Here is a 115343-nt window from a genome sequence, read left to right as displayed (position 1 = left end):
CGAGGCCGTACGGCACGTGCTCACCATGCTCGCGCTGTCCGCGCCCGGGGCGTTCTACCCGGGCCTCGACCAGGTGGTCTGGCTGTGCGAGCCGCGGTCGTTGGCGGAATTCTGCTGGGCGGTGTTCGAGCAGTGGCGGCTGGCCGGCATGCCCGCCCAGGACAGCTGGGCGCTTCACGTACTCGGCCGGTTCGGTGACGACGATACGGTCCGCCGGCTGACGCCGGTGCTCCGCGCCTGGCCGGGCGAGGGGGCCCACCACCGTGCGGTGGACGGCCTGGAGGTGCTGGCCGCCATCGGCACCGACGTGGCCCTGCTGCACCTGCACGGCATCGCACAGCGGGTGAAGTTCAAGGCGCTCAAGACCCGGGCCCAGGAGAAGATCGCCGAGGTGGCGGCCGGGCTCGGCCTGTCCGGGGAGCAGCTGTCCGACCGTCTGGTGCCGGACTTCGGGCTGGACGCCGACGGGACCACCGTCATCGACTACGGCACCCGGACGTTCACGGTCGGCTTCGACGAGCAGCTCAAGCCGTACGTGCTGGACGCGGCCGGCGCCCGCCGCAAGGACCTGCCCGCTCCGGGGGCGGGGGACGACGCCGAGCTGGCGCCCGCCGAGCGCAAGCGCTTCGCCGCGCTGAAGAAGGACGTCCGCACGATGGCGGCGGACCAGATCCGCCGCCTGGAAGAGGCGATGGTCACCCAGCGCTCATGGACGGCGCAGGAGTTCGACCAGCTCTTCGTCGGGCATCCGCTGCTGTGGCACCTGGTGCGCCGCCTGGTGTGGCTGTCCGATACGGACGGCACGGTGACGGCGTTCCGCGTCGCCGAGGACCGCACCCTGGCGGACGTCCGGGACGAGGCGTTCGCGCTGCCGGTCACGGCCTCCGTCCGGCTGGCGCATCCGCTCTTGCTCGGCGACGGCCTCGCCGACTGGTCGGAGCTGTTCGCTGACCACGAGATCCTGCAGCCGTTTTGTCAGCTCGACCGCCCGGTGTACGCGCTGACCGAGGAGGAACGGGCCGGCCACCGCCTCACCCGCTTCGAGAACGGTCCGGTGCTGCCCACCACCCGGCTGGTCGGAATGGAACGGCGCGGCTGGCGGCGCGGCGAACCCCAGGACAACGGCGTCGAGCAGTGGCTGTCCCGCTGGGTCGGGTCCGACCTCTACGTGGTGATCGCTCCGGAGGAGGGCATCGCCGTCGGCATGTTCGACTCGTACCCCGAGCAGCGGGTGGAAACGGTTTGGCTCGACAGGCGCCCGGGCGACTACTGGACCCACAACCGCACCTTCCCGACCTTTGCCGAGCTCGACCCGGTGATCGCCTCCGAGGTGATCGCCGACCTCACCGAGCTGACCACGCCGTGACACTCCGCCACCTAACCGACGACCACCCGGGAAAGGCCGCCGTGACCATGACCACCACCGAGGAGGAGCTCCAGCGCCCGCCTGCCGAGGTCCGGTACGCCGAGGAGCTGGCCGCGCTGCACGCCGAGGACCGCGACCACCGCCCGCCGGGCTGGGAGCTGAGCCTGCGCGCGGCCCGCCGGTTCATCGTCGGCGACGAGACGGCCGGCATCGCCCGCAAGTTCGTCGGCGACCCGGCCCTGGTCGAGCGCGCGCTGGTGACCCTGGCCACCAACCGCGGCCTGCTGCTGGTCGGTGAGCCGGGCACCGCGAAGTCCCTGCTGTCGGAGCCGATCGCGGCAGCCGTCAGCGGCACGTCCCGGCTGACCGTGCAGGGCGGCGCGGCGACCACCGAGGACCAGATCAAGTACTCGTGGAACTACGCCCTGCTCGTCTCGGAGGGCCCCTCCACCCGTTCGCTGGTGCCCGCGCCGATGCTGCGCGGCATGGCCGAGGCCCGCCGGTCAGGTTCGAGGAGATCACCCGCTGCCCGCTGGACGTGCAGGACTCGCTGCTATCCCTGCTCTCCGAGCGGGTGGACGACCGGGCCACGGCGGCCGAGATCCTGTCCGGGGTCGACCTGACCTGCAAGCGCATGATCGTGACTGGCGGGGGCCTCGGGGATCGGGACCGAGACCGTACGCGCCCTTGCAGGGGCCGGCGCCCAGGTCGTCGTCGCAATCAGGAACCCGGCCGCCCCCGAGCCCATCCTCGGGACTGTCCGGTCGATCACGTGCGAAGCCAGATGACGAGGGCGGCTGCGGTTACCGTGCCGAGGTAGACGTAGCCGCGTTTGTCGTAGCGTGTGGCCACCGCTCTGGCGTGTTTGAGCTTGTTGATGGCCCGTTCGACGGTGTTGCGTTTCCTCTACCGCTCCTCGTCGAAGCCCGGTGGCCGTCCGCCGCGTGAGCCCTTGCGCAGGCGGGCGGCCCGGCTGTCGGTCTTCTCCGGGATCGTGTGCGGGATGCCGCGCCTGCGCAGGTAGGTGCGGCACGGGCCGTTGCTGTAGGCCTTGTCGGCGGCCAGGCTGTCTGGGGTCTTGCGGGGCCTGCCCGGGCCGGTCCGTGGGACGCGGATCTTCTCCAGGACGGGCTCGAACTGCGTGCAGTCCGCCCGCTGCCCCGGCGTGACGATCAGGGACAGCGGGCGGCAGCGGCCGTCCGCGCTCAGGTGGACCTTGCTGGTGAACCCGCCCCGCGAGCGGCCCAGGCCCTCGCCTCCAGCACCACCTCCACCAGGCGGGCGACGAGGCTCTGCCACGGCGTCTCGTCCTGGTGTTCCCCTGGCCCAGCCCCCTTTGAGGCCAGGGCCGGCGGCGGATCCGTGCGGGCACCGGCCGCGTGCTGGTGGGCCCGCACGATCGTGGAGTCGACGGAGACGTCCCAGTCGATGTCGCCGGCCGCGTCGGCTTCGGCCTGGACCTGCTGGAGCAGCCGTTCCCAGGTCCCGTCGGCCGACCACAGCCGGTGCCGCTCGTAGACGGTCTTCCAGGGCCCGAACCGCTCGGGCAGATCGCGCCAGTGCACACCGGTCCGCACCCGGTGCAGAATCCCGTCGATCACCTGCCGATGGTCACGCCACCGGCCACAACGCCTGTTGCTGACCGGCAGGAACGGCCGCAGCCGTTCCCACTCGGCATCTGTCAGATCTCCCCGCCCCATGCCCGGACCAACGAGCAAGTCAGGCGATAGTCATATGATCGGGCGGACAAGTCCCTCAGGGAGTTCCCCACCGCCGAGGCCGCCGCGCTTGACCTCGCCGACCTGCGATCCGTCCGGGCCTTCTGCGACTACTGGAGCGGCCCCGTCGCCGCAGTCGTCGCCAACGCGGGCGTGATGGCGCTACCGGAGCGGCAGGTCAGCGCGCAGGGTTGGGAGGTGCAGCTGGCGATCAACTACCTCGGCCACTTCGCGCTGGTCCACGGACTTCACGACACCCTCCGGGCCGCCGAGGAGCCGCGCGTCGTAGTCGTCAGTTCCGGGGCGCAGCGCCTGTACGGCTTCGACTTCGACGACCCGCAGTTCGAGCGCCGCCCGTACGACCCCATGGCCGCCTACGCGCAGTCGAAAACGGCCGACGTCCTGCTCGCCGTCGGGATCAGCCGCCGCTGGACGGGGGACGGCATCGTCGCCAACTCCTGTGAGCGCGGCTGGATCCACACCAACCTAACGCGCCACCTCAGCCGGGCCACCATGCAGGCGGTCGGCGCCATGGACGAGGAGGGAAACCTGCTGACTCCCGACTACTACAAGACTCCCGCACAGGGGGCGGCCACCAGCGTCCTGCTGGCCACCTCACCGCTCGTGGCCGGTGTCACGGGCCGCCACTTCGAGGACAACCACGAGGCCGAAGTCATGGACGGAGGACCCGAGTTCATCATGTCGGACATCGAGCGGTAGTCGATCGACCCGGTCGCTGCGGACAGGCTGTGGGACTACGCGCACGGCCAGTTCGCATAGTACTCCGCTCCCCCGACGCGCAGAACGCCGCTGGTCACCGGTCGTCCCGGCCAGCGGCGTTTCGTGCGTCGTCGGGCTCGTCCTTGCTCAGCCACCGGGGGTGGTTGCGATCGGCCCACTCGCGGCCCACGCACCTGGTCCGCATGCCGCGGCGCGCCTCGGGATCCCGGTACGCCTTGCGGATGTGCCCCGCCAGCACCGCGGCGACGGCCGGCCTCGTGCGCCCCCAGGAGTTCTGCGGAGCCGCGCAGGAACAGGACCGGGTTGCGCAGAGACCGTCACCGCGATCGTCGGCGGCAGCACCTTCGACGCCTACTCAGGCTCGGCTGCCCCGCGCCAACCGATCGGCGGTGTACTCCTCCCCGCGCGCCGCACGGCTGGCGCGACCGACCTGGAGTTCGCCGCCGCTTCCTCACACCGGTGCGAGCAGGCCACTGTCGTTCACGTGGAAAGGTGGACCATGTGACTCAAGTCTTCCTATAAATAGTTGAATTGACCGCGTGAAGGCAGTGGATCTAGCCTGGGCCTGTACGAGCCCTCCACGACCTAGTGACCGGCATTCGGCAGACGGCCGAACGCTACCCGGAAACTCTGACTGGCGGACCTCACAGACTCGTTGAGTCTCAGCAGGCCGTCGAGACAGGGCCCGGGAAGCCTGGTGGTGGGGAGACGCAGCACGTATCGCCCGAATCCGTGTCTCCGACCGTGTCTCAGCCCGGTTGGTCGATCAGTTCGAAGCGGTGCAGCCGCAGATCGTCCTGATCATGGCCGGATTCGAGCGAAAGGCCAGGAACCACCATCAACGCCCATCAGTCGGTCGACCGTTTGTGGTACGTCGACGATTCCGGGATCCCCAAGACTGGCCTCGCGCTCTACACCGCGATCGGGTCTTCCCCCGTACTGGCCCCTGAAGTCTTAGCCAACTGGCAGAACATGCGCCACCGGTGGATCCACGAGCACAGCGTGCCAGTCGGTTTCGAGCTGCACGCGACCGACTTCCTCGGAGGGCGTGGCCGTCCGGGCGGGTTGAATCCCCGCAAGATCGAGCGGTACCGCATGGCCCAGGAGGCCCTCTCCGTGATCGGCTCCTGGCCCTCACTCGACATCGTGACGGTCTACGCCGAAGAGCCCTCGCACTGGGGGACGGCGAAGCGGCGGGCTTACGAGGGGCTGCTCCGTCGCCTGGACCGGCGGCTGGCCGAGATCGGTGAACCTGCTGGGCTGATCGTCGACGGGGACGGGACCGAGGGGCTCTACGAAGAGGTCCACCGGCTGGTGAACCCCCGATGGATCCCACTGCCGGCCGCGCAGGCTCCGGCCGACACCTCGGAGTGGCTCCAGATGGCGGACCTGGTGGCACACGCCGCGTGCCAGTCGATCGCCAGGCAGGAGGCGAAGCGGATGATGTGGGGCTGGTTCGGCCGGTACCTGCCGAAGGCCCCGGCTCCGGAACGGAGTTGACCGAGGGATCGGACAGGGCGGCGGTATGACGAGACCCCGGCCGTCGGCCGGGGTCCGTGAAAGCAGACCTGGCACGCGCACGGGGCGCGAGCCCTGACTGCGTTCCCCAGTCTAACTGCCGAGGCAGTGGCCAGCCAGTGGAGCAATCGAGGGAAATCAACCAACTTTGACAGTCTCCTGAAAGGAAGAACATGTCTGACGCCAGCGAATCACAGGTCATCGACGAGGAAGATGGCGACCACGGATCCAGTGTCGTGACACCGGCGAGCGACCCCGAGAGCATCTCGTTCCGCTTCGCGGGGGAGGAGTTCACGGTCTCAGGATTCGAGCGGACCCTGCCGACTCCCACCACCGCGGGTGATCGTTCCGCACTGGTTCGAGCGGGTCTGGCAGCCGAGGGCGCTTCACTGGACGAGGACGGGTGGCACGTCGTGGCTCGTGCCGTCGTCTCCCCCGACGCGGCGGCAGCCCAACTGCGCTCCTCCAAGGGGCAGGCGCCCGCATTGATCGAAGAACACGTGGAGGGGGCAACGCTCCGCTCGCTCCACACCAGGGTATGGCTGACCGAACTGTTCCCGGGGCACCAGCCGCGGACCAGCCAGGGAGCACTGCCCGTGAACGATCCGGAGGTCCACGGCGATGTGGACGAGGGCGGACGTCCGTACGCCCGTGTCGTCTACCGCTACCGCGACCGCGATCATCTGCGGGACCACCTGACGCAGACCATCGAGCAGACTCGACACGCCAATCCGAATCCCTATGACCGGTCGATCCTGGCCCGGCGGATCACCCGTGCCGTCATCGCGCACCCGTGCCGGCTCGAGTTCGCCGACGGCAGCGAACACATCGACGTCCTCGCCGTGCGCGACGGCATCACGCGTCTGACCAGTGCCTGGGCACTGCTCACCGAAGGGGAAGCACCGTACGCCGACGACATCGCCGCGACGGCTCTCAAGGTGCTGACCGCCGAGAAGCCCCAGCGGCGCGGTGCCAGCGAGAAGGCGCTCAGCCAGCGCATGGCGCTCGGCCGGCAGGAGGCACTCGTCGGCTTCCTCGCCGAATTCCAGCGCGGAGTGAACGAGGCGCAGCCGACGGACCGCGCGGTGCGCCTTGGCCAGACCCTTGTCCTGCCGGCCCAGGTCACGGTCGGCGTCCACCGGCACAGCTCGGCCGGGCTCTCCGCGGAGGAGGTCCTCGACGACGCGATCCGCTCCATCCTCGCCTCGATCCACGTCGAGTTCCGGCATTGGGACGCGGCAGCGCAGAACGTCGAGGTCGGTACCCGGGCGATCAGCCGCATCCGCCTTCCCGGGCTGCCGCAGCACAATCTCCTGGAGGAGATCACCGGGCTCGCGATCGGTCGCCGGAAGCCGGCGGAACTACCCGCCGTGTTCCAGAACAACCGCATTCCGGGCACAGCACTCTGGCGGGCCGTCTACCTGGTGAACTTCCTCACCCGGCCCGAGATCTTCGAGCAGGTCAAGCGGTTCGCCAAGGACATCAAGGGCACCAGCAAGATGAGGACGGCCGGGTACGCGGAACTCCTCGGGCCGGTCATCGACCTGCCCTGGCGCGGGTACAAGGCGGGATCGCTCCAACAAGCGCGGAACGCCTGGGCGAACGGCGGCGTGCTCACCAAGGGCGTCATGGGGAACTGGCAGCCGGTTCCCACGGCGGACTTCGCCGAACTCGTCCAACCCGCGTTGAACGGCAACGAGAGTGCGCGGCAGACCCTCGCGGTGGCCGGAGGGGTCGCGCTCATCACGGACAAGCTCATCACGCGCAACGTCGGGTCGGCGGTGGGTCGGACGGTCCCGTTCCGCGCCAACGCGGACCAGATCATCGCCGGGCTCACGGAGTCCGAGGAGGGGTTGTGGACCCTGGCCTTCGCCGCCAAGGCCTTCGACCCGGAGCGGGAGTGCCTCAACGCCTTCACCGACACGCAGCTCCTCGGACGCAACACGGCCACGATGTACTCCGTCCCGGCGGTCGACCTCACGGCTGAGGACAAGATCCGCAAGGACGCGGGGGGTGTGGCCCCCGAAGCACTCAGCCAGTGGAGCATCGTGGTGCTCTCCGACCCGGGGAAGGCTCGCGAGGTCGAGGACGAGCAGAACTCGGAGAAGGAGAAGGCCAGCGCCGATAAGTCCATCCACGCCCAGTTGGCGGCCGAGCGGCGAGCCCTGCGCCGTGCCGTGAACGACGCGCGGCAGGCCGTGAAGCGGCTGATGGCCCTCGCGGAAGCTCCTGAGGCACGGGCCACCACCTCGCACCCGTTCGGATCGGCCGAGGAGCAGAACCGCATCATCGACGAGGTGCGCAAGTTGGGTGGCGACATCCTCGTGAACTCCCCGGCCGTGGATCGTCGAGATGACGAGGAGCACGAGGACGACGACGAGGAGTACGAGGACGTCGAGTAGCCGGGCCCCGTCGGGACGGGTGGGGTGGGGGTGAAATTGACGGGGTGGAGTGAGGGGTAGGCCGATAGGTGGGGCGGACGGAAATTCGTGTTGCTTCTGATGAGGACTGGCCGGGCATCTATTCGTTCCACTCCGTGATCACGGCCGAGGGGCGGACGTACGCGTTTCCCGAGGGGCAGGGGTTAGAGGAGGCGCGGCCGTCGTGGACGGGAGGATCGTGGGCTCGGCGAGTATGGAGCTGAACAAGCCGGGGCACTGGGTCGCCGCGATCCGTCGAGTCGCGGATCATCTTGTCCGCCTGGCGACCGACCGGACCGGCATGGGCCGTGGGAAAGCGATCCATCTCGTTACCGCTGCGGCCATGCAGTCGGACCTGGGTCGGACGTGGGCCTTGCAAAGCGCCTGGTAGCTATGACGAGAGAAGGGTTGAGCGTTGGGGTCTTCCGGCAAGGCAAGGGTGTCGGGCAAGGGTGCGGGGCAGGCGAAGCGCAAACAGCCGAAGCCACTCGCCACCGATCTTGACGAGCTGTTCGCTCAACTGCGTTCGGGGGCGGCGAACGTGGCTGGTGTCACCTACCAGGTAGCCTCGTCGGCCATGCTGCTGGTGGCCGGCCGGACGGGTACGGTTCCCGGGCTGCCGGTGACGGCGGTGATCCCGGAGAGCCTGGAGGACATCGACTGTCAACTTGTCGATGGTTCGAGGCTGCTGGTGCAGAGCAAGGAATGGGGGCCGGGTGCCGCGAAGATCGCGGCGGCAGAGCTCGCGGGGATCCTGGCCCACGCTGCGTTGGGCGTCGAACTCAGCGATGAGGCGGCGAAGGCCGGTCCCGGCGCGACGGGGCCGAGCACTCGTCTGGCAGTGGTCACGAACGGCTCCTTCGGCAGTTCCCTTCCGCTCACCGGGTGGACGCAGACCCTGGATGCCGCCCTTTCTGCGCTGCCGACCGGTGCCGCGGTCCGACAGACGTTGCTGACGGCCTTGAAGGCTCAGTTGAAGGGAGCTGGCCTGGACGAGGGGCTCGCGCCGATGGTGGTGGCGCGCACGCACCTTGTCCATCAGGATGCTCCGGGGCAGGCCGCCGTCACACATCTGCTGGCCGGCCTCGGCTTGCATCCGACATTGGCCGTGAGGCTACGGCGGGAATTGCAGGACGACCTGGAGCAGGTCGCGGCCCTGCAGCGCCAGGCTAGCCGGGCCACCGTCGGCGTCCGCACGATCGCCGACCTCGATGCCATGGCCGCCCGGCTGGCCCGAGAGGTGAGCGTCGACGCCCTCGAGGAGGCCGTCAAGGCCGGGGTCTGCGAACCCGTGGACTTCCTGGCCCCATCGCCGCAGGACGCCCGCGGGTTCTACGAGGGTGTCAGCGTGCTCCCCAGCCACATCGCAGCAGGGCTGGACGTTGTGCGGCCCGAGGAGTCTCAAGCGGTCCTGGACGCTCTGGGAAGCCGCGGGCAGGTGGTCATCGCCGGTCCCAGCGGCAGTGGAAAGTCGGCCCTGCTGTGGCGATGTGCACGCCTGATCGAGGCCGGACCGCAGTTGCTGCGTGTCTTGCGGGTGGAGACATCGTCGGACGCGGAGTTGTTGTTCCGGCATGTCCAGCGTGCCCAACCCACAGAGCAGAACCGAGTAGTGGTCTGCATCGACGACCTGGGCCGTGCCAGGACCGGTGCGTGGGCCGAGGCCCGCGACAGATTGCTGGGGCTTCCGGGGGTGCAGATCATGGCGGCGGCCCGGCAGGAGGACCTCACAGCTTCACTGTCGCGCGGGGCCGTGATCGTGGACGCACGGTTGACACCGAGTGCGGCCGCGGAGGTGCATCAAGCGGTGTGCGCCTCCGGGGTAACGGTGGAGATGGAACGGGAGGAGGCCGTCGCACGGGCGGGTGGACTCTTGATGGAGTTCCTGGCATTGGTGACCACTGGGCGTCGGCTGCGGGAGGTTCTGGCCGAGCAGGTGGACCGGTTGAACGAGGAGCAGCGCCAGGTCGACCGGGAATTGCTGCGCCTGGTCTGCGCCACACATGCCCTGGGTTTCGAGACGATCTCCGACACCGTGCCGACCGCCTTGGGACGGTCTGCCGGTGAAGTAGAGAATGCCCTGCGACGCCTGCTGGGCGAACACATGATCACCCACGTCGGAGTCGGTGGTCTGCGAGGGCTGCATGATTTGCGGACTGAGGTGCTGCTGGAGTTGCTGCACGAGCAGGGACATCCCGCGCTCGGAGCGACGCTCGCTGCGGCCGTGATGGCGCTCGGACCGGCAGCCCGTCCACTGGCACTTCGGCGTGCGGCGATGCGCATTGCGAAGTCGTGTGGCCCGGTCGTAAACCCGTTGAGCGCGGACGAGCGGCTGACGCAGCTCCATTACGCGCTGCGACCGCTGACGGAATACATCGGCGAGCAATTGCGAGGTCTCTCCGGGCAGGCACCGGTCGACGGAGCAGCGGCACGGGCGGCCGCGCTGTTGGAGGTCGCCGACGGGATCGACACCCTCGCGCACGTGTACGCGTGCTTGCCCGTCGCCGACGCAGTCCGTCCCGCGCAGGTCGACAGGGTGGAACTGTTGCGGTTGGCCTGGCTTGCCACCGACGGGATGGACATCAGCGACCTGCCGGGACCGAACATCCTGGATGTGCTCGTGCCGCTGCTACCCGCACGCAAGCCTCAGGCCGAGCCGGCCGCGGGGCGGGCCCTCGGGGCGGACGGGCTGATGAGGCTGCTGTGTGGTGCCCCGATCAAGGCCGCGGTCCGGCTGGCAGAGGCAGCCGAGACACTGATCTGCCTCAGCGGCGACCAGGCCAGCGCGGCGTATCGGGATCGGATTCCCGCCCTCCCCAGTCCACCTGGGAGTGATCCCGGCGTCGCGGCGGACCTACGCGCGCAGTTCACCGCCTCGCTGGCCGTACTGGCCGACCTACGGGGGCCCGCGGTCGCGGAGATCTTCGGTGACGTGGAGGCTCGGGCGGCCGACGCCGTTGCGAGCAACCTCCTGGGTCACAGCGTCGAGGTCTCCTTCACTTCGGTACGGCAGTTGCGTGCCAGGGGTGGGAGCAGCCTGGCACGAGACTGGACGTACTCCCCTGACCAGGCCTGCACGGCACGGGTGATCTCCTACTCCCTCATGGGCGACGAACCCTCACCGAAGTCGGCGTACATGCCCGAACCAGGGGCTGATCCACGGTCGGAGAACTCCCAGATCGTGCTCCTGATGCGGCGAGTATTCGATGCCTGCCCTGAGATCGACGTCATCCACGCGGAACTCTGGCACGCCAACGGACGGCCCATGATGATCGAGCAGATGACCGATGGGGTCAAGAACATCCTTGCTGGCGTGCTGCGGCGCGGACCCCAAGTTGCCTCGCACGTCGCCCTGCACGCCATGGCGGTGGAAGCCGAAGGCACCGGGAGCTGGACCCGGCGCTGCCGGGCCCAGGCCGAGTTGAGCCGGGACCTACTGAAACTGCTCGACAAACTCCCTTCCCGACTGCGGCCACGCGACACCGTGCCGGCCCGGCAGATGTGGATGGCCCAGGTACAGCGCGCACACGAGGCCGCTACCGCCCTGCCCCCGCAGCCCAGCGACCTGGCCACGCCGCTCTCCCCTGCCGAGGCCGAGTCCCTCACCTACACCGCCGCGGGCGAGGACCACGCGGTGCTCGACACGGCACGTCAGGACTTGGCCAAGAAAGGTTTGGAGAGACTGGCGTCCTGCCTCAACCAGGTCGCACACTCGCCCGGCAACCCCCATGGGCTGCGCGGCGCCGGCGCCAGGCTGTCCGACACGGTCGCGGACCTGGAGGGCGCGATCACGCAGGGTGCACCGGTGTACGCCGGTATCGGGGACACGCTGCCCGCGGAACTGGTCACCGCAGTCAGGCGTGCTGCGCGACTGCTGTCCGCCGTCGACGAACCACCAGTGTCCGCTGCGCTGGGCCGGGGCTCGTCCGATCACGCGAGGCTCGACGCCGCAGTCGACGCAGCCCTCCGGAACGTGTTGGACCGCGCGCTGCAGGCCGCGACCCAGGTGCTGGGCGATGCCGGTGTGGCCCCGGCAGCTACCGGCTTCGCCGACGACTCTGCGCCGCTCGCCGCGTGGCTGGACCGTCAGGTCGCGATCACGGTCCCGTTCGAGCAGTGGATGGTCGCCTGCGAGGCGCTTCGCGGGTGGACGGACGAGCAGCGCCGGGAGGCCGACCTACGCTGCCGGGTCGCCCTCGTCCCCGTCGAGGACGGCGAAGCCCTTCCGGTCGGCATCCACGCCTCCCCGTTCGGGCGGGCACTGCCCCTGCTCCCCGATAGTCTTCCCCGACTGCTCGACGCTCTGGGCCTGCCGTTGCGTGGCCGGGCGACCCAAGCAGCGCTGGAGGAACCCGCGAAGGCACTGCACGCATATTCCTACGATCTGGTACGCCGGGCCCACCGCCCGCCAGACTGGGCCCAGAACCCAGACCGACCCCAAGCCCCGGACCACGTCGCCAAGGCAGTGGCCCATGGCCAAGTAGCCGTCCTCGCCCACCAGGACCATCCCGAACAGCTAACCCCCAACGAGCAGGCCCACCTCATCGCAGTCCAGACCCTGCTCGAGGTGTGCACCCTGGTCGCCGACGAAGACGGACAAGGCTCGGGCCTGGCCGTCGGCTTCGCCGACCTCGACACCGCCAAACTCCAGATCCCTCCGGAGTGTCACGCCGCCGCAAAACTCAACTTCGCCATCACTGCAGCCATCGAAGCCGATAAAGCCCAGCCGCTGGCCCCACTAGCGACCAACCCATGAGCATGGCTGTGGGGCTTCCAGGCGCGATCACCTTTCGAAGGCGGCCACCGCCTAGAGTGGTCCCTCACCGTGGCGTGACGGCGGAGTGAGGGGTGGGCGAGCAGGTGGAACGGCAGCATGTGCTCGGAGTACACGGGATCTGGCAGGGCAGGACATCGCGGCGTGAGCTGACGAAGGATTGGACGGAGGCCCTCGAGCGAGGCGTCGGCGGCCTGCTGCGGGGCACGGCTGACGCCCCGGGCGGGTCGCCGGCCGTGCCCGCGGTGGAAGTCCCCCACTGGACAGCCCTGCTGGCTCAGAAATCCGACAGCTTGAGCGGCGCCGACCTGGTGCCTACAGACCTCACCCCGTTCACCACGGAGGAGGAGGCGTTCGTAAGCCAGGCCCTCGACGACCTGTTGACGAGCGAGGAGCGCGCCTACGCGGCCCAGACGGACCCGACGACGCTGGGCTTGCCCAAGCTGTGGCCGGCGAGCGTCACCCGCCTTGCGATGGCCTACGACCGCCGCAAGCCCTGCGGGGCGGTCGCAAAGCTCATCGGCGCGCTACGCGAGGTCCACCTGTACCTGACCCAGTCCGACCTCGCTGCCCGGGTGCGCGCCCACGTGAGCGAGGCCGCGAGCGAGCGCACCAGCGTCCTCATCGGCCATTCCCTGGGCAGCGTGATCGCCTACGACCTGATCCGGCGAGCGGAGATCGCCGCACCGGGCGCGACGGGGACTGCCTTGCACACCTTCGTGACCTGCGGCTCGCCACTGGCGATCCCCACCGTGCGGCGCGGCCTCGCGGTCCCCGACGGGGAGGCGATGGCGCTGCCGCCGCACATCCGGTGGGTGAACGTCTTCGACCCCGGGGACGTCATCACCGGCGGCGCTGGCCTGACCGCAGCGGCGCCCACCGTCATCGACGTCCAGGTCGACAACGGCCGCATCGATCCGCACGCCGCGACCCGGTACCTGCGCACCGTTCCTGTGGCCCAGGCCGTCACCGGCACGTGGACGTGACGGACAACCAGGTCCCTGCCACCTTCAGGCGCCGCCTCGTCCTGATCGCTGTCAGCGAGTACGACGAGGGCACGCAGGCGGATCGGACGAAGTTCCAGGCCGGGATCAGCGCACAGGTCGCGGTTGTAGAGGACTGGTGGGGCGGCGCCGGCCTGGATGACGGACGTCGTTTCACGCCCTCACATCCGCCCAAGCCCTTGCACAGCGTCCACGACCTGCGGGCGTTCCTCATCGACGAGGACCTCGTCGGCGCCCACGAGGACGAGGCCCTCATCATCTACATCACCGGCCACGGCCTGGCCCCTCAGGGGTCGCAGCACTTTCTGCGCCTGACAGACACGCGACTGGAACGGCCGCTCTCCACGGCCTTTCCGACCGCCGAACTCGTCACAGCCGCGCTCGACTCCCGGGCCGAGCACGTGCTGGTCATGGTCGACTCCTGCTTCTCCGGCCGCCTCAGGGCGGAACTGGACTGCTGCCTCAAGGCACTCCACCCGGACCGGAAGGCCCTGCACACTCTGGTCGTCCTGGCAGCGGGGAATGAGGACAGCACACCGCGTCTGCGAGCCTTCACCTCCGCCCTGGCCGCCGTCCATGCCCACTGCGCAGACGAGACCAGCGGCTACGCCCGCTCACACCTCAGCTGGGAGGAGTTCCACACCGTCCTGGGCACGGTCTGGAACCCCACGGAGATGGCCGACATCGAGGTCCTCTGGCCACCGTCCAGCGTGGGCCGTCGCCTCGCCGCCAGCGAACCGAGCCCCTGCCTGCCCAATCCCGGACACGCCGACACCACCCTGGTGGAGGACGCCCGCAGCCAGGTCGGGTGGAGCAGAGCCGAGCTGGACGACTACTGGATCACCCGAGCCACCGGCCAGATGTCCGGCGACGTGGGCTGGTACTTCACCGGCCGCGCCTCCCTCATCAGCCAGATGAACGACTTCCTCGCCGGCGACGACGGCGCACTCGTCGTCACCGGCCAGGCCGGCTCCGGCAAAAGCGCTCTCCTCGCCCGGCTGGTGACCCTCAGCGACCCCCGGTTCCGTGCGGACCCGGCCTACCAGCCGTACCTGGACACGATCCCCGAGCACCTCCAAGTGGCCCAGAACGCCGTCGACGCCGCAGTCCTGGCCCGGAACACCGACCCGCAGGAACTGTCCGCCGCCATCTACAAGGCCCTCACCGGACAACCCGCTCCCTCCGACCGCGACACCACCGAACACCTGCGTGCGTACGTCCGCACGGCGTCATCGGCGAGAGGTCGGCCGTTCACCGTCGTCGTCGACGGCATCGACGAGGCGCGCAGCCCCCGCCGCATCATCACCGACGTCCTGCGGTCACTGGCCGCCCCGCACTCCGACGGCTCGCGCGCTGTACGGCTCATCCTCGGCATCCGCAGCTCACCGAGCACCCACCGCCCACAGGGGATGCCCACAGGAGAGAGCGGACGCGGCCTGCTCGAACTCCTGCAACAGGCCACCAGCGCCCGAACCCCCCTGCGCACCGACGACGACACCGCCAGGAACGACATCGCCGACTACACTGCCGCCCTGCTGCGCGCCACTCCAGCGACGGGGACCCGGCTGCTATCCAGAGGCGACCACGACGTCGCCCGAACAGCCGCCGCAGTCGCACTCGAGGTCGCCCCATCCTTCCTGGACGCCCGCCTGGCGGCACAGCAGTTGCACGGCGCCGACTTCCTACCTTCGGCAGACGACTGGGTATGGCGCAGCCGGCTGAGGGCAGGGACGGAGGAACTGCTGAGGCAGGACCTCGCAGATGTCGCCGAACACAGCCGCATCCGGCCCGAGGACCTGCTGGCGGTCCTGCGTGCAACGGCGTTCGCACTCGGAGCCGGTCTCCCCTGGGCAAGGGTGTGGCCAGCTGCCGTCCGCGGTCTTGAACCGCGCTGCGAGTCGCCCGAGGCCTGCATCCGCGTGGTTCGCGACAGCCGCCTCACGGGCTACCTGACTACCGCCGTCGAGGACGGCCGAACCGTCTACCGGCCCATCCACGAACGCGTCGCAGAGGTGCTGCGCACTGATCCGGACACCTTGCTGCTGCCACAGACCCCTGTCGTGCAAGCCCTGCCCGGCCTCGAACACCTCACTGACGACCCCGCCCCCGACGGCGCCCCGGCCCACCGGCGGCTCACTGAGGCGTTCATCAGTCTGCTGACTGACCTGCCGGAGCAGCCGCCCCACCCATACCTGCGCCGTCACCTGATCGGCCACGCGGCCGCAGGAAACGTCCTCGACGACGAGCACGTCCCCGCGTCGTTTCTGCCATTCGAGTCACAGGGCCGGGTCCGAGGCGCCCTCGGGCTGCCCGTCACCGCCGATGCCACCGCCCTGCGCCTCGCGGCCTGGTCCCGCATCGAGCCGTTTCTGGGCAACGCCCCGCCCGCCGCCCGGGCTGACAGCCTTGCGCTGGCTGAACAAGCCGGTGACGCGGAGCTTCCAGCCTGCCAGGGGGCACCACCACGGCTGCCCATGCTGGCGCCGCGGTGGAACCGCCTCCAGCTGCCCACCAACGTCCTCGCGGGCACGACCGTCGGAATCTGGAAGCTGGTCGCCTTCCACACCGCCGACGGGTCAGCCGTCATCGCGGCCGCCCACGTGGACGGAACTATCACCATGTGGGATGCCCACACCGGCGTGCCCTTCGGCGCCCCTCTGACCGGACTCGGCCGCCAAGTGCGCGCCGCGGTCGTGCTTCCAGCGAGAGCAGAACGCGCAGACCCGCTACTCGTGGTTGGCAGCGACACCGGACTGTGGCAGTGTGACCCGGAAACCGGCCGAACCCGGCGGCTCGTGAGCGGTCGTATTCGAGCACTCGCCCTGACCACCACCCGCTATGGCGCCCCCCGACTCGCCGTCGCCACACCGCGCGTTGTATTCAACATCGACCCATACACCGGGGACGGCCTCACCCGACAGCCCTACGAGGTCGAAGAACGTCCCCACGACCGCCGAGTGCTGGCGGTGCACGCGCTGGAGGCGATCCCCGTCTCTCCAGAGCAGACGCTACTAGCGATCGGACAGGACGGGAATCGCGTGCCGGTCCTGGACGCGGAGACCCTCGAACCTGTCCGCCATCTGACAGCCCAAGGCCTGGGCACTGCCGCCCTCCAGGCCTTCACCACCCGGAAGGGCAAGCCCCGCCTGGCGACCGCCTCCCGCTCGGGCAAGGGCGTGCGGCTCTTCGACCCCCTCAGTGGTCAGGTGCAGCAGCACGCTCCCATCCGCCAGTCGGTCGCCTCCATGACCATCTACGACGACCACTACCACGAGCCGCTCCTGGCTCTTGGCAGCGGGGTCGACGGAAGCATCAATCTCTTCGACACGCTGACTGGGCACCGGGCCTTCTCCTTGCCGACCGAACACACCAGAGCGGTGCGCGGACTTGCCGTTTTCGGCACGCAGTGGAATCCGCTACTCGTCTCAGGTTCGCTCGACAGTGTCATTCGTCTCTGGAACCCTCGCCATGACGACACCACGCACGCGCCGATCACTGACCCGTCCGCCGAGCACATCGCCCTCGTCCCTCAGCGGGTCGGCCCGGCGCGCCTCATCAGCTCCGATCAGCGCGGCGGAATTCGAGTGCATGCGGCGGGGACGGGCCTGCCCGCACAACTGCTGCATGACCACGTCGGCGAGCCACTCGGCGGGGTTGTCGCCTTGGCGGCTGCCGTCGAAACCCCAGATTTCGCGGTCGCCTACGCAAACGGGGCCCTGCACGCGTTGACCGGAGTTGAGCGGCGGGTCCTGCACGAGCCAGTCAGGTCCACGCGCCGAAACCGGCCGGCCATCCACCGCTTGGCCTTCCTGCCCCAGACGCCGGGCCAAGGCCCGGCTGTGGTCGCCGGGTTCATCGATTCGAGCTGGGTCACCATTTTCTCCCTAGACGGCGACAAGCCCGAACGCGAGACGTTCTACGCCGACGGACCCGTGCGGGCCTTGGCTGCAACGCGGGTCCGCACCGAGGCGCCGCTTATCGCCGCGGCTGGCAAGACGGTCCGACTGATCCGCCCGGACGCCTCGTCGGTCGGATCCCTGCCTGCACACATCGGTTCCGTGCGCAGCCTGGCCTTCCTCACCCCCGCCACCGCGCCCGATCTCCTTCTTGCCACCGGCGGCGCCGATGGCGCGATCAGACTGTGGGATCCGCTCGTCCCTCGCCACGAGGCCCTGCCGACCCTCTTCGGACACCGAGGCAAGGTGGGCGCGCTGGCAGTTCTGCACCATCGGAACCGCTCCCAACCCCTCCTGGTCAGCGCTGGCACAGACGACACCACAATCCGGGTGTGGGACTGCCACGCTGGCGAGGAAATCCTGCGGTTGGTCACAGGAGCTCCGGTCACCACGCTCGCCGTACAGCCGCCCGACATCACCAGACCGGTCGACAACCAGCCAACCATCATTTTCGGCAGCCCGAAAGGCATCGCCGCAGCCGCTGTCCACCTGTAGCTGGCGGTGACCTGTCGAGGGCGAACGAATGGCGATTGTCCTCAACGGACCCCGGAAAGGTGTCCACATCCGCCCCTCTGGCTCGGGGCGGCTGGAACCCGGTCACCAGTGATGTCACACAATTCGGCATTGCCCGGGATCAGGACAGGCATAGTCACAGCTCGTCTTCCCGCCGTCAAGGGTGGTCCGTCGCCGACGATACCTGCTGGATGCCGAGGTCAGAGTGCCCCCTTCATGCACTCGTCCACCGAGGGTGCTATGACCGGCAGTCTCTCCGTGAGTTCGCTGGGCAGGTACCAGCCTTCGATGGTGGGTGTCATGTAGAGGCGGGCCTTGAGACCGAGGAGGAGTTGGCGACGGTGTTCCTGGTCAGCGCGGGTCCAGGCGTCGGCGAAGGTCTGGCCGGTCTCCACCTCGACCCAGGCCGAGGGGCGCTGTGGGAGGGCCGCGAGGCGGCGGCGTTCGTCGACCAGGACTTCTAGGGCTTCAGAGTACTCGTCGTCACCACCGGGGTAGTCGAACAGGTTGCGGCGCTTCTCCTCGCGAAGATCCTTCATGGCCTGCGTGACGTGGCTGAGCTGCTCGGTGTGGTCCTCGCCGGGGATGAACCTGCGCACCGTCATCGCCAGCCCGGCCAGGCGCTCCACCAGGCCGGCGATCGCGGCCGTGACGCGCTCGCCCTTGACTGACTGGCCCTTGCACGCGGGCTTGCCGGCCGTCTTCGCGCACCGGTAGTACTCGTAGGTCCTTCTATTCTTGGCAATGTTCACCTGCCGGTAGAACCGGTCACCGCACCGGTCGCAGTGCGCAACGCCGAGCCAGGGCGAGGCACCGTTGGAACGTTCCTTGGTGACCGACCGCTCGTCCATCGCAGCCTGGATCGCGGCCCACTCCTCGTCCGTGAACAGGGGCTTGGCCATCCGAATCGGCAGGCCCTTCGCATCGCGGGCAATCTTTCGCGTCTTCACGGAGCGGCCGGTCAGCTTCAGGCCCATGGTTGCCGGCGAGCGCAGGATCTTGCCGACGCTGGTGGGGTTCCAGTGGTTCGACGGTGGCGTCTTGCGCTTGCTCGTGTAGGTGTCGCCCTGGTTCTTGTACGCGTGGGTGGCTGGTGTATCGAATTCGGCTGCTTCGAGGGCCGTGGCGATCATCCACTGGCTCTGCCCCTCAAGGAGGAGCTTTCCCATGTAGCGGACGGCCTCGGAGGTCACCGGGTCCGGTTCAAGGGTGCGTCCTCCGCCAGGCCGGTCGACGATCCGGTACCCGTACGGCGGCTGCCCGCCGGCCCAGCGGTCCGTCTTCCGCAGATGCTTGTGGGCGGCAGTGACGCGGGCCTTGATCCGCTTGAGCTCCATCTCGGCGAAGATCGAGGCCAGCATTTAGGAAGACCTTGGCCAGCTCGTTCCCGAACGACGACCCGCGGCCCTCCCGGTAGTCGAGGGTGATGCCGTCGTCGGTGAAGACCAGGACCTTGTGGTTCTCCTCCGCCCAGTGGGCGACGTCCGCGCAGTCCTTGGCCGAGCGGAACGCCCGGTCAACTTTGGCCCAGACCATCGCGTCCCACTCGCTCTGGCGATCGGTGAGCCACGGCCCGAGGTCCGGCCGCTTCCAGGGCGTGATCTCCGCCGAGACGTCCAGGTCCTCGAACGACCCGACGATCTCCCACTCCTTCGCCAGCGCGTGCCGCGTCGCAGACTCCGCCTGCACCAGGTGCGACACCTTGCCCTCATCCCCGTGCGTGTCCGACACACGCGAACCAACCACCGCCCGAACCGGCACCGAAGCCGTCATGATGCTCACAGGAGATCCCCTACCGCCCAGGCCAGCGAGCACCCTCGAACAGGCTGCGCTCGAACGGGTGGACCTTTTTCGAAAAGGCGTCGTTCCGCTGGCGGATCGACCTCCAGGTCACCACCCCCACCCTCGCCGCCAAGGCGGTCGAGGCCTACGTCGAACGCGCCGCCACCCATGCCGAGCGGTGGAGCGACCACGCCCCGGTCACTGTGGTCTACGACCTGGAAAGCTGACCGAGACCGGTGGGCCGGGCTGCTGCCCTTGTAGACCGGCAGTCCGGCCACCGGCACGCTCGACAGCAACCTGCGACAGCCCTTCCCGGAGCCATACCGAGCTCGCAGTCATAAGGGCGCCGAAGGTCACCTCCGGCACACTCATTGCGCGCACCGCCCCTCACGCTCTGCCGCCACGCCCGGCACGGCGGCGAACCTTGGTCCCGGAACCACCCGGCCCGAGAGAAGGGGAAGCTCATGGGACAGCGTGCGCAGTCGGATCGGTCCTATCCGATCGGCAGTTGGTTTTCGGAGTCCTGCGGGCAGACGGACTGGCCGGCCTGATCGGGTGGCAGGTACACCGTCTTCTCTTCGGGGGCAAGGTCGCGGGCGACAGCCTCGCAGATGGCTCTGATCGCCGCAGCTGGCGGGACCCGGGTCCACAGCCGCGCGGTATGGTCCCGGCTTGCGGTGGCGAGGGTGCGGCCGTCAGGGCTGAACACCACCGCGGTCACCACGTCATTGTGACCGGTGAGGGTGTCGGTGGTCTTGCCGGTGGCCACGTCCCACAACCGCGCAGTGCCGTCACTGCCGGCGGTGGCGAGGGTGCGGCCGTCGGGACTGAACGCCACCGCGGTCACGAGGCCGTTGTGGCCGGTGAGGGTGGTGGTGGTCCGGCCGGTGGCCACGTCCCACAACCGCGCAGCGCCGATGTTGCCGGGGGTGGCGAGGGTGCGGCCGTCGGGACTGAACGCCAACGAGCCCACAAGGCCGGTGTGGCCGGTGAGGGTGGTGGTGGTCCGGCCGGTGGCCACGTCCCACAACCGCATGGTGCCGTCCCAGCTGCTGGTAGCGAGGGTGCGGCCGTCGGGACTGAACGCCACCGCGGTCACCCTCTTGGTGTGGCCGGTGAGGGTGATGGTGGTCCGGCCGGTGGCCACGTCCCACAACCCCGCAGTGCCGTCCAAGCTTGCGGTGGCGAGGGTGCGGCCGTCGGGACTGAACGCCACCGCGGTCACGATGTCGGTGTGGCCGGTGAGGGTGGTGATGGCCTTGCCGGTGGCCACGTCCCACAACCGCGCAGTGCCGTCACTGCCGGCGGTGGCGAGGGTGCGGCCGTCGGGACTGAACGCCACCGAGTTCACGGCACCGGTGAGGGTGGTGGTGGTCCGGCCGGTGGCCACGTCCCACAACCGCGCGGTCCCGTCCCGGCTGGCGGTGGCGAGGGTGCGGCCGTCGGGACTGAACACCACCGCGTTCACCACGTCATTGTGGCCGGTGAAGGTGGCGAGGGTCCTGCCGGTAGCCATGTCCCACAACCGCGCAGTGCCGTCACTGCCGGCGGTGGCGAGGGTGCGGCCGTCGGGGCTGAACACCACCGCGTTCACCGCGTCATTGTGACCGGTGAGGCGGCGGCGCAGGGGAAGGGCGGCGGCGGCGCGGAGGGCGGTGGCTGCCTCTGCAGTCGGGTCGGTGTGGTAGGCGGCGACGGCGAGCAGGGAGGCGAGGTCCGAGTCTGTGTCGAGGAGTGCGGTGGACTGGGCTGCGAGCTGTCGGGACTGGGCAGTGTGCTGGGCGGCGGTGGCTTTCTGCCGCTGCCAGAACGCCACCGCCGAGGTGAGCATGGCCAGGACGAGGAAGATCGCCAGAACGGCGTTGAGGCGCCTGCTGTTCCGTACGGCGGCTTCCTGGCGGCGTCGGCCCGCGTCCAGGAATGCCGCGAGGTCGGCGGGCAGACGGCGGTGGCGTGCCAGGTCCGTGCCCTCGGCGACGAGCGTTCCTGCGAGCAGGTCCCGGGGGTCGTGCTGTTCCTGCCAGCGGGTGTACTGGGTGCGGGCACGGTGGAGCCAGTCGTGGAACCGGGCGTCCTGCTCCATCCAGCGGCGCAGGGTGGGCCAGTCGCGGATGAGGGCGTCGTGGATCAGTTCGGCTATCGGTGTTCCGACCGCTGGGTCGGTCGGCCCCGGCTCCTGTACCCGGTCGGTCGTGATGACGCGGTGCCGGGATAGGACGGTCAGGACTTCGTCGACGGCCTCCAGTGCCTGGGGTGTGTCGTCGTCGGCGGCGAGTTCGCGCAGTTCGCCGAGTGGGAGCTGCTGGCGTGCTGCTGGGATGTTCAGGGCCTCGTCGGCGGGGTGAACCAGGGCGGTGAGGGCCCGTTGGGCGATGCGCTGCTGGTGTTCGTCGAGTTCGCCCAGGGCGCTGTCGCACCAGTCGGTCAGGGCTCCGGTCACGGCGCCGATGCGGCGGTAGGCGTCGTGGGTGAGGCGGCCGTCATGGTCGAGGCGGCTCTCCCAGAGCTGGCTGAGCGCGACTCCCAGAAGTGGCAGCACGGTGATCGGGGCCTCAAGGCCGGCTGCAGTGCTGGGGTTGAGCGCCAGGACGTCGGAGACGATCCGCTGTGCCAGCCCCGCTTCGAAGTCGACCTTCAGGTCGCCGGCGGGCCCAGTGACGATCGCGGTCAGTTCCGTACTCGTCAGGATGGCGGGCACATTGAGCACGCCGCGCCCGTCCAACGCGGCCTGCAGCAGTTCGGGGGCCAGGGCGGACAGCCGGGGGTAGAAGTCGTCGCGCATGACGAGGACGAGGACCACGTCGGGTGCGGGGATGGTGGACAGGATCGCCCCAGCGAGGGAGGTGAGTGCTGCGAGGGCCTTCGTCCGGGGACCGTTCGTGGATGCGAGGAGTTCCTCAAACTGGTCCACGACGAGCACCACGCGCTCATGGGCCGGGCCGGCCTCCAGTCGGCCGGCCGGAGTCGCCCCGTCGCCTGCGTCGGCGTCCACGGGCAGTCCGGCCTGTTCAAGGGCAGCCTGCAAGTCGGGGCCGGGCCGTACGACCGTCCGGCGCCAACGCTTGCTGCCCGGAACCGCCCCGCCAGCCAGCTCGGGAAGCACCCCTGCCTGGACCAGGGAGGACTTGCCCGCTCCCGAAGGCCCGAGGAGCAGCACCACCCGCGGCCCGCCCCCCAGCATCGCCACGGCCTGGCGCACCGCCTCCTCACGGCCTCGGAACCAGCGGGCATGCTCGGCGGCGAACGCCTCCAGCCCTCGGTACGGCGATACGGCGCCCACCTTGAGCGAGGGCCGAGCCCCCCGCAGCACTTCGGTTGGTGTGGCGTAGGCGATTCCCTGACCCCGGCCGCGGCCGTCAGGCGCTGTTATCGCGGTGACCATGCCGACCACCAGGCCGGTCGCCTCGTCGAGGACGGGCCCGCCGCTGAACCCGGTGGTCAGGTCGTTGGCACCGGTCAGCTGCAGCAGATCACCGGTCCGGTCGGCTGCCGGCAGGAGCCCGACGACTTCGGCCGAGCCGAAGTGCCCGCCTGGCGGGGCCTGGATGGGGAAGCCGAGCGAGCGGACCCGGTGCCCACGGCAGCCCACCGCAGATCCCAGCACGAGCGGGGCCGTGCCCACCGGCACGTCGTCCAGCAGGACCAGGGCAATGTCCTCCTCCCGTCGGTCGCGCCACCCCTCCTCCAGGACCCGGCCCGTCGGCGCCGGAGTACCAGGCAGGCGTGGGAAGACCAGCTGCACCACGTCCCCGGGACCGTAACCACCGTCGTCCAGGACGTGTGCGCAGCTGATCAGCAGGTTCTCGGCGATCAGGAAGCCCGTTCCCAGCACCGTCCCGTCCCCGTCGCGGATCTGGGCGACCGCGGCGGTCAGCACATCGGGAGTGCGGGGGCCACGCCGGGCATCCACGGGATCAGTCCGCCGCCGCGGCGCCCGGTGCGCGGATAGGACCGGTGTCGGCGTCGACGTCTTCCCTGCGCCATGTCAGCTTCACGGTCAGATGGCAGTTCGCGGCCGTCTTGGTGATCACGACCCCTGCCTCCGTGGCGAGATCGACCCCGAACTCGACCTCCAACTCCGCCGGCCCCGCATCGCGCAACCGCGCCAGCACAGTGCGGGCCAGATCGCTGACCGGCTCCAGGGCGGCGCTCAACCCTGTCGGCAGCTCACGGATCGCATCGCCGACCCGGCCCGCCTTCACCGGCCCGATCGCGCCGTCTGCGGCCTCGACCAGGACCGAGCCCCCGCCGTCAAGCGGCACTCGCGCCAACTGCTGCCCCATCAGTTCCCTCCCTTGCCGCTTTCCCGTGGCGGCCACACCGACAAGCTACTCGCGGCAAGGTGGCGGCACCGAGAGAACGGATGAACCAAAGAAAGGGCATCCGTCCGGATCGAGGTGGGACAGGTCCGCCAACGAAGGGCAGGAGGACGTGGTGGACGCCCGCATCAAGGTTCGCCGCCCCGGGGAGGGCGTCGCCGCACTCATCGGGTACGGACTCCGGGACGCGGTGGTCGGCGTAGCCGAGCATCGTCGGCCGGCCCGCGCCCAGGATCTCCAGGGAGTCGGCGAGTTCGGCGGCGCGTTGGGTGTCCGGGGCCCAGGTGGCGGTGACCACCGCCGTCCGTGCGCCGCGCGCGGTGTGCCGGGCGAGGACCCCGCCGGCGAGGAGCGCCTCGTCGTCCGGATGGGCGACGACGGCGAGCAGGGCGGATGGCTGTAGCACGGAGGTCCTCTTCGTCGTGGTGTGGCCGAGGAGATGGTGGAGGCGGGTGGGTTCCCACCCGGCGGGGTCAGGAAGGTTCCGGGGCGGGGGCCGGCGTGTCCTGTGCCGGGTCGGTGTCGCGCTGGTGGGGGATGTCGGTGTCGTATTGGCGGGCCTGCAGCAGATACGCCGCCCGGTACCGGGTTGCGGGCCGGCGGGCCATGAGGTCGGCGTGGCTGCCCTCCTCCAAGAGCCGGCCGTGGTCGAGGACGAAGATCTGGTCGGCCTTCGCCGTCGCGCCGAGGCGGTGGGTGATCAGAATGACGGTGATACCCAGGTCGGTGAGCTGGCGGATCTGCTCGAACGCTTCGACCTCTGCCTGCGGGTCGAGGGCGGAGGTGGGTTCGTCGACGACGACCAGCGCAGGCAGGCGGTTGGCGGTGTCGGGTGTGGTCAGGCGCAGGCGGGTGCGGGCCAGGGCTACCTTCTGCCACTGCCCGCCGGAGAGTTGGACACCGCCCTCGAAGCCCTTGGCGAGGAGAGTGTTCCATCCGCGGGGCAGTTCTTCGATCACCGGCTGGAGGTCGGCGTAGTCGGCGGCAGTGTCCAGGTGCTTCTGTTCGAGGGGGACTTCGGGCCGCCCCAGCAGCAGATTGGCCCGCAGGGTGAAGATCCACCGCTGGAAGTTCTGTGCGAGCAGGGCCACGGAGCGGAACTGCTCGTGGCGGTCGGCGGTCGCGGTGTCGATGCCGTCCCACAGCACCCGCCCCTGGTGGGGCTGGTAGACGCCGCACAGGATGTTGGCCAACGTCGACTTGCCCGATCCGTTCGCCCCGACGAGAGCCACCACCTTCCCGCGCGGGATGGTGAGGCTGACGTTGTCCAGTGCCGGGGTGTCGCGGCCGGGGTAGCTGAAGGTGACGTTCTCGACGGTGATCGTCTCCGGGCGCTCGGGCAACGGTGTTCCCCCAGTGGGGATCGCCCGGCGGTGGCCCTCGCGCCGCAGCTGGTCGAGATCGCGGACGAACAGCGACTCCTCGTAGAGGCGGTTGACCTGGGAGACGAGGCCGCCGATGCTCGCCGATCCGGTCCGGATGGCCACCACGGCCGTGCCGGCGGCGGCGAGCGGGATCGAACCGTTCAGCACGAGCCAGCCGAGCAGGGCGAACGCGCCGGTCGTCGCGATACCGGCCAGCGTGGCGGTGAGCAGGTCGGTGCGGGCACGGGCGCCGGCGAGGCGGGCCTGCTCCTGTTCGGCGGACTCGGCCATCCGACCGTAGTGGTGGAGCAGAAACGGGCCGCTCGCGTGAACGCGCTGCTCGGCCGCGGAGTAGGGGCGGATCATCATGTCGGCCAACGCGTTGCTGGCCCGGGAGTGCTGGAGCCATGCCCGGGTGGAGGCGTACTGGCGCCGCGCGGTGAGCACCGCGCCCCAGCCGCGCGGCGCGGTGATCAGCACCAGCATCGGCAGCATCGCGGGGTGGAGCAGGGACAGGACACCGGCTGCGGAGATCAGGGACAGGCCCGCGGTCAGGACGGAGGTTGCCTGGCCGATGATGTTCTGCAGGGACATCGCGCCCCAGCGGGCGCTGTCGACCTCTGCGAGGAACTCCGGGTCCTCAATGGCCTCCAGCTCGGACCGGCTGACGATCCCCAGGAACTCCACCGTCGCGCGGCGGAACACGGCGGGCTCCAACGTCCCGCCCGCCCAGCCGGATACCACCGACAGGACCGAGGAGAGCGCGGCCAAGAGCCCCACGGCGGCGACCGCCGGAACTGCGGCACGCAGGACGTGCCCGACCTCACCGGGCGCGAGGAGCGCGGTCAGGGCGCGGTTGGTCGCGATCAGCGCGGCAGCCGCCGCGAGGCCGCGCAGCACCTCCGCGCCGACGAGGGCGACCAGGGCTCGCGGGTCGGCCTGCCACGCCATCCGGCCGGCCAGCCGCAGGAACCGCGGCATCTGCCGGGCCACCGACCAGAACGTCACCTCCCCGCTGGCCATCTCGTGCTTGGCCCAGCCGTAGTCGTACTTCATCGGCCCCCCGAACAGCAGTTGCTCGCTGTCGGAGACCTCCTCGGCGCTGTTCGGCCTACTGCTCATCCGGGTCCTTCCGTCAGCGGGTGGGCGCGGCGTGGAGCCCGGGAACGGGGGCGGACTCCCGTCCCCGGGCTGCGGCTTGGGTGCTCAGGCCGGTGCGCTGCCGCTCGTATCGCGGGCGGCGACCTGGCGCAGGTGTTCGTCGAAGAACCGGCGGGGGGTCGCCGCCCATCCGGGCGAGCATCACGAGGGCGGACAGCGCCACGTCGCAAGTCTCCTTGCGCACGTCGTCCCAGTCGTGGGAGAAGCCCTTGCGGGGGTTGGCGCCGAGTGCCCCGATGACGGCTTCCGCGACTTCCCCGGCCTCTTCCTGGAGCTTGAGGGCCTGGACGGTCCAGCGCAGCTCGTCACTGCGGTCGAAGTGCTTGTCGAGCGCGGTTGCAAGGGAGTTGACGATTTTCCAGGTCTCTTCCATGGGCAAGAATCCTGTCGCTGTTCGAATGGGGCAATCAAGCCGATTTGGAATCTGGCGGTTCCCGGCGAGCCCGGCTCTTTTCGATCCCCGGCCGTTCCGGCGCGGCTCGACGGCAGGGCCGCTGACCTGGGGGTTGCCGTCGCCAGCCGCCGGCCAGGTCGTCGATGATCTTTTCGGTGGTGTCGAGCGCGGTCTCCAGTTCTTCGCGCGGCGGGTCGGGGAGGGTGCCTTCGCCGAGCCCGCACGCGGTGATCTGCCGGGTCAGCCGGTCGTGCTGGTGGCTGCTGAGGAGGCTGGTGCAGTCGGGGTGGGCGAGCAGGTCGCGGGCGGTGCAGCCGTCGGGTCGGGCGAGGGTGCGGTCGATCAGTTCGACGGCGACGGGGTAGACCTGCAGTGTGTCGATCCCGACGGCCGCGTCAATGGCGGACAGCGCGAGGCGGGTGGTGAAGACGTCGAGGCCTGGGTGGGCGAGGTCCAGGTTGCGGTAGTGGGCCAGGAGCCGGGCCCGGTCGCGGTCGTGGTCGGTGCACAGCAGGGCCAGGCAGGTGGTGACGGGTGGGTGGGAGCGCAGGTGCGCGTTCGCCTGGCGGTGGCACCAGGTGCGCGCCAGGCCGGGCAGACCCGCGTCGGAGGCCAGCAGTGCCGCCCGGTTGTGTACGAGCGCGGCCTCGGCGAGGTCGCGCTCGTGCCCGGCCTTGCGGGCCCGGACGGCAGGGTCCGCGACGCGCCGCGACAGCGGGGTGCAGACGGGGCGGGTCCGGGCGACGAGGGGGAAGCGGCGGGCGAGGGGTCCGACGGGGTCCACGGCTGCTACTCCCAGGTGACGGTCATCGGGGTGGACGGGCGCTCGAGGACGAAGCGCCCCCGGGCGGGGGCGGCGTCCGGCACGGCGGCCGGGATGGCGAAGTGCACGGTGCGCTCGCGGAAGCCGGCGTCCCACGCGGTGATCTCGGCCGCGACGCCAGGGCGCCGATCAGGGCTGCGTTGTAGCCGGTTCCCGCCCCCAGTTCCAGGACCCTGTCGCCGGGCTGGATCCCCAGCTGATCCAGCATCATCGCGAGGATCGTCGGCCGGGAGGCGGCGCTGACCGAGGCGCCGGTGGCGTCGGTCTTCGTGTACACCGCGTCGTCGGCGTACGCCTGCGCGAGGGGGACGCCGGGGACGAACAGGTGGCGCGGAACGGTGCGGATCGCGGCCAAGACCGCGGGTGTGCGGATGGTGTTCTTGGCGGTGAGGCTGTCGGCGAGCTTGTTGCGCAGCTCGTCGGCGGAGGGGGCGTCGCTGGTGGTGGTCGTCATGTCGCGGACCTTACGCCGGACGCTCGTGCCCCTGTGATTCCGCGAGATTGACGACGCCGCGACTGGAGAGAACTCTCCTGAAGGTGTACGGGGTGCAACGACCACGCTGGGGACGACATCTCATGGGCACAGCAGGGCACCTCCACGAACGAGGAGACTCCGCCATCGCCACCGCTCTGTACGGACCGGACCTCTTCCGGCCCGACGGGCTGACCGCGAGCCGCCTCGCCGCCGACATGCGACGCATTCCCGATCTCAGGAAGAGCTGGAACCCAACTGTGGGAACCCGGCTGTTCGACAGCCGCAATCCGGTCGGCACCTACGACTCCCACATGAAAGGCATCCCCCTCGAAGAGAACCTGGCCAAGACCCGGGCCCTGAAGGACTTCCCCGACCTTCCCCTCGCCCTGGACGCCCCACGCCGCCGCGGCTTCGCCGCCCGTGGCACGGCGCTGCTGCGGGCCATGACCGAAACGATCCCGGCACCCGACACCCCTTTCTGGCACGCAGTGGCCGAACAGACCTACGGGTACGCCTGGTGCCTCGTCGACAACAACCGGCTGTGTCGGGAGTGCGTGCACGGATCCTGCTCCGTCAGCCTGTTCGACTCCTTCGCCGACTACTACCACTTCGCCGAACAGATGCCCGAGACCCTCGACATCTGCGCTCAACGCGTCGTGGAGTACATCAACCACGTCCACCACGACCACGCAGCCGACGGCGAGGAACGCAAGATCATGGACGCCTGGCTGGCGTCAACCCAAGCCATCTACGCCGATGTCCTCCACCCCAAGGCCGAACGGCTTCGTCTCCCCGACGACGAGCTCCGCACCGTCCGATACCGCGTGATCAACGCCGCGATCCGAGCGTTGACCCTCCAAGCCCGCCACGAGCAGGGCCCACTCACCGGAGACGACAACACCATCGACGCGGTCGCGCTGGCCGCCGTGGTGACGCACGATGCCTGTGACCGCCGCCACGACAACATCGCCAACGAGTACTACAACGCCCTCACCTTCACCGCCGCCCACACCGGCGTGGAAAGTGTCGACATGGTCCGCCGGTTCTGCACCGATGTCTGGGCCTGGGCCATCGACCGAGGTGCCGACTGGGCCCTGCACATCGCAGGCCGACTGCTGGTCTGGCAGGTCTACATGGCGCGCTACCAAGCCGACGTCCTCCTCGACCACCTGACCACCCCCGCCCGCCGAAAGCGAGCCGAGGTCGACCCCTACGGCGACCCCGTACTCAACACCCTCAACCCTCTGCCGCCCAGCCCCACCCCCGACGACTACGACCTGCGCTCGCGCTGCCAGGACAGAGCCCGCTACGACCACCTGCTCCACACCTGCCTGGTCCACTTCCGGAACTGCCCCGGATGCCGCGGCTACGACACCGCCACCTGGCAGCAGCGAGTCCCCCTCATCGAGGCGGCCTACCGCACCAAGTACACCGACTGCCGCTGCCTGAACACCCTCGGCACCTACTCGATCCTCGCCTCGCTCGATCGCCTCTGGTGGGCGGCGGACCCCTCGTCCCGCTACACCGGACCGACCGGCGAATGGTCCCCCTTGCTCTGCTGATCCCCTCTTGCGCTCGCCTGCCACGGCCACACCGCCTCCCGCTGGCCCCAACCGCCGTGTCATCCCGTTCAACCGGCTTCAACCGGCGCACGCCCCGGTGGCGGGCACCCGCACCGCCGGTGTCCGGTGCCTTTGAGCGCCGGTTCCCGGCGTGCCTGAACCGCGCCTGCCGGGGGTGTGCAGCGGGCCGGAGATCACGTCGTCCGACACTTCTGGAGTTCGAATGATGGATCGATCGAGGGTGCTCGATGCCCCCGGTGCCCTTCCGCTGTTGGGGCACGCGTGGGAACTGTGGCGCCGGCCGCTGGCGTTCCTGTCCTCCCTGGCGGGAACGTGTGACGTGGCCGTGCTGCGGCTGGGACCCCAGCGGGCGCATCTCCTGGTCAGTCCCGAGGCGGTGTGGGAAGTCCTGGTGACCCGCAATCACGACTTCAACAAGGGCGCCCTGTTCGAACGGGGAAGGGCGGTCACCGGGAACAGCATCGTCGCCTCGGAAGGGGACTTCCACAAACGTCAACGGAGGCTGCTGCGGCCGGCGTTCTCGGTTTCGCGGTTCGGCGCCTACACCGAACTCGTCCGCGACGTCGCGCAGGACATGTCGGCGCGGTGGCACGCCGGCCGCACCATCGCGGTCGACCAGGAGATGTTCAGGATCAGCGCCGCAGCGGTGACGGTGTGTCTGTTCTCGGCGCCGGGAGTGGCGGAGGAGGCCGCCGCGGTGGCGATGCGGTCGATGCCGACGGTGGCCACCGGTGTCGCCATGCGGGCCCTGTTCCCCTCGCAGCTGCCGTTCCGGCTCCCGCTGCCCACCAACCGGCGCTACGAGCGGTCGCTGCGCGATATGCACGCGGTGATCGACCGGATCATCGCCGACTACCGTGCCACCGGGGTTCGGCACGGCGACCTGTTGTCCATGCTGCTGGACGCACGGGACGAGGAGAGCGGAGAGCGGATGACGGACGCCCAGATCCACGACGAGTGCGCCGGGCTGCTCGCGGTCGGGTCCGAGACCACCGCCCGCACGCTGGCCTGGCTGTTCCACGTCCTGGGATCCCTTCCGCAGGTCGCGGGGAAGGTACAGGCCGAACTCGACGACGTCCTCGGCGACGGCCCGGTGACGTACGAGGCCATCACCCGCCTCGACTACCTGCCCCGCCTGGTCCACGAGGTGCTGCGGTTCCACTCGCCGGCGTTCCTGTTCACCCGCTCCCCGCACGCCGACCTCGACCTGGGCGGGCACCGTGTCCCGGCGGGGACGCTGATGCTGTGGAGCCCCTACGTCCTGCACCACAACCCGGCGTTCTTCCCCGCGCCCGAACGGTTCGACCCGGACCGGTGGATCGAGCCCACCGTCGAAGCGCGGCGCGCCTTCCTGCCCTTCGGCGCCGGCCCGCACCGCTGCATCGGCTCCGCGTTCGCCGTCAACGAGATCATCACGATCCTCGCCACCGTGACCCGCCACTGGCACCTGACCCCGGCCGGCACCGGGCCGGTGCGCTCCACCGCACTGGCCATCCACTTCCCCACCCGCCTGCCCATGCTCCCCGTCCCTGTCACCGCCGCGCGCTAGCCACGCCTCCGCCGCCGACCGGGCCTGCCGCACCCGGGCCTGCCGGGCCGAGGAGCTGCGGCTGCGGCTCACCTGCGGACGAGCACGCCCTCCTCGACGGCGGCCAGCGCGTCCCGCAGCATGCGGTTCAGCAGTTCCGCCTCCGCCTCGGGGATCCGGGCGACGATCCGAGCGTGCGCCGCGGTCACCGCGCGCACGGAGTCCTCGGCGACCTCGACCCCCCGGGGCGTGAGGCGCACCCAGGAGCTGCGGCCGTCCCCGTCGTCGGCCTCGCGGGTGACCAGTCCGGCCCCGGCCAGGCGCTTGAGTACGTTGCTCGTGCCGCCGGAGGACAGCAGCAGCGCGTTGGTCAGTTCGGTGGGCTTGAGCCGGTACGGCTCACCCACCCGCCGCAGCACCGCGAGCACTCCGTACTCGGCCTGGGTCATCCCGAGGCGGTCCAGCTCGCGCGCCGCGACCTCGTCGAAGGCAGCGGTCAGCAGCGCGCTGCGCTTGGCCAGCTCCAGCGGAAGGCCTGCGATCTCGGGCAGTTGGACGTGCCAGGCCGAGATGATGTCGTCGACGTGGTCCGGTTCGGACACGGCCGTCCTCCTTGCTCTCTCTCGCCCTCGCCCTCGGTGCCTCGACCGGGCGGGGCTCTCCAGGGTAGCTCGGCGCAAAGCTATCTCAAGAGGCACGGACCTCTTCTCCATCGCTCCCACCACCCCTGTTGCCCACCACGGCGGAGGGCGCTATGTTCAATCCCAGGCGAAAGCTTTTCACATAGCTTTCTTGTGAAGTATTGGTGCAATCGGGGAGTGATCATGCAGGCTCGAATCGCCGTCGCCTACCACAGCGGGTACGGCCACACCGCCAAGCAGGCCGAAGCGGTCGCCGCCGGCGCCGGCAAGGTCGAAGACACCACGGTGCAGCTGGTCTCGCTCGCCGAGCTGACCGACGAGCTGTGGCAGACCCTGGCCGAAGCCGACGCGATCATCTTCGGCTCGCCCACCTACATGGGCGGCTCCAGCGCGGTCTTCCGCACCTTCGTCGAGGCGACGTCCCAGGTCTGGGGCGACAACATGCAATGGAAGAACAAGATCGCCGCGGGCTTCACCAACAGCGGCAACATGGCGGGCGACAAGCTGCACACCCTGATCAACATCGCGCTGTTCGCGGCGCAGCACGGCATGATCTGGGTCGGCCTGGCCGAGTACGGCGGCTGGAACACCTCCACCGGCAGCACCGAGGACATCAACCGCCTCGGCAGCTGGCTCGGCGCCATGTCGCAGTCCAACAACGACGAGAGCCCCGAGGTCACCCCGTCCGCCAGCGACCTGCGCACCGCCGAGGCGCTGGGCCGCCGGGTCGCCGAGGTCATCCACGTCCAGCTGCGCGGCCGCGCCGCCACCGAGCTCGAAGCGGCCGCGGTCTGACATGGCCGAGGCCGGGACGGCTCGCGCACGCGCGGTCTGGGCTGCGCGACGGCCCACCCCGACACCACCGGCACCGCACGAACGACCGCCCCACTGGGCGGAGGAGGGCCCCGCGACCGCGTGGCTCCCTCCGCCCAGGTGGCCCACGTCCGCACAGTCCTTGGCCGAGCGGAACGCCCGGTCCACCTTCGCCCACACAGACGCAAACACGCCCCGGTGACCGTGGTGTTCGACCACCAGTTCTGGCAGCTCTCCACGGCAGGGCTCCTCAGGAAGCCGGGCCCAGGGACCGCCCCGTCCATCGCGTGACCGGCCCCGGTCACCCGGACCACTCGGGGAAGAGCAGGAGCCGGTCGAGCCCGTCCAGGCGAACCGACTCCCCCATCCCGATCATCCGCATGATCTCCCCCGGAAGCCGTTCCTGGTCGAGGCCGAGCAAGGCCGTGGGCAGGGGGGCCGGTTCACCACCACCGGCGTCGCTACTCCCGGCATCACCGGCGCGGAGCAACACGCTGGGCAGGAGGGCGCCCTGGGCCTGCGCGGCGGCTTCCGCGGTCAGCAGGGGGAAGATCCTGGCCGGAGCGCCGAGCCGGTCCCAGCCGAGGCGGTCGAACAGGCCCGGATCCAGTTTCAGGGAGAGGTCGCCGGTCAAGCGGCGCACGCGTGCGGCGAAGAGCGGCCACCGGGTTCCCGGCACCGAGACGAGCATCACGGTGTCCTGACAGACGGCTCGTAGCGCTGCCCAGGCTTGCGGGGTGCGGTCGCGCACGTCCTTCCGGGCGTGGGCGAGGTCCGGGCTGCCGCCAGTGCCCACCAGCTTTGCCATCAGGACCGGTTCCAGGAGCGTCCAGGCGATCCGGTCGGGAAGCAGGACCGCGTCCAGGTCCCCGGTCGCCTCCGCGACCACCGTGGTCCGGGCACTGAAGTCCGCCGGACGGTCGAAGAAGCGGTCCCGCAGGCCTCCGTGACGGCCGGGGAGGATCGTGGTCAGGTCCGCGAGCGTCGCCCCGCCGCCCCCGTTCTCGCCCCCGTTCCCGCCCTCATTCCCGCCCGGGCCGAGCAGGGCGTCGATGGCCTCCTGGAGCCGGACGCGCTCCTGGCCGATCACGTGGGCCGACGCTTCGAGCGCCATCAGGCGCCGCAGCCGGGAGGCGCGGAAGACGACCTGCCGGTACAGGTCGTTGAGGGTACTGCCCAGCAATCGCCCCTCGTGGACGATCACCGGGCGCAGGTCGGCGGGCAGCACCGGGAGCCGGCGCAGCAGTGCACCCCGAGGAGGTTCCTGCCCCCGCCGGGCGAACATCAGCCGCAACGCCTCGGCCCCCGTGCACAACGAGCCGTCGTCGGACCGGGGCCTCTCCCCCGCGGGCGGGCTGACGAGCCCTGCGCGGTCGCCCGCCCTGACGACGTGGCACCGCTCGTGGACGATGTCCGCCAGTGTCCCGCGGTCGAGATCGAGCGCCTCGCACAGCCGCTCCCGGTACCAGGGGTGGACCATCGGCGCAGCCAGTTCGATGTGGCCCGCCCGTCGACGCCGGACCTCGCTGCCTGTCACCTCCACCCCACACCTCGGGCAGACCTCGCCTACGTGGTGTCGGCCCCGGAGCCTCCCGCAGCCGCACCGGTGGTCGCGGACCGGTCCGAAGACGCTCTGGCAGGCCAGGCCGCCCGGCTCCGGCAGCCGGGTCCGCAGGTTCCAGGTGTCAGCGTTGCGCACCTCGCCGGAGGACACGGCGAGGACCTGCTCGTCGTCGACGGCCTGGAAGGACAGCCGGTTCCCGTCCCACACCGGCTCGACGCAAGCGGCGCGCAGTAGTCGGCCCCAGTTGCGGACCGCCTCCAGCGGTGCGGAATCCCATGTGGGTGCCTGCCCGGACGGTGGCAGCGGGATCTCCCGCAACGACGTCCTGCCCATGAGCAGGAGTTCGTGGAAACCGAGGCGCCCGTCGACGGCGTCGCTCCGGAGTGCGTGGATCTCGAAGGCGGTTCGGCTCGCGCCGTGTCGCAGCAGCCAGGCCAGGTCGGCGAGTCGGACGGGTTGCCCCGGGTCGCTTTCCTCGGTCCGTATCGGGAGCTGCTGAACCAAGGAGTACCGGCCGGTCGCCCGGGCGCGGACGACGGATCGGGAGCGCTCGTCAGGACGGAGGCGGACGCCGACGATCCCGGGTTCCCCGCCGGCCGCCCAGGGGTGGTCGGGGCCGACGAGCACGTCCGCCCCGCGGCCGTCGTGGGTGCCGCACACCACCGCCCTGGAGCCGTCCGGGCCGTACAGGACGTCGCCGGTCTCCAGGGGCTCCGTCGTCGCCAGGCTGATGCTGATCCTGACGCGCTCGTCGGGGCGCAGCACCCCGTCCTGAATCACCCGGGCCGGCTGCCAGTCGGCCTCGAAGCGTTCGGCCGTCGTCGTGGTGATGTGCACGCTCAGCACCCGCGCGGGGTGGCGGCCGGCCCATCGGAAGGACGCATCGCGGTGTTCGTGGGCCTTCTCGCCGAAGATCGCGCGCAGCAGCCGCTGCTCGTCGGTCAGGCTCTCCTCGGTGCGGGGTGTGCTGATGCCGACGAGGAGGTCACCCGGTTCGACCGTCGCGCCGGGCAGCACGATGCCGTCCGGGGCGAGCACCCGGCAGAGGTCGGGCTTCACCTCCGGCGGCTCGGCGGTGAGTTCGTCGGGTCCGAGCGGGGTCGTGCGCAGGGACACGCCGACGTGCTCCAGGCCCGAGCCGGAGAGGCTCCCGGGCGCGGACAGGCCGGGTGAGACCAGGGCCGCGTCGCCCCGCAGGTCCGGGGAGACGGCCACCTTACAGGGCCGGTAGAGATCGACGCCGCGTGCCAGGGCGCCGTCAGCGGGCTGTTCGGCGGCGAGGGCGTAGCCGACCCTGCGGGCGAACCTGGCGGTGAGCCCGTCGGAGGGTCGGCGGCGCGCGGGGCGGCGGGTTCCGGCCTGGGTGGCGATGACGGCCCGCAGTTCGGACCCGGCGGGGAGGTTGCGGCCGGTGACGGCGCGCCGGAAGGCGGCCTCCAGGATCCGTTCGACGTCGGTCTGGCGGTCGTACCGGGGCTGGTCCGCGATGGTGACGAACTGTCCGGTCGGCCGGTCCTGTCCGCGCCGGTCCCGGACGTCGCCGACCCAGAGCAGGTCCGGCAGGTCGAAGACCAGGTCGTCGTCCCGTTCGGTCAGTCCGAGCAGCAGGGGCAGCTGCATCAGTTCCAGACTCCGGTGGTACCCCGGCTGCCCCGGTCGGCGGATCCTCAGGTCGAGGGTGAGCGGGATCCGGCAGTCGGAGGGGTGCACGCCGCCGTTGCGGATCCGCCGCCAAAGGCTCAGCGTCACCCGGGTTCCGCACCGGTCGCAGGTGACGTACCCCGCCGTGGTTGCGCACCTGGGGCACCGGGGGCGCTGCGCGGGCAGCCGGCCGTTGCCGGAGACCGCTCGGCAGCGGCACGCGTGGTCGTAGCGGGCGGCGTGCCCCGTCCGGTGTCCGCAGGAGCAGGCCCAGGTGCCCAGGTGGTAGCCGGTGAGGTCCACCTCGACCGGCGGCTCCCGGCCGTCGTCGTCCTCCGTCAGCCGCATCGGGAACAACCGGTTCAGGGCCCGGTGCAGGCCGGTCTGCCGCCGGTCGGCTGCGGGCACGTCGAGCTGGAGGAAGTCGGCGAAGCCCTGGCAGTGCCGTCGGTGCAGGAGCGCGTAGTCGTCGTCGCGCTCGATCGAACGCCGGCCGAAGAGCAGCCGCGCGTAGCGCAGGGGGTCGGGCCGGACCCCGGTGAAGTACGCCAGGCCGAGGTCGAGGTCCTCGCGCAGGGCGAGTTCGCCGAACCGGCCGAGGCGCAGCTCGCGGAACTCCTCGTCGGTGAGGAGGTCGTGCACCTCGTCGGGGAGGTCGTCCTCGACGGCGTAGCGCACGACGGTGGAGAGCGCGTAGTCGCTGCGGTGCGTGCGCCACTGCCGGGCGTCCAGGGCCAGTTGCTCGCGGTAGGTGCCCTGCGCGATGCCTGCGGCGACACGGTCGCGGAAGGACGGCATCTAATGCTTCTCCAGGAAGTATTCCCTGAACCGGTTGTGACAGAAGGTGTAGGACTGCCGGTGCTCGCCGGTGCGCAGCAGGAACCGCTGCAGGTCGCGCAGCACCCGTTCGAGCGTCCCGCCGGTCAGGCCGGGGATGCGGAGCAGGTCGTCGCGGTGCAGGGGGGCGTATGCCGCCAGGATCCGGCCGAGCACCTGGTCGTGCAGGTCGGTGTCGACGGACCGGTGGAGCTGGTCGAACTGCTCGTCGAGGTAGGGGTACAGGCCGTTGGGGGTCCGTCGGACGGTCTCCGGGGTGAGCCTGCCGTGTTCGACGTCCTCGACCAGGAAACGCAGGTAGAAGGGGTCTCCCTCGGACACCTCGTGCAGGGCGTCGACGAAGCCGGCCCGGTGGCCGAGGGCGGCGCCGGCCGGGCCGGCGTGGTTCAGCAGCAGCTCCCGGACGGCTTGGGTGGCCAGGCCGCCGAGCGTGACCCGCAGACCGATGTCGTCCGGTGTCAGTCCCACTTCGGAGAGGTAGGAGCGCTCGCCCTGGGAACGGGCCGACAGCAGGACGAAGAGGTTCTTCGGCAGGCGTCGCGGGAGGAGGCCGTACAGGAAGCTGGGGTGGCGGTCCACCTCGTCGATGGCATCCAGCACCAGCACGGTGGGGTCGTTGCGGTCGGTTCCGACCACTTCGAGGAACCGGGCCGCCAGCGCGCGCCCGCCGACGGGGGCGGCCCGGTGCGGGTCGAGCTGCTCGCAGAGGTTGGCGAGCAGGTCGTCGAGCCGGGTCGGGTCGAAGGCACCGCCGGCCGTCTTGTAGCGCTGACTGATGAAGTGGTAGAGGTAGCCGGGCTGTTGTCGGACCAGCACGGCCAGCAGCGAGGTCTTGCCGTACCCGGAGAGCCCGTCGACGAAGACGTATCCGCGGTCGTGCCCGGCGATGTGCTCGCGGATGGCGCCGACCTCGCGGTCGCGGCCCGCGAACTTCTCGGTGTGGTGGTCCAGCAGGTGCTGGAAGAACCGCCGTGATCCGCCGGTCGACGGCCCTTGCCCGGCGCACGGGAGCGGGGTCGCGGCTGGTCCCGTCTCCTGGGTGAGGGCGCGCGCCCACAGCTCCCCGACCTGTTCGGCTACCGCTGCTTCTTCACGCCCGGCCAGACGCGCCAGGACGGTGGCCACGGCCACGGCGGCTTCGACCTGGCGCGGGAGGGTGGACTCCGACAGGATCCGGCGGACGGTGTCTCCGCTCGGCGCGTCCGGGAGGTCGTCGTCCTGTGCGATCAGATACGCGATGTCGTCCGTGGCCGGAGCGCCGGCGCGTGCGTAGAGCTCGTACAGGAGGGCCTTGAGTTCGCCCAGCGGACCGGGTTCGACGACCGGCGGCCGGACGGGCCGTGGCCGTGGCCGTGATGTACGGCGCCCTGCGCGCGGCTGTTCGTCCCTCATGCGCCAAGCATCGCGCAGCGCTTGCCCCGTCCGCGCGAGTTCGGCGCGACTGGGCTCGACCCGGCGCAACCGGGCGCGGCCCGGATTGAGGGTCCTGACGGGCCGCAGGCTGGTGGAGAGGTCGGCCGACCGCAACGTCCTTGCCCCGAAGCCCCTTGGAGCCGCGCCGTGTCACCGTCTCCGCAGGAGAACCCGTCCGTCCCGGACCCGACCCACCGACCGGCCGATGCCGCGTCCCGCCCCGTCCCGCTCTCCGAGCACCCCGAGGACCCTGCCGACGTGGCACCGCTGCGCCGCGCCTTCCTGCGCGGGGTGTGCGTCGAAGCCGGCAAGACCTTGTTCCGGGAGGCGTGGAGGATGATCACCGACGAGTGACGTCCGCCGTCCAGGTCGCGACCGCACCTGACGGCCGCGCACCGAGCCCGGCGGCCACCGCCGGGCTCGGTGCGGTTACGGGCGCGGTGCCGGCGGCCCGGACCAGCCGGCGCCGGAAGTCGGGCGAACCTGCGGAGCCAGACACAGCCATGTCCGGCAGCAGTCACCCGATCACCGGGTCACCCCCACGGCACCTCCACCGATCGGTGGTAGTGCCACCCGAGCCCGGACCACCGCGGCGCGTGCGTGGCAAGCCGTACCCGGTATTCCTCCCATTCCCGCCCGTCGACCGGCGACCACCCGATCTCCGCGACGCCGGGGAGCCGCGGCAGCGTCATGTACTGCACCTCCTCGAACGTCGCCACCCGCTCCGTCCACAGCGCGGCCTCGGCGCCGTGCACCTGGCTCTCGGTGACGCCGGGGATGTAGGTGACCGGGTCCCAGGTGTAGCCGTCCTGGACGTCGGTGTAGCCGGCCCAGTCGTGCCCGATCGGCGTGTTGGCGTCGTACTTCATGTCGAAGTACGCCTTCTTGCTGGGCGAGAGGACGAGCGTGGCGCCCTGGGCCAGCGCGCCCCGGGCCTTCGCGGCGTTGGCCCAGAACTGGACGACGGTGCTGGGGGCGATGTCGGCGAGGCCGACCTCCTCCCAGCCGACCATCCGCTTGCCGAGGCCGTGCACGGTCTGCTGGACGCGGCTGATGAACAGGCGGTAGTCCTCGGGTGCGGTCGCCAGCGCCTCGTCGCCGCCGATGTGCAGGTAGGGACCGGGGGTGAGGTCCGCGAGTTCGCCGAGGACGTCATCAACGAACCGGTAGGTGACGTCCTTGTCGATGCACAGCGAGTTGGGAATGCCTTTCTCGCCCGTGTAGAGCGGCGGTGCCACACCGTCGCAGGTGAGTTCGGCGTAACTGGCCTGGGCCGCGTTGACATGGGCGGGCATGTCGATCTCGGGGATCACCATGATGTGGCGTTCCGCGGCGTGGCGGACGATGTCCGCGTACTCGCGCTGGGTGAAGTAGCCGCCGGGGCCGCCTCCGACCTCGGTGGAGCCGCCGTAGGTGGCCAGGCGGGGCCAGCTCTTGATCTCCAGGCGCCAGCCCTGGCTGTCGCTGAGGTGCAGGTGGAGGCGGTTGATCTTGTACAGGGCGAGGATGTCGATGTAGCTCTTCACCTCGTCGGCGGTGAAGAAGTGCCGGGCCACGTCGAGCATGGACCCGCGCCAGGGGAACCGCGGCGCGTCCTCGATGTGCAGGGGGGAGATGGTCCACGGTCCGGCGTGCGGGGTGCCGGACTCCGCCGCGGCGGGAAGCAGCTGGCGCAGCGTCTGCGTCGCGTGGAAGAGACCGGCCGGCTCGGCGGCGCGCAGGTGGACGCCCCCGTGGGTCACGTCGAGGCGGTAGCCCTCGGCGGAAGGGGTCTCGTCGTCGACGGCCAGGGTGATGGCCTGCGGGGTGCCGCCGGAGGTGACCACCGGGACGGCATGGCCCGTGGCCCGGCGCAGCCAGGTGGCGAGGTACTCGGCCGTGCGGCGGGCCTCGGGGGCCGGGTGGCGCACCACGACGGCGGTGTCGGCGGTGATCTCGAACGGACGGCCGCCGGTCATCCTCAGCGAGCGGGGCTTGGGGATGAGCGCGGGCGTGGGCGGCGTGACGGGCGCGGTGCGACCGGGAGCCGCGACGGCGGGGGAGGTGAGGTGGACGGCACCGGCGAGACCGACGGCGCCGGCGATGAGGACACTGCGGCGGCGGGGGCTGTGCTGCATCGTTCGTACTCCGCTCAGGCCAGGGTGAGGTGGGGTTCGAGCGTCACCTCGAAAAGGCGGTCCCAAGGCAGTTCGATGTGGATGTCACCGACGGCGGCGAGCTTGGCGGTGCGGGTGGTCGCACCGCGGTAGCCGAGGACGAGGTGGTGGCCGGCGAAGTGGTCGGTGAAGTACTGGCGGGTCACCGGGGCGAGACGGTCCTGGACCCAGCCGTCGAAGACAGCCTTCTGCTCGGCCGTCAGGTTCAACGGGTTCCACCCCTTGGACCTGGCCTCCGCGTAGGCGGCCTTCTGGAGGACGTTCTTCCAGTGGTCGTCCTTGACGAACCGGTAGAGCAGGTACTCCGCGTGCGCCCGGCCCGGGTCGGTCAGCGCCGGTACCCCCATTCCGCTGGTCGAGCGCTTCAGGAAGGCCCAGCGAGCGGTGCCGTGGGCCAGGGCCAGACCGAGGGCGTTGCCACCGGTGTTCCAGCCGGAGTACGACAGCAGCGCGGCCAGGTCGACGCGCTGTTCCAGCTCGGCCACCAGGTCGTGGTCGGCACGGTTGACGAAGATCGGGTCCACCACGACGACCGGCTCCCCGGCCGCCGTCAGCCCGGCGACCCGACGGGCGAACGCGGCGAGGTCGGCCGGCCGCTGGTCCTTGTTCGCCGAAGGGGTGTTGACCATGAGCACCAGGTCGGCGCGGCCGGCGACGACGGTGCCGCCGACGGACTTCACGTGCCGGCGGATGTTCTCCGCGAACGGGATGCCTTCGAGTTCCGCCGTCCACTGCTCGCCGGAGATCCCGGCGTACTCCACCCGGTAGGTGGGCGAGGTGCCCGCGGCGATCAGCCGGGCGACCAGCAGCGCGTCGACCTCGTCCGCGCCGGGGAAGACCTCGACCCGCCGGCCGACCCCCAACTGCTCGACCAGCTTTTCGAGCTCGACGCGTTCGGCCCGGGCCAGGCCCACCGGGGCGGTGTCGTCCTCGGAGAGCACCAGATGGCTGATGGTGCCGTCGGCGACCCACTCGACCATCTGCCGGTTGACCTCGTGGTTGCGGGCCCGCGCCCTCAGGTAGTCGTCGACCACCGCGTCCGGGATGGTGGCCCGCACTGCCGTGAGCCGGGGCCGCAGCTCTTCCCGGCCGAGGTTCTCCACCTGGTCGTACAGCTTGGCCCACTCGACCAGCGCGGCCACGTACTGTTCGAGGTCGGGGTTGCCTGGGGTCAACGCGAGGCGCTGGATGGTGTCGTGGACCACGATCTGCGCGCTCGGCCGGGCCGCCCGCAGTGCCCGGATCGCCGCGATGTTGGCCCGCGCCGACTCAAGAGTGGGCGTGCCCGTGCGGGAGGCGATCAGGCCGCCGTAGGCGAGCATGCTCACCGAGATCACGTACTCGTCGGCGCCGGCCGAGCCCAGCCAGCGGGCGACGGCCGCGCCGTCCCCGGGCTGGAAGAAGCGGCCGAGGGTCTTGCGCGGCGGCAGAACGAGGTCGACGCCGGCGACGGCGGCGGTCATGGTCGGGCAGTAGACGTTGACGGGCCGGTCGTCGAGAGGGACGAGGGCGATCCGGCGGCTCGGACGTGAGGCCGCGGCGGCTGCCTGCGGGGTGAGGCCCAGCAGCGGGGCGGCCAGGACGGCGGCTCCAGCAGTAAGGACTGTACGTCTTCTCATCAGGGGTGCACTCCGTTCGCGTCGGCGTGAGCGGGAACTGACCGGGCCAGTTCCCTGGTCAGGTACAGGGGTGAGGTGATGGCGTTGCCCACCACCACGGCGTGTGCCCCAGCGGCGTAGGCGCGTCGCAGGTCTTCCGCTGTGCGGTAGCGGCCTTCGGCGATGACCGGAACGGACAGCCGCGCGACCAGGCGTTCCAGCAGGCCGAGGTCAGGCCCCGGGGTCTTCGGGGTGTGTGAGGTGTAGCCGGAGAGCGTGGTGGCGACGGCGTCGGCGCCCGCGTCGGCCGCGGCCTGTCCCTCCGCCTCGGTGGACACGTCCGCCAGGACGAGGGCGCCGGCGGCGTGCGCGGCGGCGACGACGGCCGCGAACGGTTCGGGCCGCGAACGGTCGGTGGCGTCGATGGCGACCAGGTGCGCCCCGGCCTGCGCGACGGCTCGGGCGTGCCTGCTGGTCGGCGTGATCACGACCGGCCCGGGGCCGTCCTTCCACAGGCCGATGACCGGCACGTCCACCGCCGCCCGCACGGCGGCGATGTCCTCGGGGGCGTTGGCGCGGATGCCCGCCGCGCCGCCGAGGACCGCCGCGGCGGCGACCCTCGCCTGCACGGCTGCGTCGCGCATCGGGTCGGCGGGTTCGTCCGGCAGCGGCTGGCAGGAGACCACCAGGCCACCGCGGAGGGTGTCGAGAACGTTCACTGGGGCTCCGTTTCGGTGGTGTGCGGGAAGGTGACCGACCGCGGCCGGCTGCCGGGTTCGGCAGGACCGGGACCAGCAGACCCGGGATCGACCCGCCCAGGACCGGCAGACCTCGGATCGGACGACCTCGGATCGGACGGCCTCGGACCGGACGACCTCGGACCGGACGACCTCGGACCGGACGGCAGGCACGTGGCCCGCCGGGTCATCGCCGCCCGGGCCGCGCCGACGGCGACCGCCGCGTCACCGAGCGCGGCCGGGACCAGCGTCACGTCGGCGTGGACCGGCAGCCGCTCGGCGGCATACGCGCTTCGGGCGTACGGCAGCAGCGCTCGGCCGGCGCCTCCGGCCACCACCACCGTCTGCGGATCGAGCAGCGCCACCAGTCCCGCGAGGGCCCGGCCGAGCGCGTGGCCGGCGGTGGCGAGGACCTCCACGGCGGCCGGGTCGCCGGCGGCGCAGCGGGCGGCGACCTCGCGGCCGCTCACGTCCGCCCCGGTGCGCAGCCGATAGGCGCGGGCGAGACCGGTGCCGGAGGCCACGCCCTCCAGGTGTCCGGTGCGCCCGCAGCCGCAGGTCAGCCCGTCGGCGTCCGGAGCCGGAAGATGAGCCGTCTCTCCGGCGCCGCCGCGCGCCCCGTGGTCGACCGCGCCGCCGCGGACCAGGCCGCCGCCGAGGCCGGTGCCGACCGCGACCAGCAGCACATGTGCGTGACCGCGGGCGGCCCCGGCCCAGCTCTCGCCGAGGGCGGCGGCGTTGACGTCGTTGTCCACCACGACGGGCCGGCCGATGCGCCGGGCCAGCGCATCGGCCACCGGTGTCCCGGCCCAGCCGGGCAGCGAGTCGGTGGCGTACCGGACGACACCGGTGGCCGGGTCGATGAGACCCGCCGCGCCGACGCCGACCGGACCGGCGCCGCCGAGCCGCCGGGCCAGGTCGGCGGCGGTCTCCAGCACCGCGTCCGGGCCCTGCGCGGCCGGGGTGTCGGCTCGTGCCTGGTCGAGCACGGCGCCGTCGGGTCCGACGAGGGCCGCCAGCGTCTTGGTGCCGCCGATGTCGATGCCGAGTGTGGCGTTCACTTCAGCCCCGTATGGGCGAGGCCCTCGATGAACTGCTTCTGGGCGATGACGAACACGATCAGCACCGGGATCGCGGTCAGCGACGCCGCGGCGAGCTGGACGTTCCACATGGCTCCGCCGTAGGAGTCCACGTACTGGGTGAGCGCCTGCGGCAGGGTGAACTTCTCCGGCGAGGAGAGGTACACCACCGGTTCCAGGTAGAGGTTCCAGCTCTGCAGGAAGGTGAAGATCGCGACGGCGCCGAGCGCCGGCCTGGCCAGCGGCAGGGCGATCCGCCAGAACGTGCCGAAGTAGCCGATGCCGTCGATCCGGGCGGCCTCCTCCAGTTCGTTGGGCAGGCTGATGAAGAACTGCCGCATGATGAAAGTGGCCAGGACACTCGGCGCGCCGAGGACCGGCACCAGGATCAGCGGCCAGTGGGTGTTGATCAGGCCGAGGTCGTTGAACATCTGGAAGAGCGGGACGATGGTGACCTCGCTCGGGATGAGCAGGCCCACCAGCACCACCAGGAACAGCGCGTTCTGGCCACGGAACTTGATGCGGGCGAAGGCGTACCCGGCGAGCGAGGACACGATCATCGTCCCCGCCGTCACCAACGCGGCGATGTAGAGGCTGTTGACGTACTGCTGGACGAACGGGCGCCCGTCGAAGACCTCCCGGTAGGCCGAGAGCGTCGGGTTGCTCGGGAAGAGCTGCGGCGGGTAGGAGAAGATGTCGCCGATGGGCTTGAACGACGACGTCACCATCCACCAGGTCGGGAAGACGAAGGGGATCGCGAGCACACAGAGCAGGCCGTACAGGGCGACTCGGGCGCGCAGCGGGATTTTACGATTCATAGAAGACCCACCTCTTGCGCATCTGCCACTGCAACACGGTGAGCGCCAGCACGACCAGCAGCAGCAGGATGGACAGGGTCGCGCCGTAGCCGAAGTGATGGAACTGGAAAGCCTGCTGGTAGAGGTAGTAGACGAGCACGGTGGTGGACAGCTTCGGGCCACCCTGGGTGAGCACCGCGATCTGCGCGAACACCTGGAGCGAACCCACAATGGTGATCACCGACGTCAGCAGGATCGTCGGGCTGATCAGCGGCAGGGTGATGGACCGGAACCGGATCCACGCGCCGGCCCCGTCGACCCGGGCCGCCTCGTACAGCTCCTTGGGCACGCCCTGGAGCGCGGCCAGGAACAGCACCATGTTCAGACCGACGTTCTTGAACACCTGCACGACGATGACCGAGAACATGGCGGTGCCCTCGCCGCGCAGCCAGTTGGGTCCGTCGATGCCGACGGTGTGCAGCAGGCCGTTGATGCCGCCGTTGTTCTGGAGCAGGAAGCCCCACACGATGGTCCAGGCGACCAGCGACACCACGACGGGAGAGAAGAACAGCGTGCGGAACACCGTCATTCCGCGCAGCTTCTGGTTGAGCAGGACGGCGAGCAGGAGGGCCAGGCCGAGGTTGAGCACCACCAGGCCGACCGAGAACAGGGCCGTGGACTTCAGTACCTGGGGCAGGTTGGCGTCGTCCAGCAGCTGGGTGTAGTTGTCGCCGCCCGTGTAGTGGAAGTCGCCGGCCAGCACGTTCCACTCATGCAGGCTGTACCGGAAGACGAGGGCGATGGGCAGCAGCACGAAGACGGCGCTGCCGAGGAGTTGGGGCGCGATGAACGCGAGACCGGCGAGCTGGTCACGTCGGCGCCGGGTCCAGAACGGACGTCGCGGCGGCTGCCCCGCGGTGGCGGACCCGCTCTTGGACGGGTCCGCCACCGCTGTTCGCGGGGAGACGGACATGGTCACTTCTCCAGCAGCGGGGAGATGTTCTTGCACAGGTCGCCGAGAACGCCCTTGACGTCGGCGTTCGGCTGCCACAGCGGGTCCAGTCCGGCGCGGACGCGCTGGGCGAGTTCGGCCTGGCCGGCGTGGCCCGGCTTGACCACACCCTTCTTGACGCCGCTGACGACCACGCTTTCGAGCTGGTCGTTCTTCAGCAGCGGGTTGGTCTTGGCCAGGTTCTCCGCGGTGAGCTGGGATTCCCGGGGCGGCGGGAAGTAGGCGGCGAGCTTGGCGGAGTTCTGCGGGTTGGTGAAGTAGGCGAGGAAGTCCTTGGCCTGCTTGGTGTGGCCACCCCGCTTGACCACGCCGATGCCGGCCTGGCCGATCACCGAGTAGTCGCCGCTCGGTCCGGCCGGCAGCGGCACCAGGTCCCAGTCGAACTTGGCGCTCTCCAGCAGTGACGCCCGGCTGATCTGGGTGATGGTCATCGCCGCGTCGCCGGTGAAGAAATCGGCGGACTCGCCGGGGCCCGGCATCGCCTTGTCCTCGAAGATCCCCTTGTGCAGGGCGGTCATCGCGTCGACCATCGGCTGGCTGTCGAAGGTGCAGGTCTTGCCGTCGGCACTCCAGGGCTCGGCCTTCCAGCCGCCCCAGAAGGTGGCCGCGTTGCCCCAGTCCTTGTACTCGAAGTCACGGATCACGATGCCGGCCTTGCCGGTGGAGCGGTGCACCTCGGCGCCCTCGGCGAGTGCGGTCGTCCAGTCCCACTTGCCCGCCTTGATGAGCTGGTCCGGGGTCTCCTGGCCGGCCGCCTTCAGCAGGTCGCGGTTGACGAAGACACCGAACGGCGAGGTGGAGAACGGGTACGCGTACAGCTTGCCGTCGCTCTTCCAGAGCTTGGTGGTGCTCGGGATCAGGTCGTCGTACTGGTAGCCGTCGGTCTGCTTCAGGGTGTCGTCGAGCGGCACCAGGGCCCCGGAGCTGACGAAGTCGGCCGCGTCCTTCTCGAAGACCCACGCGAGGTCGGGGGCGTTGCCGCCGGTCATCTGGGTGGTGAGCGCCGTGCTGTAGGTCTCGGACGGCAGCGGGTCGAACTTGATGTCCTTGACCTCGGGGTGGGACTTCATGTACTCGGCGGCGATCTCGTTGAAGAGCTGCAGGTGCGGCTTGTTGGACGTCCAGACCGTCATCCGCAGGGTCACCGGACCCTTGTCGTCCCCCGAGCCCTCTCCACCGCACGCGGCCAGGACCAGCGTTGCGGACATCGCGGCGGCGACCGTGGCCAGCCCTCTTCGTATCATCATGGTGTTCTCCCTCGGTGGTGCGTGGAGGCCTAGTAGCCCGTGATGTCGGGCCAGCGCAGTTCGACGCCGGCCGCGGTGAGCTGGTCCTGGAAGGCCGAGAGCAGTTCGGGGTTCTCCCGGACCGAGCGGGGGCGGGTGCCGTGATCGAGGCAGAAGGCGGCGAGCGCGCCGGCGGCCTCCCCGATGTTCCACTCGACCGGGTGGACCCGGTAGGCGCCGTTGGTGATGTGGGTGGTGCCGATGTTCTTGCCGGCGGGCAGGAGGTTCTCGACCCTCTGCGGAAGAAGCGCGCCCAGCGGGATCTCGAACGGGCTGCAGCCGACGTCGATGTAGGTGTCGCCGCCCGTCGAGGGGTGCAGGTCGATCCGGTACATGCCCAGGCCGACGGAGTCCGGGTACCGCACGGCGCCCCGCTCCCCGCGGACGGCGAGCGAGAGGTCCTGCTCGACGACGGTGTAGTCGGCCTTGATCCGGCGCGCCTCGCGGATGTACGGGGCCTGGGCCAGGCCGTCCGTGCCGCCGGTGATGTCGCCGCGCAGCCGCAGCCCCGGGAATCCGGTGCCGCCGTCCGGGCGGGGCGCCTCGGTCTGCATCCAGTACAGGAAGGCGAAGCTCAGCTCCCTGGCCCGGCGCAGGTGGTCGGCGGCGTCGGGGACGTCGAGGACGGGGCCTTCGAGGTAGTCGATCATCGGCCAGTTGACCAGGGTGATGTCGCTGGGGTACGCGCCGTCGGTGAAGGTGCCTCGGGCGGCGATCCGGCGGAACGTCCACAGGTTGGCGTTGCCGGGATTGACGCGCTGGTCGGCGTTGACCGCCAGCGGGTCGTCACTGGGGTTGGGGCTGAAGTCGTGCCCGACGCGCTCCAGCGTCCTGGGGTGCGGGTACTGCCAGGACAACAGCGGTCCGCCCCACACCTCGGGCTGGTAGGACCGCCAGAAGTCGTAGTCCGCGGGCTTGTCGATGGTGTGGTCGCCGTCGACGTGATCCATGGCGAAACACACCGATACGGCCTGCATGTTGAGCGGCTGGGCGACCTGCGGGGCGCTCGGCTCGCCGGTGTCGGCGGCGGACTCGAAGCCGGTGACGTACTCGGTGCCGGTGAGCGGCAGCAGGTCGCCGGTCTCGGTGGCGTCCAGCACGTAGGAGGCGGTGGCATGGACCTTCCCACCGGTGTCGCGGTGAGTCAGGGTCACCGCGGTCACCCGGTCGCCGTCGGTGTCGGCGGCGGTCGGCCGGTACGGCTGGAGGACGGTGAGCCGCCCGCTGGCGCGGTAGGGCGCGAGCATCGCCTCGATGACCGCCACCGCGACCCGCGGTTCGTGGCAGAGCTTGCTCACCCAGCCCCCGCCGGGGTTCAGTTCGAGGCGGGCCCTGGCCCGTTCGGTGAGCGGGTAGTGCCGGCGGTAGTAGTCGCGAATGCCGTCGCGCAGGGCCCGGTAGCCGGCCGTGACGCCGAACTGCTCCACCCAGGAATGCTCGTCCGGCGGCACTGCCTGGCTGGTGAGCTGCCCGCCGATCCAGTCGAACTCCTCGGTCAGCACCACGGTCCGGCCGGCGCGGGCGGCGGCGAGCGCCGCGGCGACGCCGCCCAGCCCTCCGCCGACCACCAGCACGTCGCTGCGTATCTCGGTCAAGAACGGTCCTTTCTCGGTTCGCCGAGGGTCTGCCCCTCGACGAAGTGGCACGGCAGAAGCCGCTGGAGCGTGGTGGTCGACCGGTCCTCCAGTAAGGCGGCGAGGAGTTCCACCGACTGCCAGCCCATCTCCCGGCGCGGAATGCGAAAGCCGGTGCTCGCGATGTCGGCGTCCGCCGACTCGGCCGGTACGCCGGTCACCACGACCGACAGGTCACCGGGCACGTCGACGCCTCGTTCCCGGGCCGCCCGGATCAGCGCGACCCCGTCCGCGTAGCCCTCGACCACGGCGGTGGTCACCCCGGCGGCGAGCAGCGCGTCCAGGGTCTCCCCCGCGGACCGGCCGGCCGTCCGCTCGTGCCGGCCACTCCCTCGGGTACCGGCGCGGAACCCGTTCATCCGGTCGTCGGCGGACTCCGCTCCCTCCCCCGCCCCGACGTAGGCGAACTCCCGGTGCCCGAGCTCCCGGGCCCGCTCGACCAGCTGCTGGGTGGCGGCGGCGTAGTCCGCCCCCACGCAGGGCACCGGGCCACCCGCGTCGTCGCGTCGGCCGACTGCCACGAACGGGTAGTTCTCGCGGTTCAGCCGGGCCAGCTCGTCGTGCGGTATGTCCCGGCCGAGCAGGATGCAGCCGTCGGCGATCCGCAGCCGGTTGTTCTCGTGGAACACCTTGCGCCGCCCGTCGGTGACCGGAGCGCTGGTGAACAGCAGCAGGTCGCACCTGAGCTGCTCGGCACACTCCTCGATGCCACGCAGGAACGGGTAGTAGAAGTCGGCGCTGGTGCTCGGGAACACCGATTCGTAGGTGAACACGCCGACGATCTGGTTGAGCTGACGCACCATGCGGCGGGCCACGGGGTCGGCCGCGTACCCGGTCTCCCGGATCACGTCGAGGACGCGCTGCCTGGTCTCGGGGGCGATGCGGGTCGTCGCGTCGGTCCTGTTGTTCAGCACGAGCGAGACCACCGCCTGGCTGACGCCGGCGAGGCGAGCGATGTCACGCTGCGTGATCCTTGGCACGGGGAACTCCTCCGGAGGCTACTGAAGCCCTCGCTGATAATACGTATTATCAACTCGGTGATCAGTGACGCTACTCGGGCCGTTACGCGGTGTCAACGATCCTGGTGGACTTTGTCAGGGATCTTGAAGAATCCAGGCGGGTGGTTGACATTTCGCAACATCGACTGATTTGCACCACCTCTGTGTTCCCGGTGTGGCAAGCGTCCGTTCACCCGTTGTCCGGTGGGGCGACGCACCAGCCCCGGCAATCCCCTCCCGGACCCCTGCACCGACTACCGCCCGTGAGCAGCCGAGGCCGCCGGTTCACCGGCCCTCATCGACCCGGCGCCGAGCGGCTCCGGGATCGAGGCGGGTCGGCCGTCCTGAGCACACGGATGACGGTCGACCTCCAGGTCGCCACCCCCACCCTCGCCGCCCGCGCCACCGGCGCCCGTGCCGAGCGCGCCGACACCCGCCGAGCGCTGGAGCGACCACGCCCCGGCGACCGCGGCGTACGACCTGAAATCCTGACTGGCCATCAGAAAGCCGGGCTGCCAAGCTCATCCGTCGGCAGACCGGCCGTCAGCGTGCTCCGCACGAGCTCCCCGCAGGGGACCTGAGGGATCCGGTCGACGGCGCCAGTGGGCCGGGGCGGGCGCCGGGTGCCGACCCTTGCCCCCGCCCCGGCGCACCGAGCCGCTACGCGTCGCCCAGCGGACGGCTGGGCAGTTCGCGACGGAGCACCGGGGCGATCTCGGTGAAGAACAGTTCCAGCGTGGCGAGGTAGTCCGCGCGGTCCAGGACCTCGCCGTCCACGTGCAGGTGGAGCAGCTCGTGGCCGAAGTGCCCGTGCTGGCCCAGCACCTTCTCGATGATCTGCTGCGGGCTGCCGACCAGCACCGATCCGTGCTCGATCCAGTCCTCGACGGTGTCGAAGCGGATCGAGCCGCCGTCGAGGGCTCGGTTGACCTTCAGCCGGGCCTCGAACACCGGGCGGTAGCGCGCCACCGCCTCCTGCGAAGTGCGGGCGCCGAAGTAGCCCGCCGTGCCCGCGCCGACCAGGGCGCGGGCCGGGTCGTGGCCGTACGCCGCCCAGCGTTCCCGGTAGTGGCGGACGATCGCGGCGTACGGGCCGATGGCGCCGGCGCCGTTGGGGGTGAACAGCGGGTCGCCGTGGCGGGCGGCGAAGTCGGCGGAGTCCGGGTTGCTTCCGGCGCCGTGCCAGATCCGGATCTCGGGCCGGAAGGGGCGCGGCAGTGGTTCGGCGTCCTCCAGCGAGCGGCCGAGCCGGCCCTGCCAGGTGACCCGCTCCTGCCGCCACAGCCGGCGGAACAGCAGGTAGTTCTCCTGGAGCAGCTCCCACTGGTTCTCCCGGGTGACGCCGAACAGGCGGGAGGAGCGCGGGTAGGCGCCCTTGGCGACGATCAGGTCCAGCCGGCCGCCGGCGAGGTGGTCCAGGGTGGCGTAGTCCTCGTAGGCGCGCAGCGGGTCGAGCATGCCGAGGGTGGTGACGGCGGTGAAGAGCCGTATCCGCGAGGTGACGGCGGCGATGTGGGCGAGCAGGACGGGCGGGGAGCTGGAGACGGCGGGGCGGTCGTGCCGCTCGCCGATGCCGTAGGCGTCGAAGCCCAGCTCCTCGGCGAACACGGCGTAGTCGACGAGTTCGCGGAGCTGATCGTGGTCCGGCTTGGCCCGGTCGGGCAGGTGGGGCAGGAGCAGGAAGCGCATGGCGGTCCCCCCGGTACGGCATCGAGTTGATGTGTCAACCCCAGCATGGGCGTGCCAGGTTGACACGTCAACCAGCTTCGGCGGTCTTCAGGGGGCGGGCCGGTCGTCCTTCAGCCGTTCCGTCAGGGCGGCGGAAATGCCGACGAGGGCCAGTCGCTGATCCTCCGTCAGGGGATCGGTGAGCCAGTGGCGGATGTGCGCCGCGCGCCGGGGCAGCGCGGCGGCGACGGCGGCCCGGCCCTCCTCCGTGAGGGCCACCACGGCGCCTCGCTCGGCGCCCGGGCAGGGCTCGCGGGTGACCAGGCCGCGCCCGGCCATCCGGGTCAGGTGGTGGTGCAGCCGGCTCTTCTCGAACTGGGTGACGCCGCTCAGCCGGTAGGGTCGCAGCTTCCCGCCGGGGGCGGCCAGCAGGGCCTGGAGGATGGCGAGGTCCGGCTCGGACAGGCCGGTCTCCTGCTGCAACTGCTGGGCCAGGCGGCGCCAGAACAGCACCTGGGTCTCGAAGAAGCCGCTCCAGACCTCGTCCTCGTGCTCGTCGAGCCACCCCGCCCGGTCTGCCCGCCCCGCCTGCTCCGCCCGCTCAGCCATGCGGCCGATGCTATCGATCGCACGGCGTTGCCTGCAGGTTGTCGGCGCCGCCCTTCCGGGCAGCGCCCCGTCGCCTCGCCTTCCTCGGCCTGGACGTCGGCAAAGGTGAGCACCACGGAACCTCGGCGCCCCGGGCGGGCGAGCGAGTCTTCGCGTGCCTGACCGAGGCCATCCTCCTCGCCTCCCGCATCGCCGGCCGGCCCGGGGCGCGGTACCGACGTCGTCACTACCGCGCCCCGGGCGGTGCGGCGTCAGGCGCCGCCCACGGCGCCGCGCTCACGCGCCCGGCGCGGCGGCGAGCTGCGCCAAGATCGGGTTCTTCACCACGTACTTGCGGTCCACGATGATTCTCTGGACCGGACCTGGGGATTGGTCACGCTGACCTTGCCACCGTCGCGGGCCCCGGAGACCCCGTCCCTGGAACTGCGCGGCACCCGGGAGTTGGATCTGATCGACGCCTGCTGGAAGCACTTCGACCGGACCTGGGCCATCGTTGAGGAGCGCGACGAAGTGAAGACGATAAGGGCTTCCACGACTGATCCACGACTTCGACTTCGACTTCGACAAGGTTCCTGAATGCGGCCAGGCGTCAAGGCTTTCCTCGCATGCGCCATAGCCGCATCTGTGGCTGACCCTGGCGTCATGCAGAAGTGAAGCCGGCCCGTCCGGCACTGCTGCCCGCGACGTGTCATTGCCATCAGATTCGGGCACCGGGTCCACGATCATGGGAATTCCCAGCCCAGGGCTGCAATAGCGATTTGGCGTGCCTGTTCCTCCCGGTGCGATCGACGCTTCCTACGGGCGTCGCCGCGAGGGTGGCGGCGAAGAGCTCCGGGTGAAGTTCGGGATCCGAAAGGAAGATCTCAGCGATCTTCCTTCCAGCATGGGCACCGGTGAGGAGCAGCTGAATTCCGGCGTGATCGAGTTCGCTACCCGCGACCTCGCCCCGTCCAGGGTGCCGCGGATCCACCGCGTGCGGGTGGGCGAGCTTGCGAGCTTCGCCGGTGCCACCGTGGCCGCGCCCGTCACGGCCGGAGGTCGTCCGGGTGTCGCCGCCCGCACGGGCGGGACGGCCGCGCCGGCCGGCGGATGCCGGAGGCGTTGCGGCGCGGGCGCTCGACAGCGGGTTCGGCGATGACGACGGGCACGCCGGTGGGTACGCGGGCACCGGTGATGCGGGCGAGTTCCTCGCCGCCTGCGAGGACCTTGGTGGTGACGGGGACGATGCCGGCCGAGGTCATCAGGCGGGCCGCCGCGCGGCGCTGGCTGGGCAGCACCAGCGTGACCACGGTGCCGGACGCGCCGGCGCGGGCGGTGCGTCCGCCGCGGTGCAGGTAGTCCTTGTGGTCGGTCGGCGGATCGAGGTTGACGACCAGGTCGAGGCCGTCGACGTGGATGCCGCGGGCGGCGACGTTGGTGGCGATCAGCGCGGTCACCCCGCCGGTGCGGAACTGCTCCAGGGTGTGGGTGCGCTCCGGTTGGGACTTGCCCCCGTGCAGGGCCGCGGCCTTGACCCCCTGCGCGAGAAGATCGTCGACCAGGCGGTCCGCTCCGTTCTTGGTGTCGATGAACATGATCACCCGGCCGTCGCGGGCGGCGATGTGGGCGATCGTGGCGTTCTTGTCGGCGTTGTGCACCTGCAGCACGTGGTGCTCCATGGTGCTGACCGCCGCCGCGGACGGGTCCACCGAGTGCGTGACCGGGTCCTCCAGGAAGCGCCGCACCAGGCGGTCGACGTTGCGGTCCAGGGTGGCGGAGAACAGCATCGTCTGTCCGCCGTCGGCGACCTGATCGAGGATCTCGGTCACCTGCGGCAGGAAACCCATGTCGGCCATCTGGTCGGCCTCGTCCAGGACGGTGATGCCGACCCGGTCCAGCCGGCAGTCACCGCGCTGGACCAGATCCTTCAGCCGGCCCGGGGTGGCCACCACGACCTCGGCCCCGCGGTTCAGCATCCACGCCTGGCGGCCGATCGACGTCCCGCCCACCACGGTGGCCGTCCGCAGCCGCAGCGCGTGGGCGTAGGGGGTGAGGGCTTCGGTGACCTGCTGGGCGAGCTCGCGGGTGGGAACCAGCACCAGGGCCAGCGGGCGCCCCGGCTCGGCACGCCGGCCGGCGGTGCGGGCCAGCACGGCGAGGCCGAACGCGAGGGTCTTGCCGGAGCCGGTCCGGCCCCGGCCCAGCACGTCGCGGCCGGCCAGCGAGTTGGGCAGCGTCGCGGCCTGGATCGGAAACGGAGCGGTGACGCCCTTGCGGGCCAGCAGCGACAACAGCGCCTTCGGCAGGTCCAGTTCGTCGAAGGACTCGACGGCCGGCAGCACCGGGGTCGTGCTCACCGGCATCGCGAACTCGTCCCGGGAGGAGGAGCCCCGCGAAAGACCTCGGCCATGGCCCCGGCCGCTGGACCTCCGGCCATCGGCCGGGCCCGACGCGCGCGAGGAGGAACCGTCCCCGGAGCGGGGTTCGGTTCTCCGGTACGAGGAGCCACTGGAGCGGTTCATGCGGGAAGACCTTCCTTCGGGCGGCGCGTCACGAGGAAGGCTCTGCGGCGCTGGGCCGGAGGAGACCGCAAGGGAACGGGCCGGAGACGCGGCGGGCGGAACGTGGACGGCGGACCCGTGGGACACCTCACCCGTGGGCGGCGCCTGCCGGGGAGGGGCGGGCGTGGCGGGCCTTGGACGGCGAACCCTCGCCGCGAACGGCCGGACGTCGACCCGACCGGAAAGCGCTTCGACGGCGCCCGAAAACGCCGGGGCCCGCACCGGGCAACATGTCTCGGTGCGGGCCCCTCGCTGCCGGGCGGGTGCCGGAGCAGAAGAACTACAGCGGGCGGATGTTCTCGGCCTGCGGGCCCTTCTGGCCCTGCGTGACGTCGAACTCGACCTTCTGGCCCTCGAGCAGCTCACGGAAGCCGTTGGCGTTGATGTTCGAGTAGTGGGCGAAGACGTCCGGGCCGCCACCCTCCTGCTCGATGAAGCCGAAGCCCTTCTCCGAGTTGAACCACTTCACGGTGCCGTTAGCCATCAAAATCTCCTTCATGGGCTGTCCGAAACCCGCACGGCGCGGACTTCGCGTCGCCGCGATGAGCACCCACCCGGGGAATGAGCCGGGAAAACAAAAATGCGCCTGCGAAACATCAGCAGGCGCACACAAAGTTCATGGGAACCACTACTGCAACTGATAACGACTGTAGCAGGCCCGGGTCCGCAACGGGTGAACATTTCTCCCCGGGTTTCGGAGGCACCGACTCCGAGGCCGCCACACCCCGCCGCCGATCACGCCAACCCTTCATCATCCCAGCCCACTTGAGGTGCCGATCGCGCCCCCGTCCGCCACTGGACCCTCCCGGCGGGGCGGGACAGCCTGCCGAAAGTCTCCCCCGGCGGGCCCGACCACGAGCGACGCCGCACCCCCACGGGGTGCACGAAACGTGCCGTAGGCCACACGGATTTCGACGTCAACGACTTCCGGCGCTCCACATGGTTCCGCTGCCGCGTCCTCCGGCGACCGGCCGGAAATGGCGACATGTGCAGTAGCCCGCCGGACCCGCGGACGGCCGTCACCGTCGCCCCGGAGCACCAGGCTCCGGCCGGCCCTCACGCCCCCGGTCACACCCGGGCGGGACCCGGGTACGGCAACGGTGTCGTGCCTGCCTCCCCGTCCTCGCGGGCTCGGCCAGGGGCGGCCGTCGAGCGTACCGGGCACTGGGCGCCCCAGACCCGGGTACTGGCCAGGGTCCGACACCGGCTCGACGGGCCCGCGGTCCCGGGATCGTCATCGTGATCGGTGGACGGACGCCGACCACCGGCTGCCGTTGCGACGAAGGAGCTGACGAGGGTGGAGCCTGACCGCAAGGGCGTGCCGGAGGGGACGGGGAATCCGCTGTCGCCGCCGCTGAGCGGACGCGCCCGGGAACAGGAGGCGCTGGATCGGCTGTTGCTCGACGTGCGCCGCGGGCACAGCCGCGCGCTGGTCCTGCGCGGGGAGTGGCGTGCTGCGACATGGCACCTCCGGCACGAGTTCCTCCCGGAGGAGCTGCCCCCATCCTACGAACGGGAGAACCGGCCGAGCCGCGCGCTTTCGACGGGTGGGGGGTGCGGCCCGCGCCGGCCGGGCGGGCCGTGAGCCCGGCACGGCCGACGGCGCCGCCTCACCAGGCCCGGCGGTGCAGGGCCATGTGGACGGTGTCCATGGCCTGGAGCAGCGCGGCCCGGCTGGTCCCGGTGGGGTGGAGCGCGCCGACCAGCAGGAAACCGTGCATCACCCCCTGGTAGCGGGTCGATACCACCGGGACGCCGGCCGCGCGGAGCCTGGCGGCGTAGGCCTCGCCCTCGTCCCGCAGCACGTCGGCCTCCGCGGTGACCACGAGGGCCGGAGGAAGCCCCGCGAGCTGCTCCAAGGTGGCCCGCAGGGGCGCCGCGGTGGCCTCGGACCGGCGGGACGCGTCGGGCAGGTAGTCGTCCCAGAACCGGCGCATGTGCTCGCGGTGCAGGAAGTAGCCCGTCGCGAACCGGTGGTAGGAGGCGGTGTCGAAGTCCGCGTCGGTCACCGGGCAGAGCAGCACCTGGTGCAGCAGCCGCACGTCACCGCGGCGGCGCGCGAGCAGTGTCACGGCCGCCACCAGATTGGCGCCCGCGGAGTCGCCGACGGCGACGATCCGGTCCCCCGCCAGTCCGATCGCGCGGCCGTGCTCGTGGATCCAGCGGGCCGCCGCGTAGCACTGCTCGACGGCCACCGGATAGCGCGCCGCGGGCGCCCGGTCGTAGTCCACGTACACGACGGCGGCGTCCGCCCCGAGGGCGAAGTCCCGCACCATCCGGGCGTAGCAGGCGGCGTCGCCGAGCGACCAGCCCAGGCCCGGCAGGAAGAGCACCACCGGGGCCGGCTCGGAGGTGCCGGTGGGCCTGGTCACCTGAACGCGTACCCGGCCGGTCGGTCCGCAGGGCAGGACGAGCCACTCCGTCTCGGTGCCGTACGGATCGTCCGGCTCCTGGTCGGCGTCCGGCTTGACGCTCGAAAGGCTGTCGAGGGCGAGGAAGGAGAGGTCCGGCAGTTCCGTCGCCGCCGCGCCGGCGCGGGCGTCCAGAAACTCCTGGAGCTCCCGGTCGAGCACCAGTCTTCGGGCCCGGTCGGGCGTGGGGTCGGCCAACTCTGCTCTCCTGGCGTGATCGGAAAGGCGCTGCGCGCGGCACGTGCCCCGGGTGTCCACCCGGTCCACACCGAACGGAAGGTCACCCTCGGACGCCACGAGCACACGGCCCGACGCTACTGCCGGGAGTCGGCCCCAGTGGTCTGATCGTGCACGGATTCTATGCCGGGGCGAGCGCCTCGTCATCCGGCGGCGGTCCGCAGCTCACCCCGGGTCCGGGTTTCCTCCTGCTCGGCGGACCGGGCCGCCCGCCCCGTGTCGCGATCGTGCACGATGGGGCAAGCCCCGGTGCACGGGGAGAACAGCGCGCGGGGGGTCACATGCGCGGGGTCAGGAGGACCGACGGCCGTCGGCCTGTGCGGCGTAGGCCTGCCACTCCCGGGGCGAGATCCCGTAGGCGTCGCGGAAGGCGCGGCTGAAGTGGGAGTGGCTGACGAACCCCCACCGGTGCGCGACGGCGGCCACACTGGTCGACCGGCGGGACGGCCGCTCCAGTTCCCGGCGGCAGGCGTCCAGCCGGCGCTGCCGCACCCACTGACCCACGGTCGTGCCGTCCTGCTGGAACAGCTTGTGCAGGTAGCGCACCGAGATGTGCTGCGACCGGGCGATCGACTCCGGCGCCAGGCCGGGATCGGCGAGGTTCTCCTCGATGTGGGCGCGGATCCGCGCCAGCAGGTGCGCCGAGCCGCTCGGGTCCTCCGGGGCTTCGCGCTCCAGCAGTTCGGTGACCAGGACCGCGAGGATGTCGGAGGTGCTGCGCGCGAGGTAGTCGCCCGGCCGGGCCCGGTGCGCCCGCGCCCGGGTGGCGAGGGTCCGCAGGAGCTGCGAGGCGAGCGACCCGACCCCGTCGCTCCCCCGCGCCACCAGCCCGCCCGTCCGTCGGACGTCGTCGCGGCACACGCCCAGGTAGAAGCACGGCACGCGGTACCGGACCATCCGGCAGCCGGCGTCCCACAGCAGGCCCGCCGGGTGCGGGGAGGTGCCGATCAGCAGGTCCCCGGGAGCCAGCACGGTGCTGCTGCCGTGGCGCCGGACGAGGGCCGGACCGTCGACGTGCAGGACGACGTAGAGGCAGTCCTCGGGGTCGACGCCGGGAGGCGCGGAGAGGATGTCGATGCAGCCTTCGGTGTCCCGAGCGAGCCGGGGGTGCTCGTGCTCGGGGAGGGGAGCGGGTCCCGACGGGATCACAGGGGGCTCCGATCGGTTCGTGGGGTGCTGGGTCGGGGGACGGCCGCTCACTCACCGCACACCGTGATCAAGGTCGTCCCGGCGCCATTCATACAAGGACCGCAACAGGTAGACAAAAGTTCAACAATCGCGGCTTCCGCGGCGCGAACCGGTCCGGACGAGCCGCCGCCACGGTCGGCGCCCGCCCGCCGGACACGTTCGGGAAGGCGTCAGAACGCCTGCGGCGCAAGGGTCTTCGGCCCGGAGCGGCACGGCGACGGCAGCCGGCGCGGCCCGCCGGACCGGCCAGGCACGCCGGCCGGGCGCCCCCGTTCCGTCCCCTTCCGCCACCGATCGGTGCGCAGACCGGCGCGTCGTGGTGCACCGCCGGAACATCGACCGCCGACGCGCTTCCCGCGGCACCCCGCGAGGCCCCGCCCCACCCGGCACCCACGGACGGCGTACCCTCGGGTAGCCGCGAACGGCGGCCGGACAGGATCGTCCGCGAACATCGTCCGCGAACACGGGCGGAACCGGGCTCGGACAGGGCGAGTGCAAACGGGAAGGCGTCAATGGCAGGGTCGGGCGGTCCGCTGTCCCGCAGTGGCCTCCGCGGGCGGGAAGCCGAGCTCGAAGAGCTCCGGGCGCTGATCGCCTCGGTGGCCCGCACCGGAAGCGGCGGGCTGGCCCTGATCCAGGGGGAACCGGGCATCGGGAAGACCACCCTGCTTGCCGAGGCCGTCTCCCGGGCGAGGGCGGCGGGCTTCTCGGTCGGCCTCGGCCGGGCCGACGAACTGCACCACATCGTGCCGCTCTCCTCGCTGGCCGCCAGCCTCCTCCAGGGCGACCCGCCGCTGCTGCCCGGCGACGCCTTCGGCGACCTCGCCCGCCATCACGACCAGCGGATCTGGCTGGTGGAGCGCCTGGCGGAGGCGATCGAGGCCAGGGCCTGCAGCGCGCCGGTGCTGATCGGCCTGGACGACGTGCAGTGGGCCGACGCGCTCAGCCGGTTCGCCCTGCAACAGCTCCCGACCCGCCTGCGGACCTCGCCGGTCCTCTGGATCCTGACCGGGCGACGGGAGCCCGCCGGACCGGCGGAGGAGGTCCTCGCGGCCGTGACCGGCAGCCTGCCGACGGTGACGGTGTCCCTGGGCCCGCTGTCCGGCGCGGCCATCGGTCAGCTGGCCGACGACACCCTCGACACGGCGGTCGACCCCTGGGTGCGCGACCTGCTCGACGGCGCCGGCGGGAACCCGTTCCTGGCCGTCGAGATGCTGGCCGGGCTGCGGACCGTCGACACCTCGGCGGAGGTCGTGCCCTCCCGGCTCGTGGTGGGCGTGCGCGCCCGCCTCAAGTCCCTGCGGCCGGAAACGCTGCGCTTCCTCCAGATGGGAGCGGTGCTCGGACGCCGGTTCGGCTTCCCCGAGGCCGCCGCGCTCTGCGACCGGCCCGCCGCCGCGCTGATCCCGGCCCTCGAAGAGGCCGTGCGGGCCGAACTCCTGGACGACGACGGCGAGCAGCTGGTCTTCCGGCACGACCTGCTGCGCCAGGCGGTCTACGCCGACATCCCGCCATCAGCCCGGAAGGCCCTGCACCGTGAGGCGGCGCACCGCCTGGTCGCCGCGGGCCGGCCGCCGGCCGACGCGGTGCCGCACCTCCTCCGGGGCTCGCTGCCCGGGGACGAGGAGGCGGTGGCGCTGCTGCGGCGGGCGGCCGACGACGTGCTGCCGGTCACCCCGGGCCTGGCCGCCGACCTCATCACGCGCGCCCTCGACCTGGTGCCCGCGCCGGGGCCGCTGAGGTTCTCCGTGGGCGAGCAGGCGATCCTCACCCTGACCCGGGCCGGCCGGAACCGGGAGGCGCTGTCGGCGGGCGACCGGCTGCTGGCCGAGCGTCCGCCGCTGGAGGTGTTCGGCCGACTCCAGGCCGCCCTCGGCGGGACGCTGTGGACCATGGACCTCACCGAGGAACTGCGCCGCCGCACCGAAGCCTCCCTCGCCGTGGGCGGCGCCGCCCCGGAGGTCTGCGCGCGGCTGGCCGCCCTGCGCGCCCTGGCGCTGTCCCGGGGCCGCGATCTCGCCGCGGCGCGCGAGGCCGGCGAGGGCGCGCTGCGCGACGCCACCGCGGCCGGGGACCGCGAGGCCCATGTGCTGGCCCTCTCCGGACTCGGCGAGATCGCGCTGAACGCGGGTGAGAACGCGCTCGCGTTGGCGCGCTTCGCGGCGCTGAGCGCCATCGATTCCATGTTCCTCCCCGAGGAGATCGTCGCGCACCTGCACCTGGACGACTTCGGGTCCGCCGAACGCCTGCTCCTGCGGGCGGCCGACGAGGCCGGGACGATGCGTCAGGCCATGCTGCTCTGGGCGCAGGGCCAGCACGATCTGGGCCTCGGCCTGCTCGACGACGCCGATGCCGGCCTCGCGACCATGGAGCGCCTGGAGAACGAGGTGCGGATCCCCGTCCAGCAGGTGAACGGCCGCGTGATCCGCTCCCGGACCGCCCTGCTGCGCGGCGACCGGGAGGCGGCGCGGGAGCACCTGGCCGCGGCGCGGGAAGGACTCGCGGTCAAGCCGAACCCCGGCAACACGGCCGCGGTCCGCTTCCTGGAGGCCGTCCACGCCGAGGCCGAGGGGGACACCGGGCTCGCCGTCGACCGGATCCACCAGGTCCAGCGGGAAGGCTCCTTCATGCGCTGGCGACTGCTGCGGGACTGGGTCGACTCCGCGGTCCGGATGTCCCTGCGCGACGGGAACCACGAGCTCGCCGAGGACCTCGCCGCGCAGGCCGAGGCCCACGCGGAGCGCAACCCGTCCGTGCCGACCGCCACCGGCATCGCCGCGCAGGCCCGCGGACTCGTGGAGAACGACCCCGCCCTGCTCGAACACTCCGTGGAACTGCTCGCCGCGAGCCCTCGTCCGCTGGCCCGGGCCGCCGCGTACGCCGACCTCGGGCGGGCGTTCCTGGCGGCGGGGCGCAAGGACCGGGCGGTGGCCGCACTGGCGAACGCGCGCGGCACGTTCGCCGAGGCGGGCGCGCACGCCGCGGCGGCACGCCTGCAGCGCGCGCTCGACGGTGCCGGAGCCGGCGGCCGGCGGGCGGCCGGCGCGCCGCGTCCCGTCCAGGGCTGGGCGTCGCTCACGGCCTCCGAGGAGAAGGTCGCACGCCTCATCGCCCAGGGCCACACCAACCGGTCGGCCGCCGACACGCTGGTGGTGTCCCCGCACACGGTCAACACCCATCTGACGTCCGTCTTCCGCAAGCTGTCGATCAGCTCCCGGGTCCAGCTCGCCAACATGGTCACGTCCCTGCCCGACCACTGACCGGAACCACTGACCGGGACCACTGACCGGGACCGGACCGGGAGCGACGGGAACGGGTTGGTACGTTCACGCGATGCCCGGACGCGCCCGGGCTCGGTTGACTGGGGCGTCCACTCCCCCGCCCGGCGGAAGGCCACCGGCATGTACCGCGCCACCCCCGTCCGGCCGACCGTCGTCCTGGTGCACGGAGCGTTCAGCGACGCCTCGTGCTGGGCGGGGGTCGCCGAGCGGCTCCACGCCGCCGGACTGGCCGTGCGCGCCCCCGAGAACCCGCTGCGCGGTCTGGAGCAGGACGCGGAGCGCCTCAAGAACGTGCTCCGGGACGTCGACGGCCCCGTCGTACTGGTCGGCCACGGCTACGGCGGCGCGGTCGTCACCCACGCGGCGACCGATGCCGAGAACGTCGTGGCCCTCTGCTACGCCGCCGCGTTCGGCCTCGACACCGGCGAGTGCGTCCGGGACATCTCGAACCGCTTCGCCCCCCGGCCAGTGTCCGACGCGACCGTCGCCGCGCTCCTTCCCGGCGGCCCCGGCGGCGGACTGCACCTCCGTGAGGATCGCTTCCCCCGCCTGTACGCCGCCGACCTGCCGCCCGCGACCGCGCGGACCCGGGCCGCGGCGCAGCGCCCGATCGCCCCCGGCGCGCTGACCACCGGATCGGGCCCGCCGGCCTGGTCCTCCCGACCGTGCTGGTACGCCATCGCGACCGCCGACCGCATGCTCGATCCCGCCGCCCAACGCTTCATGGCCCAGCGCATGGCGGCCACCGAGTACCTGCTGGACGCCTCGCACGCCGTGGTGCTGTCCCAGCCCGACGCCGTGGCGGCGATGATCCGGGAGGCCGTCGAGCACACCGGCGACGACGGTGCGCGGCAGGGCTTCCGGACACCGGGAGCAGACGGAACCCCGGGGGGTGTTTAAATGGCGTTCAAACGGAAGAGCCCGGCTGGGCCGTCTGTGACGGCACTCACTCTTCCCTCCCCACGCACGACCGACCCCGGTCACCCCGCCACCCCGTGAAGGCACCAGCATGATGTCACCGGCCAGCTCGTCGGTGCGGCGGATCGCCGCCCTCCTGACCGGAACCGCCGTCCTGGCGCCGGCCCTCGCCGGGTGCGGTGCCGGCACCGGCTCCCGGTCCGCCGAGGGCGAGGTCACCTCGATCACCGCGCTCGACTACTACACCGACGAGCCCGAGCACGCCCAGTGGGGCGAACTGCTCGACGCGTGCGGCCGGAGCGCCGGTGTGAAGGTCGAGCAGACCAGCGTCCCGGGGGCGTCCCTCATCCCCAAGGTCCTCCAGCAGGCCTCGTCGCGGACCCTGCCCGATCTGCTGATGCTCGACAACCCCGACCTCCAGCAGATCGCCCGGACCGGCGCGCTGGCCCCGCTGGACGAGTTCGGCATCGACGCCGACGGGTTCGCCGAGGGCATCCGGTCGGCGGGCACCTACCAGGGAAAGGTGTACGGACTGGCCCCCAACGTCAGCACCGTCGCCCTCGTCTACAACAAGGACATGCTCGCCGAGGCCGGCGTCGCCGTGCCGAGGACCTGGGACGAGCTGAAGACGGCAGCCGCCGCGCTGACCCGCCCCGGGCGCTACGGCATGGCGGTCGACGCGAACGCGACCTTCGAGGGCACCTGGCAGTTCCTGCCCTTCCTCTGGTCCAACGGCGGCGACGAGCGGCAGCTGGACACGCCCCAGGCCGCCCAGGCGCTCCGGCTCTGGGTCGACCTGGTGAACGGCGGGTCGATGTCGAAGTCCGTGCTGAACTGGACGCAGGCCGACGTCCACGACCAGTTCGTCGCCGGGAAGACCGCCATGATGATCAACGGCCCGTGGCGGATCCCGGCCCTGAACCAGCAGGCGGGCCTGCACTGGGACGTGGCGCCCGTGCCCGTCCCGCAGTTGGGCCGAACCGCGGTCACGCCGCTCGGCGGCGAGGTGTGGACGGTCCCCAAGGGCCCGTCCAAGGCCCGGCAGGAGAAGGCCGCCCAGGTCCTCGCCTGCCTGAACACCTCCTCGAACATGCTCACCCTGGCCAAGGACCACTTCACCGTTCCCTCCCGCACCGCGGCGGCCGCCGAGTACGCCGCGCAGACCCCGTCGATGGCCGCCTTCGTCCGGAGCGTGGAAGCGGCACGCGCCCGGACCACCGAGCTCGGCGTCGACTGGCCCGCCGCCGCCACGGCGATCTACACCGCGGTCCAGTCCGCGCTGACGGGTGAGCGGACCCCGGAGGAAGCCCTCAGGCATGCGCAGCGGCTCGCGACCGGCAACTGACCGGCTCCCGACGCGGTTCACGGCGCGGTTCGCGGAGCGGGCGGCGCAGTGGATGTTCATCGCGCCGGCCGCGGCCTACCTGGTGCTGTTCTTCGGCGTTCCGCTCGTCCGGAACATCGTGATGAGCTTCCAGCAGTACACGGTCACGAGCTTCCACACGGGTGACGCGCCGTTCGTCGGACTGCGGAACTACGCGGGGGTCCTCTCCTCGCAGCTGTTCCCCGGGACCGTGCTGACCACGGTCCTGTTCACCGTCGGCTCGGTCCTGGGGCAGTTCGCGCTCGGTCTGGCCTTCGCCCTGTTCTTCCGGCGCCGCTTCCCGCTCAACAACGTCCTGCGCTCACTCCTCCTGCTGCCCTGGCTGCTGCCGCTGGTCGCCTCCGGAACCGCCTGGCGGTGGATGCTCGACACCGACACGGGAGCCGTCAACGCGGTGCTGCGCGGCCTGCACCTCTCGTCCTCCGGCGTCCCCTGGCTCACCGGCACCTCGCAGGCGCTGGTCTCGGTGATCCTCGTCAACATCTGGGTCGGCGTCCCCTTCAACACCGCGCTCCTGTACGGCGGTCTGCAGGAGATCCCCACCCAGCTGTACGAGGCGGCGCAGCTGGACGGCGCCGGGCGGCTCGCCTCGTTCCGCCACATCACCTGGCCGCTGCTGCGGCCCGTGGTGGGCGTCGTGCTGGTGCTGGGCGTGGTCTACACGCTCAAGGTGCTGGACATCATCCTGGTGGTGACGGGCGGCGGACCCGCCAACGCCACGGAGACCCTCGCCACCCAGTCATACGAGCTGTCCTTCCGACAGTTCGACTTCGGACGCGGTGCCGCGATGAGCAACCTGCTCGTGATCCTGTCCTTCGTGTTCGCCCTCGTCCACCTGCGCACCGGCAAGCGCGCCCGGACCGCCGGGGAGGGGACCTCGTGAAGCGCGCGCCCGGCCGCCGCGGACGGCTGTCCACCCTCGTCGGAACCGCCCTGCTCGCGCTGATGCTCTTCCCCGTCTACTGGATGGTGAACGCCTCCCTCCAGCCGGCCGGCGGCACCGCGCGGGGAGCGTGGTTCCCGCTCGACCCCGACTTCGGCGGATACACCACCGCGCTGCGCGACCAGGGGCCCAACCTCGTCACCAGCCTCGTCGTGTCCCTCGGCAGTGTCGTGCTCAGCCTCGCGCTCTCCGCACCGGCGGCCTACGCCCTGGCCCGGTTCCGGCTGCGCGGGACGAGACTCGTGCTCCTCTGTGTCCTGGTCACCCAGATGGTGCCGGGCATCGTCGTGGCCAACGCGCTCTACGGCGCCTACAACGACCTGGGACTCCTGAACTCCCGCCTCGGACTGGTCCTCGCCGACTCCACCATGGGGATCCCCTTCACGATCCTCGTCCTGCACGCGTTCATGCGGAGCATTCCCGGGGAGATCATCGAGGCCGCGCGCGTGGACGGCGCCGGCCCGCTGCGGGTCTTCCGCTCCGTGGTGCTGCCCCTGAGCAGGAACGCCCTGATCACCTCCGCCGTCTTCACCTTCCTCTTCGCCTGGGGCGACCTCCTCTTCGCCCTCACCCTGACCACCACCGACCCGGTCCGGCCGATCACCCTGGGCGTCTACCAGTACCTCGGTGCCCACACGAACCAGTGGAACGCCGTCATGGCCACCACGGTCCTGGCCTCCGTTCCCGCCGCCGTGCTGCTCGTCCTCGCCCAACGCCACCTCACCGCCGCCGCCACCGACGGCGCCCTCAAGTGAGGGGCGGCTCGGACCGGCCCGGTCCGAGCCCACACCTAGTAGGTTCACGCGATGTGCCGCCGGCGGCCGGCTGGCAGGGTGGTGTGCCGGAAGGCACACCAGCGGAAGGACCGGAGTCCATGGCACCCGGCGTTCAGGACGTCAAGGAGGGGAGCGCGTTCCTCTCCACCGCGCGCCTGTCCGCCTCCGACCGGGCTGAGGTCTGGCACGAGACGGTGGCCCGCACCTTCATGCCGATGACGGTGCGCTTCCTCGAAGAGGTGCCGTCCCCCGGAACGATCGTCAGCCATCAGCTGGGCCCGGTGCGGATATCGCGGATCGAGGCGGGACCGCAGATGGTCACCCGCGGCACGCGCATGATCGCCGCAGGCGGGCCTCCGTCGCTCATCCTGAGCTTCCAGGAGCGCGGCACCGCGCTCAAGGAACAGGACGGGCGGAAGTCGCTCATCCGGCCGGGCGAGTTCTCCCTCACCGATTCGTCCCGCGTCTTCCGCAAGCAGATCGACGAGGACTTCGCCTTCACCTCCTTCCACTTCCCCCGCGCGGAGCTGGACGTCCCGGAGAAGGCTCTGCGGGGCCTGACCGCGACGGCGTTCAACCGCTCCGACGGCAGCGCCGCGCTCCTGGCGACCTATCTGACGCAGATGGCGCGCGAGGCGGAGCGGCTGGACGAGGGCGTCGGACGCCGGGCCGCGGCGACGGCGCTCGACCTGCTGGCGATGCTCGTCGACGAGCGCAGCGGGAGCGCCCGGCCGCAGGAGTCACAGAGCGCGGCCTCGTTGGAACGGGTCAAGGACCACATCCTGCGCAACCTCCGCGATCCCGACCTCTCACCGTCCAGGATCGCCGAGGCGAACTACATGTCGCTCCGCTTCCTCCACAAGCTGTTCCAGCAGGAGGGCGTCACCCTCGGCACCTGGATCCGCACCCAGCGGCTGGAGCGCTGCAGCCGGGACCTCCTGCGACCGATGGCCGAGGATCTCGGGGTGGCGGGGATCGCCCGGCGCTGGGGCTTCACCAACTCCAGCCACTTCAGCCGCACCTTCCGCGAGGCGTACGGCGTGTCCCCGCGGGACTGGCAGACCGGCGTCAGGCCGACGGACTGACGCGCCCGCCGCCGCCCCGCCTCCGTCAGCGGTCAGCCGGACCGACTCCTGCTCGCTGCCGAAGTCGCGCCGCGTCGACCCCGGCCAACCACTGGCGATGGCTCCCGCGGCTCTGCTTCGATGGCGCCCATGAGTGACGAAGGACTCCGCCGGATCGCGATCCTGCTCTTCCCCGACGTCGAGGAACTGGACGCCGTCGGCCCGTGGGAGGTGCTCTCCTACTGGACGCGCAAGTTCCCCGAGGACGGCTGGCGCGTCGACTGCGTCTCACGGGACGGGGCTCCGGCGCACTGCGCCAAGGGCCTCACGATCCTGCCGCACTTCTCCCGCGACGAGATGCCGCCCGCCGACGTCGTCCTGCACCCCGGCGGGCAGGGCACCCGGCCGCTGATGGAGGACGAGGACCACCTCGCGTGGGTGCGCAAGCTCTCCGAGGAGGCCTCGCTGACCACCAGCGTGTGCACCGGCGCGCTGGTGCTGGCCAAGGCCGGTCTGCTGCGCGGCCGCGCGGTCACCACCCACCGGACGTCGCTCGACCTGCTCGCCGAACTGGAGCCCACGGCCGAGGTCCGCCGGGACTCCCGCTTCGTCGACGACGGCGACCTCATCACCTCCGCGGGCATCTCCGCCGGGATCGACATGGCGCTGCACCTGGTGGCGCGGCTGCACTCGGTCGAGCGGGCGCGCCAGGTCCGCCACGGCATCCAGTACGACCCCGAGCCGCCGGTCTAGCCGGCGGCGGGGGCCGCGGGCGCCGGTGCTTCGCCACCGGGTCCTCGGGCCCTGCCCCGTCCTCCGGGCGGGCGAGCCGGTCCATGGTCCCGTCCGGTGCGACCAGAGCGATGCCGGACCTGGGCGGCGGTGGTGTCGGAGCAGGGCATGCGGTCGCCTCATGGCTGATTCAGCACGGATTACCCGAGGGTCGGGCTGCCCCGTGGTCGGGCGCTCCCATGGTCGGGCTATCTCAGGGTCGTGCCGGCGGGGCGGTCGAGCAGTGCGAGGTCGGCGCGCGAGGGCAGGCCCTCCCAGTCGCCGCGTGAGGCGACGGCGAACGCCCCGGTGCTGGTCGCCCGGTCGAGGCGGGCCTCGGCGTCGAGGCCGTCGAGCCGGCCGGAGAGGTAACCGGCGACAAACGCGTCACCCGCTCCGACGACGTCCACCACGGGCACCCGGCGGGCCGGCACACTGACCCGGCCGGCCGCCGTGGTGACGGTCGCGCCGTCGCCGCCCCTGGTGATCACCACGTCGCGGCGGCCCTGGGCGAGCAGCGCGGCAACGGCTTCCTCCTCGGGGAGCGAGGGGTCCTCGCAGACCAGGTGCAGTTCGTCGGCCGAGGCGACGAGGACGTCGGCGGACCGGGCGAGCGGCAGGAGGACCGAGCGCGCCCGGGCGGGACTCCACAGCCGGGAGCGGTAGTTGACGTCGAGGCAGACGGTCGCGCCGAGTGCGCGGGCGTGGTGGGCGGCGGCAACGACGGCGTCGGCGGCCGTGGTGCTCAGCGCCGGGGTGATGCCGGTGAGGTGCAGCAGTCGCAGGCCGGGGGCGAGCGCGGGCAGGACGTCCTCGGCCCGGAGTGCGGATCCGGCCGAGCCGTGGCGGTGGTAGGAGACCTGGACGAGGTCTCCGACGCGTTCCTCCCGTGCCATCAGTCCCGTGGGCCGGCCGTCCGGGTCGGTCCGGGCATGGCTGATGTCGACGTCCTCGGCGCGCAGGGTCCGCAGCACCAGGGCGCCGAACTCGTCGTCGCCGACGCGGCCCACCCAGCCCGCGCGGTGCCCGAGCCGGGCCAGGCCGATCGCCACAGTGGACTCGGCGCCGGCCACGGAGAGCCGCATCGGGGCGCCGAGCCGGATCGGGCCGGTGGCACGCAGGGCGGCCATGGTCTCGCCGACGGTGACGACCTCGGGAAGCGTGGCGGTCATGCGGCCGCCGCCGTCCCGGCCAGGCGGTCGCGCCAGTGGGCGGCGCGGGCTCGCAGCGCGGCGAGGTCGCCGCCGCGGGCCGCGTCGCCGATCAGCGGTGAGCCGACTCCGACCGCGACCGCGCCGGCCGCGAGGTAGGCGAGGGCGAGGTCGGCGTCGATTCCGCCGACGGGGACGAAGGGCACCGCGGGGAACGGGTCGCGCAGCGCCTTCAGGAAACCCGGGCCGCCGAGCGAGGCAGGAAAGAGCTTGACCGCGAGGGCGCCGTGCTGCCGGGCGGCGATCACCTCGGACGGGGTCAGGGCGCCGATCAGCAGCGGGAGTTCACCGAGGTCGCCGGGGCGCAGAGCGCCACCGAGCCCGGGGGTGACGAGGAAGCCGGCGCCCGCGGCGGCGGCGCGGGCCGCGTCCTCGGCGGTCACGACGGTCCCGGCACCGAGTACGGCGTCGGCACCGAGCTCGTGCCGGGCCCGCTCGATCACCCACGGGGCGTCGTGCGTGGTCAGGGACACCTCGACGGCCGTGATGCCCTCCTGTGCGAGGGTGAGGACGGTGCGCAGCGCCGCTTCGCGGTCGGTGCCGCGCACGATGGCGAGGGTGCGGTGCGGTAGTGCGTCGAGATCCATGGGGGTCTTCTCAGCTCGCGCGGGCGGTGGCGGTGATCCGCAGCTCCCAGCGCAGTTCTCCTGCGGCGGGCACGATGGCGGCGTCGGCCGGACCGGCGTCGGCGAGGTCGAAGACCGCGCCGAGCATGGGTTCGACACCGATGCTGCGGTAGGGGGCGGGGAGGGGGAACCCGCCGAGGTTGCGCCAGAGCGCGACCGAGACGGGCACGGCGGCGTCGCTGTGCAGGGAGAGGGTCAGGGTGTCCGGGCCGTCGGTGACGGTCACGCCCGGGCAGTCGGTGAGGACGGCGCCGAGGGCGGTGCCGTCGTCGGGCCCGAGCCGGTCCAGTGGCAGGCCACCCGGGATGGGCCAGCTGCCCGTCAGATGGCGGGCGCCGGTGGGCCAGGGGCGGTCGATCAGGTGGGCCGCCTCGGGGAAGAGCCTGGTGGGCGTGCCGGTGGGGGCGGTCAGCCGGGCACCGGGGCCGACGTCGAGCAGGGCGTGCGCGGCCCAGACGAAGCGGTAGCCCGGGTCGGCGGACAGCCGGTAGGCGGCCCGCAGCCCGGCGGCGCCCCGGTCGATGTGGCGGCGCAGCCGGAAGTCGGGGCAGTCCAGCACGTCGGTCGCGCCGACGCGCCGCCAGGGCCGGGACCAGGCGTCGCCGTGGTCGGGCGTGCCGCGCACGGTGGGGACGCACTCCTCCAGGCCGCCGACGTCGACGAAGGCGTCGCCGGGGGCGACGGTGTCGCGCGCCGGATCGGGCCGGTGCCAGAGCCATTCGCGACGGCCGGCCCGCAGCGAGGTCCACCGGCCGCCGTGGGCGAGGTCGGTGCGGACGTCGATCGGCAGGGTGGCCGGTGCCGGGTCGTCGGTCACCATTCCGCGAACGCTCCGTCCTCGTGGTGCCAGACGGGGTTGCGCCAGCGGTGGCCGGCCTCGGCGGCGCGTCGTACCGCGTGCTCGTCGATGTCGATGCCCAGGCCCGGTCCGGTGGGGCGGGCGGCGTGGCCGTCGACGAAGCGGAACGGGGTGGGGTCGAGGAGGTGGTCGAGCAGGTCGTTGCCGCGGTTGTAGTGGATGCCGAGGCTCTGTTCCTGGATGAGGAAGTTGGGTGTGGCGAAGGCGATCTGGAGGCTGGCGGCGAGCGCGATCGGCCCGAGCGGGCAGTGCGGGGCCAGCGCGACGTCGTACGTCTCGGCGAGAGCGGCGATGCGCCGCACCTCGGAGATCCCGCCGGCGTGCGAGAGGTCGGGCTGGGCCACGGCGATGCCGGAGGCCAGGACGTCGCGGAAGTCCCAGCGGGAGAAGAGCCGTTCGCCCACCGCGATCGGCACCGAGCTGGACTCGACCACGCGGCGCAGGTCGCGGGAGTGCTCCGGGAGGACGGGCTCCTCGACGAACAGCGGCTGGAGCGGTTCCAGCAGCGGGAGCAGTCTGCGGGACATGGCGGTGGACATCCGGCCGTGGAAGTCGACCGCCACGTCGCGGTCGTCGCCGAGGGCTTCGCGGACGGCGGCCACCCGGTCGACGACCTCCCGGGTGCGGGCCGGGGTGTCGATGTGCCGGAGCCGTCCGGAGCCGTTCATCTTGACGGCCGTGAACCCGGCTTCGGCCTGGGCGCGGGCCTGCTCCGCGACATCGGCGGGGCTGTCTCCGCCGATCCAGGCGTAGACCCGTACGCGGTCGCGCACCGGACCGCCGAGCAGCTGGTGGACGGGGACGCCGTGGACCTTTCCGGCGATGTCCCACAGCGCCTGGTCGATGCCCGCGACCGCGCTGGAGAGCACCGGCCCGCCCCGGTAGAAGCCCCCCTTGGTGAGGACCTGCCAGTGGTGCTCGATCCGCAGCGGGTCCCGGCCGATCAGGTGGTCGGAGAGTTCGTGCACGGCGGCGCGGACGGTCTCGGCGCGCCCCTCGACGACGGGCTCCCCCCAGCCGGTGACGCCCTCGTCCGTCGCGACGCGCAGGAAGAGCCAGCGCGGCGGGACGAGGAACGTCTCCAGTGCCACGATCCTCATCCCGGGTCTCCCTGGCAGGTCGTGCGGAGGAGGTCGTGCAGGTCGTCCGTGGCCTGGGTCAGCAGCCCGGCCACGGCCTCGGCCGCGGCGCCGGGGTCCTGGGCGCGAACGGCCTCCAGGACCGCGCGGTGCGCGGGAAGGGGGTCGGCCCAGGACTCGGCGCCGTGCACGATCCGGTCGCGGACGCGTAGGCCCGCTTCGATGACCACGTCCATCCGGGTCAGCAACTCGTTGTGGGCGGCGGCCAGGAGGGTGCGGTGGAAGAGCAGGTCGGCCTCCACCAGGGCGTCGGCGTCGTCACCGGCCGCGGCCATCCGGTCCAGTGCCTCGGTGAGCCGGGCCAGGTCGTCGTCGTCGCGGCGCCGGGCGGCCAGTCGGGCGGCGGCCGGTTCGACGATGGAGCGGACCTCGGCCAGGTTGTCGAGGAAGCCCTCGTGCGGAACGCTCCGGCCCTGCCAGCGCAGCAGGTCGCTGTCCAGCAGGCTCCAGTCGGAGCGCGGGCGCACGTAGGTGCCGCGCTTCTGGCGCGACTCGATCAGCCCTTTGGCGGCGAGGACGCGCAGGGCCTCGCGGACGACGGTCTTGCTGACGCCGAGTTCGTGCTCGATCCGCTCCGGGTACAACGAGGTCCCCTGCGGGTAGGTGCCACGGACGATCCGCTCGCCGAGGATCTCCACGGCCTGTCCGTGCAGTCCGCGTGGGGGTCGGTTCACGTGCTCGCTCCAGTTCGAAGATGTGCGGCCGCTCGGCCGAAGCCGATCATCCCCTTCATGCCGAGGCCTTGACGACGGACCAGCCACCGTCCACCACGAGGGTGGTGCCGGTGATGTACGAGGCGTCGGAGGAGGCCAGGAAGGCCACGGCCGCGGCGACCTCCTCGGGTCGGCCGAAGCGCTTGGCGGCGGTCCCGGCGACGCTGGCGGCCCGGGCCCGCTCGTCGACGCGGTCCCAGGCCGCCGTCATGATCGGGCCGGGGAGCACGGTGTTCACCCGGACCTGCGGACCGTACTCGACGGCGAGTTGACGGCCCATGGAACACAGGGCGCCCTTGGCCGCGGCGTACGCGGGGTGGCCCGGGATGCCGACGAGCGCGTGCACCGACGAGGTCAGCACCAGCGCGCCCTCACCCGTCCGCAGCCGCCCCGCGAAGGCGCGCACGGCGAGCCAGGAGGCCTTGAGCGTGACGGAGAGCTGCCGGTCCCACTCCGCTTCGGTGAGCTCGTGAGCCGGCTTGACGGTCACGGTGAAGGCGTTGCTCACCAGCACGTCCAGTCGCCCGTAACGGTCCTGGACGTGTGCGGCCAGTTCGTCCCACACCGCGGCGGCGGACACGTCACCGTGACGGTACTCGGCCCGGCCGCCCTCCCGGGCGATGGACTCGACCAGCGCCCGGCCGGCTTCGTCGTCGAGGTCGACGGCGATCACCGCGGCGCCCTCGGCGGCCAGCCGCCGAACCGTCGCGGCGCCGATGCCGTTGGCGGCGCCGGTGACCAGTGCGACCCGGTCCTGGAATCTGCGGCCTGTCTGCTCGGGCATGGCCTCACCGTAGCCCTTGGCATTAATGATGGAAATATCTCGCGCAGGACACGGTGGCCGTGGGCTTCGACGACAGGGTCCGACACTGTCGGGCCGCACCCGCAACAAGCCGCGCATACTCCTGACGCACCCTCATGGGATCGAATATCATCGGACATCCGAGTCACGGACGGGTGGGGAGCGGATCATGACCGAGATCGGATTGGCCCAGGCCATCGAGCAGTTGAAGACCGAACTCCAGCAGGCCATCACGGCCAATGAGCCCGGGTCCCTCCAGTTCCCGGTGAAGGGCGTGGAGATCGAGCTGCAGGTCGGCGTCACCAAGGAGGGCGGCGCGAACGGCGGCATCAAGCTTCACGTGCTGTCGCTCGGCGCCTCCGGCAAGTACGCGAAGGAGTCCGTCCAGACGATCAAGCTGTCGCTCGGCGCGCCGGTCACGGCGACCGGGGAGCCCGTCAAGGTCTCCGAGCGGGCCAAGACGCTGCCCAAGTGAGCAGACGGCACACGTGAGCTCTCCGAGTTTTCAGCCGCTCTACGTCGAGACCGCGCAGTACGACGGCGAGTTCTGGGTCCTGGGGTCCGGCTATCTGATCGGCGGCCCGTGGGTCCTGACGTGCAGCCACAACCTGACGTCCGGGGACGTCATGGTCCGCGGCTACGAGGCTTCCGACGAGTCCGGCTGGTCTCCTGATGCGGCGCCGAAGCACACCTGGCAGGCGTCCGTGGAGCTGTCCTGCGATCCGGACGTCATCGACCTGGCCCTGCTGAAGCTCAAGGACGGGCCGGCCGGGATCCCGCGCGCCCGCTTCGCGCGGCTACCGCGCAACCAGGTCGTCCGCCATGCCCGGAGCATAGGCTTCCCGCACTACGGGCAGACGCGGGACGACCAGGGCGAGCAGGTGAGGACCCGGGTGCATCTGTACGGGGACATTCCGACCGAGGACTCCAGGGACAGCGGTCTGCTGACGTTCAACGTGGAGAAGCCGCCGAGGTACCTCCCGGAGGGCTCGCGCTACAGCGGCATGTCGGGTGCCGCGGTCACCGTGGGCGGGCAGGTGGTCGGCGTGGTCCGCCAGGACGCCAAGCGTGATGCCTGGGCCCTCTCGATCGTGCCGATCACCAGCCTGGGCGCGCTGGACTCGGAGACGCTGGGTCGTTGGCAGGAGGTTCTGGGCGAGGAACTCGGCACCCTCACCACGGTGGAGAGTCCGCCCGAGGACAGGCCGGTGCCCGCACCCCGGGTCCCATCGAACCGGCTTCCCCTCGCTCCGCCCGGCACGTCCGCGACAGTGCTCGTGGTGCCGGACTTCGCGATCCTCACCCGTCCCGACAGCGCCGAGGTCTTCGAGAGCATGCTCGCCGACCTGCTCAGGCTGAGGGACACCTACGGCTACCTCAAGCCCCAGGTGCTGCTGATACCCGGAGGGCTGGTGCACGAGCCGTCGACCGAGGCGTACCGCGCGGGGAGCCTGGCGCTGAGCCGACTCCTGACGGCCCTCGAACTGACGCCGGACCAGCTCGTCGTCGCGCCAGGGCCCAACGACGCCTGGTTCATGCCGGACGGGGAGAAGCGCTGGGACGACCTGATCGGCATGCTCAACGGCCTCGGCGCTGTGCCGGCACCCGACCGGCTCACCCGGGAGCGTCCCTGGGCCTGGCGGGAGTTCGCCGCGCAACGGATGGCCATTGCCGTGCTCAACTCCGGCATGTCCCGACGGGGTGAGCTCCGGGCCCGGCTCGGCCGGCCCCAGCTCGACGACCTGGCCGAGCGGGCCAGGCTCCGGCGGGCGGAGGGCTGGCTCTGCGTGGGCCTGGTCCACGGCTCGCCCGCGCACCCCGAGACCGAACGCATCGTCGACTCGGACCTGTTCGGCGAGCTCCTCGGCCCCCACCTCCATCTGGTCGTGCACGGCAGCCCACGGCCCTATCCGCACCGCTTCGACCATCTGGGTTCCCTGCCGGTGATCGGCGCCAGCGGCTACTCCACCGGCGGCTACCAGATCCTGGACCTCGGGCCCAACCCCACTCTCTGGGCACGGGTGTACAACCCCAACCGCGAGGAGTGGACCGGCGACACCGATGTCGGCGTCGAACCGCACCAGTGGTCACGTCGGCTCTGGTGAACCGGGTGTCGCCCGTCGCAGGTCTACTCCTCGTCGGGTTCCCGTGCGGCCGAGTACAGTCGGTTGAGGGCCCGCAGCCGGAAGTTGATCCCCAGCGTCGGGTCGGCGCTGACCTCGGCCAGCTCCTCCTGAACCGCGGCGGCCAGGCTGGGTTCCAGGGCCACCAGACGCAGGGCGATGTCGACCTGGGCCTCGCTACGGGACGCGAACAGCCGGCTGACGGTCGCCGCCCCCGTCTTGTCGTTGCGCAACTGGTCCCTCAGCAGGCCGAAGTTCTTCCGGTAGAGCAGATCGACCCGGTTCAGCAGTGCCGTGCGAAGGCGTCCCCACCCGCTCTCCGGCCCGTCCTCGGGCTCCAGCGCCGCGGTCATGTCGATGAACTGCTGCCAGCGCAGCAGTTCATTGATCTTCTCGGTCGAGGAGGAGCTCCTTCCGCCGATCCCCCCGAAGGATTCGGTTTCGACGTCCTTGATCCGGGTGAGCGTACCGTCGGCGTAGTAGCGCTCGATGCTGGAGAGCCGGTCCCGCGCGGCCTCGCCCAGTGGGACGGGGATGCGGGTATCCGGCCCGAACCGGTTCTGGAGGATCACGTCGACCGACAGCTCGCCGCGTGCGAGCCGGTCCCAGTCGAGGTTGACGGTCGGCTTGAGCGTCGTCCCGGTGAAGTCGGCGACGAGTGTGAGCGAGGCGCCCAGCTCCGACTCGATGCCCTGCTCCAGCTCCGCACCCACCTCCTCCTCGGTCACCGGCGCCGACGGCTCCGCCTCCGGTTGTCCCGCCGGTCGTTCGGGGACGGGAAACCGGTCCGCGCTCCGGTCATTCATCACCGTCCTCCTGGCTCTCCGGCGGCTGAACGGGCGGGCGGGGCCTGATCTTCATCGCGAAGTCCGTCTCGCGCAACTTCGGGACGATGACGAAGTCCTCGTCATCGTGCCCGATCCGCCCGATTCCGGTCGCCGCTTCGAGGTACCGGTCGACCACGTTGTTCCACGTGTCGTCCAGCTCCGTCGCCGAGACCACCCGGCGCTCCGAGCGTGGGTGCGCCGACTGCACGATGTCAAGCACCAGTGTCTCAAGCGCCTCCTCCTCGAAGCCGGGGGGAACCGCGTGCCCCGACGCCTCCGGTTCCGCGATGTCTCTCGCGAACCTGTCGAGGGAGGCGCTGTCGGCCGACAGGTCGTTCTGGTCGAGGCTGTCACCGAGCCACAGCTTGACGTTCTGGTAGCGGCGGAAGTGGGACTGCGCGAACACGCCCTCACCACGCCACTGTTCACTCGCCCACTGCGACATCCAGGTCGGGCAGAACAGCGTCAGACGGCAGCTGCTCCTGCGTCGGCACTCCTCCACCCAGAGCTCGGCCGCGTTCTCCAGCAGTGTGCGCCAGGAATCGTCGCCCTCGGCCGGCAACTCGCCGGTGTAGCAACCGATCACATGCTGCTCGACGGGTCCGGCGAGCTGAGCCGTCAGGGCGATCAGCAGGTCTCGGAGATGTCCGCCCTCCTTCCGCACGGTCACCCCGCCGCCTACGGCCAGCTCGCGATCCAGCCACTCCGCGGCGCTCCGACGCACCTGCTCGCTCTCCACACCCACGATCCTGATCTCGCGCTGCTCCTGGTGCCTGGCGAGATCGTCCAGCTCGGCCCGGGCCAGCATCGGCTGGACCGGGGAGCTGCGCGGGCGCCACAGGGCACCCGTCCCGCGGCCGTGGGTGGCGGCCACGGAGCCGAGCAGCGGCATCGAGGCCTGGTTGAAGGCGTCGGCGACCCTCTCGAACCAACCCCCGTTCGCCATGACGCGGACTTCCTCGTCTCCCTCGGCCTCCTCGTACTCGAACAGCGGATTGGCCTGGAAGTCGTCGAAGACTGTGTGCCGTCCGATGCGGTGAACGGTGAGATCGTGAGTATCGGGGACCATCCAGTGCAGCGGCGCGTTCTTGCTGCACCATCCCCAGCAGTAGACGTCCCGGTAGTCCTTCAGGTACTCCTTGAGCTCCGACTCCATGTCCGTGATCCGCGTCTTCAGCCTGCGAAGGTCCTCCGACTGCGATTTCTTCAGACTGTTCCAGTAGTCGGTGAGCAGCGCCGCGCCGATGTCGACGAAGAGCGGCCTCGACCTGCCGCCGCGACGGAAGGCCGAGCGGATGGACTCCCGGGAGTGGGTCTCCAACGAGATCTGCTCGAGGTCGTCCACACCGTTCTGCAGGGTACTGAACAGCCTCAGGCCGGGATCACCCGCGATCACACAGCTCAGCCGGCCGGAATTGAGCAGGCCGGCGACAACCTGGATCGCCCTGAGATCGAGGTTGCCGACGGGCGCGGTGATGCTCCTGGCGAAGTCCAGCGCATCACTCACCAGGGCGTTCCGGTTGGTCAATCCGGCCACGGGGCCTGCGATACTGGCGTAGCTGTCGCCCGCCAGGGTCTCCGTCAACCCGAGGTGGTTGGGATGTCCGAGCAGCCGGGCGGTGCCGTCGAAGCCCAGGATGAGCACGCCACGGTGGGTCCTGTCGGTCAGCAGGTAGGCGATCAGCTCACTGATTCCGTCCACCGGTTCACCCGCCCAGCTGCCGGAGGAGCGAGAGGTCCAGCGAGGGCGCCTCGGTCCAGGCGTCCAGGGGCACCACACCGTTCTGCCGTTCGGCGGACAGCGGATCGAGGTACGGCCCGTACCTGCGGTCCAGATCGGTGGCCATCGTGTCCTGGCCGATCCTCTTGAGCGCGGCCCGCGACTCCCGGACCCACTGCTGCAGGTGCATCCGGCCCTGTCCCTTCTTCTCCTCGTCGAGGGCGCGCATCAGCGCCTCCTGACCGAGTACGGCGTCCGCGCCACCGTCCACGCCGACGAGCAGGTTGTCGACGGCCCGTGAGACGGACTTCTGGATGTCACCCGGTGTCAGGCCGTGCGAGTGCCGGGCCAGGGCCGGGATGTCGATGTCGGGCGAGCACAGCCGTTGGGCGACCCGGGCGAGGTGGATCCGGAAGATCTCCACGCGTGTCGACTCGTTCGGCAGTTCCACCGGGATCACCCGGTCGAAGCGGCGCAGCAGCGCGAGGTCCACCGACCACAGGCGGTTGGTGCAGCCGAAGAAGAGCAGCGCGGCGTTCTGCTCCTTGAGCCGGTCCACCTGCTGCAGGAAGTGGCCGGCGAACTCCTGGCGGAAGTCCTGGCTGATGGACTCCCGGTTCATGCCGAGCCCGTCGATCTCGTCGCAGAACAGCAGGGAGGGCTGCGCGTTCAGGGCCCGGTCGAACGCCTCGGCCAGTCTGGACTCGCTCTCGCCGACGTACTTGCCGTAGATCTCCTCCATGCGCAGGCGGAACAGCGGCAGCTCCCGTCCGTGCCGACGGCGGTACTCCCCGGCGAACGCTCGCACGACGTAGGTCTTGCCACAGCCGGAGGGACCGAAGAGCAGCAGGGAGCGGGTGGCCGGCTGGCCGAACTCGGCGAGCCGGCGTCGTGTCTCCCCCGCGTCGGGGTCGCCGAGGTAGACGTCGAAGATCTTGCGCAGCTCGGAGCTGAAGGAATCCGCTCCGTCGATGCCGCCCACGGTGTCGAAGGCCGGCTCCTGCGAGGCCGGGCCGACCGCGCCCGCGTCACGCGGTCGCGCGGCGGGGAGCGTGGCCGGGAGGCGGGGGTGGTCGGGTACGAGGCCGGCGAGCAGCTGGAGATCGGCCAGCGAGCGGGCGGAGTCGCCGGCGAGCTGCCACCGGTGGGCCCTGGCCGCGAGGACCTCGGCGCGCAGGCCGTCGCGGACGACGGCGGGCAGCGTGGAGACCTCCAGCATCCGGTCGAGACGGTCGCAGAGGCCGGTGTCGGCCTCTTCCGCTCCCCGGCCCGACTCGACGTCACCGAGCAGGCCGTGCAGGGTTTCCGCCAACCGCCGGCGGACCTCCGTCTGCTGGGTACTGCGGCCGAAGGCCATGAGGAGGTAGCGGACCGCTTCCTCGGGCTCGCCCTGTCTGAGGGCGACTTCCGCGCGCAGCGCCGCGGCGTCGGAGGCGGCGCCGTTGATCTCCAGTGCCCGGTCCAGGTCCGCGGCCACCAGCTCCAGGACCTCCTCGTCCAAGTCCTCCTCGTCCTGCATGAACACGTATGCCCGGGCGTAGTAGGGCTCCCACGCCGAACCGTCCTCGATGATCGCCTCGGTGAAGGACTGCATGGCCAGGACCGGGTCGCCCGAGTCGAGGGCCGCCAGACCTTCCTCGTACGCTTCGCTCGACTCGCTCATGCCGCTCCCCAACCCGCCGGCTCCGTGGGCCAGACGACGAACCTCGGGCCCTGTTCCCTGCCTTCGGACATCCTGAAGTGTGCTGCGCCGCCGAGTCCGGGCGGATCGGCGGACAGGCTGTGAAGTCGGGCTCCTGCCGCGATCTCCAGGAGCCCGACGCGCTCGCGGGGAAGCGCGCCGACCAGCAGCTCGTCGAAGCCCCGGACCGCACCGAGCGCGGCGGCGGTCGGCTCGACGGCCGAGGCGACCAGCGCGTGCCGCCCCGGCCGGACCAGCGCTGCCGGCAGGTCCGCCTCCACCGCCGCGTCGACCAGCACGCAGACGCCGGGCGGACTGCCGAACCGCTGTGCGTCGCCGCGCCCCCACAGCCGGGACGGCCGAGGGCGGTCGCCGCCGCTGCCGCTCCCCGCCGGGGACGACGGTTCGGGAGAGGGCGCGCGCTCCTCCGCGGCCTTGGCCGCTTCGATGATCTCCCTGTCCAGTGCTTCCTCGCGGCGCTTGAAGGCGAGCGGAGTGGACATGAAGTCCTCGTCCGCGCTGCCCGGGGACGGCGGGTCCGCGGGCCGGTCGGCGTCCGCCAGCAGGGTCTCGGCGCAGAGGGCGAGCTGGAGCGTCGCGGTGAGCCGATCACCCACCGGGACCTCCAGACACGCCGCCATGCCCGCCCCCGGGACCGGCCGGGGCGGAGTCGCCCAGGCCAAGGACAAGGCCCGGGCCACGGCGCGCACCGCGAGCTCCACCCGCTCGACCAGGAACACGGCGCGGCGCAGGTCCAGTGCCCTGTCGTAGCGCAGGCCGGCGGCGCTGTCGACGGCGGCGCAGGCGAACTCGCGGACCTTCTCCGCCGAATCCCTCCACACCGACCGGGTGCTGTCCTCCAGCGCCTCGACGACCGGATCCAGGCAGGCCGCGGCGGCCGGATCCGCGCACGGCGGCAGTCCGTCGGCCAGCACCGTCCGGACCGTCGCACGCAGTGCGGCGGACCGTGCGATCTCGCCGGGCCAGGGCCGGTCGGCGCCGCGCCTGCCGGTCATGTCCAGCCGGTGCCACCGGTCGTTGACGCCCGCTTCGACCGAGCGCTCGGGCCGCACCAGCAGGACCGTCCAGCCGGCCGCGGCCAGGTGGGCTCCGACCCGGGCCGGTACCCGCCCCTCGAAGGGCGGCCCGAGGAGAAGGACCCTGCTGCCCTCCCCGACCCGCAGCGCGGCCTGTCCACCGCCGTCGGTCATCCCGATCGGTACGTCGACCCGGGCCGCGGCCGGCGAGGGCCGGGGCGCGCCGCCGCGGGCCGGCGGCCGGGCCGGTCGCAGGGGGCGGCCTCCGGTCCGGTCCACGGCGCCGATCGCCACCCGCCGCGGGCGTCCGCCCAGGACCGGACCTCGGGAGTCCGGCCGGAGGGGCACCTTGGGTGTCCGGAACCAGCCGCTCTCCCGGGCGGCCCAGGCCACCTGCCGCCGCAGCGCGTTGTGGTGCGTGCCGAGCGGGACGGCACCGAGATTCCCGAGGAAGTCGGGCACGAATCCGGCGGAGTCGTTCTCCAGGAGCCAGGCCACCAGCCGGAGCCCACCGTCGAACACGGCGAACTCGCCGTCGGCGGACCGCGGGTCCAGGGTGACGTCCTTGAGGAAGCCGAGCTCCCGCGCGGCCTCCGCGAGCACCTCCTCGTCCCGGCTCAGCTCCCGCTCGCTCCGCTCCGGGACCCGGTCGGTTCCCACGGCGAGGCGGAAGCACGCGTAGGCTCCCGGCCGGTCCCCCGCGCGCTGCAGGCTGAGGCCGGCCAGGACGAGCAACTCCCGTCGATGGGTGTTCCGTACCGCGATCCCGCGGGCCGCGATGTCCAGCAGCACCTGCTCGACCACGATCCGCGGCTCGCCGAGATAGTGGAAGGCGTGGGCCAGCCAGGCGGTGAACTCCCCCTCGGCCCGGGGCAGTCCCCAGGCGATGCGCGACAGCGGCAGGGTCCGGTTCTGCCAGGGCTCCAGCGGTGCGTCACCGAGGATCGCGTTCAGGCGCCTGAGGTCGGCGTCGGCGTCCCGGGGGCCGATCGGCCAGGGCGAGGCCTGCCGCGGGGGCGGTTCGCCCTCCGCGCAGATGCGCGCTTCGAGCCGGACCAGCGCGGCGATGTCCTCCCACGCCACCGCTCCGTCCGTCCTGAGTTCACGGGCGTGCCGGGCGCACCTCAGCGCGAGCCCCGGCGACCCGCACGCGTACCAGGCGTCCGCGAGCGACCGCCACCACGCCAGGTCCGTCCGGCGGTCGTCCTCCAGCACCCGCTCCAGCGTGGGCAGGTGCGCGGCGAGGTCGGGGTGCGACGGCTCCACGCCCTGCGCGGACGCGGTCGGCGCGGGCGGAGCGGCCCAGCCCATGGTGTCGGTGAACGCCTCCGCGAGCCGGCCGAGGCGGGCCCCGGCCGGTTCCCCGGTGCGCGGGTCAGCCACGGTGGAGGACCCCTTCGGTCTGCAGGTAGACCTTTCCGGAGCCGTCGCCGCTGAGCCCGGTGATGCGGTCCTCCTCGTCCTCGCACACGACGTGGTGGACCAGTTCGAGGGTGTGGAGATCGAAGAGGCACAGTTCGCGCGCTCCCCCGTCGTCGAACAGCACGTGCCATCCCAGACCGCTGACAGCGGCCTGGACGACCGGCTTCCCGTTCCACGGCCGTGGGAGCTCGGCGGCGGCCGAGGGGGCCCAGCCGTCCTCCACCGCCTTCCAGGTCCGCAGCGTCCCCTCCTCGTTCGCGAGGAGCACGGGGGGCGCGAGCGGGCCTCCCAAGCCGTTGTCGCCGACGAAGACGCTTCCGCGGCCGGGCAGCGGCCCGGACGCGCGAGCGGCGAGGAGGATCTTTCCCTCGGACCCGGCGGTGCACTCGTACCGGTACCAGGTCGTGGCGGAGCGCAGCCAGAGCCCGCCCTCGACCGCCACGATCTGCTCCGGGGCGCCGTCCGTGTCGGGCAGGTCGGCACCGCTCACCTCGAAGCTGAGGTCGCCCTTGCGCAGGGCGGCGGTGTCGATGACGGGGAACCGGATCAGGCCCGACCCGGTCAGCACCCAGACGTGGCCGTCCGGCGCGTGGGCGACACAGACCGGGGGCGACTCGGCGCGCACCGAGAAGGTGAAGAGCGAGGTCAGGTCCAGTCGTTGCAGCTTGTGCTTGTCGAGGGAGTAGGCGCAGTAGTCCGTGCCACCGATCGAGATCAGGCCGCGCAGCCCGGGCGCCCTGGCGAGCGGTGTCAGGACGTCCGACGGCCGCCTGAACCGGGCCAGTCGGCGCTCGAACTCCTCCAGGTCCGTGACGGCCCGGGGATCGGCGGACACCGCCTTCGCCGCGCGGACCAGGAACCGCACCGTCGCCAGGCCGGATTCCTCCGCCCGGTCCTCGGCGAGCTCGTGGAACAGGCGGGCGACCGCGCCGTCCGCCGGCATGCCGAGTAGGGGCAGCAGGTCCGCGAGCGCGGGCGGGCCGTCCTGCTGCTCCCGCAGTCCGCAGGAGGCCAGGTACCTCTTCTGCGCCGACGCCGGATCGCCTCCCGTGGCGACCGCGAGCTCGTAGTCGCTGATCTCGACGAGCTCCGCGCCGCGCATCCGCCAGAACCCGGCCGACCGGCCGCGCGAGCCGATCGAGGCCACGCAGGAGACGTACCACGGTTCGGGGAAGTGGTCCTGGTGCAGACGGTGGTCCAGGTCCGACATGAAGGGGTCGCCGAAGGTGTGCGAGTGGTACCAGCCGACCACGTACTGGTCCGGCCGCTTCTCCAGCCGTTCGAAGATCGCCCGGATGGACCGCTGGTCGAACTCGAAGTGCGAGGCGCTGCTGTCCCGGCTGGGCATCGCGACGTAGTCGTCGACCTCGACCAGGTAGCGGTCGCCGGTGCGGTAGTGCCGCCCCACCAGGACGCCCCCGATCTCCTTGGTCGGGCTGGCACCGGCCTGCATGCGGATGCCGTTGAGCATCCGCTCGCGCACCACCAGGCGCAGGCCCGGCCCGGCCTCCAGGAACCGGGCCAGCGGCGGTGGGTTGTCCTGCGGCAGCTCCCGCCGCACCGGTGAGATCGTGAAGCCCGACTCGTCGACGCTCATCGGGCATCGGCCGCCTGGCCGGCCCGGGCCTGCCGGGTCATGACGAGCGTGTGGTGCGGCTGCACCCCGGCGCCGGCCAGTGTCTCGGTCTCGTTGAGGAAGCGGTCGCCCTCGCGCCACAGCAGCCGGTAGGGCACGCGCCTGCCGTTGTCGTCCTGCTCCCGGAAGGGCATGCCGGGGGTGGCGATCAGCTTGACGATGATCGACTGGACGAGCACGGTGTCGGGCAGTTCGAGGTCCCACTGTTCGGTGACCATCGTGGTGGCGAGGACGACGGGGATCGGGTTCTGCGCGGTCATGGCTGGCACCTCACGGGGTGTCCGGTGAGTCCGGGAATCGGTTGGGGGTGATGTCGAAATCGAGGTCCGCGTCGGCCAGGGACAGGGGCTGGGCCCAGGCCGGAGGCCGGTTCTCCCCGATCACCTCGTCGAGTTTCTTGCGCAGCGAGGGGTTGGTCGCGACCGCGGCGATCTCCGTTCCGGCCAACGTGCTGTAGCGGCAGACGGCGGTGAGGCAGAGCAGGAACTCCTCCAGGGACAGGCTTCCCGCCGGGATCTCGGCCTGCACCACGACGCAGTCGCCGATCAGCACGAACCGGGCGCGGTAGCTCAACACGTTCCACTGCGAGACGAGTTGGAGGACGGACTCGCGTTGCGCGTGGTCGAGGCTCCGCTGCAGCAGCGCGCGCACGACGATCCAGTGCCGGCCGAGGACGACCTCGATGCCGACGGCGTAGAAGTAGGCCGGAACCGGGCAGCGGTAGGAGGTGACCACCTGGTTCGGGCCGGTCACCTTGTACGACCACTCGATGGCGTCGAAGTACCCGGAGATGGTGTCAGTCGTCGTCACGGTCCCCCGCCGCGTCCGGCCCGGCGCTGGTCCGGGCGGTGATCTCGAAGTCCAGGTCCCTGAGCGGCCGGGTGTCCACCGGGATGCCGGGATTCTCCTCGTCGAGCCTGACCACGAGCCAGAGGCTCGCCTTCACGTCCAGCGGATCGTAGATGTTGAAGGACTTGTACTGGATCAGATTGCAGATCTCCACGCAGAACTCGGCGACCGAGATCCCCGGGTACCAGATGTCCCCGGTGCAGATGTGCGGAGGTTTGAAGTTCGGGTGGAAGATCGGCGTTCGCCACACCACGGTCGGGGGGAACTTGGGAAAGCCCGCGCCCAGGGTGATGTCGAACTCGTGCCGGTCGGTCTCGTCCACCCGGTCGTTCCACCGCATCAGCCCGCGGCAGGTCAGGGTGACGCTGTACTGGGTGGGCGGCACACCCGTGCTGGTGAAGCTCAGCATCGAGCTGGAGGCGGCGAGGCTCTTCATCTCCTCGAACTCGCTCTGCAGCCGCCGGTCGCGCGGGCTCATCACCACGGCGAGCCTCCTTCCGGTGCGTCGGATCCCGCGGCTTCGGATCCCGCGGCTTCGGATCCGGCGGCTTCGGGCAGCGGTCCGCGGGTTCCCGACAGCTCGAACGTCACCACGGCGCCCTCGGCCCGCAGTTCGAGCCACGTCCACGGCGGAACGCCCATCTCCGCCGGCGACAGGTCGATCCACGGCTCGCCCCCCTCCACGTGCGCGGCGAACAGCGGGATCACATCCGCGTCGCAGTGCGGACAGACCGGCGGACCGTCCGCCGCGTGGGCCCGCATCACCTGCTCGGAGCGCCCGCAGACCGGACACTCCCAGCTCAGCAGCAGCCGGGCCGGGAGCTGGAGCACGCCCTCCGGCAGGCGGGCGGAGGTGCGGCAGTGCGCGAGCACCTTCCGCCAGCTGTCCCCGGCGTCGGGCCCGGCGGCCGCGTCCGGCGCGGCCGGCTCCCGGTGCAGGACGCAGTCGGGATCGATCGGCAGCGCGTGGTTCCAGAACCGGCCGTTGGCCATGTCGATCCGGAGCTCGCGGCCGAGCGCCGACCGCTGGTCGTGCCGGTCCCGGTGCAGGTACTTCAGCGCCTCCTGCACCATCAGCGCCGCGACGGTCGAGGTGAGCGTCGGCGTGGTCGGGACCCCGCCCTCGGCGAGCGCGCGCCGCTCGTAGGCCAGGCAGGACTGACGGAGCGCCAGCTCCTCGACGTCGGCGGAGCTGAGGCCGCAGGCGAAGCAGGGCTGCGGCGCGTCGGCCGTGTCGGGGCCGAAGAGCTGGACCGTGCCCTCCCACGTGGTGAGCCCGCCGTCGATCATGAGTCGGCCGGCCTGCCGGGCGAGCTGGCTCAACGCGACCCGCCCGCCCAGGTTGTCCAGGCAGCCGAAGACCACGTCCGACCGCTGGACGAGCCCGGCCCCGAGCAGCAGGCGCAGGTCCCCGTCGAGCCCGAGGACCCGGCAGTCCGGATTGAGCCGCCCCGCGGCCGCGGCGAGGGCCGGAGCCTTGGGCCTGCCGACGTCGGCCTGCCCGAAGAACACCGACCTGCTCAGGTTGCTCTCCTCGACGGTGTCGAAGTCGACGACCACGACCTCCCCCCACCCGAGCATCACGAGGTTTTTGACCACCTCGTTGCCCAGGGCCCCCGCGCCGGCGACGACACAGCGCGCTCCGCGGACCCGGGCGGCGTCCCACCACTCGATCTGTTCCAACCGCTCATACCGGCCGGGCGCCACGATCGGTCACCCCCTTGTCCGGCTCCGAAGGGCTGTATGAACAACCGCGGGAATAGCACCGGTCCCGATCAAGGAATTTCCAGCAGTCGTCGCAATACGCACCACCGCAGAGCGGACACTGCACGACGCCGCCTCCCGCGGTCAGCCGCGTCCGGCACTGCTGGCATTTCGACCCGACCAACCGCGAGCCCGCGGCGAGAATGACACGCTGAACCTCATGGAATACGACCGTGTGACCCGCGAAATAGAGTTCGTCGCCATGGTGCAGCACCGCGAGGAAAACCGGCTTCACGGACCCCCGGACGACTTCCAGTCGCACCGGGAGAACGACCGAGGCGCCGGACTCGGTCCGCCCCAGCCAGACCCCGGATTCCTGGGCCGTCGGCGGATTGTTCTGTGCATGCTGGAGCGAGTCGCTCCGAAGAAAAACGTAATGCCCTCGATCGGGAAAAGGCACGACCCACTCACCGAAATCCAGACGTGGAATCGGAAGGGAGTCCCTGTCCATGCCGCCCCCTCACCCTCGGTGCCGGACGGGACCCGGTCAGGCTAGCACCCTGCCCCATGAAAATGACCAGGCACGGAGAAAATACGATCGCTTCGACAGACATACCGGGGCCCGTGGAACATCGCTGCCCCGGTGCGGGAGTCGTTCTCCCGCACCGGGGCAGCGATGTTCCACGGGACCGTCACGCGCGAGCGGCGCCGGCACCGGCTCTCTCGTCGAGGGGAATGATGCGGCTCTCGGCCGTGCCGATGAGCGGGGTCTCGGAGTACACGTCAAGTTGCCCGGTCATGGGCCCGATCCCGATCCGGTGCACGGTGGTGATGCCGATGGTGCTCACCGTCGCGCTGTGCCCGTTCAGGTTGACCGACGGCACCAGCAGGGAGAACGACGTCGATCCGCGGTCGATGCTCGTCTCGATCGTCACGCTCACCACCCGGCCGAGCGCGCTCTCGACCACGCTCACCTCGTCACCGCGGAAGACGTGGGACCTCGTCGGGTCGGCGTACTCGAAGGAGCTCAGGCCGCCCGCTCCGAGCGGCATCCAGACGACGTGGATCGGGGCGTGGTGCCCGTGGGAGGAGTGGAACTGGTAGTAGTCCGGCTCGGTCACGGCTTCTCCGTCTCGGTTGGCGATCCCCCCACCTGACACCCCAGCCTCCGCCGGGTCCGCCGCCGGTCCCCCGAGGGCGCGCGCGCTTGGACCGAACGTGCGACACGGGCTCGTCCGAAGGCAGGCAGCGGTCCCCGCCGGCCGGCGTCGGTGCCTCAGGGCCGAGCGGTGTCGACGAGGGTGTCGAAGACCAGCCCGCTGGAGCCCTCGCCGCGACCGACGCCCCGTCGGGCGCCGAGCCAGACGGAGACGCTGCCGTCGTACCAGCGGGTGCGGTGGTAGGCGAGGGCGAGCGTGGTTCCGGTCGGAGGCACCTCCTCCTCGTTGACGAAGTAGGGGTTTCCCGCGTCGATGCCCTCCCTGAGCAGACTCGTGTGCGGCCGGACCGGCTTGCCGTCGATCACGCTGGGCATGGCGGCGCGCTGCAACCGGATGGCCCGGTCGCCGCCGGGAACGTGCACCGCGAGGAAGGGCACCCAGTTCTCGGGGACGACGCTCATCGCCTGGTAGCCGATCGGCGCGCGGGGCGCGTCGGCGGCCGGGGCGGGCACGAAGCGCCGGCGGTGCTGGAGGATCTGCGCCACGACCTCGCTGCCCCGGCGGGCCTCGCCGGTGGGCAGCGGGACGGTCTTCTCCACGCCCCAGACCATGTTGGCGTTCTCGTCGCGGATCAGCGCGATCTCCTCCAACGGCGGCCCCTCGGCCACCTTCGGCACGGTCGGGGGGAGGAAGAGGCTCAGGTCGGCGGGAACGTCGGCGGTGCCGATCGTGTCCAGGGTGTACATCGACCAGCGCTGCCAGTCCTCGTCCTGGCCCGCCCCCGCCGGGCTGATCCACTGCCGCTGCCCGAACACGTCGGTGACCGCCAGTCCCCGGATCGACGCGAGCACTCCGGCCGGGAGGTCGCAGGGCAGCTGGTACCAGTCGTTGCTGTAGACGAGCGCGAATTCGAGGAAGACGAGCTTCGCCAGGTCGGTGCTGTCCGGCTGGACACCGGCGAAGTTGGTACGGCCGTCCTCCACCGCCCACCAGCGGGGCAGGGGCATGCCCGAGTACCGGACCGGCGCCGGGAACACGGTGCGGTTGAGGGGCGCCGGCGGCGGAGCCGTCCCGCCGAGCGGGGCACCCGGGTCGACGGAGAACGCGTGCCAGTCCAGGTGGCCACCGGGGAACTCCTGTGCGGTCAGGACCTTCTCGGTGCCGGTCGGAGCGGCGGAGATCGAGAACCGGTGTTCGAGCCTGGTGGCGTCCCAGGTCGCGTCGCCGCCGGGCTGGTCGAACAGGTCGTCGAACCACGCGACAAGACGGACACCCAGGCTGTCCAGTTGCGCACGTGCCGGCCCCGAGGCGGAGATGCCGTCCGAGGCCTTGCCGTTGTCCACCTTGATGTGCCGGTAGAGCGCGTACCCGTCCATCCGGCGGCCGGCGACCGCCTGCAGGGTGGACCACACCTGAGGGTCGGACGTGCGCGGGGTGTCGGCGTCCACTCCCGGATCGGGCAGGGCGATCGGGTACTTGGCGATGTAGGTCTTGCGCAGCTGCTTGAGGCCGAGCTGCGGGCCGAGGAGCTTCATCCAGCGCCGTCCGATGGCCAGGCGCAGGTCGAAGGAGATCGGATCCGGGCCGAACGCGAACGGCAGGGCCCGGCGCTCGGCCACCACCTCCAGCGGCCGGTCGTTCGGCAGGGCCTCGGCCGCACCGGACCCCGGCCGGAACCTGGACGGCACGGAGGTGGCCACCGAGTAGGTCGCGGTGACGGGCGACCCGGCGTCGGTGCCCCGGAACTCACCGAGCTGCCATTGGCGCGTCAGCATCCAGAGCGGGTCGCGGACCTCCGCACGCAGCGCACGCTCGAACGACGTGGTGCGCGGGCGGCCCTCCAGGCGGTTCCAGAGTCCGACGGTGGGGAACAGCCGCTGGTCGAGCGCGGCGCGGAGGTCCTCGATACGGGTGGGCTCAGGCATCGGCTTTTCCTCGCAGGTTGGCGGTTGCGAGATCGGTGCTGATCGTGATCGGCCGCCGGGTCGCCGACATCACCGTCGCGGGCAGGAGTTGTGCGTAGGCGGTGGTGTCCAGGTGCGCGGGCTCGACGGCGCGGGTCTTCGCCAGGTCGAGGGTCTCGCCGACGGCGCCGAGCAGGTCGTCGGCGCTCCAGTTGCCCGTCCGCTGCGGTGGGGTGACGAGGAGCATGGCCTGCGGCGGCTCCGCGTCCGGGCCGTTGTAGTGGAACGCGATCCCGGTGGTCTCCTGCTGGGCCGGGACGACTTCGGTCCATTCGTCGAGCAGCAGCCCGCAGTGCCGGTTGACGCCCAGCAGCGGCTCGGGAGCGTAGTGGGCGGTGAAGAGCACCCGGTCCTCGGTGATCCGGGTGCCCGCCGCGAACTCCATGCCCAGCCAGTGGTCGTTCGGGCGGTAGGGCAGCTGGACGGGCACCAGCTCGGGTTCCTGCCATCCGAGGAGGTCGCCGAGCAGCCCGCCCGGCCCTCGCAGGGCGTCGGCGACGAACACGGCCTGTTCCCACAACCGCGGCTTCTCGCGCACCCGGGCGATGCCGTGCACCCAGTCGTCGACCGGAAAGTCGCGCCGGAAGTCCTGGACCAGATGGCTCAGCAGCTGATCCTTGTCGATGCGGGCCTTCCTCCAGTCCGTCTGGAGCTGGTCCGGCGCGGTGAACTCGGGCACCACGAGGAAGTCGCGGCCGAGCATCGCCTGCAGCGCGTCGGTCGCGGCCCGCACCCGGTCGGGGGCGGTCAGGGCCTGGTCGTACGCGGCCAGGGCCTTGTCGGCGGCGGCGAGCCTGCTGGTCACCTCGGTGAGCAGGGAGCCGGCCCGGTCCAGCAGATCCCTGGCGAAGCCGACGATCCGGTCCTGGAAGGGCGTCAGATCGAGCCCCGCCGGGTCGAACGCGCTCAGCGGCAGGAGAGCGGCCACGTCCGCGAGCAGCGCGCTGAGCGTGGTGTCCGTCGTCCTGGCGACGGCGCGCAGCGCCAGGAGGCGCGAGTTGAAGGCGGCGCGCTCCCCGCCGACGATCGCGCGCAGCTGCCCGGGCTGGGCGGGACGAGGGGTGGTGGGCTTGGTGGTGAGCCGCCATTCCGCCTGCTGGAGCAGCCCGAACCGCCGGTCGACCGTGGCCGAGGAGGGGAGCTGGTCGTACGCGGCGATCAGGGCGTCGGCGGCCGCCAGCGAGGCGGCCATGCGGTCCGCGGTCGCCGCGACGGCCGTCAGCACGTCGCCGAACACGGCTCCGCGCCACAGGACCGCCTCGCCCCAGCCGCTGCGCGGCATGCCGAAGCCCCCTGCCGTCCGAGCCAGGTTCGCGTAGCCGGTCAGGAAGGTGTCGATGCCCGCGACGAGGGCGGCCCGGTCGGGCTTGGCGGGCGCGTCGGGGAAACGGGGGGCCAGCGAGGCGACATAGGAAGCGGTGTCCTGGCGCAGCTGGTCGAGGACGGCGCGAACCGCCGCCGGCCGGCCCCGGTCCAGGGTGACGGCGTCGTCCGTGGTCCGGTCGACCGGCTGTCCGGCGGCGCCCGGGACCAGGTCCGTCGGCCGCAGCGGACGTGACCGGGTCAGCAGCGAGCGCAGTGCGCCGACCAGGGGCGACACCTCGAAGAAGGTCAGTTTGCCGGTGATCCGCTCGGTGTGGCGGATCACCAGCTTCGCATCGGGTCGTGGCCGCTCCTGGGCCACGACCACGGCGACGATCCGGTCGTCCAGGTCGGTGAGCGCCGCGTCGTCCGTCGGCTGGACGCCCCACAGCATGTCGAGGGGCTGGAGCCCGAGGTCGGCCTGGGTGACCACCCGGAGGCGGTGGGCCCCGGTGACCGGGTCCTGCCATTCCACGGTGGTGGCCACGTCCGTCGCGGACGGCAGCATCGTGGGCAGCCAGGCGTTGACCGCCGGCTCCCCCAGCGCCCGCGGAGCGGTGCCGGGGAGCACCACCGGACCGAGCCCGTGGCTCAGCCCGGGAGTGAACATCAGGCCCAGCCGGTGGGTGAGGGTGACGCCGCTGCGCGGGGTGCGGACCACGGCCGGATCGGGCGGGAAGCCCTCCTTGGCGTAGGCGTCGAGGGTCGCCGACGCCCGTTCGGGGTTTCCCCGGAGCGTCTGGTGGGTGGCTTCGGCGACGGCGAGGTCGGACACCGCGTCATGGAGGTCGAGCAGGTGCTGCACTTCGGCGTTCATCGCCTGCTGCTCGGCGTCGGTCGCGGTGGGCAGGTTCGCGACGCCGAAGGGGTACTCGGGGTGGGCGGGTTCCCGGGTCGCGGCGCGGACGAGCGCCAGTCCGTCGACGACGTTCCGTGCCTCGACCAGTTCGACCGGAGTGCCCGGCGCGGCGGTCGAGAGCTTCCCGGAGCGCAGCGGGAACGCCCCGCGCAGCGCCGGCAGGAACTTGTCCAGTTCGACCTCGGGGTGCCCCTCGTGCAGGCCCCGTTCGAACCGGTAGCCCAGCATCGCGCCCAGCGACTGGCCCTGCCGGAGCCCGTCCAGCAGGGTGAGCGCGACCCGGACGCGGTCGGAGCTGAGGTTGACGGCGAAGCAGCCGGGGTTCCCGGGCGAGCCGTTGGCGAGGTAGCCGGCCCGCAGGACGGCCGCGGTGGTCGCCTGGGCGGGCGACGGGGCGTGCACGTACCCGCCGTTCCCGGGATCCTGCAGCAGCGGGCTGGACCCGCTCGGGGTGAACAGCGCGCCGAGACTGCCCGTCAGGTGGACGGGGGTGAGGGCCGCGGTGGCGGGTCTGACGTCCTCCAGCCATCCGTAGGCACCGAGGTGCAGCCCGGGACGGGCCGGAGAGGTGCCGTCGGCTCCGTACCGCAGTTCGGCCAGGCGTTCGTTGACCAGGCCGAGCCGCCAGGCGTCCAACCGGTAGGTCGCGCAGTCCAGGTGCTCGGCCAGCACGCGTTCCAGCCGGGCGGTGGGCACGTCGGCGAGCAGCCGGAGGGCGGCGGTCTGCTCGGCCAGCTGCCGGGCCGCGGGATGGGTGGCCAGCACATCCGGAATGAAGTCGACGACGAGCTTCGACGGGTCATGGGTGATGGCGGGGTCGGGAGCGTACAGCTTCCGGTACCGGCTCTCGCTGGGCTGGGGCGGCTGGGTGTCACGGATGTGGATGAACAGCGGGTCGGCGGCCGACAGCGTCTCGCCCGCCGCGGCGGCCAGCCCGCGCGCGGTCTGCTCCCAGCCGAGCAGCACCGCGTGCCGCAGCAGCAGGTAGAGCACGGCCGCCGGGGGCCGGTCGTCGGTGAAGCCCTTCTCCAGACGGACGGCCTCCAGGTCGCGCGCCGCGTTGTCGGCGAGCCACTGCAGGTAGTTGCGCCCGTCGGGGACGTAGGACCGGACCGTCCTGCTCTCGGACAGCGGCTGGTCGTCGACGAGGGGACCGAGCAGCGGGTACTGCTCCTCGGTGAACAGGCGGCGGACGATGGCCGGGTCGACGGCGGGCTGTCCGGGCGGGGCCAGCCGGTGCAGGAGGGCGAGGATCGGCTGCGGCATGCCGAGCCGGTCCAGCGCCGGCAGCACCCGCGGGCCGTTGCTGCCGAGGTTCTCGCGGTTGTAGATGTCCTCGACGCTCTGCGCGTAGCGCTGGTGGTACTCGGCCGAGGTGGGGTGCAGGGCGAGGATGTCCAGCAGCAGCTGGTGCGGATCGGCCGCCGGTGTCCCGGGCGGGGTGTGCTTGCCCAGGTACGACACCTGGGCGGCGGCGTTCCTCCAGTCGACGGCGGCCGCGGACAGCAGGGCGCCCAGCGCCCGGCGGTGGGTGGCGGTCTGGGGCCAGGTCAGCCGGGAGAAGACGGTCGTCGGCAGGATGCCGTACGGCTGGCGTCCGATCCTGACCGCGGGAATCGGGCCGCGTCCGGAGACGTAGCGGACGAAGAAGTCCCGGGTGTCGCTCACCGTACGGTCCGGAACCGTCGGATACAGCATGGTCTGCAGATAGGAACCCCAGGTGGCGGGCCACAGCGCGAGGTTCGCGGCCCGGGCCTCGCGCTGGTCGGTGCCGTCCGCACCCGCCACGCCGGTCATCACGGCCGGGTCGAGACCGAGGAGTTCGGCGAACCACCGGCCGTCCGTCCGGGTCGTCCAGTCGTCGGCCGCCGCCGCGGCCGTGGGGGCGGACGCGGCACGCAGCACCGCGGCGGACACCGCGCGCGGGTCCTGTCCCGCGGGTGTCTCCTCGCTGTTGTTGGTCGGGGTGCCCTGCGGCAGCAGACTGAAGCCGGCCTGGCTGCGCAGCTGGCGCGTCAGCAGGTCGGCGAAGTCGGTGGCGGTCTGTCCGGCGGTGCTGTTCACCCGCAGACCTAGGACGACGAGCCGTTCGACGCCGCCCCGGAAGCTGTCCTGCAGCGGCACCCGCACCGCCATGCCGACGCCGACCGCCGTGTCGAAGTCGGTCAGCCAGCGCAGCGCGGCGGGGACGGTCAGCACCCCGGTCCGCTCGTCGACCTTCGGCTTGTCGGCGGAGCCGGGGTCCGGTCCGACGTCCAGCGTGGCCGGCACCGGCGCACCGGTGACGGAGAACACCTGGGCGGCGCCGACGTACCCGGTCACGGTGAACCGGTCGGGCAGCAGCCGGGCCCGGGGGGCCTGGGTCCAGGAACGCGACGACACGTCCGTGGCGGCGGGAGGCGGCAGTACGAGGAACGCCACCAGGACGCTGTTCCCGGTCGCCGTCGACGCGCCGTCGATGCCGACCGGTCGGCTGGCGCGGACGGCGTCCGCGCGGGCGGCTCCCACCGCCGCCAGCAGCGCCGCGTCGGCCGCGGCGATCTTGGCCCGGTCCCCGTGGGCCTGCCACACGGCGGTCCAGTACGTGGTGGTGGGCTGCCGGTCGGCCGCCGCCACGGGCTGCGGGGTGACGAGCACCAGAACGGCGGTGCCGGGGTCCACGCCGGTGGGCTGTTCGGTCGGGTTGGCGGGGCGCCGGTTCTGCAGCAGCCAGCTCGCCCGCCCCGCCGGCACCCTCGCCGTCAGCTCCTGCCACGCGGCCTGTTCGGCGGGCGCGTTGCCGCCGGCCCGCCACAGCGCGGTCCAGTAGGCGTCGACCGCGCCGATCTCCGCCTGGGTGGGCAGGGGCTCGAAGGACTCCACCGACCATTCGTCGGGGAAGATCCGGACGAGCAGCTCGGCGGCGGTGAAGCGGGTCTCGATGCGCACCGGTCCGAGCAGGACCGGGAAGTCGTCGCTGAGCGGCAGGGCCGCGGTCGGGTGGAGGGTGGTCACGGCAGCATCTCCTGTGCGTGCACGGCCATCAGGACCGGTGCCCGGAAGAGGACGTAGGCGATGTCGGCGGAGCTCAGTCCCGCGTGCCACAGCGGCAGGGACAGGTCCTCGGTGTGCTGGTCGTGCTTCTCGGGGTCGTCCTCCGGGTGGGCGAACTCGCGCAGGACGACGGGCACGGTGCTCTCGTCGAGCCGGACGAACCCGGTGGACGCGGGGTCGATGTCCGGCCAGGAGAGGTCGTTCCAGACCTCGACCCGGGGCGGGGTCGCGTCGGGTTCGACGTCCGCGCCGAACCGGGGCTCCCCCGGTCGTTCCTTGATGACGAAGAACCAGCCCGCGCTGCCGGGTGGTTCGGCTCCCTTGGCCTCCGTGGCGGTGAGGTCGAAGCCGAGCAGGTAGATGTCCGGCTCGATCTTCGCCTCGTACAGCGGAAGCCGGATCTCGTCGTGCGAGGGGTTCGCCTCGTCGACCAGGTCGACGGGCAGGCGTTCCTTCCGGGGGTCGGGCTGTCCGTCGGTGAGTTCCCAGCGGGCGCGGTGGGCGTAGATCGCCGCGTTGGGGTACTTCTTCAGCAGCTCGCCGCGGATGACCAGCACCAGCTCGTTCGCCTGGACGCCCGTCTCGCGGTTGTTGTGCTCGCCGAGCTTGGACTCCTGCGTCCAGGTCGCGACCGGCGGGATGTCGTACAGCCGTTCGCGCCGTTCGCCGGCGCTCTCGCCCGGCAGGGCTGGCGCCGCGCGGACGTCCCAGAACTGGCGGAAGGGCGTGCCCCGCTGGTCGGTGGGGTACTCGCGCCAGAGCAGCTCGTTGGCCATCTCGTGGTTGAGCCCGACCAGGTAGGCCTCGATGAACTCCTGGTCCGTCTCCAGCAGGGTGATCGAGTTGGGCGGGACCAGGTTGATGTTCGGCATGAACAGGTCCACCGACATGTCGAGCAGCGCCCGGTACATCGGCATGTCCAGGACCGGGTACGCCATGGCCTCGAGGAACTGCTCGGCGAAGGGCGCCAGTCGCCCGGGCAGCCGGACGGAGCTGAGCAGGCTCCGCGGCACGGTGTCGTCCGGCCGCAGTCCGGCCAGGGTCGCCGCCGTGGTGCCGAGGACGTCCAGCGGGCGGCGTGCGCCGTCCTGGCCGCCCAACTGGGCGTCCGAGTAGCCCTGGTAGATCTCGTGCAGCGCCTGCTTGAAGGACTGCGCCTCGGGGCTGTCCGCACCGCCCGGGGAGGGGATGAAGGTGTCCCCGGGGAGCGTCAGGACGAAGTCGTGGCTCGTCGGCAGCTGGTCCACCGGGTCGGTCGGGGCCGCGGCCGCGGCGACGGCCGGGGTGGGGTGGAGCACCTGGTCGAGCCGGGTGGGCGTGATCACGGCGGCCGGCCGCACCTTGGGGGGCGCCGCCGTGACACCTCCGATGTCCGCGTCCATCCTGACGATCAGGTCGTGCGGCGACCGGTCCGCGGTGAACGGCAGCCCGCGCACCAGCCGTGATCCGGGCCGGGCGATGCGGCGCATCGGCGCGGACACCGGGGCGGTGGAGACCCGGCTCTCCGAGAAGTGGAAGCCGACGGCGAGCTGCTCGGCCGGGCCCGCCGACCGTCCGCTCGCCGTCGCCGCCTGCTGGGTGGTCGTGACGACCCGGGAATGGGCCGGCGCGGTCAGCGTGAGCGCCCTCCCCGACGCGGGAACCGCGGTGAGGGCCGCGGCCGGGGGGTCCAGGTGCTTGTTCTGCAGCACCGTGCTCACTTCGCGGGCCAACTGTGCCGCCCGGATGCGCGCGTTGGCGGCCAGGACGTCGCCGACCTGGGCCCAGGCGGCCTGCATGAACTCCTCCTGCCGCTTCTGCACCACCTGGGCGCCGAGGCCGGCCGCCACCCGGAACCTGGGGTCGAGGTTGAGCCGGTGCACCCAGTTGCGCTGGTTGGCGGCCGGGCTGCCGTCGCGTTCGGTCAGCAGCCGGGAGGCCGGCGCGTGCCAGCGTCCGTACAGCGGCGGGGTGACCACCGGATCGGCGGCGCCGACGGGCGGCGCGGCGAGCGTGGTCGCCAGGGCGCCGTGGGCGGCGGCCGGGGTCCGGGTGAGGTAGTCGTCGGCCAGGTTGATCAGACCGGCCAGAGCCTGCTGGAACGGGTGCGGATAGTGGAATCCGAGCCGCTGGAGATCGTCCCAGGTGTCGTAGTCGTCGCTCGGACGGTCCGGCTGCCGCAACGCGCCGCCGAGCTTGAGCACGCCGCCGAGCACCGTCGGCACGGTGATGCCGGGCAGTCCGGGCCCCGCCGACCGGTGCACGTCGAGGTCCCGGCGGCCGACCCGGGGGTCCAGTTCGGGAACGGGGTCCAGCAGACGGACCAGGTACTCGAAGTCGCCCGCGCTGCCCGTGGAGAAGAACCAGCGGTGGTAGTACGGCAGCTGCCCCGGAGCCTGCTGGCCGTTGTAGCCCTTCCCCCAGCTGGGGTGGAGCGCGCCCGGTGCGGCGGCCGGGTCGAGACCGAGGCCGGCCAGGCGTCCGGTCTCGAAGGCGGGTACGAGGAAGGCGTGATAGGCGGTGTCCGGAGTCAGCCGACGTGGACACAGCAGCCGGGCGCACGCGTGGTCGGCGTTGGTGCGCAGCACCTGGGCGAGCGCGGGCAGCACACTGCCCATGTCCTCGGAGACCACGGGTGAGTCGAGCGATCCGTTGACGTGGACGTGCCCCCAGGCGCCCAGCTGGTCGGACGGCGGCAGGGCGCTCGGGTTGCTCACGGCAATGTACGGCAGTGGCCGGCCGGCGGCCCTGCCGTCGGTGAACTCGGCGCCGTCGCTGGAGCGGGAGTCCGGCCCCGCGGCGAGCACGACCAGCGCCAGCCAGGGCAGCAGCCGGCGTGTGGTGGCGTCGGGGGCGGCGGGGCTGTAGCGCCAGGGGAAGTCCTCGTCCTGGAACTCGATGTGCGCCAGGTAGTTGGGTTCCATGTTGGTGATCCAGGACCGCGGCTCGGTGCGCGAGACGGCGCGCGGATCGATCCCGATGACGTCGCCGGGACCGTAGATCTGCACGGTGCGCTGCACGTCACGGCTGAGCGGCCCCGCGCCGGTGCCGTCCTCCGCGGTGACCCGCAGCGCGACCGGAACGCTCGCCCGGGCGGCGGTCCCCGGGTCGGTGGTGATCCTGGTGGCGATGCCGGCCCGGAGCCAGGGCAGGAACGTGTAGGCGTTGTCCGTCACGGGCTGACCGCCGCGGCCACGTCGAAGAACTCCGCCTTGACGGTCAGCTCCTGGACAGCGGGGTCGGCCGCGGCCTGTCCGGAGCGCACGACGCCCCCGGCGACCAGCACCAGGGTGTCCGACAGCGGTGCGGCGGCGAACGCGAACCGGCCCGTGCCGAGCCCCGCCGCGGCGCTCCAGCCGCGGGTCGTCGCGTCGAAGAGGGCGGCGCTCGCAAAGCCGACGTCGTCGCCCACGCCGTCGCCGCCTCCCACCACCAGGACCTGCGTCCCCCCGAGCGGAACGGCGCGGTGCAGGGCACGACCTCCGGGCATGTCCGGTACCGCGGTCCACGTTCCGGTGTCCTGGCTGTAGAGCTCCGCCCCGGCCCGGCTGAACGGGTCGAAGGTGCCGTCGCCGGGACCGCCCGGCGCCCGTCCACCGGTGACGAGCACCGCGGCTCCCGCGGAGAGCGCGGTGGCCTGGTGCTCGGCGCGGGGGGCGAGGAGGGCGCCGGTCGGGCTCCAGGTGGCGGCGGCGGGGTCGAAGAGTTCGCAGTACGCCAGTGCGGTGTCCTCGTCACGGGCCGTGGGCAGGGTGCCGCCGGAGACCAGCACCCGGCCATTGGCCAGCACGACGGCCGGGTGCCCGCTGCGGGCGTCGGTCATCGGCGCCGTCTCCGTCCACGTACCGGTGGCCGGGTCGAACAGCTCGGCGGAGGCCAGGGCCTTGACCGACTGGGCGGAGCGGATCGTCGTCCCGCCGGCGACGAGCACCTTGTCGCCCACGAGGGCGGCGCTGTGTCCCCAGCGCGCGGTGTGCATGCTCCCGGTGCTGGTCCAGGTGCCGGCGACGGGGTCGTAGATCTCCGCCGCGGCCAGGCCCGGCGCCGGGAACTGGGCGGTTCCGCTGATGCCTCCCGCGACCAGCACCTTGCCGTCGGACAGCCGGGTCGCGGTGTGCAGCCGACGGGGTGTCTGCAGACTTCCGGTGGCGGTCCAGGCCTTGGTGGTGTGGTCGTAGACGGCGGCCCGGGCGAGCGCCGCGGCCGATCCGTCGGAGCCGCCCATGACGAGGACCTTCGTGCCGGTCAGCACGATCGCGTTGTCATGCCGGCCGTACCAGCCTGCGGCCGCGGGCAGGTCGCCGGTGGCCGTCCACTTCCCGGTCGCCGCCGCGAGGGTACTGGTCATGGGCGCGAACCCCTTCGTCGTCGATGCGTGCCTGTCGATGCGTGCCTGTCGATGCGTTCCGGTCGCCGTGTTCCGGTCGCCGTGTTCCGGTCGATGCGTTCACGGGGTGAAGATCTCGGCGGTGTCCGTCAGGACATCCGCGCCGCCGGGTGCCGCCGTGCCGGCGAGGACGCGGCCACCGGTGGTGAGGACCCGTCCGTCGGAGAGCGCCAGGGCGGTGAAGTCCCAGCGGCCGGCGGCCAGTCCGCCGGTCGGGGACCAGGTGTCCGCGGCGGGGTCGTAGGTGACGGTGCCGCGGAATCCCGCGTGGTCGCCCGGAGCGCCGGTCCCGCCGAGGACGAGCACCTTGCCGGTGGACAGCAGGACGGCCCGGTGCCGGCTGCGCCCGCCGGGCATGGGCGAGACGGTGGTCCACTGGCCGGTGGTGGGGTCGTAGAGCTCGGCGGTGGCCAGGCTGCCGGCGCGGTACCGGCCGCGGGGACGGCCGGTGGGGGTGTCACCGCCGGTGACCAGGACCCGGCCGTCGGGCAGCAGGGTCGCCTGGTGGCCGACGCGTGCGGTGGTGAGGCTGCCCGTGGGCTTCCAGGTGCCGGCGGCGGGATCGTACAGCTCGCAGTAGGCGAGGGCCGCGGGCCCGCGGCCGGTGGACACCGTGCCCCCGACGACCAGGACGGAGCCGTTCCTCAGTGCCACCGCCCGGTGCCCGGTGCGGGCGTCCGTCATCGGCCCGGCGGCGCTCCAGGTGCCGGCGGTGGGGTCGAACAGCTCGGCGGAGGCCAGGGCGACGGGTTCCGCTCCACGGGCACCGGTGCCGCCCGCGGCCAGGACGCGCCCGGAGGCGAGGGCCGTGACGGAGTGCCCGTACCGAGCGGTCTTCATGGCCCCGGGGAGCGTCGACCAGGTCCCGGCGACGGGGTCGTAGCCCTCGGCGGACTTCAGGGCCGCGCCGTCCGGGCCGATCCCGCCGACGGCCAGGACGCCGCCGCTGCCCAGCCTGACCAGGCCGTGCCGCCGACGGCCGGTGCGCAGCCGGCCCGCCTGGGTCCAGGTGCCGCTGACCGGGTCGAACAGCAGGCTGTCGGTCCGAGCACCCCCGGTCTCGTCCGTGCCGCCGGCCAGCAGGACCCGGCCCGTCGCCAGCAGGACGGCGGTGTCCGTGCCCGTGTCGGCCGCGAGGGCCGTCGGGATGTTCGCCGCGCCGGTCCATCCGCCGGGGGTGGCCGGAGTGCCCACCGTCTCCGACCGGGGGATGACGTGCAGGGTGCCCTGCCGGCGCGGGTCGGCGTCCTCCATCGCGGCGAGCGCGTCGGTCGCGGCGGCCTGGCTGAGGAAACTGGCCGGGGCGTCGGCGAAGGCGGGCGTGCCGGGCGAGAACGCCGTCCGGTTGTTGCGCCGGTACGCGACGGCGTAGCGCGGCCCGGTCACCCGCAGGACGTCGTCGGCGAACGGCTGGCGCAGGGTGGCCTCGTGCTGGGAGAGCGCGGAGCGGCCGGTACTGCTGCCGCCGAGGAGCTGCTGGAACACGGCCGGGCTGGCCGCGTAGAGCCGCTTGGCCGCCGCCGGCGCGGGCGGGTCCGGGATGCGTGTCCGGCCCTCGGCCCGGAGGGTCGCGGGGCGGCGCCTGCTGTCGATCACGATCATCTCGTACCGGGCGCTGCGGCGGGCGGCGCGGGCGGAGGCGAGCGTCCCCTGGAGGGGGGTCAGCTCCAGCCCGGCGTCCTGGTCCTCGTAGGCGGGGCGGCTCAGCTTCGCCGCGTCGTCCATGTCCTGGAACTGGGCCATGGCGAACCGGTCGGTGGTGGTCGAGGCCTGCGTCAGACCGCTGTCCGGGGCCGGTGCGACATTGAAGCGGTGTCCGGTGAGCGGCCGTTGGGCCCCGACCCGGTCCACGCGCACGTGCAGCGGGATCACGCGCTGCCGGATGAACAGCGTGCCGAGCGGGTGCAGGACCAGGCCCTCCGTGGCGGGCAGGGTGCGCAGATTGACCAGTGCCTGGCTGCCGCCGCTGGGCAGCTCGGTCCGCCAGCCCTCCACCTTGCCGATCTCGTCGCCGAGCAGGGCGAGGGCGTCGACCGGGGGGAGCGTGGGGTTGTGGCTGTCGCCCCAGGTCAGGTCGAAGTTCGCGGAGATCTCGAAGAAGAGCAGCGAGATCGATCCGCGACCGTGGGCCCGCCAGGGCGCCGGGCCCTCCAGCTGGAACCGGAGGTGCACGCCGAAGACACCGACGCCGAAGGCCTTCAGCGTGAGGTCGACCGCGATGTCGATGGTGAAGGCGAACGGGGAGAACCGGAACAGGGCGTCGAAGGCGAGGTGCCCCTGGAGCCCGAAGTCGTCGAAGCCCAGGACGAGTTCCGCCTGGGCTCCGAACTGCACGCTGTTGCTGGTGACCGCGAAGTAGCCGCTGACCCGGATGAGGGCGGTGGGCGTGTGGATGATGTCGACCGCGATGCGCGGCGGGACCGGGAAGGGCAGCGGAGGCGGTCGGAACGACGGATGGAAACCGCCGACGGACAGGACGAAGTCTCCCCCGCCCCAGCCGATGAGCAGGCCCATCCCGCCCTCGATGGTCATGATCAGGATGCGCGATTCGAACAACTGGGCGTAGAACCAGAGCCGTTGCTTGTCGAACTCGATCGCTCCGACGAAGTTGACCTGGAGGACGAGGAGGGGCAGGTCCTCGGCGGGAAGGCTGCAGCGCAGGACGCCGACGATGGCGATGTTCCCGGGGATCTCGACGATGACGCCGACGGAGACGCTGATCAGGGTGGGAGTGCCCCAGCCGATCTTCGCCATCGGCCCGACCAGGAACGTCCCCTCCTGAGGGGGGAAGAAGGCCCGCAGGTCGCTGAGGATGCGCGGCGCGTTGGCCACCACGTCCTTGGGGAACATCACCGACTCGATGGCGCCGGTGCGGACGCCCTCCGTGAGCGCGGTCAGGTTCATCCCCCGGTTCAGGCCGAGCAGCCCGCCGACCGCGAGCAGGGTGAACCCGTACCCCAGTTGCAGGCCGATGCCGCCGAACTCGGCCGTCAGCACCAGCAGCAGGGAGAAGCCCGGAGTTCCGTCGGGCATCCGGGTCGAGAGGAGTCCGATCGCCTTGACGTCGATGAACCCGGCCAGGCGCAGGGCCAGCGTCCCGGCGTACTCGTGGCGGTCCGCGTCGTAGCCCAGGAAGCCGCCGCCGCTGACGAACTGGAGGTCCAGCGCGAGGCCGACACCCGTCGGGGGCCGGAAGTCCGGGCGGATGTCGACCGGCCCCAGGTTGCCCTTGCCGAGCGGGGCGAGGACCACGGGGATGTCGGTGCCCAGGCCCTGGACGACGGCCGAGACGGGGCCGAGGCTCCCCTTCACGTCGGCGGTCAGGCCGAGGGCGAAGGTGCCGTCCTTGATGCCCAGGGTCAGGGTGAGCGCGCTGAGGTCGACCGGGCCCAGCCCGATGTGGGAGGCCAGCTGCACCTCCAGGCCGCCGCTGCCCTCGAAGCGCAGGCCGTCGGCCGCCGTGAACCGGGCGCCCAGCTCGAAGGCGCTCTCGATGCGCACGTCCTTCAGCAGGGTCGCGAGGAAGCCGTCGCTGTCGTCGCCGAGGGTGATGAGGACCTTGCCGCGCTGGAGCTGGAGGCCGAGGCCGATGTCGAGGCCGCCGTCCGGCCGGGCCCGCAGCCGCACGGTGGAGTCGACCTGTTCGACCGACACCCTGCTGCCGCCGGGGAGCGACACCAGCAGCAGCGGGTCGTCCGGGTCGCGGCGGTAGCTGTGGACGACCTCCGCCGTCGCCGAGACGGTCGCACCCGGCGGGGGCTCGACCGCCGACGCACCGGGCCGCAGGACGAGGGTGGTTCCCGCCGGCACGTCCGCGTCCAGGCTGACGGTGAGCGTCCAGGCCCCGCCGGACTGCTCCAGCGTGCCCTTGGCCAGGCCGGCCGGCAGCGCGAGGGCGATGCCGTGCGGCTGGACGTCGGTGCGCGGCACGAGGACCGCGAACACCAGGTCGAGCGTCGGCGGCGTGGTGGTGGTGTCCAGGAGCGAGGGCAGCCCGGCCTGGGCGGCCAGCCGGTCGAGCACGGTGAGGATCTTCAGCCCGTCGAAGCCCGGCGTGCCCCAGTCGTACAGCGCGCCCAGCTGCGCCAGGGGGTTCTGCAGCCAGCCCCCGAGGCGCTCCAGGTGCAGGGTGTTCTCGGTGAAGAACGGCTTCTGCGGATCGAACAGGCCGGTGTTGTGGTCGGTGCGCACCAGGACACCGGAGAATTCGAGGAGCTCGTCGACACCCTGGCCGCCCTCCAGGTGCTTGACGAGCAGCAGGTTGAACAGCCGCTCCGGCAGGTTCGGGAGGATCTGGTCGGCGCCCGGCAGGTTCAGCGCGGCCAGCGCGGACTTGAGCCCGTCGAATCCGGAGACGATCGTGTTGACCTGCCCGCCGATCTGGACGAGCTGCTGCAGGACGTCGCCCCACTTCTCCGCGGCGACGGCGACCTGCAGGGTGTCGAGCAGCTCGCCCAGGAATCCGACGGCGCCGGTGGTGGTGCCCAGGGTCGGCGCGAGGGCGGCCGCCTGCGCGTCGGTCAGCGGCAGGCCGACGTCCGCGAAGAACTCCCGGGCGCCCTGCTGGCTCAGGCCGGTCAGCGGGGACAGCAGCGTGCCGAGCTGGCCGACCAGGATCTCCAGCGTGCCGCGCCGGCCGGTCATGACCGGCCTCCCGGCCGGGCGAGCGCCGCGGGCACGTCGTGCAGGGTGTCCACCGACAGCAGCGCCCCGATCACCGGCCGCCCGTAGCGCTCCAGGTCCCGGCGGAGCGGCGGGGTGGCGTACTGGATGAGCAACGGCAGCATGCCGTCGACCAGTTGGGCACGGCTGACGCCGTTGATGCGGTCGGGAACAGGGTGCCCGGGATGCTCGGCGCCCCGCACGCAGTGGTGGTAGAAGGCGGGTCCCTGCAGGGCGTGCCAGACCGCGGCCACCTGGCGCACCGAGGTCAGCAGCCGTCGCACCTCCTTCTGGTGCTGCGGGATCTTGCCCAGCAGGAGCCGGCCGAGCACGCTGGTGCGCAGTTGCCCGCGCAGCTCCTCCGCGGTGCGTCGCCGGGCCAGTTCGGCAGCGGTCGCCGGCCCCCGCAGCAGGAGGGGCGACGGACTTCCGGCGCTGGGGACCGTGCCCGACCAGCCCTGGTCCGCCGCCGGGATCGACAGCTGGAGGAAGCTGAGAACCTTGGCGATGGGGGTGGCGATCGCGAGGTTGCCGATGCTGGCGAACTCGATGGCGCTGCGGTCGAGCTTGAAGAACTCGTCGATCGGGCCGGCACGGATGATCATGGCGATGATCATGTTGTCGTGGTTGATCACCATGCTGCCCGAGTCGCCGCCCTCGAAGGTCAGCTCCTCGCCGTTGCGATAGCTGTCGTTCAACGACTGGCCGGGAACGGGGCTCGGCCTGGGCAGGATCAGGAACTGGTTCACGTTCGCCTTCGAGCCCGCCCCGTGGTCTCTGGCGTCGGAGATCCCGACCGTGAAGACGAGCTCGTCAGGGTCGTCCTGCGTGGCCTTGTGGCTGAGCATCGTGCCGAACTTCAGCCGGCCGTTGACGGCGTTGTAGATCCGCACGTACTGCTGGTCGCTCGGCAACGTACCTGTTTGAGGCCCCGGGACGATGCCGTGCCCGTCGGTGACAGCGCCCTTGAGGGGAATGGTGGTCGTCGAGCCGCCGAGGTCGACCTGCCAGGCGTTGTGGAACTTCACTCCGGGGTCGAGTCTCGCCGTCGCGCAGTCGTACTCGCTGGCATGGCCGTTCACCGCGGTTCCCATGACCCGGACCTTCGCCGGAATCCAGTTGAAGCCGCCGGTCCAGGTGCCGTCGTGGTACCCGCCCACCCATTCGTTGTTCTCGGCGGGCTGGGCCTTGACGCTCCGGTCGTAGACGGGCGTGCCGATCCGAACGCCGTTGGAACAGCACTTGCTGTACTTGGGTGTGTAGACGGCGAGGTCGTCGATGATCCTGAAGCCCGGGAACAGGACATGGGAGCAGGTCAGCAGGACGGTCTTGCCGCTGCTGTCCTGCGCGAAGCAGCCGAGGGTGCCCTCGCCCTCGTTGTGATTGGTCTCGATGCTCGCGCCGGCCGTGACGAAGGGCGCGTCGGCGGTCCGGACACTCGTACGGGCGGTCACGACGTGCACGGGCAGACCGAGCAACGCCGTCGGCACCCCGTCGCGGGCTGCGTCCTGGCCGTCTCGCACATAGACGCGCCAGACGAGTGCGGTGCTGTCGGTGTCCGCCACCCCGAGACCCACGCCCTCCACCTCGGGGAGCGTGCTCAGGGCCTCCCTGACCTGGGGCAGCAGCTGCCGCCAGTCGGTCGCGGTGGCGGTGGCGGTCGCGGTGGCGGATGTCATACCGGCTCCTCCCGTCGTGGTGCGTCCTGGGCGGCGGCGCCGGGTGGCAACGCCCCCACGGGATCGACGCCGAGTCGGTTCAGCAAGGGTTCCGCCGGGCAGGCGACGCCGTCACCGGCGGCCGTGGCGCCCCACAGCAGGCCGAGCACGCGCCCCCGGTCGTCCAGGAGCGGGGCGCCCGAGTCGCCCGGCGCCGAGAACGCCCGGCTCGGATCGCGGGACGCGACCAGCAGCTGTCCCGGCGCCGTCCATTCCCGCCCGTCGATGAACGGGCGGTCCGGGTAGGCGACATCGAGCACCGTGCCCCGCGTCAGACCCGTCGCCGCGCCCCTCTTGTGCGCCGCGGCGCCGGGTTCGGCCCGCCCGGCCGCGGTGGGCCACGCACCCGCGAGGGCGTCGCGCAGCCATGCGGGCCGGTTCGGCGCGTCGTCCAGTTCGACGAGCGCGCCGTCCACGTAGCAGGCCTCTCCGGCGAACTCCACCAGCCCCAGGTGCCCGCGCCGGGCGCGCCCGAGCGGGGCCGGCTCGACGGGACCGGCCGGGTCTGCGGGGTCGGCCGAGAGGGGCAGGGCCCACACAATGTCGCCCTCCTCCGCCCCGGCCCCGTAGACGACGTGATGGCTCGCCAGGAGGTACGTGACGCCCCGGCTGTCGCGGACCAGGACACCGGCGACGCCCGGCACCCCGCGCGCGTTCACGATCCGTACGGCCGCCGGCGGCGTGGAGTCCGCGAGCTCCAGGAGGTCGAGGAGGGACGTGGTGCGTCCGGCGAGGTCGAGCACCCGGTCCTGGTGCGCGGCGATGTCGGCGCGCAGGGACGCGCTGCCCTCGGCCAGAAGCACGTCCCTCATCGCGAGCAGCGCCTGCAGCGGACTGACGCCGTCGATCACCGTGGGCAACGGCCATCGCGGCTGGTCGGCGGTGTTCAGCGCGTGGTTGACGAAGGCGGGCCCCTTGCAGCGGTGCCAGGTCACCATCACCCGGCGGTTGTGGTGCACCAGGCGACGCACCTCGTGCATGTGCCGGCGGACCAGTGCTCCGAGCCGGGCCCCGAGTTCGCTGCCCTCCACCGCCGCCCAGGCGCTGCGGACGGCCGACCAGTCCACGGGCCGTGCGCGGGTGATGGCCGTGCCGGGTGCGGCGACCGGGCGGCCCGCGGAGCTCAGCGCGGCCGGGAGCAGTTCCACCTGCCGGAGCCTGAACACCGGGTCGATGAAGAGGCAGTGGGACAGGCCGGTCAGGATGTCCACCGGCGCGGACTGCCCCACCACGTAGATCTGCTTGGTGACTCCGCTGGTGAGAAGGCCGACGACCTTGCCGTTGCTGTCGACGATCGGCGCGCCCGAGTCGCCCGGTTCGGAGAACTGTGCGCTCTTGACGACCACCGTGGGCGTGTCGGTGGAACCCCCGGGCATGGCATCCACTCCCGGACCGCTGAGATCCGCCGCGATGGAGGCCGGGGTACTGGTGGGGTCGTCGGTCTTGTACCGATTCATGTCCAGCTTGTACTCATGGACCGACTGACCCGCGGACGCCGCCACCTGGACCTCGAACAGCCAGGCCTGCCCGTCGACCACGGCGTCGCCGACCTTTTCCTTGATCGGCACCTTCCGCAGAGCGGCGATCGTGCCCGCGGTGAGGCCGGTCTTCGCGCCGTACTTCCGCACCGCGATCTGGCGTGCCGCCGGCAGGGGTCCGTCGGTCGGTTCGGCGGCGGAGAGCGACCATTCGGAGACGAGGTCACGGACCCCGGAGATCTTCCCGATCTTCGGCACGTCGTTCGACGCCGCCGCGTCGCTGCCCAGCTCGACCAGCGCGGCGTCCACGGCGAAGTCGACCCGGCCGATCGTGATCTTGTTCTGGATCGCCTTGGACACGAGCTGCAGCATCGTGCCGCCCACGACGTTCCCGATCGGCTTGCTGCATTCGAAGCCGCAGCAGGTGCTCAACTCGGGCGAGTACACCAGGTTGACATCCGGCGCCGTCGTATCCCCCGGAGCCAGGCCGAGCACGTGGCCGCAGGTGAGGACATAACGGCCCGCTCCCCCGGTCCTGCGGACGATCAGTCCGGCGGAGCCGGTGTCGAGCGCGCCCGCCTTGCCCCGCGTCACCCGATCGCCCGCGTGAACGCTGGGCGAGCTGGAGTGCGGCACCGCGCGTTCGCAGAGTCGGCCGCCCGGACGGCCGCACCTGCACGGGGGCGTGCATGGGTTCATCGACGCCCTCGCAGAGTGCTGGACCGGTCACACGTCGTGACCGCCATTGCACCCCCCGACCGCCGCGCCGCACAAGCGCCTGTCCGGGTGAAACTGCGGGAGGCCGGCCGGCCCCGGTGACGCTCCGGCCCGTTCGGCGGCAGGTCCGCGCTGTCAGGTCGCGGCGGCGCGGCGGGCGGCCAGGTCGTCCAGGATGGCGGCCGTGGCGGTGGCGCCGAAGCGTGAGGCTCCGGCCCCGACCATCTCCAGCAGCAGGTCGAGGGTGCGCACGCCGCCGGCGGCCTTGACCTTCATCCGGGGTGGCACGTTGGCCCGCATCAGCCGGATGTCCTCCACCGTCGCGCCGGACGGGGCGAAGCCGGTGGACGTCTTCACGTAGTCGGCGCCGGCCTCGTCGCTCAGCCGGCAGGCCCGGATCTTCTCGTCGGTGGTGAGGTAGGCGTTCTCGAAGATCACCTTCACCAGGGCCCGGGCCTCCCGGGCGGCCTGGACGACGGCGTGGATGTCCTCGGCCACGGTGTCGTCCTCGCCACCGCGCAGGCGCCCGATGCAGAGCACCATGTCGAGTTCATGGGCACCGTCCGCCAGTGCCGCCCGGGCTTCGGCCACCTTGACGGCGGTGAGCGAGGCGCCGTGCGGGAAGCCGACGACGGTGCCGACGAGCACTCCGGTGTCGGAGAGCTCCTTGGCGGCCCTGGCCACGTCGACCGGCTTCACACAGACCGAGGCCACGTCGTAGCGGGCGGCGAGTGCGCAGCCTTCGAGCAGATCTTGCGTGGTCAGCTCGGGCCGCAGCAGCGAGTGATCGATCATCTTCGCGACGTCGTGAACGTCGACATCGGTGTGGTCCACAGGACTGTCCCGGATGTGTGCGCAGCGGATGTTCATCGGGCATCGGCGCGCGGCCCGATCGCTTGACCGGTCGGGTCGCACCGCCGTGGGACACCTCGGAGAGGTCGACAGGGCAACGGGCCTCACGGGGCACCTCGCCTCCAACGTAACAAGTGCCGACGGCCGCCACCAGCGGAAACGACCCCGCCTCGGCTCAAACCGCCGCGTTCGGAATTCACCCGTTCGGACAGCCCGGCGCGCCCTTCGTTGACCCGGCTGGAAGCATCGGCAGCGATTCCCGATTCCGCCGACGTCACCGCACCCGGTTTCCGGCACCCCGGAAACCCACGCCCGAGCCTGGGCCCGCCCCGGTCCTGACGTCGCCGCTCACGAACCCACCCGCCGTTTGGAGGGCTGCCGTGTTCGCCTATCAGATGAACGCACCCGGCGAACTCGCCCGCACCGCCGTTCCCGACCCGGTCTGCGGGCCCGACGAAATCGTGCTGCACACCGAGGCCGTCTCGATCTGCTCCACGGACGTCTCGTACTTCCGCGGCCACATCACCCCCGAATCGTGGCCCATCGTTCCGGGGCACGAGTACGTCGGCCGGGTCGTCGACGTGGGGCGCCGGCTCGCGGGCGACGTGCGGACCGGTGACCGCATCGCCTACTGGGGACAGACCGACTTCGACGGGATGGCCGAGTACCGCTTGCTCCGGCCGCTCTTCGCGGGCCGGCCCGATCTGGAGACCGCCTGGTACACCAAGCGCAACTTCTACGACGCCGCCCAGGCCGCGGTCGTCGCCATACCGGCCGACGTCCCCACCGACCTGGCGTCCGTGGTCGAGCCCCTCACCTCGGTGCTCCGCTCGATCCTGCTCAATCCCTGCCGCCCCGGTGACGTCTGCGTGGTCCTGGGCTGCGGCCCGAGCGCGCTGCTGGCCGTCCAGGTCCTGAACGCGTACCTGGGGGCCGGCTCGGTGACGGTGCTGGACCGCAGCGACCCGCGACTGGCCACCGCCCTGGTGCACGGCGCGTCGTCCGCCTTCAACACCGAGACCCAGGCGGCCGAGCTCGACGCGTTCGTCCACGAGCACCACGACCAGTACGCGGACTACGTCTTCGACGCGCTGCCGCACATCGACTCCTCCGCGACGACGACCGGCAAGGACATCCGCGAACTGGCCATGGGACTGCTCCGGCCGGGCGGGACGTACGTCATCTTCGGCGCGACCTCCGTCCCGCAGCGCATCAGCACCTGGCTGATCCTCGCCAAGGGTCTGCAACTGCGCTCCACCCCGTTCGACGTGCGCCTGTTCTCCATGTCCCGGTCCGCCAACGTCATGAACGTCGCGTTGCGCATGCTCAGGACCGGCCTCGTGGACGCCCGGCCGTTGATCACCGACCGGGTCGCCCTGAGCGACGCGGGCGATGTGCGGCGGGTGTTCCTGGAGTACGGCGCCGGCCCGTCGATGAAGACGTCCATGCTCGCCCCCGAGCTCCTGCGACAGTGCCGGGAACGGCAGTCGGACCCCCTGGGCCTGCGGGCCACGGTCCCCGAACGGCCGCGGACGAAGGAGTCGACATGACGAACTGGGGTTTCCTCGGCGCGGGTTCGATCGCCAACTCCAGCCTCGCGCCGGCGGTGCACGCGGACCCCGGCGCCACCCTGCACTCGGTGGCGTCGAGCAGCCCCGAACGGGCCCGCGCGCTGGGCCCGCGCAAGGCCTATTCCTCCTACGAGGCGCTGCTCCGCGACTCCGACGTGGACGTCGTCTACATCGCCCTCCACAACAGCGCCCACTGCGGCTGGACCGAGGCGGCCCTGCGCGCCGGCAAGCACGTCGTCTGCGAGAAGCCCCTGGGGCTGTCCGCCACCGAGGTCGACACCATGGTCCGCGCCGCCGCCGACACCGGCCGGCTGCTCGTCGAAGCGGCCTGGAACCGCTGGCACCCGCGGACCCGCGACCTGGAGTCCATGATCGCGAGCGGCACGATCGGCACCGTCACCGGCGTCACGGCGCGGTTCGACGGTCTGGCGCCGTCCCCGGGGAACTACCGCCGCGACCCCGCCCTGGGTGGCGGCGCCCTCCTGGACGTCGGCTACTACGCCGTGTCCGCCACCCTGGCCGCCTTCGGCTGGCTGGCCCCCAAGGTGGTGTGGGCGAAGCAGGACCGCTGGGACATCGGCTCGGCGGACCGCGAGTCGTCATGCCTGCTGGAGTTCCCCGGCGGCGGTGTCGCCGAGATCCACTGTTCGCTGAACGGTTCCCACGCCGAGGAGTTCACCGTCACCGGAGCGACCGGCGAGCTCGGGCTGTCGGCACCGGCCTTCTGCGCGGCCACGGCCCCCGCCGTGCTCACCGGCGCCGGCCGGCCGCCCCGCACCTACCCGGCCCTCGACCCGTACCGCTTCATGGTCCGGGCCGTGGAGAAGGCCGTCACGGGGCGCCCCGGATACCTCGTCCCCCTCGCGGAGTCCCGGCTCATCGCCTCCACCATCGACGCCGTCAGGAGCCACTGCCTCGCGGGGTCCGACCAGGCGGACGGCTGACGGCTTCTCGCCGGGCCCGCGGGCGCGCGTCGGACGGACGCTCGTTCAGGAGTCCGCCGGCAGGTGCAGGGCGGAGTCGGCCGGCCCCTGGGTGAACCGGGTGAAGCGGACGCGCAGGCCGTCCCGCTCGGGTGAGCAGCAGAAGGGGCCGGCCGTCGCGGGGGCGTCCGGGGCCAGCGGCGCCAACCGGACCAGCTGCCAGGGGCCGCTCCCGGAGCGGGCGCGGATCGTCACGGCGTCCCCGCTGCGGCTGGCGCGCACGGTCACCTCCTGTCCCCGCCAGTCGGGAACCGGGGCCAGCGACCAGTCCGAGACACCCCGGGTGACGACCGCCCCCACGTGCGGGACGCCGTCGTTCATCTCGACCCCGGCCTTGATCCACGTCCCGGCGTCGACGCGGATCATCAGACCGGCCTGGTCGTACAGCGTGTCGAAGTCCGCGACGAAGGTCACCTCGGTCGCGCCGCCCTGCGGAAATCCACTGAGCAGGGCGTGCCCGTCATCGCGGACGAACCCGTAGCCGGTGGTGCGCCAGAAGTCGCTGCGTCGACGCGCGGTGACGACAAGACCGCTGCCGTCGGCCTCCGTGCGCTCGGGCTGGTTGAGCCAGGTGGCCTCGTGCCAGTCGACTGCGTGTTGTGGCTGCTGCACGGACTGCCCTTCCGATCCCCGCCCTCGGCCGTCTCCGGCCCGCCGACCTGCGGCGGAGCCGATGGCTCGGCAGAGAATGGCTGAAATTGTGTCCTTATGGTGTGAATATGCCACTGGCACGTTCAATGCGGCGAATCCGACATTACCCTTCCGAGTCGGACATGCCACCAGCCGCGGCATTCCGGTCGGCACGCGGTGGCCCCGCCCCACCGCGCCGTTCCCTCCCCGAACCCTCCGAAGGAGCCCCAGTGCCGGGTATCGACGAGTGCCTGACCCAGGCGATGGAGATCGCCGGGGCGCGCGCCGCGAGTCTGATCGACTGGAGCAGCGGGCTCGCCCTGGGCAGTGCCGGGGTCAGTCCGACCGGCGACCACGACACCACGGCGGCCGAGGCAACCGACCTGGTACGGGCGGCCGTTGAGGCCGCGACCTTCACCGCGGGGGAGGACCGCGAGGCGCCGATGCAGGACATCATCCTGACCGCCGACCACAGTTACCACCTGCTCTGCTTCATCGACACCGTCTTCGACAGCCGGCTCGTACTGCACCTCTGGCTCGACCGCTCCGAGGGCAACCTCGCCGGTGCCCGCTTCCGTCTCCAGGCGCTCACCAAGGACCTGGTGCTCGGATGACGGACACCGTCGCGAGCGACCTTCGGGCCGGTGCGGCGGTCGAACGGCTCGCCGGTGAACGCGCGACCGGCGCGCTGCGCGGCCCGGGCGGCGCCGTCTACCTCGTCGACGGCCTGGTCTCCCACGCCGAATCCGACCGTGCCCCCGACCTGGCCACCCTGCTCACCGCCTCCGGCCGACTCAGCCGTGCCGCCTGGCTGAAGGCGATCCACCGGTTCGGCGCGGACGCCCGGGTCGGCGAGGCACTGGTCGAACAGGGCCGGCTGACCCGCGGTGAGCTCGAACTCTGCCACCTCGGCGCGCTCTACGACGCCGCCTGCTTCCTGCTCGACTCCCCTGCGCCACCGGCCTCCTGGACCTTCACACCGGGGGTGCGGCACTGGCTCGGCCCGGTGGCCGCGGTCGGCGCCCACCGGCTGCGTCGGGAGGCCGAACGCCGGCGGCACCTGCTGGACCGGATCCTGCCCTCGGCCCTGTTCGACACCGCGCCGCTGTGCCGGGCGCCCGCGAACGCCGGGGCGGCCGGAGCGGTGCAGGCCGCCCCGGCCGCCGCCCTCGGACGCCACGCCCGCCGGGTCCGCCCGCCGACCCGGCGGCAGTGCGAGCTGCTCGACCACGCGGACGGCCGGACGACCCCGGCGGAGCTGGCCCGGCTGCTCGGCCGCTCCGGGTTCGCGACCACCGCGGACGTCCGTCGGCTCGCCGCCGCCGGCCTGTTGACCGGGGCCGCTCCGGTCCCGGTCCCGGTCCCGGCGGGTACGGTCCCGGCCGGTACGGGGTCGGCGGGTACGGGGTCGGCCGGCGAGCCTCCGGACGGCGCGGCCGACGGAGTGTCGACGCCGAGGACCCCCGGCGGCCTGCTCCGGCGCCGGCCGGGTGCGGCGCTCTCCGCCCTCGGCGGCGCCGCGACCGGCCCGGCCCCGGTTCCACTCCCGTCCACCCTCCCGGACATCACGCTGCTGATCCGGGTCCGCACCCTTCTGGAGGCCCGACTGTGAACCATGCTCCGCCCGCGACCCCGCCCTCACGGCCATGAGGCGGACGCTCATCAAGCAGCGTGCCGGAAGGAGACAACTGATCGCCTTGGAGACCGAACTGCTGACCGAACTCCGCGCCCTCAGGCAGCGGGTGCCGCATCTCGCGGGCGGCCTGGTCGCCAGTGCGGACGGCCTCCTGATCGCCCACGACACCCACGGGGCCGAACCCTCGGGCCTGGCGGCGATGAGCGCCGCCTCGCTCGGCCTGGCCCACCGGCTCGCCGACAGCACCGGACAGGGCGAGTTCCGGGAGTCGCTGGTCCGCGGCGAGCACGGCTACGTCGCCATCTACGCGGCCGGCGGCAGCTGCGTGCTCACCGTCCTCGCCCACCCGGAGGCCAACGTCGGCCGCCTGCACCTGGAGGCCCGCCGCTCCGCCCGGCGCATCGCCGAGCTGCTGAACGACACAACCGCTTCCGACTGATTCCTTCCGATTCACGACCAATCACTACCGACCACTACCGACCACTACCGACCCGCGACCGAATCCCCCCGATTCTCGTCCGACCACCTGGAGACACCACCATGACCGACGCCGCAGGCGCGCTGAAGCAGGCCATGACCACGATCGAGGGCGCCATCGGCGCGGCCCTGGTCGACTACAACAGCGGCATGGCGCTGGCCACCCTCGACGGCCCCGGCGGCCTCGACCTCAACGTGGCCGCCGCCGGGAACACCGACGTGGTCCGGGCCAAGATGCGCACCATGGACATGCTGGGCCTCACCGACGGGATCGAGGACATCCTCATCACCCTCACCACCCAGTACCACCTGATCCGCCCGCTCACCGACCACAGCGGCAAGGGCCTGTTCCTCTACCTGGCGCTGGACAAGAACCGGGCCAACCTGGCGATGGCCCGCCACCAGCTCACCAGGATCGAGGCGGACCTGGAGGTCTGACCCTCCTTCAGTCCCCTCCAGCCGGGCGGCGGACTCGCCCTGGTCACCGACGGCGACCAGGGCGGGTCCGCCGCCCCGGCGTCAGCCGCGCAGGTCGGCCAGCCAGGCCTCGACCTCGTCGGAGCGGCGGGGGAGGCCGATCGAGAGGTTCTCGCTGCCGTCCTCGGTGACCAGGAGGTCGTCCTCGATCCGCACGCCGATGCCGCGGTACTCCCGCGGCACCGTCAGATCGTTCTCCTGGAAGTAGAGGCCCGGCTCCACGGTGAGGACCATGCCCGGCTTCAGCAGGCCGTCGACGTGCTCCTCGGTGCGGGAGTGGGCGCAGTCGTGGACGTCGAGCCCCAGCATGTGGCCGGTGCCGGCCAGGGTGAAGCGGCGGTGCAGGCCCAGCTCGTAGACCTTGTCGGCGGTGAGGTCGCCGAACAGGCCCCAGGAGGTGAGGTGTTCGGCGAGCTCGCGCTGGGCGGCGTGGTGGAAGTCGCGGAAGTTCACGCCGGGCCTCACCGCCGCGATGCCCGCCTCCTGCGCCGCGTACACGGCGTCGTAGACCTTCCGCTGCACGTCGGTGAAGCGGCCGGAGACCGGCAGGGTGCGGGTCACGTCGGCGGTGTACAGCTGGTTGGTCTCCACGCCGGCGTCCAGCAGCAGCAGGTCGCCCGGGCGGGCCCGGCCGGTGTTGCGGACCCAGTGCAGGGTGGTGGCGTGCGGGCCGGCCGCGGCGATGGTGCTGTAGCCGACGTCGTTGCCCTCGATCCGGGCCCGGAGGAAGAAGGTGCCCTCGATCAGCCGCTCGGCCGTCTCGGCGTCGGCGGCGAGCACGCGCACCACGTCCTCGAAGCCGCGGGCGGTCGCCGCGCAGGCGAAGCGCAGCTCGGCGATCTCCCACGCGTCCTTGACCAGGCGCAGCCCGGACAGGAAGACCTCGAACTCCGCGTCCCGCTCGGCCGTGCCCTTGTCCCGCAGGGCCTTCTCCACGCCCGCGTCGTGGCCGCGCAGCACCCGGACCGGCCCGGCGGCCGCGGCCAGATCGGCGCGAACGGTGCGCACGTCCCGGCAGGGCAGGCCGAGCAGCTGCTCGCTCTCGGCCAGGCTGTCGCGGCGGCCGTCCCACAGCTCGCCGTGGCCGTCCAGCCAGAACTCGCCGTTGTCGGTCCGGGACCGGCCGCGCAGGTAGACCACGGCCCGGTGGCCGCTCTCCCCGGTGGGCTCCAGCACCAGCACGCCGTCCTGGCCGTGGTCGCCGGTCAGGTAGGCGTAGTCGGAGGACGGGCGGAACGGGTAGTCGGCGTCGTTGGACCGCACCTTGGGGTTGCCGGAGGGGACCACCAGCAGCTCGCCCGGGAAGGCGGCGGACAGCGCGGCGCGCCGGCGTTCGGTGTACGGGGCCTGCGCTATCGGCTCCAGACCGTGGCGCTCGGTGTCGGCCCAGCCCTGCTTCATGTTCTCGGCGAGTTCCTCGCTCACCCCGCGGGTGAGACCGTTCTTCCGGTACTTGACGGGCTCGGTGGGCTCGGTCACTGCGGACTCTCCAGGGAGGGTGGGGTGGGGGGGGGGGGCGGGGCGCCCGGTTCGTTGTGGCGGGGCCCCCCCCCCCCCCACGACTCCAGCACCACCACCGCCGCCGGCACCATGAACGCCGGCAGACTCCCACCC

At 71.8% G+C, this 115343-nt stretch carries 79 protein-coding genes and 5 pseudogenes (1 of these 84 only partly in view); 28 read left to right on the top strand and 56 right to left on the bottom strand.

Annotation, left to right across the window (positions count from 1 at the left end; all coding sequences use genetic code 11):
* Together ACFVVU_RS00495 and ACFVVU_RS00490 are read left to right on the top strand one after the other, a co-directional pair.
* On the top strand, positions 1–1366 hold the final stretch of the coding sequence (locus ACFVVU_RS00495) for a WGR and DUF4132 domain-containing protein (protein ID WP_387787222.1). It extends 2282 nt beyond the left edge of the window; 1366 of the gene's 3648 nt are visible here — the last part of the coding sequence; its start codon lies beyond the left edge, outside the window; its stop codon occupies positions 1364–1366.
* A 47-nt stretch (positions 1367–1413) separates the two neighbouring features.
* Positions 1414–1943 (top strand): annotated as a pseudogene (locus tag ACFVVU_RS00490) (AAA family ATPase); the annotation flags it as partial.
* A gap of 191 nt (positions 1944–2134) precedes the next feature.
* Here ACFVVU_RS00490 and ACFVVU_RS00485 read toward each other — a convergent pair.
* Positions 2135–3066, bottom strand: a pseudogene (locus tag ACFVVU_RS00485) (IS5 family transposase).
* An 81-nt stretch (positions 3067–3147) separates the two neighbouring features.
* On the opposite strand from ACFVVU_RS00485, the pseudogene ACFVVU_RS00480 reads away from it, so the two are divergent.
* The 6 genes and pseudogenes from ACFVVU_RS00480 to ACFVVU_RS00455 form a co-directional block, all read left to right on the top strand.
* Positions 3148–3804 (top strand): annotated as a pseudogene (locus tag ACFVVU_RS00480) (SDR family NAD(P)-dependent oxidoreductase); the annotation flags it as partial.
* A gap of 885 nt (positions 3805–4689) precedes the next feature.
* Positions 4690–5325, top strand: a complete 636-nt coding sequence (locus ACFVVU_RS00475; RefSeq protein WP_387787220.1) for a hypothetical protein — start codon at positions 4690–4692, stop codon at positions 5323–5325.
* Positions 5326–5516: 191 nt separating this feature from the next.
* A complete protein-coding gene (locus ACFVVU_RS00470; protein ID WP_387787217.1) occupies positions 5517–7745 on the top strand; it encodes a hypothetical protein in 2229 nt (742 codons plus the stop codon).
* A gap of 433 nt (positions 7746–8178) precedes the next feature.
* Positions 8179–12519, top strand: a complete 4341-nt coding sequence (locus ACFVVU_RS00465; RefSeq protein WP_387787215.1) for a hypothetical protein — start codon at positions 8179–8181, stop codon at positions 12517–12519.
* Positions 12520–12611: 92 nt separating this feature from the next.
* Positions 12612–13523: an endopeptidase gene (locus ACFVVU_RS00460; protein ID WP_387787213.1), complete on the top strand. Its 912-nt coding sequence runs from the start codon at positions 12612–12614 to the stop codon at positions 13521–13523.
* On the top strand, positions 13514–17992 hold the full coding sequence (locus tag ACFVVU_RS00455) for an AAA family ATPase (protein WP_387787211.1): 4479 nt from the start codon (positions 13514–13516) through the stop codon (positions 17990–17992). The genes ACFVVU_RS00460 and ACFVVU_RS00455 overlap by 10 nt, the downstream gene beginning before the upstream one ends.
* Positions 17993–18210: 218 nt before the next feature.
* Here ACFVVU_RS00455 and ACFVVU_RS00450 read toward each other — a convergent pair whose 3' ends face one another.
* The gene (locus ACFVVU_RS00450) at positions 18211–19203 is read right to left on the bottom strand and encodes a recombinase family protein (protein ID WP_387787717.1); all 993 of its coding nucleotides are present in this window, start codon (positions 19201–19203) and stop codon (positions 18211–18213) included.
* A 10-nt stretch (positions 19204–19213) separates the two neighbouring features.
* Positions 19214–19783: a recombinase family protein gene (locus ACFVVU_RS00445; protein ID WP_387787714.1), complete on the bottom strand. Its 570-nt coding sequence runs from the start codon at positions 19781–19783 to the stop codon at positions 19214–19216.
* Positions 19784–19881: 98 nt separating this feature from the next.
* Here ACFVVU_RS00445 and ACFVVU_RS00440 point away from each other — a divergent pair.
* A pseudogene (locus ACFVVU_RS00440) lies at positions 19882–20019 on the top strand (exodeoxyribonuclease III); the annotation flags it as partial.
* A 266-nt stretch (positions 20020–20285) separates the two neighbouring features.
* On the opposite strand, the gene ACFVVU_RS00435 reads toward ACFVVU_RS00440, so the two are convergent.
* The 7 genes and pseudogenes from ACFVVU_RS00435 to ACFVVU_RS00405 form a co-directional block, all read right to left on the bottom strand.
* Complete coding sequence (locus tag ACFVVU_RS00435; protein ID WP_387787209.1) at positions 20286–23669, bottom strand: trypsin-like peptidase domain-containing protein; 3384 nt, start codon at positions 23667–23669, stop codon at positions 20286–20288.
* A 37-nt stretch (positions 23670–23706) separates the two neighbouring features.
* Positions 23707–24075 (bottom strand): CU044_2847 family protein, encoded by a 369-nt coding sequence (locus ACFVVU_RS00430; RefSeq protein ID WP_380683898.1) that lies wholly within the window; start codon positions 24073–24075, stop codon positions 23707–23709.
* A 205-nt stretch (positions 24076–24280) separates the two neighbouring features.
* A pseudogene (locus ACFVVU_RS00425) lies at positions 24281–24517 on the bottom strand (PIG-L deacetylase family protein); the annotation flags it as partial.
* Positions 24518–24584: 67 nt separating this feature from the next.
* Positions 24585–26597: an ABC transporter ATP-binding protein gene (locus tag ACFVVU_RS00420; protein ID WP_387787207.1), complete on the bottom strand. Its 2013-nt coding sequence runs from the start codon at positions 26595–26597 to the stop codon at positions 24585–24587.
* A 13-nt stretch (positions 26598–26610) separates the two neighbouring features.
* Entirely contained in the window at positions 26611–27009 is a 399-nt protein-coding gene (locus tag ACFVVU_RS00415; RefSeq protein ID WP_387787204.1) for a MazG-like family protein, read from the bottom strand.
* A gap of 34 nt (positions 27010–27043) precedes the next feature.
* A complete protein-coding gene (locus ACFVVU_RS00410; RefSeq protein ID WP_387787202.1) occupies positions 27044–27814 on the bottom strand; it encodes a hypothetical protein in 771 nt (256 codons plus the stop codon).
* A gap of 22 nt (positions 27815–27836) precedes the next feature.
* A complete protein-coding gene (locus tag ACFVVU_RS00405; RefSeq protein WP_387787200.1) occupies positions 27837–28307 on the bottom strand; it encodes a hypothetical protein in 471 nt (156 codons plus the stop codon).
* A gap of 122 nt (positions 28308–28429) precedes the next feature.
* Between ACFVVU_RS00405 and ACFVVU_RS00400 the strand changes: the two genes are divergently transcribed.
* Complete coding sequence (locus ACFVVU_RS00400; RefSeq protein ID WP_387787197.1) at positions 28430–29890, top strand: hypothetical protein; 1461 nt, start codon at positions 28430–28432, stop codon at positions 29888–29890.
* Between the two features lie 223 nt (positions 29891–30113).
* Entirely contained in the window at positions 30114–31460 is a 1347-nt protein-coding gene (locus tag ACFVVU_RS00395; RefSeq protein WP_387787195.1) for a cytochrome P450, read from the top strand.
* A gap of 68 nt (positions 31461–31528) precedes the next feature.
* On the opposite strand, the gene ACFVVU_RS00390 is transcribed toward ACFVVU_RS00395, so the two are convergent.
* Positions 31529–32041 (bottom strand): MarR family winged helix-turn-helix transcriptional regulator, encoded by a 513-nt coding sequence (locus ACFVVU_RS00390; RefSeq protein ID WP_380683889.1) that lies wholly within the window; start codon positions 32039–32041, stop codon positions 31529–31531.
* Between the two features lie 222 nt (positions 32042–32263).
* Between ACFVVU_RS00390 and ACFVVU_RS00385 the strand changes: the two genes are divergently transcribed.
* Positions 32264–32875: a flavodoxin family protein gene (locus ACFVVU_RS00385; RefSeq protein WP_380683888.1), complete on the top strand. Its 612-nt coding sequence runs from the start codon at positions 32264–32266 to the stop codon at positions 32873–32875.
* Between the two features lie 319 nt (positions 32876–33194).
* Here the strand turns inward: ACFVVU_RS00385 and ACFVVU_RS00380 are convergent, their stop codons facing one another.
* Positions 33195–36896, bottom strand: coding sequence for a hypothetical protein (locus ACFVVU_RS00380; RefSeq protein WP_387787191.1), 3702 nt, complete (start codon positions 36894–36896; stop codon positions 33195–33197).
* Positions 36897–38327: an ATP-binding protein gene (locus ACFVVU_RS00375; RefSeq protein ID WP_387787189.1), complete on the bottom strand. Its 1431-nt coding sequence runs from the start codon at positions 38325–38327 to the stop codon at positions 36897–36899.
* Between the two features lie 168 nt (positions 38328–38495).
* On the opposite strand from ACFVVU_RS00375, the gene ACFVVU_RS00370 reads away from it, so the two are divergent.
* Positions 38496–38702, top strand: coding sequence for a hypothetical protein (locus ACFVVU_RS00370; protein WP_387787187.1), 207 nt, complete (start codon positions 38496–38498; stop codon positions 38700–38702).
* A gap of 179 nt (positions 38703–38881) precedes the next feature.
* On the opposite strand, the gene ACFVVU_RS00365 is transcribed toward ACFVVU_RS00370, so the two are convergent.
* From ACFVVU_RS00365 to ACFVVU_RS00290, 16 genes are all read right to left on the bottom strand, one after another.
* Positions 38882–40465, bottom strand: a complete 1584-nt coding sequence (locus ACFVVU_RS00365) for a beta-N-acetylhexosaminidase (RefSeq protein ID WP_387787184.1) — start codon at positions 40463–40465, stop codon at positions 38882–38884.
* A 14-nt stretch (positions 40466–40479) separates the two neighbouring features.
* Positions 40480–42123, bottom strand: coding sequence for a DUF4127 family protein (locus ACFVVU_RS00360; RefSeq protein ID WP_387787181.1), 1644 nt, complete (start codon positions 42121–42123; stop codon positions 40480–40482).
* Positions 42123–42821, bottom strand: coding sequence for an N-acetylmannosamine-6-phosphate 2-epimerase (locus ACFVVU_RS00355; protein ID WP_387787178.1), 699 nt, complete (start codon positions 42819–42821; stop codon positions 42123–42125). The genes ACFVVU_RS00360 and ACFVVU_RS00355 overlap by 1 nt, the downstream gene beginning before the upstream one ends.
* On the bottom strand, positions 42818–43900 hold the full coding sequence (locus ACFVVU_RS00350; RefSeq protein WP_387787175.1) for an ROK family protein: 1083 nt from the start codon (positions 43898–43900) through the stop codon (positions 42818–42820). The genes ACFVVU_RS00355 and ACFVVU_RS00350 overlap by 4 nt, the downstream gene beginning before the upstream one ends.
* Positions 43897–44736 (bottom strand): carbohydrate ABC transporter permease, encoded by an 840-nt coding sequence (locus tag ACFVVU_RS00345; protein ID WP_380679027.1) that lies wholly within the window; start codon positions 44734–44736, stop codon positions 43897–43899. Before ACFVVU_RS00345 ends, ACFVVU_RS00350 begins: the two co-directional genes overlap by 4 nt.
* The gene (locus ACFVVU_RS00340) at positions 44726–45688 is read right to left on the bottom strand and encodes a carbohydrate ABC transporter permease (protein WP_380679024.1); all 963 of its coding nucleotides are present in this window, start codon (positions 45686–45688) and stop codon (positions 44726–44728) included. Before ACFVVU_RS00340 ends, ACFVVU_RS00345 begins: the two co-directional genes overlap by 11 nt.
* A 2-nt stretch (positions 45689–45690) precedes the next feature.
* Positions 45691–46971: an ABC transporter substrate-binding protein gene (locus ACFVVU_RS00335; RefSeq protein ID WP_387787711.1), complete on the bottom strand. Its 1281-nt coding sequence runs from the start codon at positions 46969–46971 to the stop codon at positions 45691–45693.
* Positions 46972–47003: 32 nt separating this feature from the next.
* On the bottom strand, positions 47004–48599 hold the full coding sequence (locus ACFVVU_RS00330; protein WP_387787709.1) for an FAD-dependent oxidoreductase: 1596 nt from the start codon (positions 48597–48599) through the stop codon (positions 47004–47006).
* A gap of 5 nt (positions 48600–48604) precedes the next feature.
* Positions 48605–49627 (bottom strand): LacI family DNA-binding transcriptional regulator, encoded by a 1023-nt coding sequence (locus ACFVVU_RS00325; protein WP_387787172.1) that lies wholly within the window; start codon positions 49625–49627, stop codon positions 48605–48607.
* Positions 49628–50305: 678 nt separating this feature from the next.
* Positions 50306–51334 carry an LLM class flavin-dependent oxidoreductase gene (locus ACFVVU_RS00320; protein WP_387787169.1) on the bottom strand — a complete coding sequence of 343 codons (1029 nt, stop codon included), beginning with the start codon at positions 51332–51334 and terminating at the stop codon, positions 50306–50308.
* Positions 51335–51421: 87 nt separating this feature from the next.
* Complete coding sequence (locus ACFVVU_RS00315; protein WP_387787167.1) at positions 51422–51922, bottom strand: MarR family winged helix-turn-helix transcriptional regulator; 501 nt, start codon at positions 51920–51922, stop codon at positions 51422–51424.
* A 276-nt stretch (positions 51923–52198) separates the two neighbouring features.
* Positions 52199–52648, bottom strand: coding sequence for a hypothetical protein (locus ACFVVU_RS00310; RefSeq protein WP_387787165.1), 450 nt, complete (start codon positions 52646–52648; stop codon positions 52199–52201).
* A 299-nt stretch (positions 52649–52947) separates the two neighbouring features.
* Positions 52948–54423 (bottom strand): DEAD/DEAH box helicase, encoded by a 1476-nt coding sequence (locus ACFVVU_RS00305; RefSeq protein ID WP_387787162.1) that lies wholly within the window; start codon positions 54421–54423, stop codon positions 52948–52950.
* Positions 54424–54742: 319 nt separating this feature from the next.
* Positions 54743–54946, bottom strand: a complete 204-nt coding sequence (locus tag ACFVVU_RS00300; RefSeq protein ID WP_045694210.1) for a cold-shock protein — start codon at positions 54944–54946, stop codon at positions 54743–54745.
* Positions 54947–56072: 1126 nt separating this feature from the next.
* A complete protein-coding gene (locus tag ACFVVU_RS00295) occupies positions 56073–57071 on the bottom strand; it encodes an alpha/beta hydrolase (protein WP_387787159.1) in 999 nt (332 codons plus the stop codon).
* Between the two features lie 330 nt (positions 57072–57401).
* On the bottom strand, positions 57402–58259 hold the full coding sequence (locus tag ACFVVU_RS00290) for a helix-turn-helix domain-containing protein (RefSeq protein ID WP_380678998.1): 858 nt from the start codon (positions 58257–58259) through the stop codon (positions 57402–57404).
* A gap of 551 nt (positions 58260–58810) precedes the next feature.
* Here ACFVVU_RS00290 and ACFVVU_RS00285 point away from each other — a divergent pair.
* From ACFVVU_RS00285 to ACFVVU_RS00255, 7 genes are all read left to right on the top strand, one after another.
* Complete coding sequence (locus tag ACFVVU_RS00285) at positions 58811–61558, top strand: AAA family ATPase (protein ID WP_387787155.1); 2748 nt, start codon at positions 58811–58813, stop codon at positions 61556–61558.
* Positions 61559–61699: 141 nt separating this feature from the next.
* Entirely contained in the window at positions 61700–62479 is a 780-nt protein-coding gene (locus ACFVVU_RS00280; protein WP_387787152.1) for an alpha/beta fold hydrolase, read from the top strand.
* Between the two features lie 109 nt (positions 62480–62588).
* Positions 62589–63842 carry an ABC transporter substrate-binding protein gene (locus ACFVVU_RS00275; RefSeq protein ID WP_387787149.1) on the top strand — a complete coding sequence of 418 codons (1254 nt, stop codon included), beginning with the start codon at positions 62589–62591 and terminating at the stop codon, positions 63840–63842.
* The gene (locus ACFVVU_RS00270) at positions 63814–64764 is read left to right on the top strand and encodes a carbohydrate ABC transporter permease (RefSeq protein WP_387787146.1); all 951 of its coding nucleotides are present in this window, start codon (positions 63814–63816) and stop codon (positions 64762–64764) included. Before ACFVVU_RS00275 ends, ACFVVU_RS00270 begins: the two co-directional genes overlap by 29 nt.
* On the top strand, positions 64761–65579 hold the full coding sequence (locus tag ACFVVU_RS00265) for a carbohydrate ABC transporter permease (protein ID WP_387787143.1): 819 nt from the start codon (positions 64761–64763) through the stop codon (positions 65577–65579). The genes ACFVVU_RS00270 and ACFVVU_RS00265 overlap by 4 nt, the downstream gene beginning before the upstream one ends.
* 119 nt (positions 65580–65698) lie before the next feature.
* On the top strand, positions 65699–66685 hold the full coding sequence (locus tag ACFVVU_RS00260) for a helix-turn-helix domain-containing protein (RefSeq protein WP_380678980.1): 987 nt from the start codon (positions 65699–65701) through the stop codon (positions 66683–66685).
* 129 nt (positions 66686–66814) lie between these two features.
* Positions 66815–67417, top strand: a complete 603-nt coding sequence (locus ACFVVU_RS00255; protein ID WP_380678977.1) for a DJ-1/PfpI family protein — start codon at positions 66815–66817, stop codon at positions 67415–67417.
* A gap of 227 nt (positions 67418–67644) precedes the next feature.
* Here ACFVVU_RS00255 and ACFVVU_RS00250 read toward each other — a convergent pair whose 3' ends face one another.
* From ACFVVU_RS00250 to ACFVVU_RS00225, 6 genes are read right to left on the bottom strand one after another with little or no spacing between them, the layout of a single operon-like run.
* Positions 67645–68607: a sugar kinase gene (locus ACFVVU_RS00250; protein ID WP_380678974.1), complete on the bottom strand. Its 963-nt coding sequence runs from the start codon at positions 68605–68607 to the stop codon at positions 67645–67647.
* Entirely contained in the window at positions 68604–69233 is a 630-nt protein-coding gene (locus tag ACFVVU_RS00245) for a bifunctional 4-hydroxy-2-oxoglutarate aldolase/2-dehydro-3-deoxy-phosphogluconate aldolase (protein WP_387787140.1), read from the bottom strand. Before ACFVVU_RS00245 ends, ACFVVU_RS00250 begins: the two co-directional genes overlap by 4 nt.
* Positions 69234–69243: 10 nt before the next feature.
* The gene (locus tag ACFVVU_RS00240; RefSeq protein ID WP_387787139.1) at positions 69244–70092 is read right to left on the bottom strand and encodes a hypothetical protein; all 849 of its coding nucleotides are present in this window, start codon (positions 70090–70092) and stop codon (positions 69244–69246) included.
* On the bottom strand, positions 70086–71231 hold the full coding sequence (gene dgoD / locus ACFVVU_RS00235; RefSeq protein ID WP_387787137.1) for a galactonate dehydratase: 1146 nt from the start codon (positions 71229–71231) through the stop codon (positions 70086–70088). Before dgoD ends, ACFVVU_RS00240 begins: the two co-directional genes overlap by 7 nt.
* Positions 71228–71944 (bottom strand): FadR/GntR family transcriptional regulator, encoded by a 717-nt coding sequence (locus ACFVVU_RS00230; RefSeq protein ID WP_380678962.1) that lies wholly within the window; start codon positions 71942–71944, stop codon positions 71228–71230. The genes dgoD and ACFVVU_RS00230 overlap by 4 nt, the downstream gene beginning before the upstream one ends.
* Before the next feature lie 55 nt (positions 71945–71999).
* On the bottom strand, positions 72000–72767 hold the full coding sequence (locus tag ACFVVU_RS00225) for an SDR family NAD(P)-dependent oxidoreductase (RefSeq protein ID WP_387787134.1): 768 nt from the start codon (positions 72765–72767) through the stop codon (positions 72000–72002).
* 187 nt (positions 72768–72954) lie between these two features.
* Between ACFVVU_RS00225 and ACFVVU_RS00220 the strand changes: the two genes are divergently transcribed.
* Both ACFVVU_RS00220 and ACFVVU_RS00215 read left to right on the top strand, forming a co-directional pair.
* Positions 72955–73260 (top strand): trypco2 family protein, encoded by a 306-nt coding sequence (locus ACFVVU_RS00220; RefSeq protein WP_387787131.1) that lies wholly within the window; start codon positions 72955–72957, stop codon positions 73258–73260.
* A gap of 13 nt (positions 73261–73273) precedes the next feature.
* Positions 73274–74890, top strand: a complete 1617-nt coding sequence (locus ACFVVU_RS00215; protein WP_380678953.1) for a trypsin-like peptidase domain-containing protein — start codon at positions 73274–73276, stop codon at positions 74888–74890.
* Positions 74891–74913: 23 nt separating this feature from the next.
* Here ACFVVU_RS00215 and ACFVVU_RS00210 read toward each other — a convergent pair whose 3' ends face one another.
* From ACFVVU_RS00210 to deoC, 19 genes are all read right to left on the bottom strand, one after another.
* Complete coding sequence (locus ACFVVU_RS00210; protein ID WP_387787128.1) at positions 74914–75636, bottom strand: hypothetical protein; 723 nt, start codon at positions 75634–75636, stop codon at positions 74914–74916.
* Between the two features lie 70 nt (positions 75637–75706).
* Positions 75707–77437 carry a hypothetical protein gene (locus ACFVVU_RS00205; protein ID WP_380678947.1) on the bottom strand — a complete coding sequence of 577 codons (1731 nt, stop codon included), beginning with the start codon at positions 77435–77437 and terminating at the stop codon, positions 75707–75709.
* A 4-nt stretch (positions 77438–77441) separates the two neighbouring features.
* Positions 77442–79118, bottom strand: coding sequence for an AAA family ATPase (locus tag ACFVVU_RS00200; protein WP_387787126.1), 1677 nt, complete (start codon positions 79116–79118; stop codon positions 77442–77444).
* Positions 79115–81556: a hypothetical protein gene (locus tag ACFVVU_RS00195; RefSeq protein ID WP_387787125.1), complete on the bottom strand. Its 2442-nt coding sequence runs from the start codon at positions 81554–81556 to the stop codon at positions 79115–79117. Before ACFVVU_RS00195 ends, ACFVVU_RS00200 begins: the two co-directional genes overlap by 4 nt.
* On the bottom strand, positions 81549–83192 hold the full coding sequence (locus ACFVVU_RS00190; RefSeq protein WP_387787123.1) for a Mov34/MPN/PAD-1 family protein: 1644 nt from the start codon (positions 83190–83192) through the stop codon (positions 81549–81551). The genes ACFVVU_RS00195 and ACFVVU_RS00190 overlap by 8 nt, the downstream gene beginning before the upstream one ends.
* On the bottom strand, positions 83189–83491 hold the full coding sequence (locus ACFVVU_RS00185; RefSeq protein ID WP_380678935.1) for a hypothetical protein: 303 nt from the start codon (positions 83489–83491) through the stop codon (positions 83189–83191). The genes ACFVVU_RS00190 and ACFVVU_RS00185 overlap by 4 nt, the downstream gene beginning before the upstream one ends.
* A gap of 10 nt (positions 83492–83501) precedes the next feature.
* Positions 83502–84041, bottom strand: coding sequence for a hypothetical protein (locus ACFVVU_RS00180; RefSeq protein ID WP_355366247.1), 540 nt, complete (start codon positions 84039–84041; stop codon positions 83502–83504).
* Positions 84028–84564: a hypothetical protein gene (locus tag ACFVVU_RS00175; protein ID WP_380678932.1), complete on the bottom strand. Its 537-nt coding sequence runs from the start codon at positions 84562–84564 to the stop codon at positions 84028–84030. Before ACFVVU_RS00175 ends, ACFVVU_RS00180 begins: the two co-directional genes overlap by 14 nt.
* Positions 84558–85763, bottom strand: a complete 1206-nt coding sequence (locus tag ACFVVU_RS00170; protein ID WP_387787119.1) for a ThiF family adenylyltransferase — start codon at positions 85761–85763, stop codon at positions 84558–84560. Before ACFVVU_RS00170 ends, ACFVVU_RS00175 begins: the two co-directional genes overlap by 7 nt.
* Positions 85764–85767: 4 nt before the next feature.
* Entirely contained in the window at positions 85768–86295 is a 528-nt protein-coding gene (locus tag ACFVVU_RS00165) for a hypothetical protein (protein ID WP_380678926.1), read from the bottom strand.
* A 181-nt stretch (positions 86296–86476) separates the two neighbouring features.
* Positions 86477–86905 (bottom strand): hypothetical protein, encoded by a 429-nt coding sequence (locus ACFVVU_RS00160; RefSeq protein WP_380678923.1) that lies wholly within the window; start codon positions 86903–86905, stop codon positions 86477–86479.
* A gap of 155 nt (positions 86906–87060) precedes the next feature.
* Positions 87061–88869 (bottom strand): hypothetical protein, encoded by a 1809-nt coding sequence (locus ACFVVU_RS00155; RefSeq protein WP_387787116.1) that lies wholly within the window; start codon positions 88867–88869, stop codon positions 87061–87063.
* A complete protein-coding gene (locus ACFVVU_RS00150) occupies positions 88862–94123 on the bottom strand; it encodes a hypothetical protein (RefSeq protein ID WP_387787114.1) in 5262 nt (1753 codons plus the stop codon). The genes ACFVVU_RS00155 and ACFVVU_RS00150 overlap by 8 nt, the downstream gene beginning before the upstream one ends.
* Positions 94120–97317 (bottom strand): hypothetical protein, encoded by a 3198-nt coding sequence (locus ACFVVU_RS00145; RefSeq protein WP_387787112.1) that lies wholly within the window; start codon positions 97315–97317, stop codon positions 94120–94122. Before ACFVVU_RS00145 ends, ACFVVU_RS00150 begins: the two co-directional genes overlap by 4 nt.
* Positions 97314–98489, bottom strand: coding sequence for a kelch repeat-containing protein (locus ACFVVU_RS00140; protein ID WP_380678911.1), 1176 nt, complete (start codon positions 98487–98489; stop codon positions 97314–97316). Before ACFVVU_RS00140 ends, ACFVVU_RS00145 begins: the two co-directional genes overlap by 4 nt.
* 99 nt (positions 98490–98588) lie before the next feature.
* The gene (locus ACFVVU_RS00135; protein WP_387787109.1) at positions 98589–103172 is read right to left on the bottom strand and encodes a DUF6603 domain-containing protein; all 4584 of its coding nucleotides are present in this window, start codon (positions 103170–103172) and stop codon (positions 98589–98591) included.
* Complete coding sequence (locus tag ACFVVU_RS00130; protein ID WP_387787106.1) at positions 103169–104869, bottom strand: hypothetical protein; 1701 nt, start codon at positions 104867–104869, stop codon at positions 103169–103171. Before ACFVVU_RS00130 ends, ACFVVU_RS00135 begins: the two co-directional genes overlap by 4 nt.
* The gene (locus ACFVVU_RS00125) at positions 104866–106980 is read right to left on the bottom strand and encodes a hypothetical protein (RefSeq protein WP_387787103.1); all 2115 of its coding nucleotides are present in this window, start codon (positions 106978–106980) and stop codon (positions 104866–104868) included. Before ACFVVU_RS00125 ends, ACFVVU_RS00130 begins: the two co-directional genes overlap by 4 nt.
* Before the next feature lie 258 nt (positions 106981–107238).
* Entirely contained in the window at positions 107239–107937 is a 699-nt protein-coding gene (gene deoC / locus ACFVVU_RS00120; RefSeq protein WP_387787100.1) for a deoxyribose-phosphate aldolase, read from the bottom strand.
* 398 nt (positions 107938–108335) lie between these two features.
* On the opposite strand from deoC, the gene ACFVVU_RS00115 reads away from it, so the two are divergent.
* Positions 108336–109505, top strand: coding sequence for a zinc-binding dehydrogenase (locus ACFVVU_RS00115; RefSeq protein ID WP_387787097.1), 1170 nt, complete (start codon positions 108336–108338; stop codon positions 109503–109505).
* Positions 109502–110470, top strand: a complete 969-nt coding sequence (locus ACFVVU_RS00110) for a Gfo/Idh/MocA family protein (RefSeq protein ID WP_380678893.1) — start codon at positions 109502–109504, stop codon at positions 110468–110470. Before ACFVVU_RS00115 ends, ACFVVU_RS00110 begins: the two co-directional genes overlap by 4 nt.
* Before the next feature lie 45 nt (positions 110471–110515).
* Here the strand turns inward: ACFVVU_RS00110 and ACFVVU_RS00105 are convergent, their stop codons facing one another.
* Positions 110516–111121, bottom strand: a complete 606-nt coding sequence (locus ACFVVU_RS00105; RefSeq protein ID WP_380678890.1) for a DUF1349 domain-containing protein — start codon at positions 111119–111121, stop codon at positions 110516–110518.
* 248 nt (positions 111122–111369) lie between these two features.
* On the opposite strand from ACFVVU_RS00105, the gene ACFVVU_RS00100 reads away from it, so the two are divergent.
* From ACFVVU_RS00100 to ACFVVU_RS00085, 4 genes are all read left to right on the top strand, one after another.
* The gene (locus ACFVVU_RS00100) at positions 111370–111753 is read left to right on the top strand and encodes a hypothetical protein (RefSeq protein WP_387787094.1); all 384 of its coding nucleotides are present in this window, start codon (positions 111370–111372) and stop codon (positions 111751–111753) included.
* Positions 111750–112751, top strand: coding sequence for a hypothetical protein (locus ACFVVU_RS00095; protein WP_387787091.1), 1002 nt, complete (start codon positions 111750–111752; stop codon positions 112749–112751). Before ACFVVU_RS00100 ends, ACFVVU_RS00095 begins: the two co-directional genes overlap by 4 nt.
* A gap of 34 nt (positions 112752–112785) precedes the next feature.
* Positions 112786–113214, top strand: a complete 429-nt coding sequence (locus tag ACFVVU_RS00090) for a roadblock/LC7 domain-containing protein (protein WP_380678881.1) — start codon at positions 112786–112788, stop codon at positions 113212–113214.
* 101 nt (positions 113215–113315) lie between these two features.
* On the top strand, positions 113316–113690 hold the full coding sequence (locus ACFVVU_RS00085) for a hypothetical protein (RefSeq protein ID WP_387787089.1): 375 nt from the start codon (positions 113316–113318) through the stop codon (positions 113688–113690).
* A gap of 81 nt (positions 113691–113771) precedes the next feature.
* Here the strand turns inward: ACFVVU_RS00085 and ACFVVU_RS00080 are convergent, their stop codons facing one another.
* Entirely contained in the window at positions 113772–115208 is a 1437-nt protein-coding gene (locus tag ACFVVU_RS00080) for an aminopeptidase P family protein (protein WP_387787086.1), read from the bottom strand.
* Positions 115209–115343: the final 135 nt, after the last annotated feature.

This window comes from Kitasatospora sp. NPDC057965, assembly GCF_042887135.1.
Classification (GTDB): domain Bacteria; phylum Actinomycetota; class Actinomycetes; order Streptomycetales; family Streptomycetaceae; genus Kitasatospora.
Note: the sequence above shows the minus strand (reverse complement) of the source record. Positions and strands in the feature narration are given on the sequence as shown.

Excerpts from the sequence above, each read along its gene's own strand:
- ACFVVU_RS00240 (WP_387787139.1), bottom strand. The coding sequence starts at position 70,092 with ATGGTGACCGACGACCCGGCACCGGCCACCCTGCCGATCGACGTCCGC.
- ACFVVU_RS00165 (WP_380678926.1), bottom strand. The coding sequence starts at position 86,295 with ATGGACAGGGACTCCCTTCCGATTCCACGTCTGGATTTCGGTGAGTGG.
- ACFVVU_RS00225 (WP_387787134.1), bottom strand. The coding sequence starts at position 72,767 with ATGCCCGAGCAGACAGGCCGCAGATTCCAGGACCGGGTCGCACTGGTC.
- ACFVVU_RS00275 (WP_387787149.1), top strand. The coding sequence starts at position 62,589 with ATGATGTCACCGGCCAGCTCGTCGGTGCGGCGGATCGCCGCCCTCCTG.
- ACFVVU_RS00405 (WP_387787200.1), bottom strand. The coding sequence starts at position 28,307 with ATGACGACCACCACCAGCGACGCCCCCTCCGCCGACGAGCTGCGCAAC.
- ACFVVU_RS00130 (WP_387787106.1), bottom strand. The coding sequence starts at position 104,869 with ATGACATCCGCCACCGCGACCGCCACCGCCACCGCGACCGACTGGCGG.
- ACFVVU_RS00415 (WP_387787204.1), bottom strand. The coding sequence starts at position 27,009 with ATGGAAGAGACCTGGAAAATCGTCAACTCCCTTGCAACCGCGCTCGAC.
- ACFVVU_RS00255 (WP_380678977.1), top strand. The coding sequence starts at position 66,815 with ATGAGTGACGAAGGACTCCGCCGGATCGCGATCCTGCTCTTCCCCGAC.
- ACFVVU_RS00245 (WP_387787140.1), bottom strand. The coding sequence starts at position 69,233 with ATGGATCTCGACGCACTACCGCACCGCACCCTCGCCATCGTGCGCGGC.
- ACFVVU_RS00380 (WP_387787191.1), bottom strand. The coding sequence starts at position 36,896 with ATGCCGTCCTTCCGCGACCGTGTCGCCGCAGGCATCGCGCAGGGCACC.
- ACFVVU_RS00365 (WP_387787184.1), bottom strand. The coding sequence starts at position 40,465 with ATGCAGCACAGCCCCCGCCGCCGCAGTGTCCTCATCGCCGGCGCCGTC.
- ACFVVU_RS00310 (WP_387787165.1), bottom strand. The coding sequence starts at position 52,648 with ATGATCGTGGACCCGGTGCCCGAATCTGATGGCAATGACACGTCGCGG.
- ACFVVU_RS00300 (WP_045694210.1), bottom strand. The coding sequence starts at position 54,946 with ATGGCTAACGGCACCGTGAAGTGGTTCAACTCGGAGAAGGGCTTCGGC.
- ACFVVU_RS00360 (WP_387787181.1), bottom strand. The coding sequence starts at position 42,123 with ATGAGAAGACGTACAGTCCTTACTGCTGGAGCCGCCGTCCTGGCCGCC.
- ACFVVU_RS00260 (WP_380678980.1), top strand. The coding sequence starts at position 65,699 with ATGGCACCCGGCGTTCAGGACGTCAAGGAGGGGAGCGCGTTCCTCTCC.
- ACFVVU_RS00220 (WP_387787131.1), top strand. The coding sequence starts at position 72,955 with ATGACCGAGATCGGATTGGCCCAGGCCATCGAGCAGTTGAAGACCGAA.
- ACFVVU_RS00305 (WP_387787162.1), bottom strand. The coding sequence starts at position 54,423 with ATGAACCGCTCCAGTGGCTCCTCGTACCGGAGAACCGAACCCCGCTCC.
- ACFVVU_RS00320 (WP_387787169.1), bottom strand. The coding sequence starts at position 51,334 with ATGCGCTTCCTGCTCCTGCCCCACCTGCCCGACCGGGCCAAGCCGGAC.
- ACFVVU_RS00420 (WP_387787207.1), bottom strand. The coding sequence starts at position 26,597 with ATGAGCAGTAGGCCGAACAGCGCCGAGGAGGTCTCCGACAGCGAGCAA.
- ACFVVU_RS00155 (WP_387787116.1), bottom strand. The coding sequence starts at position 88,869 with ATGCCTGAGCCCACCCGTATCGAGGACCTCCGCGCCGCGCTCGACCAG.
- ACFVVU_RS00095 (WP_387787091.1), top strand. The coding sequence starts at position 111,750 with ATGACGGACACCGTCGCGAGCGACCTTCGGGCCGGTGCGGCGGTCGAA.
- ACFVVU_RS00400 (WP_387787197.1), top strand. The coding sequence starts at position 28,430 with ATGGGCACAGCAGGGCACCTCCACGAACGAGGAGACTCCGCCATCGCC.
- ACFVVU_RS00270 (WP_387787146.1), top strand. The coding sequence starts at position 63,814 with ATGCGCAGCGGCTCGCGACCGGCAACTGACCGGCTCCCGACGCGGTTC.
- ACFVVU_RS00315 (WP_387787167.1), bottom strand. The coding sequence starts at position 51,922 with ATGGCTGAGCGGGCGGAGCAGGCGGGGCGGGCAGACCGGGCGGGGTGG.
- ACFVVU_RS00135 (WP_387787109.1), bottom strand. The coding sequence starts at position 103,172 with ATGACCGGCCGGCGCGGCACGCTGGAGATCCTGGTCGGCCAGCTCGGC.
- ACFVVU_RS00470 (WP_387787217.1), top strand. The coding sequence starts at position 5,517 with ATGTCTGACGCCAGCGAATCACAGGTCATCGACGAGGAAGATGGCGAC.
- ACFVVU_RS00090 (WP_380678881.1), top strand. The coding sequence starts at position 112,786 with ATGAGGCGGACGCTCATCAAGCAGCGTGCCGGAAGGAGACAACTGATC.
- ACFVVU_RS00445 (WP_387787714.1), bottom strand. The coding sequence starts at position 19,783 with ATGACGGCTTCGGTGCCGGTTCGGGCGGTGGTTGGTTCGCGTGTGTCG.
- ACFVVU_RS00375 (WP_387787189.1), bottom strand. The coding sequence starts at position 38,327 with ATGAGGGACGAACAGCCGCGCGCAGGGCGCCGTACATCACGGCCACGG.
- ACFVVU_RS00110 (WP_380678893.1), top strand. The coding sequence starts at position 109,502 with ATGACGAACTGGGGTTTCCTCGGCGCGGGTTCGATCGCCAACTCCAGC.
- ACFVVU_RS00250 (WP_380678974.1), bottom strand. The coding sequence starts at position 68,607 with ATGACCGCCACGCTTCCCGAGGTCGTCACCGTCGGCGAGACCATGGCC.
- ACFVVU_RS00335 (WP_387787711.1), bottom strand. The coding sequence starts at position 46,971 with ATGATACGAAGAGGGCTGGCCACGGTCGCCGCCGCGATGTCCGCAACG.
- ACFVVU_RS00340 (WP_380679024.1), bottom strand. The coding sequence starts at position 45,688 with ATGTCCGTCTCCCCGCGAACAGCGGTGGCGGACCCGTCCAAGAGCGGG.
- ACFVVU_RS00140 (WP_380678911.1), bottom strand. The coding sequence starts at position 98,489 with ATGACCAGTACCCTCGCGGCGGCGACCGGGAAGTGGACGGCCACCGGC.
- ACFVVU_RS00285 (WP_387787155.1), top strand. The coding sequence starts at position 58,811 with ATGGCAGGGTCGGGCGGTCCGCTGTCCCGCAGTGGCCTCCGCGGGCGG.
- ACFVVU_RS00190 (WP_387787123.1), bottom strand. The coding sequence starts at position 83,192 with ATGAGCGTCGACGAGTCGGGCTTCACGATCTCACCGGTGCGGCGGGAG.
- ACFVVU_RS00345 (WP_380679027.1), bottom strand. The coding sequence starts at position 44,736 with ATGAATCGTAAAATCCCGCTGCGCGCCCGAGTCGCCCTGTACGGCCTG.
- ACFVVU_RS00280 (WP_387787152.1), top strand. The coding sequence starts at position 61,700 with ATGTACCGCGCCACCCCCGTCCGGCCGACCGTCGTCCTGGTGCACGGA.
- ACFVVU_RS00085 (WP_387787089.1), top strand. The coding sequence starts at position 113,316 with ATGACCGACGCCGCAGGCGCGCTGAAGCAGGCCATGACCACGATCGAG.
- ACFVVU_RS00385 (WP_380683888.1), top strand. The coding sequence starts at position 32,264 with ATGCAGGCTCGAATCGCCGTCGCCTACCACAGCGGGTACGGCCACACC.
- dgoD (WP_387787137.1), bottom strand. The coding sequence starts at position 71,231 with ATGAGGATCGTGGCACTGGAGACGTTCCTCGTCCCGCCGCGCTGGCTC.
- ACFVVU_RS00200 (WP_387787126.1), bottom strand. The coding sequence starts at position 79,118 with ATGAGCGAGTCGAGCGAAGCGTACGAGGAAGGTCTGGCGGCCCTCGAC.
- ACFVVU_RS00395 (WP_387787195.1), top strand. The coding sequence starts at position 30,114 with ATGATGGATCGATCGAGGGTGCTCGATGCCCCCGGTGCCCTTCCGCTG.
- ACFVVU_RS00430 (WP_380683898.1), bottom strand. The coding sequence starts at position 24,075 with ATGGGGCAGCAGTTGGCGCGAGTGCCGCTTGACGGCGGGGGCTCGGTC.
- ACFVVU_RS00185 (WP_380678935.1), bottom strand. The coding sequence starts at position 83,491 with ATGACCGCGCAGAACCCGATCCCCGTCGTCCTCGCCACCACGATGGTC.